96 protein-coding genes and 1 pseudogene are annotated in these 95,106 nt (G+C 43.9%); 45 read left to right on the top strand and 52 right to left on the bottom strand.

Annotated features, from left to right (window positions below):
- Positions 1–419: 419 nt before the first annotated feature.
- The 5 genes from ACYVGO_RS38050 to ACYVGO_RS38030 all read left to right on the top strand — a co-directional run bounded on the left by ACYVGO_RS38050 (position 420) and on the right by ACYVGO_RS38030 (position 3,656).
- Positions 420–1,634, top strand: a complete 1,215-nt coding sequence (locus ACYVGO_RS38050; RefSeq protein WP_460974025.1) for a phage integrase SAM-like domain-containing protein — start codon at positions 420–422, stop codon at positions 1,632–1,634.
- A gap of 130 nt (positions 1,635–1,764) precedes the next feature.
- Positions 1,765–2,034 carry a helix-turn-helix domain-containing protein gene (locus ACYVGO_RS38045; protein WP_460974024.1) on the top strand — a complete coding sequence of 90 codons (270 nt, stop codon included), beginning with the start codon at positions 1,765–1,767 and terminating at the stop codon, positions 2,032–2,034.
- Between the two features lie 2 nt (positions 2,035–2,036).
- The gene (locus tag ACYVGO_RS38040; RefSeq protein ID WP_460974023.1) at positions 2,037–2,279 is read left to right on the top strand and encodes a hypothetical protein; all 243 of its coding nucleotides are present in this window, start codon (positions 2,037–2,039) and stop codon (positions 2,277–2,279) included.
- 206 nt (positions 2,280–2,485) lie between these two features.
- Complete coding sequence (locus ACYVGO_RS38035) at positions 2,486–3,436, top strand: MvdC/MvdD family ATP grasp protein (RefSeq protein WP_460974022.1); 951 nt, start codon at positions 2,486–2,488, stop codon at positions 3,434–3,436.
- Positions 3,437–3,488: 52 nt separating this feature from the next.
- Positions 3,489–3,656, top strand: a complete 168-nt coding sequence (locus ACYVGO_RS38030) for a hypothetical protein (RefSeq protein ID WP_460974020.1) — start codon at positions 3,489–3,491, stop codon at positions 3,654–3,656.
- A gap of 182 nt (positions 3,657–3,838) precedes the next feature.
- Here the strand turns inward: ACYVGO_RS38030 and ACYVGO_RS38025 are convergent, their stop codons facing one another.
- The 3 genes from ACYVGO_RS38025 to ACYVGO_RS38015 form a co-directional block, all read right to left on the bottom strand.
- Positions 3,839–8,155 carry an NACHT domain-containing protein gene (locus ACYVGO_RS38025; protein ID WP_460974019.1) on the bottom strand — a complete coding sequence of 1,439 codons (4,317 nt, stop codon included), beginning with the start codon at positions 8,153–8,155 and terminating at the stop codon, positions 3,839–3,841.
- A 20-nt stretch (positions 8,156–8,175) separates the two neighbouring features.
- Positions 8,176–8,655 carry a hypothetical protein gene (locus ACYVGO_RS38020; RefSeq protein WP_460974018.1) on the bottom strand — a complete coding sequence of 160 codons (480 nt, stop codon included), beginning with the start codon at positions 8,653–8,655 and terminating at the stop codon, positions 8,176–8,178.
- 87 nt (positions 8,656–8,742) lie between these two features.
- Positions 8,743–9,138: a helix-turn-helix domain-containing protein gene (locus ACYVGO_RS38015; RefSeq protein ID WP_460974017.1), complete on the bottom strand. Its 396-nt coding sequence runs from the start codon at positions 9,136–9,138 to the stop codon at positions 8,743–8,745.
- A gap of 138 nt (positions 9,139–9,276) precedes the next feature.
- Here ACYVGO_RS38015 and ACYVGO_RS38010 point away from each other — a divergent pair, with 138 nt between their 5' ends.
- The 3 genes from ACYVGO_RS38010 to ACYVGO_RS38000 all read left to right on the top strand — a co-directional run bounded on the left by ACYVGO_RS38010 (position 9,277) and on the right by ACYVGO_RS38000 (position 11,294).
- Complete coding sequence (locus ACYVGO_RS38010) at positions 9,277–9,456, top strand: hypothetical protein (protein ID WP_460974016.1); 180 nt, start codon at positions 9,277–9,279, stop codon at positions 9,454–9,456.
- A complete protein-coding gene (locus ACYVGO_RS38005; protein ID WP_460974015.1) occupies positions 9,413–10,750 on the top strand; it encodes a radical SAM protein in 1,338 nt (445 codons plus the stop codon). The genes ACYVGO_RS38010 and ACYVGO_RS38005 overlap by 44 nt, the downstream gene beginning before the upstream one ends.
- Positions 10,751–10,835: 85 nt before the next feature.
- The gene (locus ACYVGO_RS38000; protein WP_460974030.1) at positions 10,836–11,294 is read left to right on the top strand and encodes a hypothetical protein; all 459 of its coding nucleotides are present in this window, start codon (positions 10,836–10,838) and stop codon (positions 11,292–11,294) included.
- Positions 11,295–11,316: 22 nt separating this feature from the next.
- Here ACYVGO_RS38000 and ACYVGO_RS37995 read toward each other — a convergent pair whose 3' ends face one another.
- Entirely contained in the window at positions 11,317–12,273 is a 957-nt protein-coding gene (locus ACYVGO_RS37995) for a nucleotidyl transferase AbiEii/AbiGii toxin family protein (protein ID WP_460974014.1), read from the bottom strand.
- Complete coding sequence (locus tag ACYVGO_RS37990; RefSeq protein ID WP_460974013.1) at positions 12,263–12,859, bottom strand: DUF6088 family protein; 597 nt, start codon at positions 12,857–12,859, stop codon at positions 12,263–12,265. The genes ACYVGO_RS37995 and ACYVGO_RS37990 overlap by 11 nt, the downstream gene beginning before the upstream one ends.
- Positions 12,860–13,254: 395 nt before the next feature.
- Between ACYVGO_RS37990 and ACYVGO_RS37985 the strand changes: the two genes are divergently transcribed.
- Positions 13,255–13,725, top strand: coding sequence for a hypothetical protein (locus ACYVGO_RS37985; RefSeq protein WP_460974012.1), 471 nt, complete (start codon positions 13,255–13,257; stop codon positions 13,723–13,725).
- Between the two features lie 396 nt (positions 13,726–14,121).
- Entirely contained in the window at positions 14,122–14,571 is a 450-nt protein-coding gene (locus tag ACYVGO_RS37980; RefSeq protein WP_460974011.1) for a response regulator, read from the top strand.
- Positions 14,572–15,143: 572 nt separating this feature from the next.
- On the opposite strand, the gene ACYVGO_RS37975 is transcribed toward ACYVGO_RS37980, so the two are convergent.
- From ACYVGO_RS37975 to ACYVGO_RS37965, 3 genes are all read right to left on the bottom strand, one after another.
- Positions 15,144–15,653: a hypothetical protein gene (locus ACYVGO_RS37975; RefSeq protein ID WP_460974010.1), complete on the bottom strand. Its 510-nt coding sequence runs from the start codon at positions 15,651–15,653 to the stop codon at positions 15,144–15,146.
- 37 nt (positions 15,654–15,690) lie between these two features.
- A complete protein-coding gene (locus ACYVGO_RS37970) occupies positions 15,691–16,404 on the bottom strand; it encodes a hypothetical protein (protein ID WP_460974009.1) in 714 nt (237 codons plus the stop codon).
- A gap of 135 nt (positions 16,405–16,539) precedes the next feature.
- The gene (locus ACYVGO_RS37965) at positions 16,540–16,728 is read right to left on the bottom strand and encodes a hypothetical protein (RefSeq protein WP_460974008.1); all 189 of its coding nucleotides are present in this window, start codon (positions 16,726–16,728) and stop codon (positions 16,540–16,542) included.
- A gap of 161 nt (positions 16,729–16,889) precedes the next feature.
- On the opposite strand from ACYVGO_RS37965, the gene ACYVGO_RS37960 reads away from it, so the two are divergent.
- Positions 16,890–17,447 (top strand): RNA polymerase sigma factor, encoded by a 558-nt coding sequence (locus ACYVGO_RS37960; protein ID WP_460974007.1) that lies wholly within the window; start codon positions 16,890–16,892, stop codon positions 17,445–17,447.
- Positions 17,448–17,667: 220 nt separating this feature from the next.
- The gene (locus tag ACYVGO_RS37955; protein ID WP_460974006.1) at positions 17,668–17,937 is read left to right on the top strand and encodes a hypothetical protein; all 270 of its coding nucleotides are present in this window, start codon (positions 17,668–17,670) and stop codon (positions 17,935–17,937) included.
- On the opposite strand, the gene ACYVGO_RS37950 is transcribed toward ACYVGO_RS37955, so the two are convergent.
- On the bottom strand, positions 17,938–18,393 hold the full coding sequence (locus ACYVGO_RS37950) for a response regulator (protein WP_460974005.1): 456 nt from the start codon (positions 18,391–18,393) through the stop codon (positions 17,938–17,940).
- Positions 18,394–18,777: 384 nt separating this feature from the next.
- Here ACYVGO_RS37950 and ACYVGO_RS37945 point away from each other — a divergent pair, with 384 nt between their 5' ends.
- Complete coding sequence (locus ACYVGO_RS37945) at positions 18,778–19,101, top strand: hypothetical protein (protein WP_460974004.1); 324 nt, start codon at positions 18,778–18,780, stop codon at positions 19,099–19,101.
- A gap of 97 nt (positions 19,102–19,198) precedes the next feature.
- On the opposite strand, the pseudogene ACYVGO_RS37940 reads toward ACYVGO_RS37945, so the two are convergent.
- The 4 genes and pseudogenes from ACYVGO_RS37940 to ACYVGO_RS37925 all read right to left on the bottom strand — a co-directional run bounded on the left by ACYVGO_RS37940 (position 19,199) and on the right by ACYVGO_RS37925 (position 22,489).
- A pseudogene (locus tag ACYVGO_RS37940) lies at positions 19,199–19,357 on the bottom strand (lmo0937 family membrane protein).
- A gap of 465 nt (positions 19,358–19,822) precedes the next feature.
- Positions 19,823–20,014 (bottom strand): tetratricopeptide repeat protein, encoded by a 192-nt coding sequence (locus tag ACYVGO_RS37935; RefSeq protein WP_460974003.1) that lies wholly within the window; start codon positions 20,012–20,014, stop codon positions 19,823–19,825.
- 231 nt (positions 20,015–20,245) lie between these two features.
- Positions 20,246–20,644 (bottom strand): response regulator, encoded by a 399-nt coding sequence (locus tag ACYVGO_RS37930; protein ID WP_460974002.1) that lies wholly within the window; start codon positions 20,642–20,644, stop codon positions 20,246–20,248.
- Between the two features lie 3 nt (positions 20,645–20,647).
- A complete protein-coding gene (locus tag ACYVGO_RS37925; RefSeq protein ID WP_460974001.1) occupies positions 20,648–22,489 on the bottom strand; it encodes a sensor histidine kinase in 1,842 nt (613 codons plus the stop codon).
- A gap of 713 nt (positions 22,490–23,202) precedes the next feature.
- Between ACYVGO_RS37925 and ACYVGO_RS37920 the strand changes: the two genes are divergently transcribed.
- From ACYVGO_RS37920 to ACYVGO_RS37890, 7 genes are all read left to right on the top strand, one after another.
- Complete coding sequence (locus ACYVGO_RS37920; protein ID WP_460974000.1) at positions 23,203–23,475, top strand: transposase; 273 nt, start codon at positions 23,203–23,205, stop codon at positions 23,473–23,475.
- A 55-nt stretch (positions 23,476–23,530) separates the two neighbouring features.
- A complete protein-coding gene (locus ACYVGO_RS37915; RefSeq protein ID WP_460974029.1) occupies positions 23,531–24,007 on the top strand; it encodes an integrase core domain-containing protein in 477 nt (158 codons plus the stop codon).
- Between the two features lie 1,234 nt (positions 24,008–25,241).
- Positions 25,242–26,549, top strand: coding sequence for a GTPase-associated system all-helical protein GASH (locus ACYVGO_RS37910; protein WP_460973999.1), 1,308 nt, complete (start codon positions 25,242–25,244; stop codon positions 26,547–26,549).
- A gap of 8 nt (positions 26,550–26,557) precedes the next feature.
- Positions 26,558–27,541, top strand: coding sequence for a TRAFAC clade GTPase domain-containing protein (locus ACYVGO_RS37905; protein ID WP_460973998.1), 984 nt, complete (start codon positions 26,558–26,560; stop codon positions 27,539–27,541).
- The gene (locus ACYVGO_RS37900) at positions 27,528–28,355 is read left to right on the top strand and encodes a TRAFAC clade GTPase domain-containing protein (RefSeq protein WP_460973997.1); all 828 of its coding nucleotides are present in this window, start codon (positions 27,528–27,530) and stop codon (positions 28,353–28,355) included. The genes ACYVGO_RS37905 and ACYVGO_RS37900 overlap by 14 nt, the downstream gene beginning before the upstream one ends.
- On the top strand, positions 28,352–30,841 hold the full coding sequence (locus ACYVGO_RS37895; protein ID WP_460973996.1) for a GAP1-N1 domain-containing protein: 2,490 nt from the start codon (positions 28,352–28,354) through the stop codon (positions 30,839–30,841). The genes ACYVGO_RS37900 and ACYVGO_RS37895 overlap by 4 nt, the downstream gene beginning before the upstream one ends.
- Positions 30,838–31,866, top strand: coding sequence for a phosphorylase family protein (locus ACYVGO_RS37890; protein WP_460973995.1), 1,029 nt, complete (start codon positions 30,838–30,840; stop codon positions 31,864–31,866). Before ACYVGO_RS37895 ends, ACYVGO_RS37890 begins: the two co-directional genes overlap by 4 nt.
- A 245-nt stretch (positions 31,867–32,111) precedes the next feature.
- Here ACYVGO_RS37890 and ACYVGO_RS37885 read toward each other — a convergent pair whose 3' ends face one another.
- Positions 32,112–33,743 carry a recombinase family protein gene (locus ACYVGO_RS37885; protein ID WP_460973994.1) on the bottom strand — a complete coding sequence of 544 codons (1,632 nt, stop codon included), beginning with the start codon at positions 33,741–33,743 and terminating at the stop codon, positions 32,112–32,114.
- 9 nt (positions 33,744–33,752) lie between these two features.
- A complete protein-coding gene (locus ACYVGO_RS37880; RefSeq protein ID WP_460973993.1) occupies positions 33,753–33,923 on the bottom strand; it encodes a hypothetical protein in 171 nt (56 codons plus the stop codon).
- 468 nt (positions 33,924–34,391) lie between these two features.
- Between ACYVGO_RS37880 and ACYVGO_RS37875 the strand changes: the two genes are divergently transcribed.
- From ACYVGO_RS37875 to ACYVGO_RS37855, 5 genes are all read left to right on the top strand, one after another.
- Complete coding sequence (locus ACYVGO_RS37875; protein ID WP_460973992.1) at positions 34,392–34,580, top strand: helix-turn-helix transcriptional regulator; 189 nt, start codon at positions 34,392–34,394, stop codon at positions 34,578–34,580.
- A gap of 76 nt (positions 34,581–34,656) precedes the next feature.
- Positions 34,657–35,568, top strand: coding sequence for a toprim domain-containing protein (locus ACYVGO_RS37870; protein ID WP_460973991.1), 912 nt, complete (start codon positions 34,657–34,659; stop codon positions 35,566–35,568).
- A gap of 10 nt (positions 35,569–35,578) precedes the next feature.
- Entirely contained in the window at positions 35,579–36,052 is a 474-nt protein-coding gene (locus tag ACYVGO_RS37865) for a JAB domain-containing protein (protein WP_460973990.1), read from the top strand.
- A gap of 358 nt (positions 36,053–36,410) precedes the next feature.
- Positions 36,411–36,614: a hypothetical protein gene (locus ACYVGO_RS37860; protein ID WP_460973989.1), complete on the top strand. Its 204-nt coding sequence runs from the start codon at positions 36,411–36,413 to the stop codon at positions 36,612–36,614.
- A 274-nt stretch (positions 36,615–36,888) separates the two neighbouring features.
- Positions 36,889–38,412 (top strand): peroxidase family protein, encoded by a 1,524-nt coding sequence (locus tag ACYVGO_RS37855; protein WP_460973988.1) that lies wholly within the window; start codon positions 36,889–36,891, stop codon positions 38,410–38,412.
- Positions 38,413–38,432: 20 nt separating this feature from the next.
- On the opposite strand, the gene ACYVGO_RS37850 is transcribed toward ACYVGO_RS37855, so the two are convergent.
- The 8 genes from ACYVGO_RS37850 to ACYVGO_RS37815 form a co-directional block, all read right to left on the bottom strand.
- Positions 38,433–38,777, bottom strand: a complete 345-nt coding sequence (locus tag ACYVGO_RS37850; RefSeq protein WP_460973987.1) for a hypothetical protein — start codon at positions 38,775–38,777, stop codon at positions 38,433–38,435.
- Positions 38,778–38,805: 28 nt separating this feature from the next.
- Positions 38,806–41,544: a MobF family relaxase gene (mobF, locus tag ACYVGO_RS37845; RefSeq protein ID WP_460973986.1), complete on the bottom strand. Its 2,739-nt coding sequence runs from the start codon at positions 41,542–41,544 to the stop codon at positions 38,806–38,808.
- Positions 41,545–42,194: 650 nt separating this feature from the next.
- Positions 42,195–43,178, bottom strand: coding sequence for a hypothetical protein (locus ACYVGO_RS37840; protein WP_182464085.1), 984 nt, complete (start codon positions 43,176–43,178; stop codon positions 42,195–42,197).
- 30 nt (positions 43,179–43,208) lie between these two features.
- Positions 43,209–43,826 (bottom strand): HD domain-containing protein, encoded by a 618-nt coding sequence (locus tag ACYVGO_RS37835; RefSeq protein ID WP_182464084.1) that lies wholly within the window; start codon positions 43,824–43,826, stop codon positions 43,209–43,211.
- Positions 43,827–44,543 carry a hypothetical protein gene (locus ACYVGO_RS37830; protein WP_460973985.1) on the bottom strand — a complete coding sequence of 239 codons (717 nt, stop codon included), beginning with the start codon at positions 44,541–44,543 and terminating at the stop codon, positions 43,827–43,829.
- Positions 44,544–44,732: 189 nt separating this feature from the next.
- Entirely contained in the window at positions 44,733–46,535 is a 1,803-nt protein-coding gene (locus ACYVGO_RS37825; protein WP_182464082.1) for a type IV secretory system conjugative DNA transfer family protein, read from the bottom strand.
- A gap of 1,217 nt (positions 46,536–47,752) precedes the next feature.
- Positions 47,753–48,232 carry an HIT family protein gene (locus tag ACYVGO_RS37820; protein ID WP_182464081.1) on the bottom strand — a complete coding sequence of 160 codons (480 nt, stop codon included), beginning with the start codon at positions 48,230–48,232 and terminating at the stop codon, positions 47,753–47,755.
- A 24-nt stretch (positions 48,233–48,256) separates the two neighbouring features.
- Positions 48,257–49,237 carry a TIR domain-containing protein gene (locus ACYVGO_RS37815; protein ID WP_460973984.1) on the bottom strand — a complete coding sequence of 327 codons (981 nt, stop codon included), beginning with the start codon at positions 49,235–49,237 and terminating at the stop codon, positions 48,257–48,259.
- Positions 49,238–49,526: 289 nt separating this feature from the next.
- Here ACYVGO_RS37815 and ACYVGO_RS37810 point away from each other — a divergent pair, with 289 nt between their 5' ends.
- Complete coding sequence (locus ACYVGO_RS37810) at positions 49,527–49,895, top strand: plasmid mobilization protein (protein WP_460973983.1); 369 nt, start codon at positions 49,527–49,529, stop codon at positions 49,893–49,895.
- Positions 49,895–51,313 carry a relaxase/mobilization nuclease domain-containing protein gene (locus ACYVGO_RS37805; protein ID WP_460973982.1) on the top strand — a complete coding sequence of 473 codons (1,419 nt, stop codon included), beginning with the start codon at positions 49,895–49,897 and terminating at the stop codon, positions 51,311–51,313. The genes ACYVGO_RS37810 and ACYVGO_RS37805 overlap by 1 nt, the downstream gene beginning before the upstream one ends.
- Positions 51,314–51,620: 307 nt before the next feature.
- Here ACYVGO_RS37805 and ACYVGO_RS37800 read toward each other — a convergent pair whose 3' ends face one another.
- Positions 51,621–52,220, bottom strand: a complete 600-nt coding sequence (locus tag ACYVGO_RS37800) for a hypothetical protein (protein WP_460973981.1) — start codon at positions 52,218–52,220, stop codon at positions 51,621–51,623.
- A gap of 113 nt (positions 52,221–52,333) precedes the next feature.
- On the opposite strand from ACYVGO_RS37800, the gene ACYVGO_RS37795 reads away from it, so the two are divergent.
- The 16 genes from ACYVGO_RS37795 (at position 52,334) to ACYVGO_RS37720 (ending at position 61,748) form a co-directional block, all read left to right on the top strand.
- Positions 52,334–52,642 (top strand): hypothetical protein, encoded by a 309-nt coding sequence (locus ACYVGO_RS37795; RefSeq protein ID WP_460973980.1) that lies wholly within the window; start codon positions 52,334–52,336, stop codon positions 52,640–52,642.
- A gap of 146 nt (positions 52,643–52,788) precedes the next feature.
- A complete protein-coding gene (locus ACYVGO_RS37790; RefSeq protein ID WP_460973979.1) occupies positions 52,789–53,118 on the top strand; it encodes a hypothetical protein in 330 nt (109 codons plus the stop codon).
- Between the two features lie 171 nt (positions 53,119–53,289).
- Positions 53,290–53,418, top strand: a complete 129-nt coding sequence (locus ACYVGO_RS37785; protein WP_460973978.1) for a hypothetical protein — start codon at positions 53,290–53,292, stop codon at positions 53,416–53,418.
- Between the two features lie 13 nt (positions 53,419–53,431).
- The gene (locus tag ACYVGO_RS37780; protein WP_460973977.1) at positions 53,432–54,418 is read left to right on the top strand and encodes a hypothetical protein; all 987 of its coding nucleotides are present in this window, start codon (positions 53,432–53,434) and stop codon (positions 54,416–54,418) included.
- A 31-nt stretch (positions 54,419–54,449) separates the two neighbouring features.
- Positions 54,450–55,157: a hypothetical protein gene (locus ACYVGO_RS37775; protein WP_460973976.1), complete on the top strand. Its 708-nt coding sequence runs from the start codon at positions 54,450–54,452 to the stop codon at positions 55,155–55,157.
- Positions 55,120–55,665: a hypothetical protein gene (locus ACYVGO_RS37770; protein ID WP_460973975.1), complete on the top strand. Its 546-nt coding sequence runs from the start codon at positions 55,120–55,122 to the stop codon at positions 55,663–55,665. Before ACYVGO_RS37775 ends, ACYVGO_RS37770 begins: the two co-directional genes overlap by 38 nt.
- A 36-nt stretch (positions 55,666–55,701) precedes the next feature.
- Complete coding sequence (locus ACYVGO_RS37765; RefSeq protein WP_460973974.1) at positions 55,702–57,087, top strand: DUF4494 family protein; 1,386 nt, start codon at positions 55,702–55,704, stop codon at positions 57,085–57,087.
- Between the two features lie 53 nt (positions 57,088–57,140).
- Positions 57,141–57,725, top strand: a complete 585-nt coding sequence (locus ACYVGO_RS37760; protein ID WP_460973973.1) for a hypothetical protein — start codon at positions 57,141–57,143, stop codon at positions 57,723–57,725.
- Between the two features lie 12 nt (positions 57,726–57,737).
- On the top strand, positions 57,738–58,055 hold the full coding sequence (locus ACYVGO_RS37755) for a hypothetical protein (protein WP_460973972.1): 318 nt from the start codon (positions 57,738–57,740) through the stop codon (positions 58,053–58,055).
- Positions 58,056–58,089: 34 nt separating this feature from the next.
- Entirely contained in the window at positions 58,090–58,779 is a 690-nt protein-coding gene (locus tag ACYVGO_RS37750; RefSeq protein ID WP_460973971.1) for a hypothetical protein, read from the top strand.
- An 86-nt stretch (positions 58,780–58,865) separates the two neighbouring features.
- Complete coding sequence (locus ACYVGO_RS37745; protein ID WP_460973970.1) at positions 58,866–59,693, top strand: DNA adenine methylase; 828 nt, start codon at positions 58,866–58,868, stop codon at positions 59,691–59,693.
- Between the two features lie 2 nt (positions 59,694–59,695).
- Positions 59,696–60,094 (top strand): DUF4326 domain-containing protein, encoded by a 399-nt coding sequence (locus ACYVGO_RS37740; protein ID WP_460973969.1) that lies wholly within the window; start codon positions 59,696–59,698, stop codon positions 60,092–60,094.
- Positions 60,094–60,555: a hypothetical protein gene (locus ACYVGO_RS37735; RefSeq protein ID WP_460973968.1), complete on the top strand. Its 462-nt coding sequence runs from the start codon at positions 60,094–60,096 to the stop codon at positions 60,553–60,555. The genes ACYVGO_RS37740 and ACYVGO_RS37735 overlap by 1 nt, the downstream gene beginning before the upstream one ends.
- A 21-nt stretch (positions 60,556–60,576) precedes the next feature.
- Positions 60,577–60,927 (top strand): hypothetical protein, encoded by a 351-nt coding sequence (locus ACYVGO_RS37730; protein ID WP_460973967.1) that lies wholly within the window; start codon positions 60,577–60,579, stop codon positions 60,925–60,927.
- Between the two features lie 116 nt (positions 60,928–61,043).
- Complete coding sequence (locus tag ACYVGO_RS37725) at positions 61,044–61,451, top strand: hypothetical protein (RefSeq protein WP_460973966.1); 408 nt, start codon at positions 61,044–61,046, stop codon at positions 61,449–61,451.
- A 9-nt stretch (positions 61,452–61,460) separates the two neighbouring features.
- Positions 61,461–61,748: a hypothetical protein gene (locus ACYVGO_RS37720; RefSeq protein WP_460973965.1), complete on the top strand. Its 288-nt coding sequence runs from the start codon at positions 61,461–61,463 to the stop codon at positions 61,746–61,748.
- A 70-nt stretch (positions 61,749–61,818) separates the two neighbouring features.
- On the opposite strand, the gene ACYVGO_RS37715 is transcribed toward ACYVGO_RS37720, so the two are convergent.
- From ACYVGO_RS37715 to ACYVGO_RS37630, 18 genes are all read right to left on the bottom strand, one after another.
- On the bottom strand, positions 61,819–62,454 hold the full coding sequence (locus ACYVGO_RS37715; RefSeq protein ID WP_460973964.1) for a glycoside hydrolase family 19 protein: 636 nt from the start codon (positions 62,452–62,454) through the stop codon (positions 61,819–61,821).
- 54 nt (positions 62,455–62,508) lie between these two features.
- Positions 62,509–62,985: a hypothetical protein gene (locus ACYVGO_RS37710; protein ID WP_460973963.1), complete on the bottom strand. Its 477-nt coding sequence runs from the start codon at positions 62,983–62,985 to the stop codon at positions 62,509–62,511.
- Entirely contained in the window at positions 62,982–63,434 is a 453-nt protein-coding gene (locus ACYVGO_RS37705; protein WP_460973962.1) for a hypothetical protein, read from the bottom strand. Before ACYVGO_RS37705 ends, ACYVGO_RS37710 begins: the two co-directional genes overlap by 4 nt.
- 4 nt (positions 63,435–63,438) lie before the next feature.
- Positions 63,439–63,801 carry a hypothetical protein gene (locus tag ACYVGO_RS37700; RefSeq protein WP_460973961.1) on the bottom strand — a complete coding sequence of 121 codons (363 nt, stop codon included), beginning with the start codon at positions 63,799–63,801 and terminating at the stop codon, positions 63,439–63,441.
- 37 nt (positions 63,802–63,838) lie between these two features.
- Positions 63,839–66,139 carry a hypothetical protein gene (locus ACYVGO_RS37695; RefSeq protein WP_460973960.1) on the bottom strand — a complete coding sequence of 767 codons (2,301 nt, stop codon included), beginning with the start codon at positions 66,137–66,139 and terminating at the stop codon, positions 63,839–63,841.
- Positions 66,140–66,215: 76 nt separating this feature from the next.
- Positions 66,216–66,728 carry a hypothetical protein gene (locus tag ACYVGO_RS37690; protein ID WP_460973959.1) on the bottom strand — a complete coding sequence of 171 codons (513 nt, stop codon included), beginning with the start codon at positions 66,726–66,728 and terminating at the stop codon, positions 66,216–66,218.
- An 88-nt stretch (positions 66,729–66,816) separates the two neighbouring features.
- Positions 66,817–67,971 carry a hypothetical protein gene (locus ACYVGO_RS37685; RefSeq protein ID WP_460973958.1) on the bottom strand — a complete coding sequence of 385 codons (1,155 nt, stop codon included), beginning with the start codon at positions 67,969–67,971 and terminating at the stop codon, positions 66,817–66,819.
- A 65-nt stretch (positions 67,972–68,036) separates the two neighbouring features.
- Positions 68,037–68,834, bottom strand: coding sequence for a hypothetical protein (locus ACYVGO_RS37680; protein WP_460973957.1), 798 nt, complete (start codon positions 68,832–68,834; stop codon positions 68,037–68,039).
- A gap of 98 nt (positions 68,835–68,932) precedes the next feature.
- Positions 68,933–69,268, bottom strand: a complete 336-nt coding sequence (locus tag ACYVGO_RS37675) for a hypothetical protein (protein WP_460973956.1) — start codon at positions 69,266–69,268, stop codon at positions 68,933–68,935.
- Positions 69,268–70,101, bottom strand: a complete 834-nt coding sequence (locus ACYVGO_RS37670; RefSeq protein ID WP_460973955.1) for a hypothetical protein — start codon at positions 70,099–70,101, stop codon at positions 69,268–69,270. The genes ACYVGO_RS37675 and ACYVGO_RS37670 overlap by 1 nt, the downstream gene beginning before the upstream one ends.
- 4 nt (positions 70,102–70,105) lie before the next feature.
- On the bottom strand, positions 70,106–72,109 hold the full coding sequence (locus ACYVGO_RS37665) for a hypothetical protein (protein WP_460973954.1): 2,004 nt from the start codon (positions 72,107–72,109) through the stop codon (positions 70,106–70,108).
- A 54-nt stretch (positions 72,110–72,163) separates the two neighbouring features.
- On the bottom strand, positions 72,164–73,126 hold the full coding sequence (locus ACYVGO_RS37660; protein ID WP_460973953.1) for a hypothetical protein: 963 nt from the start codon (positions 73,124–73,126) through the stop codon (positions 72,164–72,166).
- A gap of 55 nt (positions 73,127–73,181) precedes the next feature.
- Complete coding sequence (locus ACYVGO_RS37655) at positions 73,182–73,430, bottom strand: hypothetical protein (protein WP_460973952.1); 249 nt, start codon at positions 73,428–73,430, stop codon at positions 73,182–73,184.
- Complete coding sequence (locus ACYVGO_RS37650) at positions 73,430–74,371, bottom strand: hypothetical protein (RefSeq protein WP_460973951.1); 942 nt, start codon at positions 74,369–74,371, stop codon at positions 73,430–73,432. The genes ACYVGO_RS37655 and ACYVGO_RS37650 overlap by 1 nt, the downstream gene beginning before the upstream one ends.
- 3 nt (positions 74,372–74,374) lie before the next feature.
- Complete coding sequence (locus tag ACYVGO_RS37645) at positions 74,375–75,646, bottom strand: hypothetical protein (protein WP_460973950.1); 1,272 nt, start codon at positions 75,644–75,646, stop codon at positions 74,375–74,377.
- Between the two features lies 1 nt (position 75,647).
- Positions 75,648–78,014 carry a hypothetical protein gene (locus ACYVGO_RS37640; protein ID WP_460973949.1) on the bottom strand — a complete coding sequence of 789 codons (2,367 nt, stop codon included), beginning with the start codon at positions 78,012–78,014 and terminating at the stop codon, positions 75,648–75,650.
- Positions 78,015–78,027: 13 nt separating this feature from the next.
- Positions 78,028–79,923, bottom strand: coding sequence for a hypothetical protein (locus tag ACYVGO_RS37635; RefSeq protein WP_460973948.1), 1,896 nt, complete (start codon positions 79,921–79,923; stop codon positions 78,028–78,030).
- Positions 79,916–80,173, bottom strand: a complete 258-nt coding sequence (locus ACYVGO_RS37630; protein ID WP_460973947.1) for a hypothetical protein — start codon at positions 80,171–80,173, stop codon at positions 79,916–79,918. Before ACYVGO_RS37630 ends, ACYVGO_RS37635 begins: the two co-directional genes overlap by 8 nt.
- A 317-nt stretch (positions 80,174–80,490) precedes the next feature.
- Here ACYVGO_RS37630 and ACYVGO_RS37625 point away from each other — a divergent pair, with 317 nt between their 5' ends.
- Positions 80,491–80,676, top strand: coding sequence for a hypothetical protein (locus tag ACYVGO_RS37625; protein ID WP_460973946.1), 186 nt, complete (start codon positions 80,491–80,493; stop codon positions 80,674–80,676).
- A 56-nt stretch (positions 80,677–80,732) separates the two neighbouring features.
- Here the strand turns inward: ACYVGO_RS37625 and ACYVGO_RS37620 are convergent, their stop codons facing one another.
- The 7 genes from ACYVGO_RS37620 to ACYVGO_RS37590 form a co-directional block, all read right to left on the bottom strand.
- The gene (locus ACYVGO_RS37620) at positions 80,733–81,716 is read right to left on the bottom strand and encodes an HNH endonuclease (RefSeq protein WP_460973945.1); all 984 of its coding nucleotides are present in this window, start codon (positions 81,714–81,716) and stop codon (positions 80,733–80,735) included.
- Positions 81,717–81,995: 279 nt separating this feature from the next.
- Positions 81,996–82,259, bottom strand: coding sequence for a hypothetical protein (locus ACYVGO_RS37615; protein WP_460973944.1), 264 nt, complete (start codon positions 82,257–82,259; stop codon positions 81,996–81,998).
- Positions 82,260–82,262: 3 nt separating this feature from the next.
- Positions 82,263–83,429, bottom strand: coding sequence for a tyrosine-type recombinase/integrase (locus ACYVGO_RS37610; protein ID WP_460973943.1), 1,167 nt, complete (start codon positions 83,427–83,429; stop codon positions 82,263–82,265).
- Positions 83,430–83,601: 172 nt separating this feature from the next.
- Complete coding sequence (locus ACYVGO_RS37605; protein WP_460973942.1) at positions 83,602–85,059, bottom strand: tyrosine-type recombinase/integrase; 1,458 nt, start codon at positions 85,057–85,059, stop codon at positions 83,602–83,604.
- On the bottom strand, positions 85,052–85,462 hold the full coding sequence (locus ACYVGO_RS37600) for a hypothetical protein (protein ID WP_460973941.1): 411 nt from the start codon (positions 85,460–85,462) through the stop codon (positions 85,052–85,054). The genes ACYVGO_RS37605 and ACYVGO_RS37600 overlap by 8 nt, the downstream gene beginning before the upstream one ends.
- A gap of 195 nt (positions 85,463–85,657) precedes the next feature.
- On the bottom strand, positions 85,658–85,840 hold the full coding sequence (locus tag ACYVGO_RS37595; RefSeq protein WP_460973940.1) for a hypothetical protein: 183 nt from the start codon (positions 85,838–85,840) through the stop codon (positions 85,658–85,660).
- Positions 85,841–85,972: 132 nt separating this feature from the next.
- On the bottom strand, positions 85,973–86,428 hold the full coding sequence (locus ACYVGO_RS37590; protein WP_460973939.1) for a hypothetical protein: 456 nt from the start codon (positions 86,426–86,428) through the stop codon (positions 85,973–85,975).
- Positions 86,429–86,892: 464 nt separating this feature from the next.
- Between ACYVGO_RS37590 and ACYVGO_RS37585 the strand changes: the two genes are divergently transcribed.
- Positions 86,893–87,396 (top strand): DUF6169 family protein, encoded by a 504-nt coding sequence (locus ACYVGO_RS37585; protein ID WP_460973938.1) that lies wholly within the window; start codon positions 86,893–86,895, stop codon positions 87,394–87,396.
- Between the two features lie 48 nt (positions 87,397–87,444).
- Here the strand turns inward: ACYVGO_RS37585 and ACYVGO_RS37580 are convergent, their stop codons facing one another.
- The 3 genes from ACYVGO_RS37580 to ACYVGO_RS37570 all read right to left on the bottom strand — a co-directional run bounded on the left by ACYVGO_RS37580 (position 87,445) and on the right by ACYVGO_RS37570 (position 94,990).
- Positions 87,445–92,316 (bottom strand): tape measure protein, encoded by a 4,872-nt coding sequence (locus ACYVGO_RS37580; RefSeq protein WP_460973937.1) that lies wholly within the window; start codon positions 92,314–92,316, stop codon positions 87,445–87,447.
- A gap of 137 nt (positions 92,317–92,453) precedes the next feature.
- Entirely contained in the window at positions 92,454–93,212 is a 759-nt protein-coding gene (locus tag ACYVGO_RS37575) for a hypothetical protein (RefSeq protein WP_460973936.1), read from the bottom strand.
- Between the two features lie 2 nt (positions 93,213–93,214).
- The gene (locus ACYVGO_RS37570) at positions 93,215–94,990 is read right to left on the bottom strand and encodes an SGNH/GDSL hydrolase family protein (RefSeq protein ID WP_460973935.1); all 1,776 of its coding nucleotides are present in this window, start codon (positions 94,988–94,990) and stop codon (positions 93,215–93,217) included.
- Between the last annotated feature and the right edge of the window lie 116 nt (positions 94,991–95,106).

The raw sequence follows: 95,106 nt of genomic DNA, 5'->3' as shown, positions 1-95,106 counted from the left end.
CAATGGCTGTCAATTCGAAATTTTCTAGAATGAACTCAGGTAATAGAAACTGGATAATGGGTAAGAAGCTTTCCAAAACGACGCGGTTTGATTAAACGCACAAACCTAGATAAATACAATGCCCTCCACAACTTTTGGATTTGATCCTATGTGAGAGCATGTTTGCAAATCTGTTTGCAAATAAAAACAAAAAGGAGCTGCACTGTTGTGCAACTCCTTGATTTACAGGGCTCCCGAAGCTGGGCTCGAACCAGCGACCCTCTGATTAACAGTCAGCAGATTATTGGTTTAATATGGTTTGATATGATTTATAATGAACTGATTATTAGTATTTTAGTAAATATGTAATTTCACAATAAACCGCTTAAATACGGATCCCTTGTGCAAATCTTGTGCAAATTTTTTCGTATCTTTAATTCATGAACACAAACGTCGTGATTTCCTTAGATACACGCCGGGCCAAAAAGGACGGCACTTATCCGGTCATTATGCGGCTGGGCCATAATGCACAAACAACCGCTATCCCCATTGGGATAAGCGTTGCTGTAGCGGATTGGGATGAGAAAAAACGAGCTATTAAAAAAAGCTACAAGGGCGTCAGTTCTGTTACTCGACTGAACAATCAGATTGAGAAGGAGAAGACCGATGCGATGGACATCATTCTCAAGCTCCATGAATTGGGCACCTTGCAAACTCTATCAATCACGTCGTTGAAAGATCGGATCACGCAGAAAGAAGCCAAGGATTCATTTCTGCAATTCGCCAGTCAATGCATGGATGAACTGATTAAAGCGCACCGGGTTGGTACGGCCAGATCGTATAAAGGCTTAATCAGCGTTTTGAAAGAATACCGCAAGGGCAAGGATTTATTGTTCAAGGAGATTACCTATGATTTTCTTGCCAGATTCGAGACCAACCATAAAAGCAAAGGGAATGGCGCCAATGGTCTAGCTGTGTATATGCGGACAATCAGGGCCATTTACAACAAGGCCATTAAGTCTGGGGTAGCAGATAAGGAATTGTATCCGTTCAATGATTATAAGATTAAGACTGCCCCTACTGAAAAACGGGCTTTGGACGCAGAGTTTCTTAAAACGATTATTCAACTGGACATTCCGGCCAACCATCTGTGCTTCAATACCCGGAATTATTTCGTTGCTAGTTACATGATGTACGGAATGAACTTCGCGGATATGGCTTACCTGGAAAAAAGCGCTGTGGAAAACGGGCGTGTACGGTATCGCCGGAGAAAAACGGGAAAGCTGTATGATATTAAGATTACCCCGCAGCTTGAAAGCATACTGGTTCATTACATGCAACAAACTCCAGATTCCAAGTTCGTCTTTCCGATCCTGAAACGGGACTCGCCAACCCTTCGTGAAAAGGACATCCAATGGGCCAGAAAACGGTACAATAAAAAACTGAAGATATTGGCCTCGCTATGTGGAATTGACTCAAATCTGACAAGCTATGTAAGCCGACATTCATTTGCGACCCAGGCAATGCTACACGATATTCCGCTTACTGCTATTAGTACCATGCTTGGCCATTCCAGCGTAAAAACCACCGAAATCTATCTGAAAGGTTTACCGATCAATATTCTTGACAATTACAATGAACGACTTTTGGGGTGAGTTAAGAAAATGAAGTAAGCAGTCAGTTGACTATTAGTCCGTTAAATAAAACAGCCATAAATAAAAGTCAGTATTTAGGTGGTTCGTATAGCTTTTACCGGTAGACTCTCTATTTTGGTCAAAAAGTACAATGGAAGTTATCTGTCTACACGATGAAGCTTTTTACGCCTTGATCGACAAGGTTCTTGAACGGGTTCAGCAACAGCAAGCGGTCAGGGAGGATAAATGGATTTCGGGCAGTGAAGCCATGAAGAAGTTGCGTATCCAGAGCAAAACGACTTTGCAGAAACTTCGTGATGAAGGCAGTATTCGGTTTTCGCAGCCTGAAAGGAAAATCATCTTATACGACAGCGATTCCATCAACGATTATTTATCCCGCCATTCCAAAGAAACCTTTTAGCCATGACAGAAAACGAAGAAGAACCATCCCCTGAGTTCGTAAAAGGTTATAATCATGGCTACCAACTGGCCAAACATGAGCCGGAGCTATTAGATAAAATTGTGAAGTCCCAGAGCGATAATCCTCCCAACGATTACAGCAGGGCTATAGTGCAAGGAAAAACCCAGTATGAGCATGAAAAGCTCGTTGCTGAGATGAAAGCCATTCGTGAACGACAAAAGCAGACGATTAGAAGAAAGCGATAAATCATAAGTTTTTGTAGTAAGTTATGTTACCTCAGCGGTTGGCTCTCGTGTAATTTATCTGCCAACACATTTTCGCCATACACTCAAACTATTTTCTATTCGGTATTCGTCATTGAATGTACGTATAAAGTGTGTAAGAGCAAGTTTACTGGGGAAGCCCAAAAACTAAATCAGCCACCCAAAAGGTGGTGTAACAATAAGTTAGTATGATTTTAATTTTTACCGATAAAGACGATGTACATGCAGACGCGGTTATTGAACATCTCAAGGTGTTTGACGCCGACTTTGTTCGCTTTGATCAAGATGTTGAGAACCTACAGAAAACAATCGTCACCTACAAGTCTGGGGATTGGTCTATAAAGACCGATAAGGAAACCTATCAGCTAAGCCAAATTTCCAAGGTGTGGCTGCGAAAATCCTATGTCAACACTACTCTACAGCAGGATGTTGATAGGTCAAATAATTTTAAGCTGTGGAAGGGAGAGTGGAATAAGACATTGCAAGGTATGTACTCAACCCTGAGTCATCTACCTTGGTTAACCCCGTTTAGGGAGGTGTTCAGAGCGGAAAACAAATATCTGCAAGCCAGTATGGCGGCTGAGTGTGGATTACAAATGCCACCAACCCTTATTTCTAATGATAAGCGAGAGTTAGTTGAGTTTGCATCTATCTATGGGAGGGTAGCCTTTAAACTAATGTACCAAGACGTATACCAAGTATCGGATGGTACATTTCAGGGGCTATATACTAACGTCATTACGACCGATAGTTTAAGTGAATTTGAGGTGATAGGCGAAAACCCAATTGTGTTACAGGAGTATATAGAAAAGCAATACGAGGTACGTTACACGATAGTTGGTGACCAGCACTTTGTAGCAAAAATAGATTCGCAGATGTCGGAAGTTTCGCGCATTGACTGGCGGAGATATGATTTAAAAAGTACACCTTATATCGCTATCGAGCCGCCTGCACATATCAGAAAAGGGGTAAATACATTAATGATAAAACTAGGTCTGAGCTATGGCGCTTTAGATTTTATTGTTAATCCAAATAATGATTGGATTTTTCTGGAAATTAATCCGCTAGGTCAGTATCTTTGGGTAGAAGACTTGACGGGAATGCCCATTTCTAAGGCAATTGCTGAATGGCTCGTTTAAACATCAAATTACTAGCACAATGCACACATTTTCAACTAGATTTCTTGAACCGATGCAATCGGACGTTATCAACCCATCCGACATTTGGAATTGGCAACCCAAAAACCCAAACGTCAAACACATTTACGCGTCAGGTCATAAGACGGCAACGAAGTCGTCCACTTATGCTGCCGAGAGAGATAATGAAAGCGATTTTGACCGCCCTAACGAAGGCGCATAGATCATTTTTGTGGTAACAGGGCCGTATTAGTATCGAACTAATACGGCCTTATTTCTTTTGAATCTAGGTAGAAATGGTCGACTTATGAAGCAATAACCAGTCTGATAACCAACGGTTTATCTTTTTGTGGCGCATCCGTTTTGTTTATAAGTCTTGATTACTTCATATAAACCATCCCGTATTTACTTCTTTTTGGATGCTTTTACGCGATTCATGCGCTTTGTCAGATCAATCCCAATAACGGCAATCTGCTCCACCTTTGGGTATTTGGAAGATAGATTATTCCAGTGCTCCTGAAGAGCAATAATTAGCTCATCAAAAGTTGCATTATGATTACCGTCGGGTAGTTCCCATCTAGTTCTTTTGCCCCGATATACTAATACATATATACCTCGGTTAGATTTGCAGTCCCGCAAATAATCCCTGCATAACTGGTTTTCTAAACGCTCAAAAAAAGCTGAGCTCTTCCAGTTATCAGCTAATTTAAGTTCCAACGGAACGGGAGCATCAAAGAGTGAGCTCACAAAACGGCAGTCTGGCCGTTTGGCATCCGCAAGCTCTTCTTCTTGGGTCAAGAAATATCTGTCTTTCGCTCTATCGTTACACCACTTGGCAATGAACTTTCGAATGCCGGTTTCTTCGTTTTCTTTGGCTAATGTCGAAGAAAAGCTTCCATCATCCTCTTCAAGGTCATGTTTCAAATCCAGTAAACGTTGGACTCCCAAATCGAAGAGCTCACGATGGTTAGTTGGCCTGCTTTCTAACGTTCTGGCATATTCAACAAATCTTTCAACAGTCCAATTGGAATTATCAGCATCAATTTCTGCACGCTCTTTAGCACTTTTTATCATCCAGTTACGATAACTTTCTACTGGATGCATTTTTGATAGCTCAACTATGGCCAGATATGATTCTTTACCCGGTATATTTTTTAATATAGTGAATAGATTGTTACGTGCTTCCTGCGCGTCATCGCGTAATCCTGGTGAATAAACACCCGTATTAGCCCTTTCAATGTCTTCATTAACTCGAATGTATTGATGCATGAGAGTATAAAGCTCTTTGAGATGTTGCGGTGTTTTAATGCTTTCTTTAAGGATCGATTTAGACCGTCTATTTCCCATCAGATTGACAATAGTCATCATTGCCAGATCCTTTGCATCATCTCTATTCTGCACAAAAAGCGTCGCAAGATATGACTTGAATGATTGTATAGCTGGTTCAGGATCTATACCTATCCAAGTAGCATACCAATGAGAAGTATTTGGCCATGGAATAATCGCATTGCATTTCCTTTCCGCAAAAGCAGCAAGATCATTATCCGATACAGTTGAACTTCTTTCAATTATTCCCAACGCTTCACCCAGATCGTTTGCATTGCCAGGTTCTTTTTCTAACGCTTGAAATAGGGCTGGAGCAATTCCATCCCATAACCAATCACATTGATAGCTAACCTTGCTTAGAATATAAAGCCTAGATGTATTTGGGGTTCCAACTTTCAACTCCCATTTGATTTCATGAATTACTAATTGATGGATGATATCAGGGAATTCCTTGTATAATTTAGGGAACCAATCAGGAAAGCTATTTAGCTCTTGGAAGACATATCGACAGGCTGTTTTGGCATCTTCCAGGCTAAGGGCTTGTGGCCAGTTAGGGGTCTCAGTTGATTCTATTTCAAGCCCAGATAATCCAAAAGAAATGGCATCCGGAATTTTATTATCTATTTCTCCACTTTCAGAGAGGAATGTTGGGATGTATGTCCTCCAAAAACCGACTAGACCATCCCGAAAAGCTTCAGCCACCTCCTTCCCATAGTCTTTTATCAAGCTCTGCCAATTCCCAACGGTTAGACTAAAACTTCCCTTTGAACTATGCATACGCTCAAACATGAAGTATTGAGGATTTGAAATACAGCCTTTTTCTAAACCATTAAATCGAAGCTCTTGATAATTTTTGTTAAGCCATTTTACATTATCAACATGTTCTTTTAGCCGCTTTTTCTCCCGCTCTTTATTCTTGCGCTTCCTTTGAGCGTCTTCCTTTTTTAGCCTTTTTAATTCATCGGGATGGATAGGCGGTTGCAAAAATTCGTTAAACCTTGTCTTTAAATTTTCATCATTAGCAACCGCCTTTTCAATACTATTAAACCATTCTTTTAGACAACCATTGTCTTGATAAATTCGGAAAGCTAGAGAAAGGGCAACCAGCCGGTCATCTAAAAGCAGACGACTTGAGATATCTGTAGTAATAGAATCGAAGTCACTTTTCTCAAAGTGCCAGTATGCTCTCCTTCCCCAGACTTCCCAAAAGTTAGTCAAAGGTCTTTCGTGCTTCTTTCTTGTTTCTTCAATTGTCTTCCAGAATAAGGCATGATTTAATTCTTTCCATTGAGCAATTTGTTCCGATATATCAGAATTCAAAGGGAAGTCATCAAAATCACCATATTCTGTAAAGGCTGGTAACTCTATCAATACAAATAAGCTTTCAGGGCTAAATATCGCTGAGTCCTTATTTAGAATTAATGTTTCGATTGCTTTTGCACTTATCGGTAACAGCCACCCGTATTGTTGTGAAATTTCACAATGGTTTGGTTCAATTACTGGCTCAGACCGTAGAAATTTATCAATCCCGATCACCAATTCGGAAGCAGCATCGCAATCTAAACGCTCAATAAAGTTCACGAGCGCATAACCTAACGGATCATGGTCGTATCGCTTTTTAGGTTGAGTATTGTCTAGCCCTTTCAGGATATACCTCACAGATTCGCTACCTGTCTCTAAGGAGTTGATTAACTCAGCGAAAAAACTTCTATCATGCGGCTCTGATTCATGAATAAATACGTCTATTACCGCGTTCAAATCTCTTTGTATACCTATCTCTTTTACAACCTTCAGGGCCGTAATTCTAATATATTTCTCCGTTTGAGGATTTAAAACGAAGTTTTTTGCTATTGGCAAGGCTTGTTTTATACGCCCATGCCAAATCAAATTTAATAAATAATCGGTGGTACTTTTATTGGATTTATATTTCTCGATTAAATCAACAATAATGTCTGCCATATCAGGCAAAGCAAAACGTGCTATTGATGCATAGTTTTCAATAGATCTGTCAGATAAGCCTAGTGAAATTTTGTGACAAACTGAAATAAGGATTTCTCTTCTTATTTCTAGCGGCAGTTTACTCGGATCTCCGCCTTGTAAGATAATTTCAGGCTCAAGCTCATATACCTTGTACATTACTTTAGAATCAAACAAAACGAGCCATGACAAGATTGGTTTAAAAGAGGGCAATACAACCTGTAACCCATATTGGTTACGAAAAAATAAGCTTTCAATTTTCTGTCGTGAACCTTCGTTTTTCAACTCTTCAGAAAACCATTCTGCAGCTAAATATTCTCGCACGGATCTATGATGAAAGCGAACAGAGCCATAAATCGCTTCATCGAATATTGGTAGGTTTAATAATATTTGGCATGCCTTATCGTCCCAACCGATCAAAATGGATTTTATATCTATACCTTTTGAGTTGTTTGTCCCATCTGGAATTCTTATTATTGACTCGTTCATTACGGCGCATGCAGCCGCAAGAAGACGAACACCTTTCTGTGCCTTTTCTAAGGCTAAAGGCATGCTTTCGGCCCTATCTTGGTCTCTTTCTTTTAACCTCCGTGCCACGCTGTGTTGCATTAGCTCGAAACGGGTACCTATTCGATAATTATCATTCCAAAACTCTATTAGCTCTTCTAAATCTTGGGGACGCGTTGTAAATGCCCAGCCGTCCTGGCTCTCGATTTCCTGTAAGAATTTAGAGCTATCTTCAATTCCCTTCGATGATATAAAAGAGATAATTTGTTCCCTAGTTAAATCGGCTAATGAATATATTTTAAATCCCGCCTTCTTATCTGTGGGTGTTATAGGAGCTTCATCTAAATGAAGCTCTTCGGTACTGGTCTTTTCATGCAAAGATGTAATTGGAAATTGCTCATCGCAGAGTTGTAAATCTGTTTTTGGCCTCCAAGCGGTTACACGGGAAGTGATAACGATATGTACTCTTAAAAGGGCGTCAGATATTTGCGAGGCTATTTTCCGAATTGCTTTTTGAAAGTCTCTCGGATCTCGCAATCGTGCTTCATCTACAGAATCTAAAAATAGCCAGCCCTCTTCATTTGAATTCAACCAACTAGTAAATCCTTGGTATGTCCCAATTTCAAATGCGCTTTCTAAACCATCGCATATGTGCTCAAGACGAATGAAAAATGCATTCTTGCCATCTCTTTTAAGAGCTTTTGTGGTATGGCGAATCTCTTGAGTTTTTCCGGCTCCTGCTTCGGCGAGTATGACGACACGATATTCTTTGACTAACTCATCCCAGTTTATAGATCTTCCCATTCGAGAATCAACAGCCTCTTCTAGATCTATATTATCACTTTTAGCAGCATGACCGAAAGGAGCTGATAATTGGTAAAATATGCGATTGAGCTCTATAAATTGTTCCAAGAGTTAATAGCTGTATTAATTTATCGTCTAAAACCACGCCGATGCTGTTGTTGGTACTTTTGCTCGCGTTTTTCACGGGTCTGTTGCGCTAGCCTTTTGACTTCATCTTCATCGACAGGCTGGCCTTTAATAAGCTGAGATCGTTTGACTTCTTGACCTCCGCCCGTGCTTTGTTGATCCTCGGTTTGAGTTGAAGTTTGTTGCTGTCTGTAAGCCTTGATCATGTCAGCCGCCTTATCCTGGCTCTGGGAAATATCAGGTGATGGTTCCGGTGGGGTTGGCTCTCCTAAATATTCACGTTGTTCCTGTGCAAAACGTGTTTGTACATCTTTGACCTTCTTTTCGTGGAGTGTTTTGAGCCGATCTAACTGGCCATCATACTTTGCCTTATCGTAATGATCGTTTTGCAGTTGCCGGATCGTTGCCTGATCCGCATAATACTCCTGATTGAGCCGTTCAAGTTCTTTGTCCTGTTGGGCTAAAAGGTCGCTGTACGACATATATATGCATCTTAAGTGCCTGATTTGCAAATTTATGAATTTGCAAAGAGAACCGGTACATCAAGAATGGTCTTGTGGAAGGCAAGCTCATGATTTTTGTTCATGCGTGTATTTTTCCTTCCAGTAATTAGCCTCCATTTCAGCTTTATTTTTTTCTGCTGTTAGCAAAGCGATAGTCAAGTTGGCCTTTTCTAATTGATGACGGAGTTCCTGCTCTGAATATACAATGTTGCCTGTGCCAACTACATTATTGTTTGTACAGTTACTGAAGATGTTGGCAATCTGTTCTCCGTGGGAAAGCAGGCTGATAAGATCCATTCCTAGTACTTTTGCAATCTGCTCTAAGCGAGAGTGGCTAATATCAGTCTTATTCCGTTCTATGTTGCTATAAGCAATGGATGAGATGCCGATCAGATCAGCCATTGTCTCCTGAGAGTAACCTTTAATTGCACGTAGGCTCCTAATCTTTTCACCAATAGTCATGATAGTGGCCATATTAGATTATTATAAGTACAGCTTTAAATTCTTAAAGCCAAAATTAGCTTACATTTTATCTTATGCTTCTATTATTGCTAAAAAATTAGCCTATTAAAGGCCCGACTAGAATCTAAACTTACTGCCATGACAACGATAGATCAACAAAGCATCTTATTCGATGATGCCTCTGTCATCAAACAGCTATTCGGACAACATGAATTGATTATTCCATCCGCAAATGCCAATTGCGATTGTATCAGCTATTCTTCAACCGCAGACGATGAAGACATTCGTACCGATCAAGTCACCACAACTGCTGCTTAGAGCTATTGACGATCAACATGCCTTTGCCGTCAACTGTGCTTACCCGAATTCGTTACGGATTCTTAGCCGGGCGCAGTCTGACATTCTAGCGGCTGTTGACAATCAAACTTCGATATCAGCCCTAAGCGAGAAATTCGGTATTGCGGCTGATGTGGTTGAGGAGTTTTTAAACCTGCTGGCTCGAACCGAAATCATCCGGTTTGACCAGCTGTTTAGTTCACCGCGAAAGCCGAATAGCCCCAAATCGCTCAATTTTTGGATTCACACCACCAATCGGTGCAATCTGACCTGTAGCTACTGCTATATCTCAACGCTCAACACCACGTCGGGCATGTCGGAGACGACCCGCCAACAGTTATTGAATAAGATGGTGGAGACGGTTCAGAAACGTGGCCTCAAGTCCATCAAACTGCGCTTGGCGGGAGGAGAGCCCCTTAGTCAGTTCAAAGCCTGGAAACCCTTTATTCCACAGGCCAAAAGAACCTTGCAGGACATCGGTTGTCAGTTGGAATGCTCATTTATTACCAACCTGACTATTTTAACCAATGAGATAGTAGCCTTCTCAAAGGAGTACGGTATTAGCTATGGGATTTCGTTGGATGGGTTAGATGTGGATCACGACAGTACCCGCACGTTTAAGTCAGGGGCAGGGAGCTTTGCACTCATTGACCGGAATTTGCGGACTCTGTTAGCGCAGAAAATTCCGGTATCGACCAATACAGTTGTTACGAACAGCAACCTGCTGGGGTTACCACGTCTAACGCGTTATCTTATCGATCTGGATGTTCCATTTCGCTATTCGATTGTGAAAGGTGAAGCTATTGATGCGGAAAAGCTGGACAAATACTTATCGGAATCCTATGGGTTGATGAAAGAGGCCATCGGACATGGCTGGCGATTTTCCCAGCGTCATCAATTCTGTGATCTAAAGCCCAGTGGGTTAGGCTTTCAGACCTGCGCATCGGGTTTTTCGGGTGGGGCGATCTATGTGGATGGCACAGTCAATTATTGCCATGTCCATTTTGGCGATGACACCCAGCTATCATATAATCTCTTCAACACGGATATGGATTTGGTGGATATGATCGAGCAGGGCAGCCATTATGAAGATATGAAGTCTCAAGATTGCCATTCCTGTCGTTACAGGGCAGTTTGCACCAGTGGCTGTCCGGTATATAGGGTGAATGGTAAAGACCCGCAATGCAGCCTCTATCATCGATTTATTCCATTGATCTATGAATTGCAGGCCCGGGAACGATTGAAATTATTGCAAGATTATAGAATAATAGCCTAACTGGAAAGCACCTTTTGGTAAGAAGGTACTTTCTGCATCATAAGCGTTTGCGTCATGGGAGGCCAACTTGGCAGTTTTGATTTCAGTGCTAGCATTGCTAGCCACGTTTTATCAATTATATCTGCAACGTATTCATAATGAAAAGTCCCTTAAGCCGCTGGGACAGATTGTATTGGAAGACCAACGAAAGACACTTGCCGTTCAGTTGCGCAACAACGGATTAGGGCCTTTAATCATCGAAAAGATGAGCTGTAGTAAGAATGGAATGGTCCATGCCGATTTGGAAGAATGCCTTGCTTTTCTGGCACCCAAATCCTATCTGTTTGCCCCAACCAATGACGCGGTTACGCGGGTTGTGCTGCCGAATTCCTCGCTAACGATTTTTGAAACACGCTTTGATGAATATGAAGATGATGCGGCCATTGAACATGCCCGTGAGCAACTGGCACCGATCACCTTAAAAGTGGAGTTCCGTGACATCTATGATAACAAAACGACTCTTGAGCGTGCTTTTCAGTGGTTTTTAAGGTATGCTGATAAATAGCAAAGCTGTAATCAATATAGAATTACAGCTTGTGTAAATGCTCCTGAACTTTGGCCAGAATAGCTAAAAACTCTAGCTGTCCATTATAATAAAGTGATGAGGTGCCTTCATAGCGACTTTTAAATTTTGCTCTCATGGCAGGATCATTCAATAAAAAAGCCTCGTTTTCGGCTATTGGAACAACCAAGTCTACTTTCGGAAATCGGGTTTGTTTGTGTTGTTCGTAGTCGTCAGTGCCAATGAATGCAAGCACTTGTTCATTGTCTAATAATTGAGCAACGTCATAATATTGCCGCATAAAATTAACACGAACTTCTCCACCTTGCTGCTCTTGGCGAAACTTCGTCGCAATGGTTTGCAGTTTTTCGACGAACGTGTAGCCAGGGTGATAACAAAGGATATCGATGGCTCGATTGTCGATGATACTGATTTTGGGATTCGCAATCGCTTTGTCGAATGCCCATGATGAAATCGTTAGAGCTTGATTGGGACGAACGGTGTCAAATCCAGCTTCGAGCAATATCCCCTCTTTAACGCCGTCAATCGTTTCGGTTTGGCTTTGATAATGTAATCGTATACCTCCGCTACGGTAATGTTCTGTGTCATCAAAATTGGTATCTCGTTCGACGGATACAATCCCATCTATTTTTATGGTCGCGGCCAGCCAGTCGTAAAATGCTTTTCGGCCTTCTACAGCCTGTTTTTTGGTGTTCTTCGGGTTTTCATTAACCCCTAGTGCAGCCGGAGCTTTGATATGGATGTCAATATCTTCGGAAAAACGGTCGATGATCTTATAGCCTTTCGACAGGGATGTTCCACCTTTTAACTCGAAGTCGAATGGTTGCTTTTTTAGCCCATACAGCACGTGCATGATCCAATAATCCTTTTCGATCAAACCGGCTTGAATACCCGTTTCCTCTTCAAGGATACGCAGTAAATCTAGAAAATCCCTGCGTTCGTGCAGATAACTAGTGGGCATAGTGGGACTGTTCGCCAGTTTGGATAAAGGGTTCTAATAATTTCTTGGTTTTCACATGGCCATATTCTGAAGCCGCTTGTTTCAGCTTGTGGGTATCCATTGTTAAGGCCTTTGTAAATACGTTTTTTAAAACATGATTTTGATCCTCGGCCAGTGTGTCCAGATTATTGAGCAGGTCCACTAATAAAAATTCTTGGGTGGCCTTTTTTGGGAAATGGGGCTTTTTACGGAACGAAAAGTTTCGATTGCCGAGTTTAAACTCGCCATGACGTTTATGATTGTAGACAATGCGTTTGTTATAAAGCTGCGTGGTTCCAACTCCTAAGCTATTATAACTATTGGGAGAGGTTAATAGGAACCGATCATCGTTTAAAAATCGGCGTATTAGGATTTCTTCGTTTGGCGGTGTTTGTCCAAAGGCAGTTTCTTTCGGCACATAATACATGCCTGTTGCCAGTTTTTGCAGTGTTCCGTCGGCAACAAGCTGATCTAAATGACGATCAATCGACTTTGACCATTTGGCCAAATCAACTCTCCGATAAACCTCCCCCTTTTTGAGGTGGCTTTTAAGCTCGTCTATTTTCATGATGACCTCTTTATGATGTTGTAATTATAGCTCAGTAGAAACGTAAATGCAAGAATATTAATTCACGATTCATGCAAAATTGTATGGCAAATATCTGATTAGTAATGTTTTGTTAAAAAATAGATAAATGATATAAGATATGGCATATAAGCGAGAATAGGGGTGGTTTATATTATGGGATGATTTGAGCGCTCGAATATTGATAGAGCCGCTCAACCGAAATATAATAGCTTGATTTTGCCGCTTGATCATCATGATTAATTGATATAGGGATTGTGTACTTTAAAGACCCATGTAGCTTATTTTTGTTTTCAAGGCAAAATTATCTTGTATCAACTGGTTAGCGGGTCTGTGAAAGATCGGAAAGAAGGGTTGTCTTGGCAATTTTGATTTCAGTGCTAGCGTTGCTTGCCACGTTTTATCAACTGTATCTGCAACGGCTTCATAACGAAAAGTCGCTTAAGCCGTTAGGACAGATTGTGTTGGAGGACCGCCAACAGGTAATAGCAGTTCACCTACGTAATAATGGTCTTGGCCCTTTAATCATTGACAGAATAACCTGTCGCAAAAATGGTGTGGATTATACCAGTATAGAAGCCTGTATCAACCTTGAGCAAAAATCTTATCTGTTTGCCCCAACCAATGACTCGGTCACGCGGATTGTGTTGCCAAATTCGTCTCTAACGATTTTTGAGACACGCTTTGACGATCATGAGGATGAAGCGGCCATTGATCATGCCCGAAAACAACTGACACCAATTAGCTTGAAAGTAGAGTCCCACGATATTTACGATAATAAAACGACCATTGAGCGTGATTTTCAGTGGTTTTCCCGATATATGCTGGAAGAGAATATTGAACGATAAAACAGGCTTTTGCTAGAGTAGACTGTCGAAACAGATCGAACATCGTACAAACTTAAAACACCGAATAGGGTGCCATAGATATGATTTTCCTTCACTGAACTTTTAGGATCACCCTTGCAATTCTAATATGACATATTAGAATTGCAAGGGTGACAACACGTGAAGATTAGCCGATTTCCAATAATTCCATTTTCGTACTATTCTAGGAAATACGAAAATAAAGATACCAGAAACGCCCAAAACGTCAAGTTTCAGGGGCGGGGAGGGGGGTCAAACGGGGGTCAGCTTTCGTACTTTAAGAAGAAAATTACGAAACCGGCTTTATCTTAAAAATATTATATTACATCTAGAAATTCGGCACGAGGAGAGTCGATTGAGGAATAAATCTCTTTAACAATGGTTGACAACATTAATCGTCCCGCCCTTAATCGCCCTTTCCCAATACTAATTGTTGAGGACAACGCCGATTACCAATTTCTTCTTAAGTTTTGCTTGCAAAAAGCTATTCCACAAGCAAAACCTACTTTTTTTTCGACGGCCCCAGAAGCTCTGGCATTTCTAAAGCAAGAAAAGAGTAGTCACATTGAGTTTCCAAAACTGGTTTTTCTAGATATTTATCTGCCATATCCCGAAGCAGGATGGCAATTACTCAAAACAATCCGATTAGACTGGCCTACATTGCCCGTAATTGTGCTAAGTATTTTTCAAGATCCAGATCATGTTAAAACGGCTTACGATCTAGGTGCGCATTCTTTCTTGGGCAAACCTACCAATTTTTTACGCCTGATTAGCGATTTTGAAATGCTGTACAAGTATTGGGGGGAAGTAGTCACCCTCTACCATTGACTAGCCTTAAATCAGGCCCCTAGCACCTATATAAAACCATAAATTTTTAGTTGAAGCGATCCTATGCTATTTCGTACTTTGGGAAGTAAAGTACGAAATAGCATAATGACGGAAAAGCTGATCAAACTAAAATCATTTCCCACTCATGACAAAGCTCTTATTGTGGCTCTGTTAAAGAAACACCATCAAAAGCTTTGATAGGTAGTGCCATCGGTGTTTCCTTGGTAATTAAATCAGCATGGAGTAATTTCCACCCTTCGTTAGTCATCATGGTTAAGGTTTCGAAACAATCCTCAAGTGTTGAACCTCCATAAAGCAAGCTTCGTGTGTCGACCTTGGGATTGACAGCTCAAAAGTGTATCATTTCCATCCGTTTAGCCATTCGTGTAATGACTAAACCAGCCGATACTATATGTGGAACTAGTTTGTTAGCTAAACCTAGGTAACGGGCTCCCTTCTTGCTTTAGGGGAAGAAAAGTATGAAACGATTTAATGGCGGTATGACAACACAACCGAAGGTATTCAATGTGACAAGGTTGATCAAAGTTAGTCGATCCCTCTAGCCAGTTTGTTTAGTGAATTACTTGATCTAAGAACGTGAAGAAGCTGGCTCGTTCAGTAGCTAAGTTTTGCTGGTGGCGCTTTAGGAGGCCTTCGAGCTGATGAAGCATCCGACCTCGGTGGGGTTCACGATGAATGGTTGTAGCAACGCGTTGAAGACGTTGCTCTGCTTGGACAACAGCTTGCTCTAACTGAAAAATGCAAGTTTTATGTCGCTTGATCCGCTTAGAAATCATATTAGGAAGTTTCTGGGCACAAACGGATCGAATGTTAATGGGCTCACTTAAGATGTGTTGCCACTCCCGCTCGAGTGCTTCGATAACTGGCAAGCTGGCTGGCCCATAAAACGATTCAAGTGGAAGATCACTGGATCGGTCGCCGTCTACAACGCTTGCTTTAAGCAGGATATGGCCTTTTTGGGCGACATGATCAAAGAGTTTACAGGCTACTTCTAAGTCACCTATCAGAGAAAATTCGCGAGACACCCCCTGTTGATCAATCGTCGTTAAGAAAAAAACCATAGCTCAATTGAGTAGAATGACCGGCTTTTAAATCGCTTTAGCGTTTTTGTTGATTGGGCAAGGTAACAATGGAAAGCCAGTAGTCGGCCAGTGCGGCCAATTTCGTTTTCCACTCATCTAAGTCTAAGGGCTTGATCAAGAAGGAATTAATGCCAAGATCATAAGCTTGTAAAGCAAAGTCACCTTGTTGGTCTGTACTAATAAGCACAATGGGTAATTGACGATAATTGGCTTTGATTTGTTGTAAAATCGGCCAATCGACCTGGTCGTATGATCCTTCTACATTCAACAAGAGTAGTCGAGGAAACTTATTGGCTTCCAACGATATATTTTGCAAGTGCTGTAATGTCTGATTGGCGGTTGTGATAAAGCCAATATCAATCTGGGGCATACTGGTTTTCAAACTCTGTGCCAGCAAGGCTTGATCGTTGGGGTTACACCCTGCCAGTAAAACATATACAGGTTTTGATGAACGATTGTCATTTTGCATTAGTTCTGCTGGTTGGATAGACGGCAATCCCTCGCTATAAGCTAAGGAGAGTAGCCAAGTAAACGTAGACGCATTGGTTGATGTCTGCTGGCTAAGCTGTGGCCAAGCCTTCTTGAAGGTGTTGCTTAGAATACGTTCGGACTGCAAACTAGGCAGTTTGGCGCGAAGAATAAGGCCCCACACCTTAGGGGCATAGGTATCATAAAAGCGGGTGAAAGCCTGTTGGTTCGAACCAGACAATTCGTTCGCATGCCGTGTCATTTACTATGGTTAGTAATGAAGTATCCCGACCGACAGCTTAGACGACAGGGGGCGGAGAAGGAGCCTCAGTTAGAAGTGCTTACCTAATAGATGACCAATCTACAAAAAAATATCAATAAATGTTGGTTTGTCAATTTAGTTGCTCCATACCAATGAGTTCATCACACGTTTATCGGCTTCCACAACGGTCATGTTCAATACGTGCATTAGCACCTGAATCGTATCATTTTGGCTAAAGCCATGCCGTTTGAGCTCTGCAATCCCCATTTCAATACTATTGGTCTCTAGATACACTTGCTTGAATACAGATTGAGCGTCCTGCATAGCCTAAGATAGTCATCATTCTGGCGAAGAGATTAAGAAGTGATTTTCGTACTTTGGAAAGTAAAGTACGAAACCGAAAACGGTAATTTCACGTATATAATAACATTTTAAATTTAGGTTGGTTTATCTTAAATTCCTAGAGGTCAATTAACGCATTTTGCATGAACGCTGTTTTGCAAGCGGAAATCGAGTTGGTTCAAGCTCTCAAAGCTAAATCACCTACGGCATTTTCTACTTTATATGACGCCTATTCACCCGCCCTTTTAGGGACGCTTTTGCGATTGGTGAAGGATCAGCCACGAGCAGAAGATTTGCTTCAGGATGTATTTATCAAAATCTGGTCAACAATTGATAGTTATGATGCTCAGCAGGGCCGTCTGTTTACCTGGTTGTTAACCATCACTCAGAATATTGCCTTAGATGAGTTGAGAAAGCAAAAGGTGCGCCGGTCAGCCAACGAGTACTTAGCCAGACACAACGATCAATCATGCTATCTTAGCTTTTCGGATGGTCCGCTGTATCAATCCATGCTTATTTATCTAGAGCCAAAATATCGGCACATAGTTGAACTAACGTTTTACGGGGATTACACAAAACAAGAGATAGCTACTCAACTCTGTTTGCCGTTAGGTACGGTCAAAACACGCTATCGGATGGCTTTACAACTTTTAAAACACCAATTCTGCCAAGATATTCGACACTATCATGTTGTTGGTTGAAAACTGCAAGTATATTCCTTTTGATTTAGAAAAGAAAGATAGGAAACAGAGTAATGATATTGAGCCAACACACCTGGCGATTATAAGATAACAAAACAAACAGAATTACCTTATTAGGTATATAATGATTTAACAAGAATACCAATAAGGTAACAACGTAGGCCGTTGAATAGGTTTATCCAACAAAATCATTCCACAATTATCCTAAAGTGGTTAGCCATTGAAACAACGGTTAAACACAATGGCAATGGTGATCTTTCTGGCTATCAGCCCACAAGGTGAATATCGAAGTTTGGCCTACGGAGCTATTGAACTAGAAATGTGTTTGGAAGCCCTGACGATGTTACCCAAGAAGGGCTGGCAACTGATTCACATTGAACTGATTGACAATGGGCAACATATACTATTACCAATCGAAGCCTTTGATGGAAAGCCAATAAAAGAACCGTTAAAGCAACTCCGCCAGGAATGGGAATTGATCCTGGCTTGATCAATTTATATTCGTTTGATCGTCTGGTTTGTGATTCATCTGACGGCTCGGAGTCTTAGCCAATGTAAACCAATACAAGCGAATCTGTTCGGCTAAATCCACTAAAGCCTGATGATTAATCGGTTTGGTTAAAAATGTATTGGCTCCCAATTGATAGGCGCGATTAATATCATCCTCATCATCAGACGTGGTTAAAACAACCACGGGCACATGCCGATAAAGTGGGGAATTCTTCAAATGTTTGAGCACCTCGAAGCCATTGATGACAGGCATGTTTAGATCCAATAAGATCAGATCAGGTAGAAATTGAGGGCCTTCAATATTTTCTAATACGTCGGTTCCATCCGCCGCAAATTGCAGGTTGTAATGGTGTGAGTCCCTCTCAAAAGCGGCTTTTATCAAATATTGGTCGTCTTCGTCATCGTCCACGATCAGCACGTTAAAGGTCGTTTTCATTCTCGTACGGTGGCGTTTTATCAAGTATCTTGTTTTGCTAAAATACGAAAGATTATGTTTTTTCAATTGTTTTAATCATCGTTTAATAGATGTGAATACTTACAGGGAGGTAAGAAAAGACCACTACAAACAGACTGTGGATTAAGCCAATGGATTTAGGATGGTCAAAGCCATATTACAATTTCTACAATATTACCACCGCATAAAATGTGTTAAAATCGGTATGCTGGAACTTAAGAGGAAGGGTTCTAATCAGAATGATACGACAAGCCGCCACTTAATTAATTCTTGTGTCAATTTGACACAATTTGACTAGGGGTATAATTAGATAAACGTATATTACCCCAAGATAGATCATTCGATGCCATTAGAAACAAGATCTTCATGCCTCTGCGGAAGAATATTTACTTACTCAAAGAATACATCAAAACGCTGGTTACCACAGAAGTGGTCTTTCCAGGTGTCGTGCCTCGAAGCTTGGAACATGAATTTAGCCACTTCGAATTGGAAGCCATCTATTTTGGCCTGACCTTTGTCATCAAAAAGGCACCCCCCAACCTAGATGATGAGATGATCGCTGCCTTTGAGCAGATTGACGATCCCCAAATGAATATCCACTGGTTTTTGATCGACTATTGGCAAAAAATTGTGCCCTTGCTAGCCGAATACCCTGACCCAGCAGAGGAGTATCTGTCGGGTGTGAATTAAGCTGAGAAAAAGGCCGCTGGTCAACAAGGTTAGTAATAAGGCGACTAAGGGACACTTTTATAATTTAGGCAAGCCATTTAGAAGGCTCTATGGGCTATCAATCCCGAATCAACCGTAAAATGATCGCGATCACCGCTATTACCAGTAGGATATGAATGAGACCACTGCTGGCAATACCAGTGCCTAAAACGCCCAAGAAGCCAAGTAGCTAGATAATGATTAAGATAACAGCAATGGTAAATAGCAGATTGCCCATGAGTAGGAATGTGTAGAGTGAAGTTGACTTCTTACCTAACTTATAAGTGCTTAGAAATGTTATCCCTATGAATTAATCAAGAGGACTCGAACACCCACAGAATAGGGGTAAAAACAGTATGTTGATCATCGTGTGTTCCTTACGGGATGACCTCTGTTGGTGTGGATAGAACCAAACATGCTGATTTCCCAAAAGCAGGATGCTTTAACATTAAACAGGGTACTAGTCGGTGAAAAATAGTACGACTATTTACACAATAGTCTATTAAGCGGCTTACAAACGCATATTCGTAATAAAATCCTTAGTTCAGTAACAACCAAAGACCGCTAGCTTCTGGTTACGATGGATAGAACCGAGCATTAGAAATTGACGCGAAGTCTAAAGGCGGGGGTAGACAATTAGTAATGACTTTTCCGACTTTGGAGGTAAAGTAGCAATCAACTAAGCCTGGTTTACCAGGTTGAATTAACTGAATTGCAAGGAGCATTGAAAATCTTCCGCGGCGCCAGTTGGATCCTGAAGTTGATATTTGGTAACCCCCCGGACACGATAGGCTTCCGCATTCGTAGCATCTAACTTCAAGGCTTCTTGGCAATGAAGTAGCGCTTTTGGGTAGTCACCCGTTTTAAAGCTTTGCCGGGCTTCTACCAAATGCATATCGACAAGCGGACTCGGAAGTATCTCCGATGATTGGGGTGAGCTAGGCTTTCTTCCACCCCTAAAAATAGTACTGAATAGGTTCATAACAATAGGATTTTAACTGTTACCAATATACACTAAGTATAAATACTTAGTGTAAAAATATATTGAATGGTATATTGGTAGTTCCAAGTTTTAATCAATCCTACTGCTTCTGCCTAGCTGCGCCACGGCCGTTTTACCCAACGATCAAGCATGAACGGCGGTGAGCATCTCTTCCAGGTTTTCTTTCGTAATCGGCTTGATGTAAAAACGGGAAACGTCCTTATAACTCGCCGCTTTGGCATGATCTGCCAAATCAATCGAAGAGCTGACTATATAGATCGTTATTTTCTTGGCGGGATTACTGTCGACAAACGCATCCAGAAATTGCCACCCATCCATGACGGGCATATTCAAATCCAATAGAATCACATCCGGTAAGAGTTCTGGCGAGGCCAGGATGGGTTTGAGGTAATTCCAGGCGTCCAGACCATGATGAAAGACCAGCAAGGTCTCACAAAAATTGGTTATTTTCATCTGTTTGGACAGGATATGGGTGTACAGTTTATCATCATCGACCACGCAGGCAATATCCAGTTTTTTCATTGGTTATGAGTTGATTGTGACAGTAAAGGTGGTGCCGACATTGACCTGGCTTTCAACCGTAATTCGACCATTCATAGCTTCTACCTGATTTTTAGTCAGAAATAAGCCAATGCCACGTGCATCGGTATTGCCATGAAAGGTCTTATACATACCAAACAGCTTATGACCATGCATCTGCAGATCAATACCTAACCCATTATCGGTTATCTTCAGTAGGGTGAAACACATTCCGGTTGAGGCCACGATGGTGATCATGAGTGGCCGATCTGGATGTCGATATTTGATGCAGTTACTGATCAGATTCAATAAAATACTTTCCAGGTAAGCCGGATCATACCGAATGGCTAGCTGCTCACTGACGTCGATATGCACCTGAGCTTGAGTCGCTCGAAGCGACTCGGACAAACTAGTCAGGACGCGTTCTAGTTCATGACGTAGCTTTACCGTTGTTTTATTTTTTGGATCCGTACCCTGTACCTGAACCACCTCATTGAGATGCACCAGTGTTTCCTGTAAATTAGTGGTATTTGAGCGGAGCATGGCGGTATATTCTTGCCGTTCTTCTTCATTCTGTTCATGGATCAGGATATCCACTAGCATTTGAATATTGCCGGCATGGGAACGGAGATTGTGAGAAACAATATGGGCAAAGTTTAACAGACGGCTATTTTGCTCACTCACGATTTCTAACGTTTTACGCTGCTCTTCTTCCAAGCTTTTGCGCTCGTGAATATCCATGTACGTTCCCAGCATAAACAGTGGCTGATCGGCTTCTGACCAGTCAATGACTTTTCCCCGAATTTCCACCCAAATCCAACGGCCATCTTGATGCAACATACGGCATTCGGAGGCATAAAAATCGAGTGTTCGTTGAAAACATTGCTTAAGTAGTCGTGCATTAGCGGGCTGATCATCCGGATGAATCAGGCTATGCCAGGTCGTCATGTCGCTGCTTAATTCATAGGAAGTATAGCCTAAGATAGCCACTGATCGGTCATTGCAAATGACTAGATTACTGGCCAGATCCCATTCCCAGGTCCCAACACCCGTACTGTGGATAATATTATCCAGCCGTAATCGTTCCCGCTGTAAGACATCTATATATTTCTTTCGTTCGGATATATCCTTCACTTGCGAAACAAAATATAAGGGAGTGCCTTGTTGGTCACGTACCAGTGAAACATTCAAAAGTGCCCAGATCGGCTGACCATTTTTATGGATGTATCGTTTTTCGATACTGTATCTATTGATTGCCCCCACCAACAACTGCTTCATTTGTTTTAGATCAGCATCGAGGTCATCTGGGTAGGTGAGATCCTGGAAGGTGACCTGTAGCAGTTCATCTTCCGGGTAGCCTACTAGTTGGCAAAGACTGTTGTTGACTTTAAGCCAATTGCCTTCCGGTGAAACCAGCGCCATACCCATGGGGGCAAAATCAAATGCCTGCTGAAAGCGTTGTTCTTTTTCTAGGTAGGCATTGATCAGGGTGACTTCTTGGGTAATATCTTCCACGGTGCCATATAAAGCGGTACAGGCACCCGCTTCCAGATGGACATTGGCTCTGATGCGTACCCATTTGATCGTACCGCTTGTCGCCCGAAGTTGAAACGTTCCCGTTTTAGGTTGGCGGGATTCCATCACGTCATGGATCAATTGTTGAGCGGCAACCTTATCCAGATAAAACACCAAATTACGTTCCGCCGATGGAACAAACTCGGGCTCTACTTCATAAATAGTCCGTACGACAGTATTCCAGTAGAGTTCTTCCGTTACCAGGTTTCGTTCCCAGATGCCCAGTTGGGCTAGGGAAACTGCCTTACGGTACAGATCAAGTTTAGTCTGCATGGTTGTCACTGGAGTAGGAGTAGCCAGTGCATAAACGGGTTATTAATTTAATCGTGCAAAGGACAAAAGCACACTTTCTGCCAAAATAGGCAAAACTATCCTTATAAGCATCAATTCTAGAGAATGTTTAAAACTATAATTATACGAACATGAGTAAATGACTCTTATTTGTTTGTATTTATTAAGGTATAGATACTTATAGCCTAACCGATCACAAAGAAGATACAGAGGCCGTTCCTTCCAGAAAGGATAGGCGAGGCTTACACACAAATTAGGCTCTCGACACAAATCAAAATTAGGCCATACTTACTAGTTGCTCGGACTCTGATTGCTTAACTAACTGAATCAACTTTTTAAATAATATCTGGCGGAAAAGGGGGCTTTATTGGGTCAATGGCTGGATGAGTTCAGAAGACTTGATCGGCTTCGACAATACGGATTGAATGCTTATTCTGGGGCCTCTTGGCATTTTCAGAATTAGCGCAAAATCTTTTGTCAAGGAGGGACAGATTATCTATATTCCTATTGTAGCTTTTTGTCTGATTAGACCTACTACTCGGATTTTTTATGTTTGCTTCCAGGTTTTAAGCGCTTTGTCTAAATCTCGTTGCATCTGGCTAATCTGATTTTATAGGTTCACCTGTCCTGCCTCCGAACAGCGTAGCCATTGATAAGTAGAAAACATGTATTTTACATCTAATCAATGGTTTATCATGAAAAAGAGCCAATTCAGTGAAGCTAAGATTGTCGAAATCTTGGCCCTGCCCGCTCAAGGGCAATCGATTGACGAAATTTGTCGTCAGCACAATATCTCCCCAGCTACCTTTTACAATTGGCGTAACAAATATGGCGGCATGGACACTGAAGAACTGAAACGAATGAAGGAGTTAGAGGCTGAGAATGCTCGTCTGAAAAAACTATTTGCAGACAAAAGTTTAGACTACGATATTCTTCAGGAAGCCTACAAACTCCTAAAAAAGATGTAGGCCCTACAGCCCGGCAAACTGTTGAGATGGTGCGTAACGTCTCCATGCACGAAAAATTATCAAGCGAGAAAATCCTAATACGTTAGCAGCCAGTCAGGTAAATCAAGGCTGGTCGTTAGACTTTTTCAGCGATGAGGTCATGGTAGAAAAGAAAACACGGATTCTCAATGTCTTGGATGAATATAGCCGAAAGTTCCTGTTGGTAGTGGCTCAAGGCGCATTTAAGGCCAAAAAGTTAGTAGGTTATCTGGAGCAGATGGTGGCCACTCATGGTAAGCCTGAGTACATTCGTTGCGATAATGGGCCTGAAATGATCAGCATTGCCATGACCAAATTTGGCCTTAAACATGGTATTGAAATCCGGTATACTCAGCCAGGCAAGCCTATGCAAAATGGGCTAGTAGAGCGGCTCAATGGCACGATCCGACGCGAATGTTTAAATCTACAGGTCTTTCAAACGATCCATCAGGTTCAAGAAGCGTTGGATGTTTGGTGCAGCGTTATAACTTCGAGAGGCCTCACTCAGCCTTGAAGTATCAAACGCCTGATAGTGTGTATCAATCGGGTGTTCGATTCCAGCATTCAGTGGTTACGCTTTAGGGGAGGAGGACAGAATCTACTCTAGCAAAAGCTGATGTCCTCTTGAAACAAGGGAAATAACGATATTTTAATCCTGCCCGAATTATTCGGGCAGGATTTTTCTTTTTGCATTATTGCTTCTAGAATTGTTAAAGCATTCATTTGAACATCAAGATATGGGTTGGGTTTGTCTGCCAGATCGACACCCGCTTCAGGAACGTGGAGGACCCCAAAATTTAACTCTTGACACAAAAAACTAATTTTAATACGGCACGAAAAACGAATACACATCCGGAATGTAACCCCGGCGTAACCCCACGATATACTTTGCGATTATAGGATTATAAATAAGTAATTGAATTAAATGGTGGGCCCGGCCAGACTTGAACTGGCGACCAGACCGTTATGAGCGAACTGTCAAGGGTTCTCCGGATAGCTAAGTAGTGTATATAATCAGGTAAAAGAGAGAAGAAATAATTTAGTTTTGATACTTTGAGAACTCAAGGTAACCTTGCTTGGGGCCCAGATATTCATCAGCCGATAGGCACCTGATTAGTCAGTCCCACCAAGTGCATGTAGCCGGGGCAGGAAAGTACTCTTCACTGAAAAATTGACCGCTTAGGTCAGTCGGCTCAATCAACGCATATTTAACAATCCGTTGTACGGCCTCTAGAGGGGCGCTTGTGCCTTGATAACCCGTAAATCGCTCTGCGTCCAAGCGATACGTTATGCCGTTTGTCGAGCAGTTGATCAAGCTCTTAAACAAAGATTGTAGTGCGCCAAGCCGGACCTGATTTATGGGTCTGGCTTTTTGATAAGAGAAAGGTGCTGTGTCCGAGAGTTGGTTACTCCACACCGCTATCAACCCCAACGTAAGCAAAAGCCCTGTTGTGTGGTCTGGCTACCTCGGTAAGAAACGAGGAAAACAGGTATATCAGTTGATTAACATAGTTTGCCGTTTCATTGGGTCAATACAGCATTACCGGTTAGATTGACTCAACCGAGTCGCGTATATTTGAGAGTTGTGGCACATTTAAAAGAGGAATGATGAAACAAAAAACAGGTCGGATTTTGGACTGAATTCAATAGCTCTGTCAAATGTGACATAAATAGTTGAATAATATGTCAAAAAGACATAGAACCTATAGTGGTCTATTTATTGAATTACCACAAGAAACCATTTCAAGATGACTGAATCAATACTTCAATCCTACCTTAACGAACAGCACATCAAAACTGATGTTCAAGAGAATATCGAAAACCTGAAAAAGGCCGTAAAGGAAGTCAGTACCCACCTGACGAAAAAGAAGGTTAAGGCCGACATAATACCATTTACACTTGTTGCACTCGACCCACTGGTTAAAGACAACGACCCTGTAGTGCAACTGGTGGAAAATGTGATCATCAGTAAATGGCCTGCTTTTAAGAACAGTGTGACTGCCACTAAGGATAAATCCACTACCTATATTCGAGCCGTGATCCTGGAATCGCTTAGTCAACTGTCTAAAGATGATGTGGCCACGGCAGCACTGGTCTGGCTGACTGCCCGAGATGTGATTGGGCATTATCAACTGGGTTCCGAGGAGAGCGTGATTCGTAATCTTTTACAGGGGTTAGCCAACCAAACTGAGGAAAATGGACAGGCTGCATGGGGAATTAGCCGTAAACTTCAGGCAACTGAATTTAAGAAAACAGACGTATCCATCTCAGGAGTGAATGAGGCTGTAATAGATGAAAAGGTTCTAAAGAAGCACTTACTTGACGCGATGGTTTATCAAGGATGGAGTCAACATGCTGGCGGAGGAAAAAACCCTCATTATCAAGGTAATAATGATTGGAGTTGGCCAAAATATGCGGCTGAACAATCTGCTGCTAGAATTACTGAAGTTGTCAACTCAGCATTATCCCAACAAGCAAAATCCATTTTCTCAAACTCCACCTCCATTCAAAAATATCTTGATGCCTACTTCTCCCAACTTCAACCGTTTTTCGAAGATTTAAATACCTCGTTAGCTAGCAGCATTACCGCTAACAACAAGCGCAGCGAGCTCCTCTGGTGGAAGCAATCGCTGTATTCTCGTTCACTGAATACCAGCTACCGCAGCTTAGACCCATTGAACGCGGCCGTTGCCATGGCGCTCGATCTTGCCCAACAGGTGGAGGCTATCTACCCAGAAAGTGTGGATTACCTGCTTCGGGAAACATTGAAAGACGTGCACAGAGAGCAAGCAGAGAAAGAACGCCTGCTCACCGACTGGTTAAAGGAGAGCAGCAACCTGCACAAGGACATTCAAAAAGCTTTAAATGAATATGCTGCAGGAGGAGACGCACGCAAACCCGTACTTATTGCCTGGGCCAATGTCGTGCAGTCGGGTGAACCCGCACACTTTTTTAAAGAAACGGGTGTCGAAAAAACAGCCAAACTGACATTGTCCGATCTGGCGGTGTGGTTGTTTCATGGGTTGCAAGCACATAAACTGACAACCACTAAATAAGGCAGGACATGGCAAAGCGAAGATGTAGCAAAGAAGGTTGCTATGCCCCTGACGATTTCTGTCTTGAATTAGCTGGGCCACTGCACGAGCAATGTCAGTATTTCGAAAATGCTGGAGCCGCAGAAGCCCCTGCCAAAACTGCTAAAAAGCTGGCAGCGGCTACCTCTATTCCGTGGACGGGAGAATGGTTGCGACCTGAACAGCTCGACCTTCTGACACATCGGGGTACCCCTAAAATTATTGGTTTGGTAGGATCGTCCGGGGCAGGAAAAACCACCTATCTAGCCATGCTGTACTCGTTGTTGTTCAACGGTAAGCGCATCGAAAACTGGGACTTTGCCGGAAGTTATACGCTGAACGGGTGGGAATTGCAGGCCAAAACGTTGCAGGTGCAGGAAGATGGTACGGTTCGAAATCCCGATGCCACGCCTTCTGATAAGGATTTTTATAGTCTGTATCACTTCGCACTACGCCATGATGGTTTTTTACATGACATTTTATTTGCTGACTCATCAGGCGAAGTATTTTCCAAATGGGCGGACAACGTGAACGACCCGGCTGCTGAGAATGCCCGCTGGATCTATGACAACGCCCATGCGTTCCTGTTGTTTATAGATTGCGAGGCTATCATCAACCAACGAGGCAGGGCGGGGCGTGACATAATTCAATTAGCCGAACAGGTGAAAAGCGGACTGCGAGGCAGACCGGTAGTGATCGTCTGGTCAAAAGCCGACCTAGCCAAGCAGATGCGTGAGAATATTCTAGAAACCATCAAACTAAGCCTGTTCGAAGACTTTCCCGGTGCCGTATCACTGGAAATCAGTAATTATTCGAAGTCCGACTCAGATCAACTTTGTCACATCAATAATTTAGGAGTGACCAAAACAGTGCTCGACCAACTGGCTAGCCCGCAGCCCCTGCACATTGCACCCGCAGCCACTCAAACAGATGATTTTTTCTTTTTATACCGAGGTGGCTATGGTAACAAATAACGAGATATTGATAATTGGACCGCCTGGATCGGGGAAGACCACCTTTCTGGCTCAATTATATGGTCGCCTAGTTGGTAAAAAAGGAAAGTTGCAACAGGCTTCTGCACCTGAAAATATTGATGGTATCAAAAGCGCCTACAATCGATTAGCTGACGGGGAAGAAACTGAATCGACTCCTTCTACCGATAATTTAGAGGTCAAAATCCCAGTTATTTACGAAGGGCAGGAATTTGTATTGCATTGCAAAGATTATGGCGGGGAGCAGGTACGCGACCTTGTGGCCCTAATGGAATACGACAAAACGTGGATTGAACGGGCGAAAATGAACGATCGGTGGATTCTCTTTATTCGCCCGTCTGAAATTGAACACCGCTTCGACTTAAGCAAGAAAGGGTATGCTGTAAAAGACCAAAAAGAAACGAAGGCTACAATCTCTGGTACATCCGATCAATCCCAGTTCATTGAGCTATTGCAAGTGTTGCTTCACGCACGCGGGACAGGCATGAAAGACCCCATCGATACCCCCCGGTTGCTCATTGCCTTAACCTGTTGGGATGAACTGAACACCGATTTGAGCCCGGACGAAATCTTTCGGCAGAAAATGCCGCTGTTCGCCAATTTCATCGTAGGCAACTGGTTGCCAGGAGCCTTCAATATAGTTGGAGTATCTGCTCAGGAATTCCCGCTGAAAACGGAGGAGGCCCGCGATAAATACCTGGACGAAATGCCTCAAAAGTTTGGATTTCTAGTGCTGGACGATAATCCTAGGGAAAAAGACCTGACCCGGCTCATCGAGAAAGTTCTGAAACTATGATAGTTATTCACCAGGCTATATACGGAGAAGTTCCAGGGAAAACGTCTGGACACAATCTGCTGGCTGCATCTGATGAAAAAAACGAATTGTTTAGGCGGGTAAGCGGTTACACCGATTTGGCCGACCGGCCAGAGGGAGGGGTTTTGTCTGGCCCGGTGATACGAGGATTCTTTGCCGAAGATCATTTTCTTCTGATTAAAACATTTCCTGACAAAAGTCCAGGGCTTCGTTCCGGGCGAGTGTTTTCGCACGCCCTGTTCATTCCAAAAGCGGATCTGAATCGAGTCCACAATCTCAGTGACTTGTTTCAATATCACCTTCCCAGCATCCAGAAAGAAACAGAAATTCACCTCCAGGAGTACCACTCGCAGGAGACTATGGTGACAAGTGAAGAAGTGGACGGAATGGAAGCCGCTGCTACAAATGCTTTGCTACAAAACCAGTCATTCGTTTGGTTAGGGGAGAAAGGCTACTGGCAATGGATAGCACGGATCTGGCCCCAGTTACCAATAGAGATAAAGCAGACACTGAAAATCGGAGCGGCATTTGGTCCCTCTTATGCCAAAAATGAATACCTCAACCTGCTTTACATTCCCGAAAACTCTAAAACCCTGTGGGAACGGAATTCCTTTCACGTAATCGATTCGGGAGAAACTGCAACCCTGCAATCCGCAGCCGCACACTGGCTAATGGGAAATACCAGTGAAGCCGCACCTTTTCAAGTTTTAATTGACGACTTTGCCCCGAAGATCGAATCTATTGAAAAGCTCAACCAGTTTCAGAATTATGGCAGAACTTACCACCAAATCGACGAGAATCCGGGGCTAAACCACTTGTTGGTATTGGCACATTTTATTTCCCAGACTAGTCCCAATGAAAAGGTTGGAATCAGAGGCAAAAACAGGTTGTTGACTGCCATTCTTCAAGCCATTCCTAAGGCACCGCTAAAGATGTTTACGGCCCTTATATACCAGAACTGGAAAGGATTTCCGGATGCAATACCTTCTGCTTCGAGTGCGGTGAGTATCTGGCTTACCAACCATCTGCTTCAAGGTAGCCAAGCGGAAGAATGCGGTATTGTGCTGGTAAAAGCCCTGGAAGCTGAAACGAAAAACTGGTGGGTTAACATAGTCTTGGACTATGCAAATAACCGGTTGAGAAAACGACAGCCGAGCGATGCCCACATTTTGTGGCAATGGATGAAAAATGAACCTGTGTTGATAGCCCAACACACTAGCTGGCTGCCGGATGATGCTGAAAACGAGCTGACTTTAAAAATCCCAAAGCTAGAAACATCAGTTGCCGAAGCGGTACTGCACATGGCTGAACAAAAGGGTTGGCTTGTGCTACACGCGAAAGTGGCAGCGCAGTATTATTCTGCTGAGAAGGCCATCGAAGCACAGTTACGTGTAGACACAGACGAAGATTATATCGTAGCTCTAGAAGCCTTGTCCGGCAGCATAAGTGGAAGCTCTTTTGTATCTGTTGCAGCCAGTCACACCGATGCTCGCTTGCACCACATCGCGGGAAAATTAATTGTAAAAAACAACAAGTTATTGAACGGCATAGACATAACTAGCGGAGGTTGGCAGCAGTGCTGGAAAGCAGCAATTCAACAAGGTAGTGACGCGTGGTCGGGTATTTCCAACCCACAACACACCCTGTTCAAAATTCTCGATCACCTGCTGGCAGGAAATGCGTTTAATGAAACGTTGCTGAACACTCTAAGCAGTGGAAACTATAACAGCTTGAAAGAGTATCAGCATCGAGCGTCCATCTGGCCTATGCTTCCCGAAAAAGCACGTACCGAGTTTATTAGCGCAACCCTCACTGAGTTAATTGATGATCTCGCTAGCCGTAAATTAAGCTACAATGAACTCGAATCTGAGTTAAAAACGGGCATGCAATCGCCACAAGTGCAACAGCATGTTATTGGCAGCAAAACTATTTCGCTCACCAAGAAACTACGGCTGTTTGGTGTACTGCCCGATTTAGAAGAAGATCACGCAGCGCAGTTGATACAAAACCATCACTTTTTACCATCAGAATCGGAGGAATTTGGTCGGCTTGTCTCTAAAAACAGATGGAATAAAGTTCTTGATCAATTGTATAATAATCGATCTATTAGAAAGGACTTGGTTTCAGCTTTGTTGCAATCCAGCCACTTGCTCGGGTTCTGGCAACGGCTCAAACTTTCTGCCAGCGGATTGAAACGAGATGCTATCAGTTCAGAAGAATGGTGGAATGAGTTTTTGGAAATAGCTTCTAAACTGTTTCCCGGTGGGCCAGAACAAGATGGTCTTTGGGAAAGTGCAGGTGGCGACTTGTCCCAACTTTATAGATCCGGCTCCGGTCGTGAAAAATGGAGCCAGGCTATTCGAATATTGCGTAATAATGGGTCACCTACAGTAAAAAAGCTAGTCAAGAAAATGCGGGAGGCTTATGCCGGCAACGAAATATTAAAGAATTTACAGGACTTTTTATGAAGAAACCAATCCTGATTCTCACAGCGCTAGAAGTAGAGCGACTGGCTATTGAGCATCATTTAAAAAATATTGAGCAATTAGCACATCCTACAACCGGTACCGACTATACTAAAGGCACTTATACCTGCAACAATGAAACTCTTGAAGTGATCGTTGCTCGTACTGATCAAACAAATGTGAATGCCGCGATTGAAACCGAACGCGCCATCGCCCATTTTAATCCAGAATACGTCTTTTTTGCAGGTGTGGCCGGTGGATTGAAGGATGTAAAAGTTGGAGATATTGTTATCGGTCGGGACGTTTATGGCTACGAGCGCGGAAAGGCCGAAGGAAACAATTTCAAACCCCGGCCACAATTTGGTGCTTCCTCTTATGCGTTGGAAAGAGCAGCCGGTAATTATGCAAAAAGCGAAGACTGGAAGCTGACAGCAGAAAAGATACTGAACTCAGAATTTTCTCCCGTCATAAGAACTTACACCGGCACTATTGCTTCTGGTGAAAAGGTAGATGCTTCTATTGATTCAGCCCTTCATCAATTCCTCAAACAAAATGCCAGTCATGCCCTCGCTATCGAAATGGAAGGTCTCGGCTTTTTAGAAGTCTGCCGCATGAGACCGATGGTTAAAACCCTGTTGCTTCGCGGCATTTCCGATCTTGTGAACGATAAAGGACAAATGGACAGTAAAGGCTCCCAACCATACGCATCGACCACTGTTTCCGCCTTCTTATTCGGACTTCTTGAGCAATTGGATTTTTCAGATGCCACTACCGAACATACCCGAGAGCAGAAGCTAGTTGAAATTATGTGTAAGCTTTATCCAGGTGGATTGCGAGATAATCAAATATGGATAGCGGCAGGTGGGAATTTATCTTTAGTTAATCTAGGCCAATCTGGTAAGGGGCAGTGGGTTGAAGCTATTCGAATGTTAAAGCATGGTGGAGGAGGTAATATAACCATAGACGGTTTGATCAAAACTGTTGCCGAAGAATATGGAGATAATAAAGATGTAAAAGAGTTACTGTAGCATAAAGCTGAAAAATGAGTATTTGCAGGAAAACAGTTTTTTGCCTCGGTTAACGTCACACAAAATCCGGATGGATCAAAAGCGAAATCCTTTATTTAAAGGGTAAAATCTTTAGCTTTGTTGCGTATTTAATTGCCTGTAAATTAGGGCATTATTTTCATTTTTCTATTATTTAAACATCATTCAGCAAAACCCTCTTTTTGAGAAACGATACGGTCATCTGTAGGCAAACAAAAAAGGCTAGCTCAAGCTGGAACCAGATCTGTGAGGCAGAATTTAAGCGGATTATCGGCGATTAAGAGTCGTAGGTCTGGATCGGTTCGCAAGCTATCCAGCAAGGACAGCCATTCTTCTTCATTGGTACAATTGATGAACTGATCGAACGGTTTTCTCAAGGAAAAACAAAGAATTCGTCCGTTTAGCGACAGGTTCGCAAATACGAAATTGATCAGCTTACGCTTCTGCTCAACACTCGAAAGGGTGAATAACTCATGAGCTTGTGATGACAAGGATACCAGTGAAATCAACGAATTCTTGAAACTATCGTCGCCCTCACGATTCGCAGCAATATGACTCTCCACATCCATTTGCTGGCTACGCAAACTGGATTTCTTGGTGTCAAAATCGTGCTTATCGATGGTGCCATCTAGCAATAGATCCATCAGGGTATCTAGTCGATTCTGAAGCATGGCATGTTCGCGCTGCAATTCGCCCATCTGGCGACGCAAAAAAGCCCGTTCAGCTTGATCGGTTTCACGGATATAAGCCAGCACTTTGACCAAGGTCTCTGCCGGAATCTGTATCCGTTTTAAGACCTGCTCAACTTGGGCCAGGATTTCTTCTTCACGCACCCACATCATTTTCGTGGGATTAGCAGGATCGTTACAGCGTAGATAGGTCCATTGAGCGGTTTCACCACTAACATAGGTTTTTTTCTTGGTATCGGCGGTAACCATTCGGCCCGTGGTGGCACAGGTTAACAGACCACGAAAAACATATTCTTTGCCCGCCCATTGAAACGGCTTTTTATGCCAGCCTTGCAAAACAGCCTGACATTGATCGAACAAGTTCTTGGAAATCAGGGGAGGGTACCGATGATCATGAAGTTGGCCTTTGACCTTCATGCGGCCATAGTAGAATGGATTGGTAATGAGCTGATGGAGTTGTGATTTTGTGAGATAGCCTTTATTGCCAAACCGGGTTTTGAGGCCCCAACTAATCGTTTGCTGACGAAGCTCCGCTAATGTGCTCGTGCCGGTCGCGTAGGTTTCAAACAACCGGCGCACCAACAACGCGCGATCAGGGTCAACAATCACATCGCCCCGTCGGCGGGCGTCCTTGACGTTCAGATAGCCTAATGGAGCCAGTGATATGCATTCGCCCTGTCTGATTTTATGATCGATTGAGCGTTTGACATTGTCACGCAGACTATCGACATAGGACTGGGCCATGATCACACCCATTGACCACATGAGCCGTTCCTGACTGACCGAATTTTTATGGATAATATAATTTTCTGAATTGAAATGCAGTTCGATACGTCCATCCTGGATCAGCGCATCGAGCATCGGATATTCTTTAAACGAACGTTGTACGCGGTCCACCTTGTCGGCGACAATGGCAATGGGTTCACGATGGCTTTTGACAAATTTGATCATGGCCATGAACTGTTTGCGGTCTCCCTGCGTCGAGGATTCTACCAGCTCAAAGACTTTCAAGACGGTAAGCCCACGCCGTTCACAATAGAGTTGCAGCCGGTGTTTCTGGGCTTCGATGGAATAGCCTTCCTCCTGTTCTTTTGAGGATACCCGCGTCAGAATGACAGCTTTGGTGGCTGTCGTTTGGCGTTGACTGAGATCGACTATCTTCCGGCTCATAGGCTAATCCTATAAGTTTTGGCTTTTGATTTCAAGCAATAATTGACAAAAACCAATCAGATTGCGAGCGGCTTCATGGGCCTCCCGTTGCGAGATGCTCCCTTGATAAAGCTCGCTTATATGATTCACTATACCCTGATAGGCACTGTTTTCAGGGTCGGGCTGAGAAGAGTTAGGCATAGATGAATACCCATACGGCAGTATGATTTATTACCTTAATGTTCCGAAAGCGGAACGTATTTCTGACCAGTGATCAGCTTGGGGCCACAGAGTTATGGTCACAGATGCGAAAACGGCAGCCCGGAAGCTGTTTCGTATTGCGTCTTCAGCAAACTTCACACCTGATTGCATACCACTACGGCTTGAGAATGCGGGCGAAAAAATTAGTTCTTTAAAGTTGGTAATTGATCACTCACCAAAGCCATGCCTGTTAGTCAGTCGTGTCATGATCGCACAAAAAGAATTACAAAAGATAAGTCTTGTAGGTCATGCGAGCATAATTTCCAGAGATGCATGTTGCTCATTCTTTAATGGAACAGCAATTGAATTGACAGACTCCGCCAAAAGTATTTAGGTAATGTCCCGTAAGGGAAATGTCTTTTGATAGATCCGACTTACAGTTTTTGAACTGCAGCCAGGAGCTTAAAAATGCCCCATCAACAAAGCCGTTTGCTAAACCGAAAAGAAGCCGCTGATTACCTCGGCGTTTCAATCGGCACACTGGCCGTCTGGGATTGTACGAAACGTCGTCAACTCAATCCGATCAAAATTGGGAAGCTTGTACATTATCGTTTGTCGGATCTGGATCAGCTTTTGGATCAACGACTGTCGGATTAAAAAGCGGGAAGGGAAAGTTTTAGGCGAACTTTCCCTTCCCTAGTTCCCGATCACATCCGTTTCAATGGTGAGCGCAATGGACAAAGAACCTGCCAATACGATACCTATTTCCGAAATTCTAGGCAAGCTTGATTTTCGCCCCTTGCGGACCTATGGGCATATCGTCCACTACCCGTCCCCGCTGGATCGTAGGCGAAAAGCCATCTTATCCGTCAATACATTAACCAATCGCTGGTCTGATGCCCATCATCAGGACGGAACCGTATTAGATTTTGTCTGCCAATATCTTAAAATTAAACAGGAGGAGTATACCCAAGCCGATGCATTGCGCTGGCTAAAGAATATGACGCTATCAATCCCTGATCAGCTGACGGATCTCATAGATACTGACAGTCTGGGTGATAATCAGTCAGTCTTGGAGCTTCGACACAAAAAGACGATCCAGTATGCAGGGCTTATTCACTATCTGGAAAGGCAGGGTATTTCTCTGACACTTGCCAGGCAATACCTCAAAGAAATCCATGCCCGTAACCGGCAAACCGGTAAGGGCTTTATGGCGCTTGGCTTTCAAAATATAGATGGAGGTTTCTCCTTGAAAACGGCCTATCTGGAAAGGCACATTGGTCCCTTGGCGGTTTCGTTCATCCGGGGTGTTACGCCTAAACCGAATGCCATTCATCTGTTCAAGAATGTGATGGACTATCTGTCTGCCATCAGTCAGTTGAACGGCCATGCGTTCAAAGGTGATACGATTGTTCTGAATTCGCTTTCCTGTTTGAAACAGATCTTTCCCTACATCCAGAATTACGGTTACCGTACTGCCTATAGTTGGATGGACAATGATAAGGTCGGAGAAAATGTCACCGAAGCTTTGTCCACATTTTTTAAAACGCAGGATTATTTAAGCCATCAGCGGATGAATAAACTCTATACTCCACACAGGGATGTGAGTACATGGCACAGGCACCAACTCAATCTGATCGCGTAGGGGAGAGAGCATGACACAACTCAATCTCCAGTCTTTATTCAAGGTCAGTGAAGTTGAAATTATCTACCGCAACAAAATCCCGTATCAGGACAGGATTCAGATAACAAAATCCACGACCGCCTATGAAATCCTCCGGCAATCCTGGGATGAAAACCGGCTGGAACTGGTAGAACAGTTTAAAATCCTGCTGCTTGACCAGAAGAATAACTGTCTGGCGATTTCTGACATTGCATCGGGTGGTATGGTGTCCTGTATTGCTGATCCTAAGCTTATCTTTGCCACGGCTCTAAAGGCGAGGGCAACCGGTATAATATTAGCGCATAACCACCCGTCCGGTAATTTACAGCCCAGTGAGGCCGACAAAATTCTGACGCGCAAGATCAAAGAGGGCGGCAAATTGCTGGACATCGCCATACTCGATCACCTGATTGTAACGCCCCAGAATTATTTCTCATTTGCGGATGAAGGATGCATGCCAAGCTGAATGTCTAGGCAAATTTAAATCCACTTTTATCACCCTATTCTAACCAGAGCTACCAAGATAACACTATCCATGCTGGCTAGGTCGTGTCAAGAGGATGTCAGACGTAAACGAGAGATCGGCTTTGTTGCATTGTCGTGTTGTATTCACGTCAACTCCTTTATTTATCGGTTGATGTGTGATGTCAGCATAATCTCATCGCCCGTGGTGGCGCTTATCCCTCTTTTTTTACGAGGTAAAAACAATCTGCGACTTCGGCCAAAAATAGACATTGCGCATCGATTTTGGGCCTTTGGGGAGCTGCCACTGTCTCAATGAGCTTTGTCTGCTTCCATCATCAACAACAAACAAAGGAGAATTGATGATGACTACACTAGACGAAAAAAATGTAAAGGCCCCAACTCATGGGGTTTACTTTGTCAAAGACCGTAAGGGCAATCCAGACTGGATTAGAGTCGGTTCAGCTTGGGTAAATCGCGACGGCGAAGGTATGAACCTGTCCCTCGATAATTTAGGGCAAAACGTGATCCTCACCGTCCGGCCCAATAAGCATAAGGTTGAATAAATTATGAGCCGAGCGGGTCATAATCCGCTCGGCTTTGCTATTCTTCACAAATAAATTCCTGCACTTGCTATACAGGCTCTAATTTGTTGAGGGCTCTCTATTGAAAAAGAGAAAAAGTATTTTTTCAATATAAAAGGGTGTTTTTCCCGTTGTCGGTTTCTTGTAATAGGGCGAATATTATAGGCGCTTACCTAAAAGGCATGTTTTATCTGTAATGTCATTTGATACTAGCTAGCCAGGTCGTCAAAAGAGCTTATCCTTAACCCCAAAAAACATGGAAAACCAAGAGCAACCCGCTTTGCCAGATGCCAATGTACTCCGGTTAGCGCATGGCTTTAAACGTACCTTTTTCGGCCTTTCGCCAACATTTGTTTCTGCGAGCCAACAGGATCATTACGGTTACTTGTTTAACAATCGAGTTCGTATCCCTTTTTCAGCAAATAACCAGACACTTCTGGAAAAGTTGGGGAAAAATATGTTGGAAGATTCTTCAGTAGCTGAGGTTTCCGATAGTACGATTGATTCAGGCTATACGTATTTCGGACAGTTTGTCGATCATGACATCACACTTGATATTGATTCAAAGTTTGAAGAAGACAGGGATGCGAAAACGTTGGTGAATTATCGTACGCCAAATCTTGAGTTAGACAGTATGTATGGTGACGGGCCTGCCATAGATACTTTCTTATATGATAAAGAAGGGGTTAAACTGCTTCTTGGAAAGAATAGCATTGCAGTCGGGACAATTCCGCAAACTGACCTCGACCTTCAACGAAACGTCAATAATACGGCCATTATTGGTGATCCTCGTAACGATGAAAATCTGTTCGTCGCCCAACTGCATTTGAGTTTTATAAAGTTTCATAATGCTATTGTCGATAAGCTTAGATTAGCTAATCCTGCATTGCACCCCGATGAATTATTCACTAAAGCTCAATTCGAAGTTCGGCGGCATTACCAATGGGTATTGGTACATGATTTCTTAAAAACGATTGCAGGTGCCGACATCGTAGATGATATACTGACAAACGGGCTAAAGTTTTTTCGGGAATCTCGAAAGTTTTTCATGCCGGTTGAGTTTTCGGTAGCATCCTACCGTTTCGGGCATAGCATGATTCGAAATGCTTATCATTTCAATAAATTTTTTCCTAACAATGATTTTAGCTGGGCTTTCATCTTTACAAAAACGCAAGTTCCAGATAACTGGATTGTTAATTGGAAGAGCTTCTTTACCGTTGATGGTGTTCCTGCAATAAATAAAGCACGTAAAATAGATACGCGTGTTGCCTTCTCGATGAGTAGCCTACCCGGCCCAGGTAATCCGCCCCAAGGTTCGCTTTTTGCTACACTTTCTTCCCGAAATTTAGTACGAAGTATGTCTTTAAGAGTGCCAACTGGACAGACCGTGGCCAAACAAATGGGCCTTACATCACTGACCGCGCAGCAACTCCAAAGTAACCCCTTTACAAATCCAACACCCGCTCAGGAACAACTCCACCAGCAGACAATCGCTATCTTAAATGAATCAAACAGCTTACTGCTTAAAAAGACGCCACTATGGTATTATATTTTAAAAGAAGCAGAGTTGTTATCACAAGGCAATCACTTAGGGCCAGTAGGTGGCCGGATCATAGTTGAAGTTTTTGTGCGGTTACTCAAACAAACAAAAGACTCTATACTTTCAGATCCGCTGTGGAGACCTCAATTCGGTTTATTGCCAGGAATAGACCCGCTCAATTATCGCATTGTTGACGTTCTTAGATTTGCAGAAACGCTAAATGTACCTGGAACAGAATAGCACTGATCTAGCTAACGGCTTTACTCGCTTTTGACCAGAATTTCAGTAACTACTGCAACCTGCGTTTCCCCGCAATTGTGATAGCGCGAATTGGTAGCCGTAATTGTTTTTGGCATGTGATTCAGCAACAGATCGAATAGCAGTCCTAATTGATACCCTTTCAACGTGACAATCTGCCCACTAAAATAAAGCAGCATCACATTTACACTATCCATCGGTAGCAGATCGACCGATACCAGATAGGCGTAATTGAAAAACGCCTTGCGCCCGTCCTCCCAGACAAAGCAGATATTGCGGACAAAACTGTCTGTGTCATGGGGGACTACATGAGCCGTCAAACGTTCCGGCTCACTGTCTACATTCATCTCCACAGAGCTAAAATTGGCCTTGAATTTATGGACGGGGAACATGAGAATTGCCTTTCTGTTGAAGGTTCAAATCAACGGCGGACGTTTTTTCCTTTGCTGGGTTGGCAATCGGTTTGTGGGTACGGATGAGGTGTTCGGTTGCCTGTCGGTTTGCCCTGTTGCGCTTCAGCAGTTCAAGAGCGGATAGCCGGTCGCCGACTTCTGACGATTTTGCTAGCAAGCCGTCCGTGTCATCGGTATAGATATGAACACAATCCCGCGCTCGTGACACCGAGACATATAACTGGTTTAGATTTGTCGCTGTAAACGTTGAGGCCATCTGTGCGATAAAGACTTCATCGACCGTTTTTCCTTGTGCCGCATGGGACGTGATGCAATGTGCATAAGCCAGATGCCCAAAATCATTAGGGAGCGTATAGCTCACCTTGCTGATCGTGTTGCGTAACCGGATCGTGCCGTTCGGCTTAACAGCTAAGACCTCTAACAATTGGCCGTTATTCAGTCGCCGTTTCGTGCTGTCGAAGCCATTGCGGGTAATACGGATCGTATCGCCTTTGGATAAGTTAATCTCCTGCGCTTGATACACATCGAACTTGGATTTCATGTCAAGTGGAAGAGCGGTCAGCGTACCGTTGCTATCGACTATGTTCACCTTTTCATGGTCAATCGACACGACTGACCAGCGCGTACCCCGTGCGATGCCTGGCACATTTTGATTAAACTGGATAACCTGTCCATTTTGGTAATTGCGGCTATCGCCTTTTTCCGCAGTCGTCATGTTGCGATTGACTAGTTGCTCGGCTGTAAATTCAGCCTTGCCGAGTTTACCTCCCTCACGCAACTTGTCGCGGATAGCTTGCGTGACGCGTTCACCGTCACGGTGGGTGGGTGAAATCGCCAAAGCCGTTTTGCCACGCTTGAGCGCATTCACGTAGTCGGTTGCCAGCAAGTCAAACGGATTGGCCGCGTCAACCGTCTTGATCGCGCCCATACAGTGCAATGTCTCAAAGGCTTGCTGGACATGGCCGTCTGACAGGGCTTGCACGGCCTGACGATAAGCCAGATAGCGTTGCCGAAATATACGGCTCACTTCAGCCGATTTTATGCCAGCGACGGTGTTCAAAATGCGCAAGGCATCACCCCGTACGACACTGGCATGTTGCCGCGTATCGCCACTTAAAATAAGCCGTGCATTCTGTCTAATGGCGAGTGCCAGCAATTGGGTCATATCATGAGTATTCAACAATCCGGCCTCATCGACCCAGAGAACGCCGTTTTCTAAGGCTGCTTGCAGGGCAGGGGATGCCAGCAATTGGGCCACGGTCTCAGCCTCGGTGAACCCTTCATCCCGTAGAACGCCACGGGCTGCTTGAGCGGTCGGGGCTACAACCGTTACCCGTCGTCCAGTCTCTTCAATCAATCGAACAGCCTCTTGCATCAGAGTGGTTTTGCCGGTTCCAGCTTTCCCTCGAATAATCGACACGCGGTTTGTGGTGGTCAGCACATGCGCTATGGCCTCACGCTGTTCACCGCCCAGACCAATTGCCGGATGATTTGGATAAAGCGGCTGTAATGCGCCTTGCTCTTGTTGGGCCAGTCTAACCATGTATTGTTCTTCGTCCAAAATCTCTTGGGTGGTGCAAAGCGTTTTTGTCCCTTCCTGAATCCTGAGGATGCGTTGATCACTTACGAAGGCGTCGGTGATTTGACCAACCGTGACGGAGACATGGCCAAGGCTATGTCGGTAAGCAACTTCCAGAATACGCCGATCCTGGGCGACAGAGGCCCGTTCAAATCGCAAACTAAGCGCATGATCAACACACTGAGCAGGGGTTAGGGAAGACAGCTCTTTATTCGGGGCATAGCGGATTGGTTGCTCTCCCTCACTAGAGCCAATCATACCCAGCTTTTGAATTTGTGTTCGCCATTCCTGCTTGAGCTGGGTCATGGTCAGACCCTTTTGTTTCTTGGCGCGTGTCCGTGCCCCAAGCTTATCCAGTTCAGCTTGATCGGTAATGCCGAGTTGGTTAGCAATCTGGCCAATCTCATTGGTTCGTTTGGAAAACAGGCCAATGATGCGCTCTGGCACACCCAGGATTTCAAAGGATTTATCGGTACGCCGGATACGATAACCAAGATCGATCAATTTATCGGAGAGAATTTTATGAAACCGGGCCTGATAATAGGGCATGTCGCGTTTAATATCCCGAAACTGCCCGGCCTTGAATTCGCCCTCGACTTGATCCCACGTCGCGTTGAACACAAAACAATGGGCATGCAAATGCGGGTCAGGGACTTGACCATCAACCGGTCGGGCGGTTTGGTGGATAAAGTCGGCCCAGAGCAGTTCACCGGTTGCACGGTCTGCCACATGACCCTGTTTTCTCACCCGCGTTTGGGCGTCCTGCTCAATGTCCTGCATGGTTTGTTGAACACTTTCCTGAAACGCCTTTAGGATATGATCGTCACTAGAGAGCGCATGCAGGATCGAAACGCTTTTAGGACAATGAAAATTTATATCATAACCGACGGTGCGGGTATCCCCCGTGCGGGGTGTAAGGGATTTACCCGTTGTCGGATTGATGTTTTCACACAGGGCGTAAAAGAGGGTAGCCGTAGTCGCTTGACCATCCAGGCCAAGCCTTTCGGCAAGGCGACCATGCAAGCCGCCTTGAAGCTCCTGATCATCCAGGTAATAGTCAGAGCGACGCAAAGAGTCGTTGAAATACTCTTTGGCCTGACGGGCAGAGGTGCTTTGAATCATGCGGATCATGCATGATTTTATACAACAGAACGGCGATGGTCAGACTAAAAGCTGTGTTTTGTTAATGACAAACAGTAAGTGGTAAACTTGTCCGCACAGCCTGTGATCTATTAATGTTAATCCGTCAGACATCTTCCCTATTCAGTGCAATAGTTAATTATAAGAAGAGTTTTTTAATAGTAATCAAAATGGCTCAGGTGCACATTATGTATACAGAATATTCTATTTAGCCTTGATGAATATTAGATCTTTTATATTATATAAAATGTTGACATTTGCGTAACCTCTAAGCAAGATAATTTAAGATTAAGTTCTGGAGATGTCAATGAATGATATATTTAAAAGAAATCAATTTGAGAGAAATTTTTTACTATTAAAGAGTGCATGCTTTATTGCTACTGCTTTTCTATTCAACACAATTTTGAATTTGGAACATAGAGGAATAAACAAGATTGATTTATTGGATGATCATATTGTGAATACAAAGAATTCAAAATACTTAATTAATAAAGACACAATTACAGTTAACAAAAAAACAATAAATAATAGTGCAACTAAAAGTTCAAAAAGCAATAAACTGAGCTTTTAATTTAACGCATAGGAAATTAATATCCTTTCATTGGCGTAATTGACAGCTTCAATCAATGGTTCTATCCAAAATCATCTATTTTCCTTTTTGATTTACCAAAGAAGTTTTGAGACTCGTAAGGATTATAAGTTGAATGTGCTTTCTTAATGACCTTTTTAATGAAATCATCATCACTATCGCAGTTACTTAGAAGATTTATTGAATTTAAATATGTTTTAACATTTTCTACAGTTAATTCGCCCATTGGAACGGGAGGCTCGAATGGTACGCGCTGGCAAAACTTAGCTGTAAAATTGAAGTTTTTCTTTGCATTGTAATAAAATTCAGATACGTCATGTTCTCTATCTTTATTGTAGTACACTACTGCCGAACATTTTGGATCTACTTGAGTTCTAAATACTACACTTTCATTAATATCTTCTCTTACTAAGTTAAACTGAGAATTTAAATAAATTTTTACGACTAGATCATGATCAGTGGCTTGATTATAACGTTGTGCTACTAGTATGGTTGCAAAAAGCTCTGCTTGAACGTCCCTTACATTGTCAATTTCAATATCTATATGGGAGATTTGCTTTCTATACCTCATATATAAAGTACAAACATCGTTATCAGTTGGATTTAAAATAATTAATTTTATCTCTGTAGTAATACCGTTTTCTTTTGATAAAGTTGCTAAATAAGGCATAGCTTCCGTACGAACCCATCGTCCAAAATGTCCATTGTGGAGCCAAAAATGGGTTGTTTTCAGAGTTTGATTATGAAGAGATTTTGTCGCTCGCGAATCAAGGGCTTCTATACTGCCTACATGCCTTTCAATAGGTATTAAATAAATTAATATAGATAGAAGTATCACAGCTGAAATGGTAGCAGCTACCAAATTAATTAGAACTTCCTTTACAATAGAGGAGTACGGCTCTGGTACATTTTTATAATGCTCATGTGTTAGCACTAGTGCAATTATTTCTATGATAAAAATTAATATAGATACAAACAAGAATACCCTTCTTGCCGTTGATGTTTTCAAATTGCCTAAGTCAAACATAAATTATATATTTTATAAAGATTTATTTTTTTATAGAGAAAATACTTCCCCTTCGCTGCCGTAATAATCAAGTATATTCTGCCAAAGTGATAAATTTGCTTGCGCCCAATTAATGTATTTTTTTGCTGAATCACTATAAAAATATATTCCCTTTTCCATTAGTGGAATTTGATATTTAATGATTTTTATTGCAGTATCATGAATAGTTATATCTTGCTCTATACAGTATTGCTTGGCAAATAGAATAGGAGTAATAGGTAGAGATTTAAATAGAGTATCGGCATCGCTAAGCGCTTTTGCATCGCTTGATATATTTTCGTGACGATAGCTTGTATCTGCTTCAAAAATTATTTCCTCTATCCTACTGATGTCAGTAGATTTTATTTTATATTTCTTGAATAACGCTCTTCTCATTTGTTGCCCTTCGCTAGGCTTTGATTTTACGTTAATCAAATAATTCATATCATGCGTTAACGCAGCAATTGAGACGAAAAATAAATCTGCATTTAATTCTATAGCAAAATCTCTCGCTTTGGTGTAAACAAAAATTATGTGCTTCCATCCATGATAAGGGAGGCTTACATCACTTGATTTATATATTTGTTCAACTTCCTCTTTGATGTGAATTATAAGTTCATCTTTTCGCATTTATTCTAATACTTTTAAGTAATTTTTTATAACTTTTTTTAGGCTAGATGAATTAAATCTAACCGACTTCGGTAAGCTTTCCCTTAATTTATTTTGTGAATAAATTAAGGTTTCTCTTTGGCATATTGGACTTTGTAGGCATAAAGTTGATGTGCATATATTTGGTGGCGCTGATACAAAATGTAATGTCTGATGATCGAGTAAATATTGGCTTCCTGAACTTAAATTAACTTGCAATTGCTTCTTTAATGCTCTGGTGCCAATATATTCAAAGATATATTCGTCTTCCTTTAACGGGTTAATATATTTTTCCATTGAAATTCCATTGTCGCTTTCGGAATATATATCAAAATTTAAACATCCTGTAATAATACTTGAGGAAAAATCATACAAGTGATTATGGATTGTAAACTCATTGCCATTCTTTATATCAATGTTGATTTTGGGTAAATTCCATATATGCAGCTTGAGCATATAAGATGATACATCCCATCCAATAATGTTTACTCTTATAAATCCTAAATTATGTATAAAACTACTTTTGGCAACTCGATCTAATTCCTTTTCCTCACACATTATAGATTCTAGTATATTTATCAAAGATGAGGGTTGGCTTATCTCTGGTAAAAGGCAATTACTCAGGCAAGAGAAATCATTTGATGTTTTTTTAGACATTATACTCTTTAATTGTACTATGTTCATTAAGTCGTTTTTCATCCGTTTAGAAGACGCTGTTAAAGCCATTATTATAAGTTGTATTTAATTGAAATAGGAATTGCTATACGTTCTTCATCTTGGCAAATTTAAGATGTATTTTCTTGTAAATTCTTGATATATAGCTCTTTCGGCTATATATCATATATAAATCCTAAAAAGTTCACATTGCTTTTGAAAAATCATTGACTTCTAATAATATGGATTATCATCTGCTCTATTCAGTATTTCAGGTATTTTATAATAAGCCCTTTTGGAGAACGTTGTCGGTGGGTTACCACCCAGAAAAGCAAAAATATTTTCAGCCGAACCACGCCGTACTTCATCCGGTGTTACAAGCGGCCTTTGATTGGCATTAGCATCTTGAACACCAAACCAGTTACGTGTTGTAATCACATGTGAGGTTTGACCAATAGCCGCACTCACATAGTTTGCGGTAAAATTGTCGTTGATGGTAAAGAACTGCCGAATAGCGGTGTTTGCCGTGAATGTTTCCCAATTCTCACCATATAAACCCTGTAGCTGAATGAGTGATTGCAAGATCGGCCAAATAGTGATTTCAAATCCGGCATAGGTGCTTAATGCGGTCTCAATTTCAGGTAAGTAGCCCAAAGCTGCAAATTCATCGAGTAAAAAAGTTACACGCTTATTCGGGTTTCTGACAACGGCCCGTAATGTCGTTGTGGCCATGAGCCGCAGCCACCGTGCATGACTTTGTAATTTGTCGGCGGGGATGATGATATAGAGTGCTGTATCGCCTTCCGATAAGGTGGCTGGATCATAGCCAGAGCGTAATGCCTTTTGCAGTGATGGACTTTTGAGAAAATCTGTTGCCTGTAAGACAGAAGAGAGAATACTACCAAATGTCTCTTCACCAGCTTCCATCAATTTGACGATTTCATTGCCGGCATTGCGGATGATTTCTCCGTTGACTGGATCATTATTGAGCCGCATACGGGCGATCAATTCATCCCAATCATCACCTGCCAATCGTGCCCATCGCCACAGCGTAGTAAGGGTTCGATCATCGCCTTCCTGCGTGGTGGCAATTTGCATGATGAGACCAGTAACGACTGAACGCGCTGTATCGGTGAAGAAGCGGTTCTTATCGTCGCGCTCGACTGGGACGAGCATTTCTGCGATCATGTGCGCATCATCAACTAAGTGAATGCTGCTGGTATCGGCCAGTATGTCTAATGGATTATACGATTCCGCTTCGCCGATATGGTCTTCCAGCAGACCCCACGGATTAAGAATAACAACCTGTCGTCCGCTCTCGCGTTGATACCGCGCTGTGATTGCGGCATTCTCACCTTTTGGGTCAATGACGACCCAGGATCCGGTATAGCCACCAAGACCGAGCAAGTTCGGAATAATTAAATTCGTGCCTTTGCCACCCCGTGTACCGGCAACTGTTAGAATGTGCCCTTTATCTTTGAAGACAAATCCACCTCCGATATAAATGCCTGGGCCTTGCCGGTACGGATTCAGTTCGTCGGGTCTGGCAAACCGCGCCGTACCAAACCGGTTGCCTTCGATCAGCTCGTTGTTAACACCAATCTGCCAGCGCCGGAAAATAAAAAATACGACGAGTGAAAAAAACAGATTGAAGCTCATGAAAACAAGAAACGCATAGCCCTGCATCCCCATCAGTGATGCGACGAACCAGAGAACGAACAAAAGCCCAAACAAGACGAACCAACCCAGTATCGCCCAGACAACCATCGCAAACTTAACGATGGGCCGCAGAGGATAGAGCAGGGGGTATTCCGCCAACGGCTTCATAAAGCGCAGGTAGGCTTGCGTATAGCCGAATAAGGCTCCTGCCAACGTGATAGGGGTTAGGAAGAGACCGACCAGAAACAGAATAATTCTATTCTGTAGCGAAGGGCTTGGGGTGATATTGAAAAGCTGATTGATTTCATCTGAGGTCACACCAAACCCGTTTGTGGCTGGTTTTGGTGCGTCTACCATTTGGGGTTGGGCGGGATTCATCAACGAGGAGGTTAAGGTGGGTGGAAACAACCCACAAAAACGGAAAAAGAAACGCGCTCTACAACGGGATTTTCCCCGTATTTGAAACGGGTTTTTACACGTATTGAAAAAGTATTGCCTCAAAAAAGAAAAGCAGTTTGCCTTGAAACCCAATGGTTTCCGTCAAGTATTGCAAAGACGAGATAGATCATAACGGCCTCTACAGGCCATGAATGGAAGTATAGTCGAAGAATCGTTTGGTTTTCTGGTCCGCCTGGACAATCGCTAGGGAGCTTGTCAATTACAATTGAGCAGTGATTTAAAGTAGGAGAAGTTGTCAGTCAAAGCTGCGCAGACGATCCGGAAGCGAGAGGCTTGGCAGCCCTATGACGATGAGGTCCATCACGTAACGCAGTTAATTGTAACGATTTGAGGGAGAGACTTTGTATCGTCACAATCGGGTATTCGTATGGCGGGGTCAACGATCTCGATGAATACTGGACAGAAAAGTAGGCAGAGCGTGTCATCTAATTGCACGCGGCCATAGCCGCTCTGTGCAACTGATCCACAAAAGCTATAACACCAGTGCCAGTGCAGAAGCACGGCGCACCCATGACGTGCGGCTGAAAAACAATCCGCCTAAATTATTTTAAAGCTATATTTGTCGCCAATCCTTATACAAGGATGACTTCAAGGTTGGCAGTCTATCACTTCTGATCCTGAATGGTGTGGATAGAAACGGAAAGTCGGCTGACTCTGTTGGCCGACTTTTTTCCCTTTCGCAGCGTGTAAAGCAGGTATGACTTTAAACGTACGGGTTCATTAATGCGTTTATAAGCTCAATTGATTTACTCAATGTCAAGACTTTTATGGTTAGGTGTGCAGCGCACAACTAAAAGGTTATGAACGATGGCGGAAACATACAAAACGGAACTGCATTGCGGTTCCGTTTTTTGTACGGGCCTGTTATGGCAGTGGTGCCAGGCTAAAAATATTTCTTATATTGAGGGTTACTGGTTAGGTTAAGCTTCAACAGGCGCAGTTTATGGCTGTGCCGATTGAATGATTTCGCAATGAGCGTAAGAAAATAGGCTGACTTTGTTAGCCTATTTTCTTATCTGGCACAGTCAACAAAAGCGTTGAATGAAAACAGTCTCCTGTTTTTTGCTAAAAACAAGGGGCTGTGACAAGGCTTAGCTATTCCTAAGCACAGCTTAGGGAAAGTGTTTTAATATGGATTAAAGGTTTTGTCCGATCTCACGCAATTTCTTAGCAATTGATTTTAGCTGTTCCCTGTTAAATTTAGGTCTTTCAGAGCTATCAATATGATTTGAATAGAATTTATCTTCAAGCTCTGGGTACCAATCACCTGGAGCAGATAAATCTCCTTCTTTTCTGGGTATAACATGCATGTGTAGATGAGGAACGCTTTGACCAGCAGGAGCACGCTCTTGAATAGACCAATTAAACGATTCTACATTAAATGCTTTTGATAATAGTCGTCCTGCTTTCTGACCTAAAACCATGAAATCCTTTAATTCTTCTTGGTTGAGTTCAAATAAACTCAATGTATGTTTCTTAGGTATCACTAAAGAATGCCCAGGTAAAATAGGTGCTATATTATAAACTACGAGGAAATTTTCGTTTTCAAGAAACGAAATATCTGAGATGTCAAGTCTACAGAAAGGACATATCTCTATTTTTTCTGCGTCAATCATAGTTATTTTCTGTAAGTGTAATGATCAATCTTCGTTGAACGACCAATTATCAGCATTAGACCACAATTTGTCAAATTCATCTTTAAATGCAGAAAACCATATGTCTCCTTCATTTAAACGAAACATCGGTCTATCCCTTGATATTCGGCTATGCAAGAAATAAAATTGAATAACAACAAAAGATTCCCCATTGTTTTTTTTAATATAAATAATACTTAGAGTTGGAGCATGATTAATTGTTTTGACTGTTATTTGTTTCCCAGTTTCTTGCCTAATTCTTTTTAAGTGATATTCCATTTTTTTAGCATTGCTAAAATAAATACTAGAGTCATCCCCATAAATATATTTTACTGCATCCGAAGTTGGGCCAACGAATAATAGCCTAACATCTGTTCCTGATCGAACACTTTGAATTATTTCTCTATCATAGTTTCCGAGTAAATTAACAGCAGTGCGAGCAAGAACATATACTTTTTTAGCATTTTCTATCAAATCAACAAATGTGGAATGGGTTTTATACGCATCATCAAGTGTGTAGAAATAATCATTTATCGTATGATTTATTTCGGATAAACTTTTTTTACTTTTTAAATTTTTTAACCACTGTATAAGTTCAAGATGACCCCGTTGTTTTTTGCCTTCAGAGAAATCAATATAATTTATTCCCCCTAAGTCTGATGCAATTTTTGCGCTTCCTACTTTTAAAATAATAGCATTTTCAGAACCTAGGACCCCTGTAAATATACCATGCTCAAAGATAACATTATCTCTGGGCTGTGTAGTTATATCATAACGATACCATACTTTATCATCTTCAGCAAAAATTATGATGGAAGCATCAACATCATTTGCAATTTCAACAAGTCGATTCAAAATAAAGCTGCCGGGCCTGAATAGACCTGGCTCATCCCATCTAACTGGTATATGTCCATTACTTTCTACAATATTAGCTATCTCGACCAGAGTATTATATTGCTCTTTTGAACTGCCTATAAAAATCTTCATTTTATAAAATTGTGGATTGGGTTTAGAAGCGTTGTAGCATTTGCTAGCAAATTAATCATTTCCTGCATTTTTGCTCGCATCAGCAACGTGTAAATACCGTACCAGCAAAAAAATCAGCTGCGGCCTTGCTTCTTAGCACTCAAATCGCGAACGTTGTAGAACCTGAAATTGATGAGTGTTGCAAGACGTGGTTTGTAGCTACAAAAACTCCGTAATTGTAGCCCTCAAACCGTTCTTGTAAGGGTGGGGATTCTCCCTCCCTTAACCCTCCCTGTAAACGCTCCCGCGTATGGCACGACCCTCAAAGGACGATGCGGACAAACGCGAATTCACCATTCGCGTTCGCGTTACGGCATCTGAGAAACTCCGTATCTGGCAGATGGCAGCCGAGAACGGCTACACGCCCAGCGACTTCATGCGCTTGCGTACAATGGCAGCAACGCAACCGTTGCGGCATAAGCCGACACCCGATCGTGAACTGCTGCTCAATGTCATGGCCGAGCTTGGCAAGATCGGCAGCAACGTCAATCAGATTGCACGTAGCCTCAACAGCCGTGATGAAACGGGGCAGTTGGTTGGTATCAACGCGTATGAGATCAATCAGGCCATGCAGGGTTTGGATAGTCTCACGGCTCAGGTTCTCAAACTCCTCAGCTAGTGGTTATCCGAGGAGCGATACGGGGCAATGGCCAGCAATTAGCGCATTATCTTCTCTCTGGGGAAGCTAATGAACGTGTCCAGATTGTGGACGTTACCGGACGCTCAAATGCCACCGACGCTTATTTGCATCAGACCCTGCAAGGCATGTCGCTGACTAGCGAACTAACGAAGAGCCCCAAAGGACTGTATCACGCTCAAATCAATCCGGCCTATAGCGAAGACCGGAAGATGAGCGAAAAGGACTGGTTGAAAGCGGCTGATATTTTGGGTAACGAGTTAGGGTTGCAGGAGCAACGGCGCGTGATTGTCCTGCACACCAAAAAGGGGCGGACACACGCGCATGTGGTCTGGGAACGCTACGACCATAAAACGGGCAAAGTCATTGCCAACAAGTTTAGTCGCTTAGCTCAAGATCGCGCTCGTAAAGAAATGGAGCGGGTGTTTGAGCAGCAGCCTACGCCCCATCGCAACCAGCATCGGCCTGAACTCAAAGAAGCACTGACCAATCTGTGGAAGGAAACTGAAACCGGAAAAGAGTTTGTCAAAGCCGTTCATGACAATGGGTATCTGTTGGCCGAGGGTGTACCGCGTCATCCGTTCATGGTGGTCGATGAAAATGGGCGGTCGTTTGATTTAGTGAGGCAGCTAAAAGGAGTACGGATCAAAGAGGTTCGTCAGCGTTTGCGCCATGAAAAACTGATCCCTGAAAAAGAGGCCATCGAATTGATGCGGCAAAAGCAGGAGGGCAGCAGTGACGCAAATAAGGCCGATCAACAGCGTGACCAAGACAAAGCGAAACGAACGGCTAGCGACTTCTGGGATAACCAACAGGCAATGACTTTAGAGGACGCAGAGGTTCAGAGCCGCAGGCGAATGAAAGAATTGGCAGATAGTTTTATCCAATCAGGGCAGGAGTTGACGGAAGCCACTGACCAATCTGATAGCTTTGAAAAGAAAAAGAGACGGGTAGGGGAGTATTTTCTAAACGCCGATGAATTGACGGGCAAAGACGAGGAAACGATAGCCGAAGAACCTACAACACAATTAGCGGAAGATTACACAGAGACAAGTGAGGACATTACCACGAAGTCACAGAAATTAGAGAGCCGACAGAGACAACAAAGGATAGCAGAGCAATTTGCGGCTAACGAAGAAGACACAAGTCAACTGAGTGCAAAGCCGAATAGCAAACGACATCAGCAAATTCTAAAAGACTTTATGCGAGCAGAGGATGAGTTGGTTAGCCAAGATGAAGCCGTGCAGCGACAACAAACAACCGCATGGCAGTTTTTTGAAAATGAAGAATTGGTGACAGGCGAAGTTGCTGACAACGAAAACGAGATTCAACGACTGATGCAGGAGCAGAGGGCAATCCGAGAGCGCAATCGGCAGAAGGCAAAAAAGCGGGTTCGCTAAAAATATTGGTGAAAAATTTGGTTACACTGATGTCGATGAATCCCAATAGTGTCTACATCGTGCGCTACGTGTTCTGAACCAATTTGAATTTCTTGTGCAAATCTTGTGCAAATAAAAAAGCACTTACAAGTTTTATCTCGTAAGTGCTTGATTGTCAGGCTCCCGAAGCTGGGGAGTGGAAAATTGCGTTTTCAAGTCCTATACAGTGTTTTTGCTAACTTGTAGCGGAAATCTGTAGCGAAACTAGCGAATTTTCCGGTTTTATTTACCACTGGCAGCAGTGTTGCTACCTACGTTAACAGCCCAACTACACTTCTATCGACTCAGCAATATCAACCTCACTTGAAAGTCCAAATTTCCAGCTACTTGTATTTACTGGCTTTTTCTCACCTCGTAAATTATAGGCAGACTCGAAATCTATGTCTTCAATTCGTGTTGGCGTCAGCTTTGGCAATGGGAATAGTGTGTCGGTGGCTTGACTGTTAACGCTGCTGAAATCCCGTTGCTGCTCATGCATATTCTCCAGCAGCTTCCAGTAGTTGGCTTTATCCGTTGCGGCCTGATCGCGCTGCTGCTTTAGAAATTCATTCTCAATCCGTACCCGTTCCAGTTCCGATTGAAGCTGATTAAAGATAACTGGATCTACCGTTTCCCCAGCAGGTACTACACTTGGCCTGATACCCATAATCATATAGATCAAATCATACTTGCCAGGGTAGGCCTTTGCCATGCATCTATGAACGTCAATAGATACGTCACGCTCCCCCTTAGTAATATAGTAGAGCGTATTTCTAAGGATGCCGGTTTTATCGGCTAGTTCGGTCAGGTCTGGCTTTTCGCCAATAAAGTCCAGGAATCGTTTTCGTTCCTCTTCCTTTTCTGCATTCAATTTGGGGGCTTTTTCCATCGTCAAGCTTAATTTATTTAATATTTATTTAATTTTCTACAACTATTGTTATATTTGTGCTATTGGTGCTGTTAGCACTTGTTGAACAAATATTAAGCAAATATAACAGTAATATGAAAATTCCTACCAAAAAGTACAGCAACGAGAAGTATTTGCTATTAAGCGGCAAAATAAAGGAGTCGAGCTACATTCGTGAAGTTCAGGAAATTCTAGCTAAAAAGGGGATTTTCAAGCGCGACAACTATATAACCGTTGTAATAACACCCAATAAGGGTACTAACATCTTTCGTACTTATAATGAGGACGTATGGGACGCTGTAGAAGAGGTTTTACACAACCGGGAAATAGCACGTAAGGTAAATGATAAGCTTTTAGATAGGCTATTAACCCAAACTGGCAAGGCAGTAGCTGAGTGTACCTAAAAAAATTTAACTTTTGTTTTAACAATAGTTATAGATTTCATTAATATTTATTATGTTTGTGGTGTCACTCAGGCAAAAAAGAAAAATCCCGGCTTGCTACCAACAAGGCCGGGACATAAAGTCACTCATTAATCAGGTACAAAGCTATGACTTTTAACACCACATTACAAGCCGCCTTACTTGCCATTGAAACGCCAGTACTGGACCTAAGCCCTAAGCCGCTGACAGTTTCCCACATTCTGGAAACAAACGAGACTGACGAGTTAGATTATCTTATAGGCCGGGAGGTTTCCGATTGCTGCTTTGAGTTTAATGACATTAACCACAAAGGGGCAACGCTGCAAATCGAATACCGTATTGAAGCTGCCGACAACTACAAAGAGATTGTCAAGGTTGCAACGCATCCAGAAATGACAATGCCCCAACTGGCTGAACTGCTGATCAAGGCAATCAAAAACGTTACAGACATTTCCTAACTCCCAACCAAGCCCGATGCCGCCAGCGTCGGGCTTTAACCTTTACCTATATGAAACGAATTTCCGCTAGTTGGTTAAGTCGCTGTGCTGAGGTTATTGGCCGGTTGGCTCTAATTGCCTTTATCTTTTTCCTGTATTGGGTCGCTTCCGTAATCCTATTCCCTTACTAACATGACTAAGCCTCAGAATGATGAAGTTGGCGTACTGATGACGCTTGCCCTAATGGGTGCATTTGCGCTCTGTATGCTGGTTTATGTGGTCAGCCCCTACTGGCCGGTTATTACAGCCCTTTTTAAGTAAGGTAACGCTATCTATGAAGTACGACATTCACGTAAACCAAAAGTCAATAATAGACTACGGCTATGACATTGACATAGTTGATGGGGCTATAATTGACTTTTGTAGATTCTTTGCCTCTAGTCGTGCCTGTCGATTCTTCGTTGAGGGGGATAAACGCTACTACTGGATTTCACACAAGATCATTTGTGAACAGCTGCCTATACTGAAGCTAAAGCCAGACTCAGCCTATCGTCGGATGAAGGCGCTTTGCGACAAATCATTTATGGAGGCACACCCAGAGAATAGGCGAATGAATGCTAGTTGGTATGCTTTTGGAGTACTTGCCGATAGCCTATTTTCTACCATCGGAGAAAGAACCGTACCTACGGAAAATAATCCGATGGTTCCTTTATCTACCAGCGGAAATAAATCCGAACCATCGGACGAAAATCCGGTAGCCATCGGACGAGAATCCGTAGCACCTACGGACGAAAATCCGATGTATAAAGGAATACCTGATAAAGGTATTAATGATAAAGAAACAAAAAAGGGTGCTGTCGCTTTCGCGCCAGTTTCTGAGGCTATAGCAGCTGTTATTGTAAAGACAGAAAAAAAAGAAAAAGCCCCCAAAGTTGCGCCAAATCCCCCCACAGTTGTAACGATGCTTCGAACCATAGTAGAATCAAAAGTTGATGGTTACTACTGGGATGCAAAAAACGGCGCTGCTGCCAAGTCAATAGCTGACAAACTACGTGCTGCCATCAAGCAAAAGTCTGGTGAGTGTTCAGATGAAGACATAGCTAATGCCTTCACGGTCCTGATTGACGAGAGTAACAAACTAACAACCTTCTACCAGTTTACAGACCTACCAAAACTCAACGGGAATTTTAACGAAATCATTACGCAGATCCGCAATGGGAAATCAGCAAGTAGCCAGAGCAACAGAAACCGGAGTCGCCAGGATCAAACCGACGACAGAGCAGAACTTGATCGTCTCGCTTCAGAAATGTTCCGCTCTTGACATTACTGAAAAGCTGGAAGAGAAACCGTTCATGTTTCTGCTACAGCTGCAACGTTCGCTGACTATCGAGGTTGCTGCTACTTCGCCTACCGTCACTCAGGTTATTGCATATCAGGGCGAAGAGACAACAACGAAGGTCGTAGCAGCTGTACTAAAGCTGTTTAATGATGGGCTTAATACCAGCCTGCAAATGACTCCCAGGCAGTTGTTTGAATATGCAATGATCTGGATTGAATCTTTCCCCAATGAGACCGTAAAAGATTTGATTCTATGCATGAAACGAGTGAAGGCGGGTAGGTACGGGCCAATTTTTAATCGAGTTGATGGTACGGTTGTCAGCGATTTTTTCAGAAAGTACCTGCTGGAAAAGGCTGAATGGGGTGAGGCTGAAAACAAAAAGTATGTCTCTGAGCAGGTTAAAAAGGGCTTGCCGGTTCTGAGTATTCTGGATGACAAACAGAAACGAGCCATTGAAATGCTGACCCTAAAAGGCAAGGCACTAAAAACGCCTGAAATAACCCCCCTTAGCTCAGATAGACATTACTCTGATTATCTGGCTAAGAATGCTGAGGACATAGAATTTGAAATACTTGAGGATGTTGAGAAACGGGCAAAAGCCCAAAACATACCTGAAGTGCTGGAAATAGTAGTAGCCGAAAAGAACCGACGTATACAGAAAGCCAATGAAGAATTTAAAGACTATGAAGAACGATACCAGACCTACCCCAAATTACCGTAAGCATCTGGACCCTTCACAGCTGCCGATTCAGTCACTCAGAATTAACTACGTTGTCGGCATTGATCCTGACATAGATAAATCAGGGCTGGCTGTCTATTCGAGAATCAGTAAAAAGCTAACCTACTGTGATGCCGTACCTTTTTACAAGCTGCTGGAAAACCTTGCGCTGATCAAGCCAGGGGATGCCATTTTTCGAGTTGATGCCGGTTGGTTGAACAAGGGTTTTCACCATCAGAATGCACTGCCTGACGGATTTGAGAAATGGGACGTAGAAAGCAAACTAGCTTACTACTTCAAATTAGGCACTCAGGTAGGCCGGAATTTCGCCGTAGGTCAATTGATCGTCGGTCTGCTGGTGGCTACTCATGGGCAAGATAATGTTAGGGAGGTTCGGCCATTGCCCAGGAATCCAAAATGGTCAGCTGAGGATTTAAAGCGCTACACAGGATGGGATGCCCGGACAAATGGAGACAGCAGGGATGCCGCAAAACTTTGCTATAGATTATAATTCTTCACTTTTCTTCACTTTTAAATCAGTTTCATTATGTGGTTTTTATCAAAGATTAATTACCGTGTTCAGGGTGCTAAGGGCAAATGGAAAGCCATTTCTGAGCAGTTCATTCATGAAGGCGTAACGTATGGCGAAGTAGAAGCCCAATTAGCTACGCTGCTCGAAAAAAGGGTTTCTCAGTATGAGTACGACATTGACAAAATCAAGTTTGGTGCTGTCTATGAACCTCACAACAAAGGCGCTTTTCACAAAGTCACTATTGACGAAGTTAGTGTAAATGATAGTGGGGTAGAAACCAAAACTACGTATACACATTACGTTATTGCTGCCGATGTGCCCGAAGCCTTCGCAAGAGCTACCGATTACATGAAAACGTGGGGTTCTAGTACTACCATTGTAGGTGTAACAGAAAGTAAGGTTTTAGGCGTCTGGCATCCCCATAACCAGCAGTGGAAAGATGACTTTATGTCTCGTATGGCTGATCTGGCTGAGGCTGGACATGAAAAGAAAAAGAAAGATGATAGCCCGACTACCATTTTCAATAAAGACGGTTCAGCTAAGAAAGTAGCGTTTGTAGTTCCTGCCTCTGATGAACCTACTGTCTACCATCGACTCATGTACAATGAGGTTAATGGTATATTCCATTTTGAGGATTCAGAAAACGAATTGGCCGTTGATGCTGACTGGCAAGTACTAGTCGAGTCGACGTACCCTGATTTGGTGGCTGGCTTCCTTGCTGCCAATCCTGAACTGAAAGGCACTTTTGACGAAGTTAAAGCAGTCTATCAGGATTACGTTTCTGTATATCTGACTAAAAAGGCTGAAGATGAAGCCGCTAAATTGGCTGAGGCTAATGAAGTACCAGCTGAGGGACTGGAGCGCTTAGAATACAATGAGGTTGATTGGGTGTTTCATGCTGAAAATGTTGCCGTTTCTCGGGGTGACCGTGAGAATGATGAAAACTGGCAGATTGTCTGTGAATCAGAACCGGCAAGAATCATTCGTGGATTCCTTGCCCAATACCCTGCTTTTGCTGGATCTCTTTTGCAGGCACAAAACAGCTTTGACTGGTACAAAACTCAGGTTTTGCTAGCTGATGCTGAGGCTGAATTGAAAGAAGCAATTGAGCGTCGGCCTGATACGGATACCGCGGACTCTATGCAGGAAATGATTCAAAATTTTGTGGATCGGCATTCTGTAAGAGACGAGGTTGTTACTCGTCCACTGTGGGCTGATGACTCAGTTACCGAATCAAAGCAGCATGCCGATACGGTGTTTACTTCGGTAAAGGAAATGGCAAAGGGTCAAATGCCCGTAGCTAAAAAGGATATCAAGCCAGCTGCTGTAGAAAAGCCTAAATCGAAATCGAAGGCTAGTTCTAAGCCTAGCTTTAAAGACGCAATCGGTAAGGCTGAATAATTAACAGCATGCAGCCCCGGCTATCGTTGGGGCTGCTTCATTCTCTCTCACTCATGCTTTACAAATCAGCTGCTGACATTGCTATTGAAATAGGATATCAGCTAATGCCTCACTGTGAAAAACTGAACATTGCTGGTAGCATTCGACGCAAAAAGCCACAGGTTAAAGACATTGAGCTTGTCTGTATTCCCCGCTGTATTGCCCCTACTGATCTATTTGGCAATGTAATAGGAAAGCCTGAGCCAATACCCGCCTTTGTCGAGCTCGTTAAATCGCTCGGGGTTCCTGTACGGGGTCAGCCAACAGGCAAGTATACCCAAATAACCCTGCATCAGGGCATTGCATTAGATCTATTTATGCCTGACAGCTTCGACTACTACCGTACCTACGCTATACGCACAGGGTCAGCTGACTACTCAGCTAAAGTGATTGCAGGAGGCTGGAAAGCAAAGGGCTGGTGTGGATCGGATAAGGGACTGAGGCTAATTGCTGACTGTCAGAATCGGGCAACAGGGGGTAAGATGGATTGGATTTGCATAAACCCCAATGCTGAGAAGCCGCCCGTATGGGAGAGTGAACAAGAATTTTTTGACTGGCTTGGTGTCCAGTGGATTAAGCCAGAACTAAGAAACCTTTAACCCTAAAGCAGTATGTATGATTACCGTGAAACAGTAGAAGGCAAACGACGCTTTGCCAACCCTGAGATTTACGAGAAAACTCTAAAGTTTCAGCAGGAAATGGCTAAGCATGGTATTGCTTGGCATAATCACTTTGCTAATGAGTGTACAATAGATTTCTGTTGTTGTGAGGGCAATAACTTATCAGATACAAACTACCACACCTTTATTCCATCATTTAGAACAGTTGCTAAGCAGGCATTAGAGGAATTGAAAGGGCAGCTAAGCATCATAGACAATATGCGTGAAATCAAAAGTAAAATAGACAATCTGGTAAAGGACTTTGATTGATAGCAGTTCAACTAACTCTTTAATAGTAATTCTAATGACTAATAAAACACAACTGGCAGTACGAACCCTTGTAGCTGCTTTACTTTCAGATACTGAATTATACTTTGCCTATCAGTCAAATATTGCAATGGCCATATTTGATACCTATAATAAGGAACATGGGGGCTATTTCGATGCAAGGCCAACACAGCCAGAAATGCACAAGATTTGTAATGATGGGGCTAAGCGGTTCCTTGATCTGCTATGCCGAGAAATGCCAGACAATACGGATGACACTACGTTTCTGGAAAAGTTAACTGAGTTGCAAAGTAAAATAGGCTATGTAGCTGGACATATTCACCCTGTAGCCTTTTTAGGGTTGCTCGGTGAAGCAGGTGAAGTAGCTGCCGAAGCAAAGTTTAATACTAGCGAATTGACCCCATTTGACAAGAATGACCAAACGGGCTATCAGGCTAGATTCCTAAACGAGAAACTTGTACAGTATTCCCATTTGGCCGAAAAGGTTGATAGTTTAAAGAAGATTATTCGCAATGAAAAAAATCCCTACCTGTGCATTGTGGTGTCAGATGGAGAATTATTCAACAAGGAGTTAGCTGACCAATTCTATTACCTCAAAGCTGTTGCTGCTAATCAAGGCCTGACAATCGAGGATCTTGCCCGTATCAGTTACGAAAAGGTTGTTGCTCGTCGGGGTGAAGTTAAACAGGGAGACCCCGCCAAATAATGTTTTGGCCTGGGCTGTGGATATCTGACGGCCGTAAAAATAAAACTGCTGCCTAATTCATTTAGGCAGCAATAAACTTCTGAATCATGGTAACAAATCCAGCCCTACGCTACTTTGGCGGTAAATGGAAATTAGCAGATTGGATACTGCCCTTTTTCCCTGCTCATAAAATTTACTATGAGCCTTTTGGTGGTGGAGCTTCAGTGCTATTGCAGAAATACCCCTCAGCAATTGAAATTTACAACGACCTGAATAATGAAGTTGTAGATTTTTTTGAGGTATTACGTTCGCGACCGCAAGAGTTAATAGACATGCTGTTGCTTACACCATATAGCCGTGAGGAATTTGATAGGTGTGGTACTTATTCAGGATCGCGCGTCGAAGATGCCAGACGGTTCTATGTTCGCTCCTGTCAGGGTCGCACGTTTACCGGCACAATTAGCAACAGTAATAGTTGGCGAATACAGGGCCGAATGAATAAAGGTTCTGGTGTACATCGGCTCTGTAAGACTTGGAATGATGCCGACAATTTACGGGCTGTTGCTGATCGACTCAGGCAGATTTATATTGAAAAGCTTGATGCTATTGAATGCATCAACCGCTTTGATGCCATCGACGCACTTGCCTACGTAGACCCTCCCTATCTACATTCTACAAGGTCTGCAACTCGCTATGCTCTTGATTATACCTATCATCAGCATCAGAGTTTGGCCGAATCGCTGAACCAATGTAGATCCATGGTAATACTATCTGGCTACCGATGTGATGAATATGATACATGGTATGCCGATTGGAAACGCGTCGATCGCAAAACCCAAACCGGAGCGGTCAATACGGGCACAGATAGAGCCTCAGCAATAGAATCTATCTGGATTAATCAAGCTGCACAATCTAAACTACTCTCACTATTTTAACCATGGCCACAATAGAAATAGTAAAACCCATCCGAGTGCAGCGAAAACGAACAAAGGGTTTCAAGCTGCCAGCTGGTACGGTGTGCGTTACGCGCCCCGGTAAATGGTCAAACCCGTTTACTGTCGAAGAGGAAACAGTAGCCATAACTCAAAAAGCTAAAGAGGCTGGATTTGTACCAGTAAGGCCAATTGAAAAGCAAGCCAGAAACGAGGTTGTAACTAAGTTTCATGACATGATTGCTGACCCCTATTCTCATCATGTAATGCCCGAGATTCGGGAACGCTTTATCTATATGCGTGAACATCTGGAAGATTTAACAGGCAAGAATTTAGCTTGCTTCTGTAGTCTTGATCAACGATGCCATGCAGACATATTACTTAAACTAGCCAATCCTGAATAATGGCCATACCTACTAATTTCATCGAGCAAAACGATATTCATACGCCTATCGTTGGGGAGCCTTACCCCGTTTGGATTTCAGAAACCAAACTAGGCAAAGAGCCGGTTCATCAGACTATTTCCCTTTGGCAACTATCAGATATGGAAATAGAGACAATCAAAGATACCGGCGTTGTCTTTTTGAAGGTCTATGGGTATCAGCCCCCAATTGAAATTATTGGCGGTGACCCTGTGGAGTTCGAAGGCCAAAACTTTGTTTACAAGCACCCTGACTGTCGAGACCTGCCGGTATATCGAAAATATATAAAACTTGCTGGAGCTAAGACAATAGAAATTACGTCAGCCTGGGCATTGCAGCCGGGAATGCTTCAGCAGATTATAGGTAATAATAAATCGGTTACTCTTCGGGTAATTGGCGCTCAGCCCCAGGTAGAAGTATTTGCTAATTTTTCAATCGATTAATCCCTTTAAATCAGAGTAGTGATGAACACACAAACAGTACAAAAATTTGAGACCTGGGCAATTCTGGAGCTTTTTGGTCATCAGCAAATGGCTGGGCATGTCACAGAGCAAACATTTGGCCCTGCAACTTTCTTTCGTGTTGAAGTGCCACAAACGACAGAAAGCCCATCATTTGATAGGCTGCTGAATCCGTCTGCTATCTACGCGCTAAATCCAGTAACCGAAGAGGTTGCCAAAGCCAGGGCTGAACAGATTAAGTTTAAGCCTATTACTGCCTGGGATATTCGACAGATTCTAAAGCCTGTTGACGAAACGTCACAGCGTCGAATTGAATCAGCAGGACATAATGACGACGACGATTTAGAATATTAAAACAAAACCCCCTTACTGGTACCAGTAAGGGGGCAACTATAGGCCGACTAGCGAGGAGATTTTCAAGATCATTGCGCCGAAGCTGAAGCAAATATAAACTTTTTAATTAAAATCTTATGCCAGCCCCAAGCTTAGATATTACCCACATTAAGACGAGCAAACAGTATGCCGGTGAAGGTCTCCGAAGAAAGATAATCTTACGCTACTGGCTACAATGGTCAAACCGTCGTGACTTGAGCCGTACTGTATTGCGGTTAGAGCTTTATGATGAAGCAGGCAACAAAGCAACTGAGGCTAATTTGCAGCTGCCTAAAGTTAAAGTAACAGGCTATGTGCCAGCCAGCGAAACTAGCCCCGCAATGCCAATCTATGATAGCGCTGTTGTTATCAAGCTTGATGACATGGATAGAGAAAAGCCGCCTGTTTCCTTTCGCTATTGGACAGTAAACGCGTTATTTACAAATTCTGATATTGTCGAGGGGCAAATGTCAGGAGTATTTGACGATCTAACCGTTTTTGAATAAATTATAGCTATGGACTTAATTTCATCTCTGATTGATGTTGCTGCGCAAGAACAAGTGCGTAAAATTGATGATCTGCTATTAGACCGACTTCGCCAGCATATACCGGATATTACAAAGCAGAATATAAGCGAATATGCTCACCGCCTAACCTCTGTCTCGGTTGAGGGGAGCGAATACCCAAAGCGATTATATCTTGATTCGACTATCTTGATTTTTGAGCAACTAGAGCCTGAAATGAATGAATCCTTTGATGAAAAGGGAATTTTTACAGTAACTATGACTCAGCCATTTAGATAGCATTAAATTCTTGCTCAATAAAAAAACCGGCCTCATCTATGAGCCGGTTTTTTTGCATTCTTAACCTAAACTAATCTTCACTGAATAAGGGTGCCAGTGCCTTTTTACACTTGGCTAATAATATCTTTCGCTCTGCCAGTCCATTATAGCCGCCGTTAATTTTTCGGGTAAGAGCATCTGGATTATCAGTATCAGCCAGGGCATTCAACTCGTTATCTTTCCAGAAAACAAACGCTGACATCATACCATCATCAGGCCGTTCCATATACTCAGGGTGCGTTACGTAGTCGATACCCGTTAGCTCAAAGAGCCGTATATACTTATCTTTAAAAGTATTCTGCATTGGCCCTCTGCCTCTGTATTTCCAACCGTCACCCGATTCAGGAGGTCCATTGCCGCCCCGATTGGCATACACATAGTTGGCTATTTTCTCAGGCTGTCTCGCATACAGCTTGGCAAATTCCAATGTAGGAAACCGCTTAGGCCAAGTGTCACACAATGCCTTTGCTGAATAGTTTAGATTTTCAACCGTTGCTGATAGCCCGATGCTTTCATGCAGGATCTGGGAAAGGAAATGTGCCAGCCTGAGAAACGTATTTACTTTATAGGTTTCCAGCCGGCTATTTATGGGCGCTACGTACTTAGAAGCATGAGCAGGAGACGCCCCGCAAGTAACTAAAATAGAGGCTGTTAGCTCATTTTTCATAGTTATAATGTTAAACTATTGTTACAATTCTATTAACAATTGTTAACAGTAGGGCTAAAAAAATACAATAGCCCTAGCTGCCAGAACTACAATTGTAATTGCGCCAGTGCCTGCAAGTACGTTTTTAGCCGTTTGGCCGACATTCCTGATAAATTTACCTGCCTTCGTTTTGGGCTGCTTTCCCTGACAATCGGTTAAATCCTTTTGTAAACTCTCAGCCCTTGCCGACTCCGTATTTCTATCCATCGTCAGCACAGCATTGGCAGTATCCTTTTGGGCTATGACTTTATTCGCTTCTACCAGACTTGCCTGATAGCCAAGAATAGCCGTACGGCCTGATTTTTTTAGCTCCTTAATCTCTGCCTTCAAACTGTCATTTTCCGTATGTTCAGCCTGAGCCCGGTTGTACCAGTAGCCAGGGTCTGGATTGAAAATTACGGGTATGGGCTGAGCCTTGCCCGTAATAGCCAGCAGATACAATGCCGCTACGGTCATCAGGATTAAGAGCGTATGAAACAGGTTCTTTCTCATTTCTCAGACCGCTTTAAAAAGTCCGTTGCTGCCTGGGCTGTCGAATCGCCAATAGTTATAGTTGATGACCCTACCGGCGTTGCTGCATCTTTTAGCTGTAGCTCCTGCCGTTTGGTATCTGAGCAGCTGCCGATTAGCCACAGCATAACAACAACCGCAAATGCACCCCCTGAGACCTTTATAACAACTACATCAATCTGATTGGCTATAACCAAATAAGCAACGATGACCAAAACCATAATTGCGACCACTGAAAAGGCAATAGCAGCGGCATGCTCGTACACAGCTGGATTATTGACACTAGCCCCTGTTACACCAATAAACGAAGCCGCTAACCCTAAGAGCCCATACCTGACAGTGCCAGGGGTTTTATCATCCAGTACGTAGTAAATGGCCAGCGCCCCAATAGCAGCCGCCACACAAATAATCTGAGCAAGTATGATCCACATGAGATTACGGTGTTGTTTTTTTAAATGTTAGAATTGATTTTACCAGTGAAGCAAAAGCACCTAATGCCCCCTCTTCCTCAATTGTCTTACCATTTTTGGTTAGGCCTGCAATCCAGCTGTTACCCAGAAAGCCAAATAGCCCCCCAACAGAAGCTAACGGCAAGGCAGGGATAACCAGCGAAAACCAGCCTAGCACCCATTCGAATATATAGAGGATGCACAGGACAATAAAAAAAGGGGGGAACGCCAGCGCAAACCCATGAAATACCGGTACTTTTTCAGGCTTCCCAGCCCGAATATTGACAGCGATAAATAAGACGAGGATAACAAATGTATCCCTACCTAAAAACTCTATAACTGCATCCATATTTATAATCCTCGTCGGTTGAGTGGGTGTATTGCTATTAATTCTGATTCACTATGCCTGAGTAAGCAGGTATCGGCTTTGGAGCCGCGCCGTAATAGGTTTGGTTTTGATCGTCTGGCGAAACATCAAACTTGAATAGGTGTGCCCCTGGGCCGTACAACTGAATCTGAAAGGTATTACCTCGTAAGCCTCCGCCCGGTAGTTGTACCATATGCGTAGACGATTCAGTATACCCCTGACCCATGCCAGCGATAATATAAACTGTAGTGCTTCCGTCTGGATTGGCCTTATATCGTAACATTGCTGCCAGCTGTGCAGGGTCACGAACGCCATCATGATAGCCGTAGGCCTGGGGTCCGGTTAGCCGTTTCCAGTCACCAGTACTGTTGGTTTTTACGTCTGGATCTTCTACAAGCGTCGACCCTTCGTACCAGTCTTCAAGTGGTTGCATGTCAGCCCTAGCCTGATACATGGCTGTGTAAGGGTGTAGCAGCTGAGCGTACCAGTCATTACCATCAAGCCCCCTAGATGCTCCAGCCGGGAAAACGTGAAAGCCCCAACCATTCTCATTGCCAGCAAAAAAGCGGGTTACCATGTACTGAGCGTAGGAAATATAGGGAGCCTCCCAGACTTTGGGAACGTCACCCGAATTACGTACCGTCTGGCTCAGCTGAACTCGAAAAGGGGTACGGGCAAATGTTGGGTTTTGCTGACCATTGACTACAGCCCCGTAATTCCCTTCATAGGGGGGTTCCCTGAGTCTGAAAATAGGGTGCAGCTTACCATACTTGCGTAGCATGATTTCCCGGTTAGCCTGAATGTAGGCCTTTTCATCGGCTACTATTGGAATCGGTTTAATCGCTTTCCAAAGATCCTGATACGTATACTTGTCAGGATTATTCCAGATTGCATTAGCGTCAGCTTCGGAAATATCATAATGAAATTGATAATAATAGCCCATCATGATATCCTCATTCTGGTACTGACTGCCCGTTAGCTTATAGGTAGCCTTGCCGCCGCCTGGGCGATTTAGTGTAATCGTACCATCAGCTGAGCCGCCAATGTTTGATACATCAGCGAAGGACTCAATAAAGGGCTGTGTCTTCCCTATCTTATCTAGGTCAACCTGCCCTTGCTGCATGGACGAGCCATAGCTAATCATTACCTTCTGATCTTTGGCACGTTCCCGAACAACGGCAAATGCTAAGGCAAGCCTATTGCCCCGACGTACATTCTGCTCAGCTTCCATTAATCCCGAAGCGTCCAACTCTTCGAGTGTTCGCGTTCTGCCGTCGAGCTCACAAACAATACGTTTATTTTTACTTGACTCCCAGCTAGCCCAATGCCCTTTACCTGTATAGCATGACTTATTCCAGAAGTTAGACGTTTCATTGTTGAATACTACCAGCCCTACCCCTTTGTCTGGGCCATCCTGACCCGCTCCAATGATTCGAAAGTAGATGTTGTTGTAATATTCCTGTAACGATGCCTCATAAACCCCGTTGCCTTCTAGGGGTCCATTATAAGCTGACTCCGTGTAATACAGAACAGCGTCACCCCGTTCCAGCTGGCTTTTTTGATCGTCGGTCAGTGAGCTTATCTGTATTAGATTTTCCCCAACGGCTTTACGGTCTGCTACCGATCGATCGGCAACAAAGTCAACCGAATATTTGAACGTATTGCTGTAGGCCTTTTTGCCAAACTGTTCAGGCCGGAATTTGCCAATGGGCTCCAGTGTGTACGTGCTCAGCTGCTGGCTAGCCTGCCGGTTGTTGACACTGCTTGTTTTATTTGAGTTGTCAACAGGGGTAACTAGGGGAGGTGAAGGGTCAGAACTGTAGTAAATGGCGCCATCAGCAAACCTGCGTTGTGAATAGCCAGCAGGAGCCGAAACGCCAGCCGGTTCAGAAAGCCCATCAAAGGACGTAGCACCACCTGACAGCTGATCAATCAGCCCCAGGTAGGTAGTCGTTACATCTTTACGAGATAATAGGTTTGTGCCCCGAAACAGGAAGCCGTTACCTATGTCTTCAGTAAGGTATAGTTTACCCCCAACAGATCGAACAATAAGCAAGTGATTCTCCCTTGTTCCCACTACCTGACTATCGTACAAAATCCCTTCAGGACGAACAGGAGCTACTACAGGAGGAACAACTACAGGGGGAACAACTACAGCAGGGGCCGGTATGGTATACTTAATCGAGTTGGCCGTTGGGTCTCCTGGTAGTTGAATGCTGATACTAATTTTAGTGCCAGCGGGTAAACTGTCCCGAGGAATTGCCAGCGCCTGAACCGCAAAGAGCAGCCAGAAAAAGGATATTTTTTTAAATAGATTCATGTTCGTTAGTATAAAAAAACAGGTTGCCCGACCGAGCCCGACAACCTGTTTTTGTTGAATGTAAATCTGATTTCTACTATGCCTGATACCGAGCCCCTACCGTTACCTGTGTGTTGCTCACATCGACCCGCTGAACATCAATCTGCGAGGCATTGGTAATTCCTTCAAACGTGAAGAACATACCCGTTGGCAAGGCAACTGCCGTTCCAGCTGCTCCCTGACGTACTGAAATAGCCGTACCAGTGCCATTGAAGATTGTTAGCTTACTACAAACTGTTGAGGCAAACGCTGCCCAGTTGGAGCCGGTTGCTGCCGTTGTTACGGCAATGTTGGCAACCTTTGGGTCAAGTAGAGCATCAAAGATTTCCTGTAGTGTATCAATGGCTGTCGTCGTTAGGCCGTTGATGCTGGTAACATTGCTCGTCGTCAGGTAAACTGAGTTGGTGCCCTGCTTAATCTCAACGCCAGCCGCGTTCTGTGGGTAAATGGGGTTTACCCGTTGTGTAATTGTAGGGGCCGTAAATACTATAGTATCTGCCCCTGTTTCGACCACCTTTAAAGATGATCCAATTCTTGTTATAACGTACACGGTAAAATCGGTTTAAGGTGAAAAGTCTTAATTGAAGAATAGACTATAGCGAGTAATGATTATCTAATCAATACTCGCTATTATCCAACTAGAGAATCTTCACCCGGAAGATGCCCGTTACTGTTTCCCAGCCATCGTAGTTTTTTGTAAAACCAGCAGGCTTAGCGAACGTGCCAAAGTGAATACTTGGCGTAATCGTGTATTTTGGGTAGGCTGTATCCTGCTCACGAACACGAATGTCATGATCAAGGGTAAAGGTTGGCGCTGCTGTGTTGGCTACGCTGAGCGAAGCAGTACCATACGTCGTATTGGCTACTTTGGTAGCAGCCAGGACACCCCCGTTTTCAATCAACTCATGTTCCATGATCGTTTCCATGCAGAACGAACCGGCATCCATTACAATCAAATGATCCTGACCGCTCAGCGTGTCAATGGATGGATCATAGTAGAACTCAACGTCTAAAAGCTCAAATAGCTTGGCATAATCGAAACCCAAAGAAGCCGCCGAAGCAATTTTCTTCCGGTTAAAATACCGCTGCCATTTCGCGCCACCCACACAGATAGCCTTGCCTTCAAACTGGTGAATCTGCATCAAATCCGTCAGCCAGTCCCAGACATACGGATTAACCGAGCCATCGGTATTAAAGCCCTGAATCGTGGGTACGCCTGTATTTGCCGAAGGTCCAAGCATCAGATTACCGCCAGCCCCTGCAACGAGTGCTGTAGCAATAACGGTATTGATGTTTTGCAGCACATAATCCGCTTTCTTCATGATGTTGTCACCCATGTCAGATAGCAACTGAAAGCCGGAAATATTCACGCTCAGGTTACCCGCATTCACCTGCTTCAAATAGGCTTCCGTTTCCTTTTCTAGCCGCATTAAATCGGTAGTCAGGTACAAGTAATCCTCTTCACGGTGCAACGTGTAATCAACGTTCAATGCCGTTGCGTCGGTTGGCCGGTCGCCATCAGCTACCGTACGGCTGGTTTTAACCGTTGCCGTTTCCTGTGGCCGGTAGTTCAGTGTAACGCGTGCCTGTGGAGTCGTTTGGCCGGAAATGATTGAAAGGCGATTGCCGTTTTTGGCATTCTTTGGATTCATTTCAGCAATCAGGGCTGCATTCTGTGGAGAGCGCGAAGCCTGCAAAGAGCCATAAGGCGAAAACTTCTTTCGGTTTCCCGAAGTAAGGCTAATCGCTGCCATTGCAATTCGGGCAACGGCCAAATTGGTATTAGATGCCATGTTTCAGTTTTTGTTGTTTACTGTTCATTGTGCCTACTACGCATCAGCATTCGTACTTTCAACCCTTACCCTTTTGCCCGTTCGATATTTCGGCGCTGTGCTTCGCTGATCTGTACCTCTTCACCGGTTGGCCCTTTGGTTTGGATTGGCGCTACTGGGGCAGGATCTGACTTTTTGATATACTCATTATCAGCTAACGTTTTAGCTAAAATCGCATCGGCATCAACCTCCTTGTTATCGATAAAAAGGGGCAGCGTATTATCGTCTTTACGCATTACCTTGTTAGTCTTCAAGTCCAGCACTCCACCAACGGCATTGAGCGTGTCATGAAAATCAGCAATTACCCGTTTTCCTTCTTTTGCTTTCGCAAAGTCAGTAACATCTGTTCGGGCTGTTACCTTCATAGCTAATCGATCAAAGTAGCGCTCACGCTCGTGATTGCTGGTAATCGTAGCTATTTCAGTATCCTTGTCTGTTTTCAGCTTGGCAATTTCATCATTCAGGGTTTTTAGAGCAGCAGCTGTATCGGTCGAACTGCCGCCTGCCAACTTCAATGCCTTTGCCTTTTCAAAAAGTTTGGTAATCTTTTTGGTTGTCATCTTGTCCCCTTTCAGGGCTTCGATTTCAGCAGGCTCAAGGAAATCAGCTAGTGCAGGATCTAATAGCGCGTCGATGCCGTTTAGGGCTTCAGCCGTGAAAACACCTTTAATTTTTGGATTGGCTTTTGCTTCGGCTTCAGTGATAAGATTGGCCGAAAGCGGGTTTGCAATCAGCGTATCATCAGCATCTGCATCAGCAGGAATCAATTCCAACATACTGGTAAACTTTGCATCTGTGATGGTAACACCAGCACGGGTAGCCATTTTTGTAAATAGTGTTCTTAATAACATAGTATTTGCCCGAAGGCCGGTTTACTGTTTGTTTGCCCGAAGGCCAGGAAAAAAAATGAATCAATAATTAATTAATCTACAGGCTCGGACTCCTTTTCAGGTTTAGCCTTAAGGAAAGGCACGACTACTGGAGCCTCGAAGGTGTCACCCGAATCTGTTTTCTCCTGGGTATACTCAGCCGTACCCAAAAGCTTAACATAGCGTCCAAGAGGCTTGCAGAATCCCGTTTTTGCGTTGTACTCGTCTTCGTGCTTGGTGACAGCCAAATAGTAGGAGTAAGGAACGTCGGACCGCTTCTTTTTTTCAATTACAATTAGTTCGCCTGAGTCTTCATCATACGATTGACGAGGGCCGAACTCTACCATTACTTTGTCAGATGGTTTTAGGTCTTTAATTGCTTTTGCCATTAGTTATTGTTAGTTAAAATTGAATACGTTCTTTTTGATACGGGTAGCAGCCGATGCCGACAGTTAAAGCCCCCGCAATACCAATAGATTGTCTGTTTATTGGTACCTGGGATTTTGCCAGCCCATGACTGATCTACCCAACTTTCTACCTCAGCCTGGGTAAAGGTTTTGCCAAATCGCTCAGCGCAAAAACTACGGGTAGTTGTAATCTGGGTACCCATGTAGTAGTAATGCTTTAGGTTTAACCCTTCCGCAATCGTCTGTGAATAGCCCCTTGAAAATTGATACAGGGCGCTGCTGGCAATCGTTGACACTCCCTTTGTTGACAGCCCATTGTCATTTAGCACTGCCGTAAGTGTGTTTCTTAGTTCAGCTGCTGTCGACTTTGTGAGTACAGCTGAGGTTAAAACATCGCCAACAACCCGGCTATACGTTGCTTCCATTGTCGATGTGAGCAGCGTTTTGGTTTGCTCGGTTAGCTGCCTGATTGCCTCAGCATAGGGCTCTGAATCGAAATCAGGAACAGTGCGCGTGAAATAGACATTAATTCGCACTGCACTTTCATTCATACGGGCAATCAGCTGATTGAGCAGCGTACCAAAACCAATGCGAAAAAGCAGGTTAGGCATATCAGCCTGCCAGATGGTTACCGCCCTCATGTTAGCAGCCCATTCCTCTTTTGTCGTTGATCGACCCCGAAGAAACAGCCCATCAATCAAATTGCTTAGTTCAGTCAACAGATTTGCATTTAGGGCTAGCAGCAATAACAACAGTCCAGCATCCCACTGCTGAATGTCGTTATCAAGTTGCTCTATGTCCTCAATTTCATCCATTGCCCTACAATTGGTTATTGTTTTTAATGTCCGCTATTGGCCCTAATACGCCCTCTGTTTGTGTTGGCAATCCCGTTTTTGGATCAATCATTACGGGCTTTGCATCAGCAAGAATTTCCCTCACTCCAGCCAACAACCGTTCGTACTGCTTATCAGGTTTTAAATCCCAAAATCCCTCACCCTTTCTTAGTTGATCGGCTACCAGTCCGTCAAAATTGACCGACAGCCAAACCCGTTCCGCTAGTGCTTTGTACTGAGGGCTCTGTACGTCCATTGTCAAACGAGCAGTCGACAACAGGAATAGCTTAGATTCCATGTTGTAGTTTTTATAAAAATCCATTCGTTCCCGGATTTCATAGCTACGGTAGTAATCTGAGTTTTTGCCCGACTGGTATTCGATTAGCTTTTTTTCAAGCGGTGCCCGTAGGTTAGCGTCAAACTCATTTTTAACAGCTTCAGATAGTTCCGCCCTGGTAATCTCTGAATTCTCAATGCTTAGCCGAACAGGAGACAGCACAGTAGGAATTTCACTTGCCTGATTTCGCTGATAAGCCCCGCATTCGTAGCCAAATTGCAACAGGGAACAAATATGCTTTCCGTGTACAATCAGCGTCTTATACAGTTCTTCACGGTCCAGCGCCTTCGCTATGCCGCTCTGATTGTTAAGCGATTCCATCAGGAACTGCATATTAGTCACCTCGTAAGCCGCTTTTTTCTCCCGGTCGAATTCGCCAATAAATACTTTTATTGGGTCAATATTTCGAGGAATAAAGCCGCCTGGGGGAATTGGCAAATTGCTTGGCCTGCCTTCATCCTGTGGATTGTTGGCAGACGGTGAACTAACGATTATCAAACCGCCAACGCCTGAGCCACTGGTAACGTAGCCGCCTTCACATTTTGGACATTTAGCCTTACCAATCATTTCGTGACTGGCATTCTTTATAGGTATATAGCCATCAACACATTCTCCAGCGCCCCCCACTGCCGAATCAGGGCATTTCTTAGGGGCAAAACGCCATTCCTCACCGCTAACGTGAAAATTACGCTCTACCTGAATGTCACTGCCAACCTCCTGCGTACCTTCAATGTGTGGCAAGGCATCCGCCAGGATTGATTCAAAATATTCCTCCCCGGCATCATTTGAACTGACGAGCGTATACGTTGATTTCTTGGCTGTTTTCTCTTCAGCTTCATCCTCATTGATTTTGCCAATCTTTCTGGCTGGCATCGTTGGGCAATTGTGAGCCGGTGCCTTGAAATAGAAATCAAACTGCTCAGGATTTTCAGCATTGGCCAAATACTGAGCACCTGTAATATCCCATAGCAAACTAGTCTCCTGATTGGCTTCTTTCTTGGCTAACTGACGAGCTACACAATAACTGTCACCATCAACGAAAATCAGAATCTTGCCGGTTTTCTCCGGACCTTTTTCGGTCTGTATCCAGGTACGTTCTGGGGATTCCAAAACAGCAAACTCGCCTTTGCGGAACTGATAAACGCATTCGCATTTAATCAGCACGGGCATAGGCTTCACGCGTTCGGTGTCGCTGTCTGGCTGAGTTAGTGGCAGAACGACGAATACAGCGTTTGGGTCATCGACGTACTTTTTACGAATATTGGCAAAAAACCAGTCAACAAAATTGCCATCCTTCGTATAGGTACTATCAGAAACAAAAGCCTTGAATGAATCAGTAGCCTCTGCCGAAATCTTAGGATAGGTAACGTCAAAATCGTCCGCCTGCTTGATGTAATCAAGTGCCTCAATAACCCGACGACGTAAAGGCCGCATCGGGTTTCGGTAGATTTCTTTCCGGTAAATCTTGTAGGCTTCGCGCTCTTTTGGCCGGTTTATGTCCAGATAATCAGGGTACTGCTTTCTAAAAACAGTACGTAGCCGGTCCCTGTGGTCAATGCTGGCCTGATAGAACGTATGCAGTAGCCGAGCTTTCGGTTTCCCGCTTGCGTCTAGCTCCAGGTAAGGTTCAATATCTCGTTTAAAATCCAGCATAGTTGTAAAGATTCCACCTGAACAGCTGCCTGTCCAGATGGAAGAGATTAGAAATTAGGAAGCGACCACTTTAAACGCCCATTCACCCATAACGCCCGTAACGTTTTCGGCAATAACTTTCAGGCTATACGTACCCGCTGTCAGGGCGCCAATCGTTACAACTCCTGTGCTAGTGTTGATCGATGTTAAGGCAGGAGGGGCTGACCCATCAGCTGAAAAGAGGCTAAACTTAACAACTGAGGTTGCCGTAGTTTGTACCAGCGCTCGGGTAATGGTGCCACCACTGCCAGCGGTCATATTGAACTGAGCGCCTGACAGTACGTTGACAAGTACCGTCGTCGTAATGGTTGGCGAGAACGTGTATTTAAACTGACTGACAGAAAGCAGCTTTTCAAAGCCCGATGACCCGGAAATAAGGTCAGGATCTACCTGCCCATCAGAGCCAAGTGAAATCTGAAAACCACCGACAATTTCTTCCGTGTTGTTACCCGCCGTTTCGTCACCGATGTTGAGGAAAACCGGCTCTGCCAGATCGTAACGATAGGTTTCTACGCTACGGTCCGTAAAGGCGTAAATATCATACTCGCCAAAGTTGTAGCGAAGTTGATTGAAGAACAGCCGGTTTAAATAGAAGTATTTAAACGTAAAGTCGAGGATTTCTTCAACTTCACCCGTTGGCCGTGCCGACCGGCGAGAGCCGAACACAACCTTTTCCATGTCCTCTTTGGGCTTGCCGCGTTTGCCATTGACAACGCCGTTACCAAATGCCCAGCACTGCCCGTTCCAGGCTAAGGCTTGCAGCATAGTGACAATATTGTCTACTGTAACCGCTACTGGTGACCCCGATGGGGGAGGGGTAAACGTGGTTGCTGACCCAATGTCTGGCAAGGTGTTTTTAGGCACGAAAAACAGCCCGATATAGTTGCCTTTGGGTAATTTCTTGCCCGTAGCCGCTATACGCAAAGGAGCCCCGACAGCGTAGGGGTCCGAAACGAAATCTTTTAATGATGCTCCCATTTTTTAAGTTGTTGTTTACTTGTTCACTGTTTACTAGTCACCCGACCGGGTATTTTTACAGAAGCCTGACGATAGGCTCAGCAGAAAGAGAGCGGTTTAGATAAAACCAGATCTGGCCTTTGTCAGCAGTAGCCTCTACCTGCTCCTGATCGATCATTGCGTTAAACTTGGTTCCGTCTGCTGCATTGGTTTCAAAAACAACCCGCCCCCCTTGCTCGTCAATGCTGATACACTTGGTTTCGATTGCGTCTGATTCGCCTGCTTTGCTTTTCTCCTTTTCCTCCATTGTCTTAGATTTAGCCATTATAAAACTGTGATTAGATACGTGTAATAGTTAGCTGAATCCTCTTCCCCAACCACCCGAATATTGCAGGTATAGGTTCCTGCTGGCACTGGACCTGACCAATCAGCCTCCTGAAAATTTGTTTCCCTGGTAATGGCCGGAATCCACGTTGAGGAGTAGCCGACCAGTTGCGCTTCACAGGGCTTTAGACAGTTGATCATTGCCCGTATAAAGCCGTTTCCATAGTTGCGCCAGCAGCTACTTTTAATGTCCCCCGCTGCTGGTGCTGAGGGGTAGGTAGGTTCCGGTAACACAATGACCGACAGCGACCGATTTAGAATTATGCCAGGGTTGTCATCCCGCTCTACAGCTACGGTAATGGTTGCCGATGTAGTCAGTACCAATGCCGCTGGACTTGTTGGACTTGCCCCGTTCCAGCCAACCAGTAACCCTTCATTACCACGAGGAACAACGCGAATGGTGGTAGTGCCTGCCTGCTGGGTCGTTTCTAAGTCGAACCCCAATTCAATTAGCGGCTCTTTGTCATAATCAGCAGGCAGCAGCGTTGCCCCTGCCGTTACCGGATCATAGATTGCGCCAGCAACTTCACCAAACGATTCAGCGTAGGCATCAGCCGGAACATTTAAAACCGTACCATCTTCGAGCGTCGTTTCGAGCATATCAGGCTTTACCCAGCCCGTAGCCGATAGCGGGTTTACGTCGACTCGTACGGGTATGCCTGCCTGATTGCCCCGCTCGGTTACCGATGCCTGAATAATATCGCCAGACGCTAAGGGCGTTACTACAACATTGGCAGTTCCATCGGTTACCAGCCCCGAACCAACAACAAATTCACCCCGACAGACGACAATCGTAGTGCCGTTGTCAACGTCAGCCGCTACGTTAACCAGCACTGAACTGGCATATGCCCCACCCGTAATGTCTGCGGTTACTATGCTCATAGGTTAGGCGATAACGACGTATTGAAAATCAAATGAATAGGGTTGTGAAGGCGAGACCGAGGCGCCGGAAACAACAAAGCCCGATGCCGTAATAGACGAGACATAAAACCGAGTTCGTTCATCAGCGGCTTTCGCATTAGCCGGACTCAGGATTATTGCCCTGGGGGCTGACCCATAGGCAACGTTAAAGGTGACTGTAGCCATGACTGCCGAAACACCAACACCCGCCGTTGTTGTCAGTGTCATCTTGCCTGCCATATCATTGCTACCGGCTACAATTGCTGCTGTCGTGCCCGTTGTGCCAAGCCCAGCACCTACCGCAATTGTTGGAGCACTACCGTTCGTTACAATACCTCTTGTTTTGATTCGACCGGCTATATCTAGTTTTTCGCTTGGGCTGGTTACGCCAATACCTAACCGTCCATCTGGGGTAATTCTGGCAGATTCGGCATATGTTCCGGCAAATGTTGTCCAGAAAGCCAAGCCTACAGAATCAGAAAAGGCACTTACAAATCCTCTAACTGAAGCACATTTCTGTAGTCCCACAGAGGCAATAAATTGAAGTTCGCCAAAGATCGTATTAACAACTGTATTATCTGCCTGATCTAGTAAAACCCTTAAAGCAGGGTTTGAGGCATGCTTTGCAGTTAGGTTGCCAACAAACTGACCACTGCCAACAACATCTAATTTTTCCGATGGGGCAGTTGTACCAAGTCCGAGCTTTCCTGTACTATCGATTCGAAGAAATTCTGGAAATGTCGCCCCAGCAAAGCCCTGAATAATAAAGGCATCAGCCGTGCCCCCCGCTAATCCTATTCGCCATTCATTATAGCCAGCTTTTGTAAAGTCAAGCATTGATCCCGTATTGCTACCGTCAATGGTTGCCGAGTTAATAAGTTGTGCTAGTACGCCGACGCCCGGATTAAAATTAGTGACCTGAAGCAGTGAACTTGCCGATGCCGTGCCCGATGCCCCTGTAGCACCTGCTGCCCCCCGAATATCAACCGCCAGTGCTGCCGTAGCGACGTAGCCAGTAGCCCCAACATAAGCAGGAACAACAGGTTTTGTACCTACTCCGTTAATCCAGTCAATAACCTGTAAAACCCTGCGCTGAGAATCACTGACAACCCCAAAAATTGGCGTCCAGGTTGTTGCAGCTTCCAGCTGGTTAGCACATTCAAGCAAAGCCTGCTGTAGCTCAACCCCGGAAATGTTGCCGGTGCTATTGGAAAAAAACGTGGATACTATCCAGGTACGAAAGGCTGCTAGTGTCATTTTAGTTGAAATCTGGATCGTAGAAATCAGGACCGAAATCGCCAGAACGCTGCACTGTTTCAGGATGCTGCGTTAGTACATCGGCATCCTGCGGGTCATACAAATCAGGCAGCAGGCTCGTTGCCTTAATCGTTACTGGTATTGCGTTAAGTCGAATACACCCCGGTTCAAGTCGAATGTTTCGCAAATGATTTAGCCTGTTAGGTGTAAGGAAAAGCGTTGTTACCAGTCTGTTTTCATGACTAATTGTTAGTCTCAGCGGGTCTGCCCCGGTTCGTATCAATAAATCATACTCAGCTGCTGGTATTGTTACCCCTTCCGATATTGTGCTTACAAAATTCAATCTCTTTACGGCCAACCACAACCCCCCCAGTCCGGCAACCTCATTTATTGAGCAGTAAGTGATTGACAGTGAATCACTTATTGGGTCGAAAGTTGGTCTATAATCAAGCCCTGTTTTAGCTGTTAATGTAGCCTGTCCCTGCCTGATTCGACCCTTGCCCTGATTCTCGGTTTCGGAGTACGGACCTTCACAGAAGTAAGGTTTTGAATCAATGTACAAAGCAGGGTGCTTGAGTGCCATTCGCATATTCCAGTGAAATGCTGCCCCCTGCATGGTGGTTGTTAGCGCCCGTTTTGGTTTCACGGTCATACGCCCCCGAACGTCAGTAAAATCAAGATCTGAGTATATATTCTCCGTTTCCTCACCTCTTGGGCTGTCCAGATAAATTGGCAATCGTATTTGCTGCATGAGACCATCTTCGGCATAGGTCAGGCCAAAAACCGATTCGGGCTTTAGGGTGCCGAATCGTACGAGGGCTGTTTCTCTTTTGTCCGAGCGAAGTTTTATATAATTACTTCGCCCGATTTCGACTAAGCCCCGTTGCAGTACCAGCTGATAGGTTCCCGGCGCTTTATCAAAAGGAATTGCTACCTCAGCCACATAGGGTAAATTTCGATAGGTACGCGACGAAATCAGGGTAACATTAGCCAGATTGTTTTCCTCATTATACAGCGGTCCTTTTCTGGCTAATGCCTTCGCTATTACCCCAGGCTCAACGTCGACAATAAACGGGTTAGAGTCATAGCCCAATGCAGCCGCAATACTCAGCGGTGTGTCATCAGCCCCCGCGCTAACCACCTGGGTAGTTTCCCCAATCGTTAAACTAAACTCATTGCCCTGAACAACGGAACTACCCACAAATACAGTGTAGCGGTCGACCGTTCGAAGTGGCAGGCTCAGCGTATTTTTTAGGCTAACACTTGGGTTGTTGGCATTGGCAACCCGCTGAGTTCCGGTTAGGACCGTAATGACTGGCACTGATCCAGCAGGCAATACAAAATAGCCGCCTGTCGTATTGAACAGGCTTTCAATGGTTGCCTTTGTGTCTGAACTCGTCGCGGTAACCGTTCGCGTAGTTGATCCTGCTGCTGCAACCTGATAAACATTGCCCGTTAGTACGTCAGCCGAAACAACCGCTGTATATTGATCATTGCCGCCCGATGTAGCCACGTACAGCAGTTGTAAGGTTGGATGGTTTGTATTTGAAAGCACCTGGGAGCCTGTTTGGGCATAGGCTACAACGGTAGAGCCGCCAGCCCTTGAGAAAGAGCCTGACGATACTCCGAGCGCCCGTAAAATGTCGCTTGGTTTCTCGGTGCCGATAGCGGTATAGGTTAGTGTTTCAAGTCCAAAAACATTACCCTTCTGGATATCAGCACTAACGCTGAGTGTGTACCTATCCTCAGCCGCTAGGCTTAGGCCTGCTACTTTCTGAGCCAGCAAAGCAGGGGTATTAAGATTACGCTCTTTCACCGTACCAATGCCTATTCGCATTGGTTCAGAGTTTAGTTTAAATCGATCATTAGGATGTACCCGTATGCGTATTTCCTGATCAATCCTATCCGCTTCTACCAGCGCAAACCCAAAGTCAGTGTAGAATTTTTTTATGGCGTTACAATACTCATCGATCGATTCAAGCTGAGCCCGAAAGGTACCCATTACATTTTTATTGCCGACCATGATAGCAAACTGCGTGTAATTGTCAGCCGTTGGCGCCGCATTAACCCGCAAACGTATTTCTGTATACGTAGCGCCTGCCTGATGCCTGATGTAGCCACAGATGCCGATTGGTATTGAGTCATCTGGTGCCGGTTCTGAGGTATCCCCTTTTAGCCGAAGGCAGATAACCAGCTGCTCAGGCTTTATGCCGCCACAGTCAGAAGGTGGAACCAAAAACCTGAACTTATCCCCAGGCACAGCGGGTAAATTTGGGTATAGGGTGTCAGGCAAGGCTGTGTTTTTCGGCCAAACCATACCACTATCAGCCAGTGTAAAAAAGCGATAAAAAGCGTCAAATGCGTTCATTAAATAGAATCGTTTATCGTTCGAGTAGTAATAAGGTGCCGGTTTCAGCCTCTTTTGTCAGCTGCCATGTTGCATCGAGTAAATCCCCCTCATGCAGATTGCCCCTGTAGACATATTCTATCGTATCCCCCAGATTAGCGTACTCAATCATGCTGAGCGGAACAGTAAGGCTTATCAGCCTGGGAACCCGAGCCGGTTGGCCCAGCGTTGGCGTTGCTTCATTAATCGTTACTCCTGCTGATGTGGTTATAAGCGTAGCAGATCCCTGCACAGATTGCATAGCAAGAGGTAAGGAAGCACTAAGCCAGTTTTCCCACCTGTACAGGCTTCGGCCTGGGCTCATTCGGGCATTGTAGAGCGTATTGACATCATAGTTACCCGTAGCGAAGCTGATCTTTTCGTAGGTCTCCGCTTTCCAGCCCGTTGCCCCAGGCACGGCATTGATTAGAAACAGCTTATCATCTAGGCTGTCAGCCGTATTGCTGCTGGCTGTTTTAGGGTCAAACTGTTTGCGCCGTTGCACTTCAATAATGCCAGATGCCGTAATGAATTCCGATACTAGGTTTAGTTCATTGATAACTGTACTAATGCCCGTTGAATACGTACGTAAGCCATTTGGCTCATCAGCTGACAGACTGGAACCGTCAGCCTGCCACGTTGAAAAACCAGCCTTTACCGAGTTATAGACAAACTCAGTAGCCATCTTTTCCCGACGATTTAAAATTGTATCAATGTGGGTTTTACTGGCTGGCTTTTTATCCTTTGGCTCAACCCTGATCGTCTGCCCATCAACCCATAATGCTAGATTCCAGATAGCTGTAAGCCCCTGAAATAAGGAGTTTAGCGATACGGATAGGTTTTTATTGATATTCCGGATACCCGCCCCATTTGCAACCATTAGCCCATAGCCCTCACCTTTGCTGAGCCAATCTGAACGAAAGCTTAGTTTACCATCGGTCAACTTGCTCACAAGTTGCTTAAAGGCATCAAGTGCCAGCATACTATAGGCACTTGATGCTGCATAACTCTTTTCGTCACTCAGGGCAATGGTTGTCAGTGAATCATAGGTGAATGTCCACTTTGTAGCCGTACTGCTGCCAATCCATTCCAGTTTTAGGCTTGCGCCAGCTGCTACGTAAACCGAAACATCAACCGCTACCTGAAACAGGGTAGGAGTTGAGGTAATAGGACGCTGAGCAATTACAGATACATTCGCTAGGTTATCTGAGGGGACAGCCCGTAAGGTTATTGCCTGATTGGTAGATGCTGATGCTGTTACCGATATCAGCCCCTTAAGTTTCACAAGCTGAGTAAGTGCCGATGTGTTACGATAGCAGGGGTCTGATGCCAGTGGAGTAACAACAGGGGCTAAGGTGCCTGATATGGTGTCATCCGTATCAGCCCGACGCGTAAAGGGTACTGAGTGGCTAAGAACTACGGCTGAGGTTTCCGAGCGCTGTACAGTTAGGTTATTGGGGTCAGTAATGAGCCCCGGCAAACTGCCTAGCCTACGCTCATGCAGGCTAATAAGTTGATTGGGTGCCAGGGCATAGGTAGTTGATGCATTGGTGGAAAAATCATAAACTGCCTGATCATCCCGAAGGCCTATTTCAATTCCGTCACCGTCATTGTCATACGTAGCATAATCAACAAACCCATCATACAGGATTTGTCCCACCTGCTCAATACGAAAGGCCGTTTGTGCCTTTAAGCCCGAGCGCAATAAGGCTGCATCCATTGTTGCCATTGCGTCAGGATCTTCAAAGCGTAAGTTGCTTGGCCCTTTCAGGTAGCCTAGCTTTCGATAGACAAAACCCCAATAGGTTCTATTCAGCGATTTGTTCAGCGTAAGCCCATCAACTTTCAATGGACCTGAAACCGGCTGATTATCTAGGAAATAACTAAGCATCGGTATCGGGTTTGGTTGCCTTGATTTTGTAGTAGCTTTTAGCCGCTTTTATTTCAGCCCTTGCCTCTTTAAGAATTAAGGAATGACGAGACTTTACGGCTAGTTGCTGATTCATTGTTTTTTGATCCAGCATAGCGATATCTGTCATGTGGTTAGCCAGCCGTTCAAACTGAGCAAGCGGAATGACAACTACAGGTTCATCGACGTAATAGCGCTGTCTGGCTTTGGGCAACTGTTTCTGTACTTTCATCCTTTTTGCTGTTGTAGGTAAATGCCTAGTCGATTGGCCATTTTATGCCGCTAGTTGGTGGAAAATAAAGAGGAGGTAACCGAAGAGGAGGGAGGCAAACCAATTGACTACAGTATTGGTATAGTCGTATAACAAATATTAATACAATTATAACAAAAGTTATTATTACCTCAAGCTCATGCCGCCTACTGAGGTATTTGAGTCAGTTTACGGCACACTTATTTCTGAATGGTAGAGCGTTTTGGCTTCTAGGGTGAAAAAGTATAAGTGTACTTTGATAGGTTACTGACTGGCACATTAGTTGTCCCTTTCTAATTATGAATAAGGGGCAAAAACGCACTTGGTTTGATCCAAAAAAGAAGCTGCCAAATCTTGATTGTGCCGTTGAAATTAAAGGCGAAAATGAGGTAATTATAGCATGCTGGTATGATTCAGAAGAGGAGGTATTTATTACCGATGAAGATAGGCTAATTGAAGATGTGATTTTTTGGCGATTCCGCTAGCAAAAAACAAAATGCCTCAACTGAGAAAGTTGAGGCATTTTGTTGGTGGCAGAAAACTAGGCACTTTTGCGCCCATAATTGTCGGTTTTCTTATGGCATGATTTACACAGAGTTCGACCATTTTCTATGTCCCACAACCTGCTACACACTAAAGCATCTTCGAGCGAATTTATATTGAACTCCTTAATGATTTTAGCAAACCCATAAATGTGATCTGCTTCAATTGTTGCCCTTGATTGCTTTGTCTTTGAATGGCAGTGTTGACAAATAAAGTTGTCTCTTATAAACACGGATTGCCTCCAAATTCTATACTGAGGTAAGGCGCGAATCAGGTTGTTTAGCTTTGAAATACCCCCCTTCCATAGGTGGCAGTCTTGCCCACTCCTAGCACTGTCCTTTAGTGTTCTAGTCTTGCCAACACTCCGAACGATAACCCTTACCTGTTGGGTTGTAATGTTGAGCCTCTTGGCAACTACTGCTGTCTGCAATCCGCTAACGTAAAGGGAAACTACCTCATCTCGCTCTTTTTGTGAAAATACCCTACCCTTTCTAATTTCTACGCCCTCCTCTTTGAGAATTTGGGCAATATGAGTGGCACTAAGGTTAAAGTTTCGGCCTATTTCAGTAGTAGGCAATCCGCTAACGTAATTATCAACAATCACTTTTCGCTGAGATTCATTAATCTTACGTCGACTAACCGAAATGCCAATTTTCCTTAATTGTGAAGAAATAAACCTCTGACTACGCATTCTCTCTTTGGCAATGGTAAGACAAGTTTTTCCGGCCAAATATTCATTTGCAATTTCCCGCTTCACATCCTCGGTTATTGATAATTGGGTTGATTTATTTATAGCCTTAATGCTATTATAAATCGCTGATCGAGAGTAATTAAATTGCTTGGCAAGTTCGGGACATGACTGCCTATTCTTTAGATAGGCTTCAATAATTTGCCCCCGCTGCTCTTTGTTTAGGTGTTTTCCGGTTGGCATTTTGCTTTCCCTTTTTAATAAACTGCTTTGGGTAACTATCGGTCTTTTCATGGCAGGAGTGACAAAGCGTACGTCCGTTATCTATACTCCACAATGACACACATACCTTTGCATCCTCTATAGTTTTAATGCCGCTTTCTCGAACTAGCAAGGATAGGGCTTTTATGTGATCTGCCTCTATTACTATCTTTCGGCCATTCCTTGTTCCGCAATGCTGGCACTGAAATCTATCCCGAATAAATACAGCCCGTTTCCACTCTTCGTATTGCGGCAGCTTACGAATGAGATTAATAAGGCTGGTCATGCTGATACCAGCCTTATTAACTTTTGCTACCACTCCCATTGTAGATAGGTCGTTTCGGCACAGACTATAGAATATAACTCATTCAAAAGCCCGTTTTGCTCAGCCACATCAACCATACATTGACTCCCATTTTGGGGTAATTGACAGATGTTTACGCCAAAAACCTCACACAGTCGATTGGATAGAAAGCTGTAAACTTCCCTCTGTTCTGATTGCCTTAACTCGCAGAGAGTAGCAACGGACTGGATAGCCAATTGCCGCAAGCTAGTGGTGATATTTTGAGTTTTCATGATTTAGGCCACGCGCCGAAATGGTTGATAAGCAGTTGGAGAAACGAAACGCTTTTGCATTACCTTATCTACAGTATGTCCGGTTGTTTTCACGTAATACCGTTCCGTAATCGTCACCGACGAATGGCCTAACATTCGACTAACAGCCCCTACATTCTCGTATTCGATCATGAAGATATTTCCGGCTGTTTTTCGGCCTATCTTACAAGTTAGTCGATGCTGAAACCCTATTAGGGCCTGCACTACTTTCATAGCCTCGTTTATCTTGTCACTTGAAGGGGCTTTACCCTCTGGCATTCTCTGCAACAATGCTACCAATTCCGGTAACATTGGTATGTGGCACTCAGCGAGGGACTTTGCGCGACGAATAACTATTTTAGGCCCAAACGGTGTTTCTCGTTCATACTTCTCTCTATTTTGTACGTATTGTACTACGTCGGGATAATCCAGCCCTGTTAAAAATATAACCCCCATCCACCAACACGCTACACCCAAATCACCACCTAAATCGAGTTGCCAAAATCGCGCTAAGTGCTCGGGCTCTAAGAAATAAACGTCCTTCGTTTTTCCCCTTGATAGCTTTAGGTTAGCCAGTGGATTTTGCTTAATATCCCCCGATTCTGCAACATAATTAATAGACTCAATTAGTCGGTTTACGTAGCGCGTTGCCGAATCTGCCGACATTGGCCCCTCTTTCATTAACCAACGATGATAAGACTTACCCCAAAACAAGGTTAATTCGTCTGCAGAGCCAATGCTAAGCGGGTTGGCCTCTTGCGTTTGTGCCACATAGGTTTTTAGATAGGTTAGCCCATATCTCCACTTGCCTAGGGTTGTCTTTTCTAATTTCTTTTCCGAAAGTTGACCCGACTCAAGCTCTATCAGGTATCGCTGGTAGCAATTGATAGGTGACCACTTTTCTGATTTAACAAGTACCTCTAAATCGACATTATAGAGCACCCCGGTTTGGTATTCAGTCTTGACGCTCGTAGCTGTAGGGGTAAGTCCGGCAGCTATTTGGCGATCATAAACGGCATTAAGCTGGGTACGTATCGCATCAATGGATACATTAAATTGTCGAACCTCACTGCTACGTCCAGTAGATTGCTGTAGGGCCTGATTCCAATTGCCTTCAAGCTGAATTGGTGAACTAGCCGCTAGCCACTTCATGACAGCTTTCCCGTTTTGTATTGCGGCTCGAAATTCAGACTTCACAGGAGAAAATAACCCGCTTTCGTCCCCATCGACACTTATCCTGCACAATAGGGTATTGTATTTTGGGCGAACCGTAAAGCGAACACTAATAGGTATTCTCTTTTTGGTAAGTAATTTTGGACATTGCTTATTCATTGTCTTGCCCCTCCGTAGCTGCTTTCCCCTTTGCGATTTGCGCTATATTAACTTTTACCCGACTCATAGCCCTGTCTATTGAGTCGGACTTCACTTTTACATAGTATCGTTCTGTAGTGCTTATTCGACTGTGCCCCAGCATTAAGCTTACATCTGCAATCCGATGTCCAGCGGCTAGCATAAGACACCCGAAGGTTTTACGTGCTGTCTTATTCGTTATGCGCCAATCAATACCTAACTCCTCCTCAATGAACTTAGTGTACCGATTGATGCAGGTATTCGTAACGATTATTGGCCCGTTGGGGATCATTTTAAACAACGTATCAACTTCATCCAAAAGTGGCAAATGGTACTCACTATGTGGGGGCTTGTTACGCTTGCCTACAATCTTATACCCAGACCTACCCTTAACCTCAAACGACTTACGATTTTTGGCGTATGCAACTGCATCAGGGTAGTCTAATCCAGTGCAGCACATCAGGAGAAACCACCACAAAGCAACCCCTTGCGTTCCCTCCCATTCGAGATTTAAAAGCTGAAACACATGCTCAGGATCAAGAAACTGAACTAATTTATCTGGACATTTCGGCCAAGTGCCCCGGCTGATCGGATTACCGGAAATTATATCATCGTCAATCATCCAATCTAACACATTGGATATTTTAAGCACAAACCGGCTAGCCTGTCCAACACTAACGGGCTTTGGGTTTCGAGAGCCGCCCATTTTGGTCTGCAACCAAGTGTGATATCGCCTTGCCCAGTTGGTTGTAATTTTGTCTACCGTTGGCAAGGGTGTACCTGTCTTCTTTGCGTAAGTCAACAGGAGGTTTAGGCTGTAATTCCATCGAACCAAGCTAGTCCGAGACAATCCCTTGTGAGTGCCTTTCTCGGCATGCAACTGAGCAATATAGGCTTGGTAGGCATCCACTAACGGACTTTTAGCGGTTAACTTTTCCCTAAGCCTAGTTGCAGATGCTAAATCATGCTCAGGTAGTTTTTGCCCTGATTTTCCGTCAAAAGGCTTTGGCCTCTTGCCTGTATTAAGCTCAGTAACAACTGTTTTAGATGTAGGTACTAGTCCCTCACCTTTTTGGAGTAGATAGATAGAATCTAGCTTGCTTTTAATTTTCTCAAGCTTCTGATTTACTGGGTCTGCCGCCAACTTACTAGCCTGTGCATCTTGACACCAATTTGCCGGATTTACCAATAATTTTTTATCTAGCGTACTGGTGGTTATCCCTGTCCTAATTCCATCCGACACACGAACAACAGCAAATAGCGGATGAGGATTACTGAACTCTTGCCCCGGCTTAACTGGTATCAAACCAAAGCGTACACTTAACGGTATCTCTCTTTTGGTTAGGGACTTTCTACTATACTTTTGTGGTCGGCCTGAAAGATCGGCTTTGCGCCGTTGGCTCTTTTGCAGAAGTCTGGGTGCGTTACTCATTGTGCATAGCCCCCCCCTCAGCCTCAGCCCTTTCAATGGCCCTTTCTAAGATTCCCAATATTTCAGCCAAAGCGTTAACCTTTACCAAAAAGGTACTCAGTGCTAGAACTGTGCGAACATTTAGCTGCTCCTCCTGCAATGGAATACTGTTAGCGCCAGATACATACGCGCTCATCATTTCATTGATAGCAGGAATAGCATTTGTTGTTCTGCTGTATTCGCAAACTAATAGAGATAGTTCACCCTGAATTTTGGCCTGTTCCGCCAGCAAATCAGAAATCTTTTTAGAAGAGTCAACTTGCCGACGATTGGCAATTTTGGTGCTTTTGGCCCTGTTTTTGGCCGCTTGTGGAGAGGTACTTGCAGAATTCCCCCTACCCACGTAGTTTTGCTCCGTGTTCATTTTTACTTAGACGTTAAAGTGTGACACATCGCCCCTTTGCTAGTTCCGCCAAGAATTTTAGCATTGGGGTTTTCTTTTTGTTGTCAACTCGGTTATTTACTTTGCTAGGCAACCCGCTTAGGGTACTGTGTAGCTTTTCTGTTCCTGATTGGCATTACAAATATAGGCATAAGTTGCATACATGCAACATTAAATTCACTTTTTATTTTTCCCTATATTTTCAGGAGGAAACTTCTCTGTATCTATATAGTCCTTTAGTGCCCCTGTCGGGTCTGGAATTTGCACCTTTTCAAGTGTGCCAGCGGCAATTCTTTTATAGATTGCCTGAGTGGAGACATTGCAAAGCTTTGCGTACTGGTAGGGAGTTGCGTATTTCATAATTAGTATGATTATGCCCAAACATACACAAATGGTTGCACACATACAACATGGATCTATTTAATGGTATCTCAAATTACATGTAGCTACATGTTTTTTCTACGTTGCTGTAACGGCGAATATCTTTCTTTTTTAAAAGTCTTTTGTATTTTCTGATGCTGGCTTAGGGGTTAACCTAGATGCATAAGCCAGTCCATGAATATCACTTTGCATAAGGTGAACTATTGATGTTCGCTCAGTTATCCATGTTGTTGTTAAAGATAGGTCACCTTTAACAACTGCATCGGAATAGCCAATGGGCTTCTTATAGTCACTCTCGTTGCCATACCACTTTTCTTTAGCCTGAATTGGCTCCCCATATCTTTCTGTTACCTTTCGATCAATGGCCGAAAAGCTTATGTAAGGCATGTATAGAATGCCACCTAGTTTAGTGTAGCTATAGGTTAGGCTTACCAATTTATTGCTATTAAATTCATATTTCAATGTAGCATAATCGTCACCAACCTTAATGTTTTTATAAATAAGAGCCTCTTTACTTTGCTCTGTTGGTTTTCTTTTTTCAGATGCCATTACCTGTTGCTTGCTCATCCACCACCTGACAGACCTAACGTCAAATGTCTGAGAAAAACACAATGTCGATGAGGCTAAAGCCCACAAAAACACTAGATAGCGGCTATAAATAATCCTATTCATGTAATTGATAGTTAATTGGTGGCTGTTGTCACAAAGCGACGATTGGCCAATTCCCTACCCATTTGTCCGCTTTTCCTTTAATCCTAACCTGTTCCTGTGATTTTCCAGAAAATTCATAACCTTATGAATTTCGCAACTTTTGTGTTTCTTTGTTGTGTTATAGGTGTGTAATAGATGTGTTGTTATTGTGTTAAAGATGTGCTATTGACTGCAATCGGGCAGTTTAAGTTGTAAATAGATGTAGGGTCATTATATATAGGTGGTTATATTTATGGAAACTATAGTTAAAAACCAAAAGAGTGTCGCAAAGCAGATGCTTGAGGAAAAAGAGCAGATTCAAGAATATCTGAAAACTAACGATGAGTCCCAGAAGCCAAAAGGAGTCAAATTTGTTGGACTTATCCCCCTATCCGCTTGTAAGGGTTGAGCAGGGAGATGATATTGTGTACATATTTTACACAAACCAGGACGTTCAATACAAAATAGTATTTAAGCCCGACAATACATATTTACAAAACGACAATCCTGTGTCGTTTTTAACTTTCTCCTTTATTTTAACAAGGCTAGACGAAAAAGTAGCTGTTGTTGATCCCAGAATCAAAGCTACTGTTGTTTATGCAATACGTGCTGCACTTGAGGCTAACCCTCATCTCGTAATTACCTACCAATGTAGTTCAGTGGATAAAAAGCAACGGGCAAGAAATAAAATGTTCGGTAGCTGGTTTGCTGAGAATGGTAGCGGGTATTGTCATCTTGATTACTCAAATGAAGCAGATGCATATGTGACCGCTATTTTCAGGGAAGAACATCCAATGAAAGAGCTAATAGGAGAGACCTTTGGTGAGGTTTTTTATCAAAAATAACCCCAAAGCCCCGACACTCATACTATAGAGGCCGAGGCTTTTAGGCTGTTACCCCCTCTGCTGCTGCAAGTTAGCATAGTAGTTGACTTTTGAACCTGCTGACTCAATAGAGGAATAGAAACCAGCATTGTCTATATTGACAGCCAGTAGCTTTTTATTCATAATAGCAGACTCTACCCTTTTTAATCCATCCTGAATGCCAGATATATCAATACTAGTCCCCTTAGACATGAGACTATCTGGTAATCTTAGTTGCGAATACCCGCCCTCTGGCATTATCATAGACATTGCCCTGTATTTTGGAAAGTCGGACATAAATCTATCATAAGCCTTTACCTTTTCTATTAACTGCTTATTGCTTAGTCCGCGCCCCCCGATTTCCAGATTATCAGCAGTCGGAATAATACGCTCACCCTCATTGAGTCGAATTCGTTGCCCCCCTAAATGTGCCGGTATGGTATCCCTACCTGCTGGATTTTTACCTAAATCAAGGTAAGGTGTGCCAAGAAAAAAGGGAATACCTTGCTTTGTCATCTCTTTTTCTAAATCGGAAATTTCCTGTTGAATACGAGCGATTTCACCGGCCAAATTTGGATGGTCATTATTAATTTTGTCAATCTTTGACTTTGTTTCATTGTAATAATCTGATCCAACAGCAGCAGCCGAATTCTCTCTAATCAGAATAGTCAGCTGATCGAGCAGTGTCTGATCGTCAGATAACTGCGTTTTCTTATATTTCCACTGCTTTTTAATTTGGGGTTCATTATCAACTGTCACCAACTCGCCTTTTTCATTTTTGTACTGCGGATTTCCGTTAGCGTCAAAGCCGTAAATGGGCTTACCTGTTGAGTCAAATGCTATTGCACCATCACCATTTACGCCCCCCAAATTGCCCCCTGATGAGGTTGAGCCATCATAGGGGTTTGGGATTTCGTTTAGCTTGCTAAACAAGTAAGCGCCAGCCCCAACAGCGGCAAAAGCGCCGATAATGCCAAGTATTGGATTTATGGCAAACAATTGAGCCGCCCCCTGAATCAATGATACAGCAATACTTGCCTTTGCCATGTCGCGCTGTGCATTAAATTGATCCCGCTGCAATTCGCGTACCTTATTATTATAATCGTCATCAGCACTCTTTTTAGCTGCATTAAGCGTTTGCTGTAACGTTACCTGTGCATCTTTACCCTTTTCGGCAATTGTTTTTTGTTGCGCTGTATAGTTATCTAAAAGTGCGGTTTGTGCTTTCCCGGCATCATCTTTGGCCGTAGTTATTGCATCATCGTACTTTTTATTGATACTCTGTAGCTTTTGCCCTTTTTCATCTTCGAGCCGCTGAATCTCAGCACTATTGCCAGCCGCTAACCTTTCCTTTTCGGCATACTCAGCATTAACATCCGCTATCTCCTGATTTCTGGCACTCGTTAGCTTTGTTAGTCTATCCGTTAACTCTTCGTCAAGTATCCTTTTTGAATTATTGAACTGAGTTGTAGATGCATCTAAATTGTCCTGCGTGGTTTTATCTAATACGGCTTTTTCCTTTGCGTATTTATCTTCAAGCAGTGCTATTGTGGCATCGTGAACTTTCGTAGCAGACTCAATTTCAGCTTGATCTGCCTGTATTCTCATTTGCAAGCCCTGCTGAACAATACCTCCTACAAAACCGGCTACTGCCGAAACCTGTGCAGCTATTTTTTGCTGAGTCTTTTCGTTACTAGCCGCCTTTTGGTCATCAGCTGCAATTGCATTGGCAATCGACTCTGTTTGCCCGTTGGCAATGCTGAGGTTTTTAATAGTTTCAATTTCTTGAACCTTTAAACTATAATTTTGATCAATCTGAGTTTTTGCCGCCGTGTAGCCTTGAAAAGCCGTTAACGCTGAGGATAGAAAGTTGGTTACTTTTGCAAGTGCGTTGGCTGAGTAAAGTGCTTCCTGAACATGAGCGTCATACTGATCAATAATTTGTTTACGCTTTTCAAAGTTGTCTCCTGCCGCTGCCAACTCAGCCGTTAATTCTGTTTTTAGTCCATTCAGGCTATTGTCCCGTATTTGCTGGGTCGACTGCTCGAAGGTTTGCAAAGCCTGAACCATGCCTTGAATTGCTTCATTGAGTAGCTGCTTTTTGCGCTGCTCCTGCTGCTGCCAGATCTGTACAAGTTTATCAGAAAGCTGAGTTTGTAAGGCAGTAGCAGCTACCGAGTAATCTTTGTCCGCTACTAGTTTCAGATCAACAGCTTTGCGATAGTTTTCGGAATCAAGCCCGTAGGTAAACTGAGCCCGTTCTACAGCTAAGCCAGCCTCGTACGCTCTGTCTTTTAATCTGGCTACTTCCATAACAGCCAGATCGTCACCCGTTTTTTTGCCTAGTTCGACAATGATATCATGCTTTTTCTGCTCGGTATCAGCGGTTAGAATATAGGAGGCTATTGCACTGGCATTTTGCTGTTTAGCCTCAACCTCAACTAAGTCAGCCTTTAGCTTGGTTGTATGCTCATACGCCTTTTCTAAATCCTCCTGATTTTTCTTGATTTTCTTGGCACTCTCGGTATTGAAATTAGCTACAGCACTAGCAGCCTCTTTCTCTAAATCCGTTTCGGCAACAGTAGCTTTCATGACTGTATCTACTGCCGCTTGCCGTAAGGCATCCTGTTTGGCCTGATACTTTTCATGGATAGCCAGGATATCAGCCTTAGCTTTTTCCTCTAATGAGGCTAATTGCTCAGCACTGGCTTTTCGACTAACAACAACTTTGTTCACGTTGTCAATCTCTACTTTCTCCTGAGCCTGTAGCGATTTGATTTTAGCCGCCAGCGTATCAGCATCAGCCCCCTTGACAATCTCAGCTATTTCATTGGCCGAAACCAGCGTTACCTGCTTGGTTTTCTCGCTATGGTCAATGGTATCTTTTAGGGCTGCTGCCTGATAGGTGCCATTGATCTTAGCCAGTGCTGTCGTATGGGCTGTCTCAGCCTCCTGATAGGCTTTTGAGCCAACCTTCAGCGCTGCCTGCTGGTTTTTCCAGCGTATATTTTCAGTTTCAACAGCAGCAGCAACCCGCTCTTTGTCGCTTTGCTGCATGTTGCTGTTTAAATCAGCGTAGCTTTTCTTAGTAGCGTCAAATTTCTCAGCTGCATTTTTGGCTACACCGCCGAAGAAATCAGCACCGCCAGGGGCAAAGTCATCTAACTGTTTTCTCAGCGTTGCGGCTGCTGTGCCGCCTTCTTTCAGCGTATCGACAAACTTTTGAATATTGCCGCCAAACTGTACGCCTATTTCTTTAGGCAGGCTATCAAAGAAGTTTTTCTCAAATTCAAGTAACTGCTTTTCCTTTTCTGAAATGGTTTCCAACTGGTAGGCCTGACGAGCAAGGGTTATCCGTTTCTCATAGCTATCATTAACCTTGTCGAGAATTTCTTTCAACTGGTTATTGGTAATTTTTTCGGAGTTGATACCGGCGAAGTATTCCGGATACTTTTTTATCAGACCATCGATAGCGTCTTTACGCTCTTTGGTACCCATTGCTGCATTCATAGCAGCATCAGCCATGCCGTTTAGCTCAGCCTTTTCAGACTTCAGCTTAATTTCCTGCTCACCAAGCGCCGTAGTGACTTCATCGGTTATTGCTTTGTAGGCATAGAAAGCAGTAACTAAAACACCGACAGCAGCCGCTACTGCTCCAATAGGATTAGCCGCCAGCACAGCCCCGAAGGATTGAGCCGCTACAATACTTTCTGTCTGAGCAGCTGTATAGACAATCTGTTGGGCCGTGACAGCCCGAAGGGTCAGTAAATAAGCACCATACAGAACGTTTTTAGCGGCTTCATAACCTGCCAGCAGGGACGAGGCAACTGCTGATGCATTGGTAGCAACCTGATACGTAATAAAGGCTGAGGCTACTGATTTGATAATGTCCAGGCTCCTGCTAATTGCTGAATTGCTGCCAGCAACAGCGGTTATCAGGTCATTAAGCCTACTGGTACCGCCCCGTATGGTAGTCTCGAAGAAATCCCCGATTCTACCTTTTGCAATGAAAAACGTATCGGCAAGGTTCGACACCTGACCGCCTACGGTTTTACTTATTTGCTCCATCAGTCCGGCATACTTGCCCCCCTCAGCCGAAGCATCAGCAATTGCCTTTTTGACCATTGCAAAGCTGATTTCGTGGTCAGCTGCCATCTTAACAACGGCATCTTTGGTTTTTCCGTAGCTAATAGCAATCAAATCAAGCAGGGGAACGCCTGCCTCAGTGAACTGCTTTAGTTCAGTACCCATCAAGCGCCCTGCATTAGCTACCTGACCGTAGGCTAATGTCAACTGTGGCAGTTTCTCCGAGCCAACAGCAGCCGCAATGTTACCAAGCGCCGTAATGGTTGGTATAAGATCCTGAGTTGAGATATTGTAGGCCTTTAGCTTGGCTACCTGCTCAGAAACCTGTTCCAGCGTGAAGGGGGTTTCTTTGGCCAGCTTGACAATTTCTACGTAGAGTTCAGCCGATTCTTTCTTGCTACCAATCATGGTATCAAGGGCAATCTTTACCGAATCAATCTTTGTTTTGGCGTCTATAATATCCAGACCAAAGGTTTTGATTTCGTTAAAGGTGAATGCAGCCGCTACCAGCGTAGCGAAGTTTCTAACCTGCTTGCCTAGTGCATCTAATTCGGTATTGGCCTTTTGTCGTGAGTTGCTGGCTTCGTCATCACTGGCTTTTTGTGCCTTTTGCTGATCCTTTAACGCCTGGATAATGCCTTCAATGGCCGTTACCTGCTGGATAGATCCCGTACGGGCTGACAGTGCGGCCTGTTGGGTAATCTCAGCCTGTTGCTTGGTAAGTTGTATGAGCTCTTGTAGCGCGGTTTTGATATCATCCGACTCAATTACCTGCTGTAGCCTGACCCTGATATTTTCCTCCCTAAAACCTGACATTTTCAGTATGTCTAAACAGTGGTATTTGCCGATGTTGGCCTGTTTGCTGCCTGTGCAGCCGGTATTCTAAGAGGAGGCACTTAAAGAGGAGGGGTAATGCGTTTACTCTGTTTCTTCGTCTTTCTTTTTAGGTGGATCTACCGGTTTTCGCTGTTCGGCTCTGACCCAGGCAGCGCGATAGTCGAAGTAGGGCTCAATACACTGCTCAGTAAGCCATCTAATCCGAATAGGGTCTCCCTCCGAGATTCGATAGTGGTGGTCAGTACGCTGCTTGTCCCATTCATTCTCAACTGTAATAATATCCTCGTCCAGTCCAATATTTCGTTTATGTTGAGTTCCTTCAAAAAGCTCAGCATACTTTTGTCGGACAGCGAGGCTAACGGAATGTAGTTGCCGATTGGCGAACCTAAAAAAAAAGCGTAGAACTCACCTGCTCTGTCATCTTTCAGCCAACTATCCTGATTCTTTCGGCTTTGTGCCCAATCGACGGCGCCCGGATCTTCAAGCTCGGTAAAATGAAAGATGCTGGCAATTTCATAGACCTGTTCGACCGATAAGCCCAGGCTCTGACGCTGCCGCAAGCGGTCAACCATGAGCAGCCCCTCACTGGCAGCATCCAGCACCTGCTCAGAATCGGTAGTAGCCTGAGCCCGACAGCGTTTAAGCATGGTTTCGATAGTAGCTAGGCCTGTAGCGAACTGATCCCCGGTTAGCTTTAGCTCATCATGCTTTCTAAGCGTATCCCCGAAGGCGTGAAACCGGCCAATGAGCATATTAAACCCATCTTCAGTAGCCTGATAGCATTGCAGGCCGTTAGCCAGTAATGGGCTACCATCGGGCAGCATCGACGCAACGATTAGCCCGTTTTCGAGGGCGTCTTTAAAGCTTTTTTTCATATTTATAATGTATTACAATCGAAAATGGGGCCAATCTCTTTAGCGACTACCAATGAGCCTGTATCATTCCAGTGTGTACCGTCACTAAGTAATGTTATGCCATTGTTGCCACTGGCAACGGTTGCGTTGTAGTAATTACCAGCAAAGTTTCTGTCTGCATACCGCTTGAATACTGGGTACAAATCCACGAATGGCAAATCCCCTTTTTCCAGAAATAGAGATTTTACGGCGGTATAGTAATCGGCAACTGTGTAGCCTACACCATTCACAATCAAACTACCATCCGAATTATAAGCCGCATTGGGTACGTGTGGCAAGACTATAAGTACCTCGAACGTAGTCCAGTTGCTAGAGAGGTTTTTCAGGCTATTACTATTCAAGGCTCCCGAACGATCCCCCCAAATAGTATCTTGAACCGAATTGACAATTGCAGACATTGAATTCGTCGCATTAGTCATGTTGATAAGTGGAATCTCAACGATTACTAAATCAGGTTTACGGTCAATCACATCATCTAAGAGGTAATCAACTAAGTTTGTCCCGGCTGTCTGATTGAAGGTATGAGCTCCACGCCCCAGGTTTAATAGCTGTAAATACGGCTTTACACCTACTATTTTCTCAATACCCCAGTACAAAAAGAAATCTGTTGTTGCATCCTTTGTAAGCGTAACGGTAGTACTTGCACCAACTGCCGCCCCTATCTTCTTAAAATTAGTATGACGTTGGTATATTGTATTACCCCGCAAAGCTCCTTCGTCTACTTCGCGCTGACTAAACGTTGCGCCGTTGGCCTCGACCCATGTAGTAGTTCCCGGAAACTGCACTTGTAGTAATCCATTGCCCCCCGTTACTCCTATGGTAATAACCTGGGCTGCATTAGTCGCCGTTCGGTCAATAAAGTTGAATCGCCCATATGCTGCCTCTACTGCAAATGAAACTACTGCTGAAGCAGTAGGCGAAGAACGGGTTTCAGTCGGCCTGTCGGTTGAGTCGTCCCAGGTTGCATTAGTCGTAACCGTGCTCCATGTGCCCGTTTCTGTAAATACTCCTGCCACATCATAGCGTGCAAAATCGGGCCTTTCCAGTGTGGTTAAATTACGCCACAAGTAAGCCGAAAAGTTGTTGCTGGTTATGCCTGGGGGATATAGAGACGGATTAACCGGCCCTAATGTAGTATACCCTTCACGCACGAACAGCGAATCACTCCACAGCAGGATTCGCCGGGAATCGTCTGCTGTTTTTCCATTCAGCGCGGTAAAATTCTTTCTGAAATTGGGCAGCTTAGAAAGTATATTCGGGTAGTTATTCCGCCATACTCCATCAGGAATCAGGCTGTTTTTTACCTTCTTGGGTACAAGTACCCCGGTCTGAATCACCAGGTCAGCGGCCGCTGCGTTGGCTTTTGGAAAGTAGAAGCCAATAAAGGCTACCGTTGTCGCACTGTAAGGTACCGTCACCAGCCAGCCCCCCGTCGTAACCGATACACTACTGGCGGGAATCTGATTAATATACGTACCCACTGAGGTGTAGTAGGATGCGACGTTACCGCTGCCGGGAACGCTCACCAGCCCCTGAATATAGAATACCTGCCCCGGCGTAGCGGCAATCAGGTTGGTCGCAAACGAACCTGCCGTGGGCGTTACACCCAGCCCCATCTTTCCCGATGACCCCGGCCATGCAGCTTCATCAATCGTCTGACTAACCAGATTTGTGCCAACAAACGTATCACTCACCTTCGCTACATCGGCGGGCAGGTGCTTGGCCTTCACCTGCATCACATCACCAGTGGCGATAATAAAACCCGAACGGCGCTTAACGGCTAGCTTGGCTTAATTTGGTGATTAGCTTTTTCATAAACCGATTCCGATAGAATCGGTTGGCGGGTCGATCGAGC

It is taken from the genome of Spirosoma migulaei (assembly GCF_054776855.1).
Note: the sequence above shows the minus strand (reverse complement) of the source record. Positions and strands in the feature narration are given on the sequence as shown.

Coding starts and splice junctions, on each gene's coding strand:
- ACYVGO_RS38050 (WP_460974025.1), top strand. CDS start 420: ATGAACACAAACGTCGTGATTTCCTTAGATACACGCCGGGCCAAAAAG.
- ACYVGO_RS38045 (WP_460974024.1), top strand. CDS start 1,765: ATGGAAGTTATCTGTCTACACGATGAAGCTTTTTACGCCTTGATCGAC.
- ACYVGO_RS38040 (WP_460974023.1), top strand. CDS start 2,037: ATGACAGAAAACGAAGAAGAACCATCCCCTGAGTTCGTAAAAGGTTAT.
- ACYVGO_RS38035 (WP_460974022.1), top strand. CDS start 2,486: ATGATTTTAATTTTTACCGATAAAGACGATGTACATGCAGACGCGGTT.
- ACYVGO_RS38030 (WP_460974020.1), top strand. CDS start 3,489: ATGCAATCGGACGTTATCAACCCATCCGACATTTGGAATTGGCAACCC.
- ACYVGO_RS38020 (WP_460974018.1), bottom strand. CDS start 8,655: ATGTCGTACAGCGACCTTTTAGCCCAACAGGACAAAGAACTTGAACGG.
- ACYVGO_RS38015 (WP_460974017.1), bottom strand. CDS start 9,138: ATGACTATTGGTGAAAAGATTAGGAGCCTACGTGCAATTAAAGGTTAC.
- ACYVGO_RS38010 (WP_460974016.1), top strand. CDS start 9,277: ATGACAACGATAGATCAACAAAGCATCTTATTCGATGATGCCTCTGTC.
- ACYVGO_RS38005 (WP_460974015.1), top strand. CDS start 9,413: ATGAAGACATTCGTACCGATCAAGTCACCACAACTGCTGCTTAGAGCT.
- ACYVGO_RS37995 (WP_460974014.1), bottom strand. CDS start 12,273: ATGCCCACTAGTTATCTGCACGAACGCAGGGATTTTCTAGATTTACTG.
- ACYVGO_RS37990 (WP_460974013.1), bottom strand. CDS start 12,859: ATGAAAATAGACGAGCTTAAAAGCCACCTCAAAAAGGGGGAGGTTTAT.
- ACYVGO_RS37980 (WP_460974011.1), top strand. CDS start 14,122: ATGGTTGACAACATTAATCGTCCCGCCCTTAATCGCCCTTTCCCAATA.
- ACYVGO_RS37975 (WP_460974010.1), bottom strand. CDS start 15,653: ATGGTTTTTTTCTTAACGACGATTGATCAACAGGGGGTGTCTCGCGAA.
- ACYVGO_RS37970 (WP_460974009.1), bottom strand. CDS start 16,404: ATGACACGGCATGCGAACGAATTGTCTGGTTCGAACCAACAGGCTTTC.
- ACYVGO_RS37965 (WP_460974008.1), bottom strand. CDS start 16,728: ATGCAGGACGCTCAATCTGTATTCAAGCAAGTGTATCTAGAGACCAAT.
- ACYVGO_RS37960 (WP_460974007.1), top strand. CDS start 16,890: ATGAACGCTGTTTTGCAAGCGGAAATCGAGTTGGTTCAAGCTCTCAAA.
- ACYVGO_RS37950 (WP_460974005.1), bottom strand. CDS start 18,393: ATGAAAACGACCTTTAACGTGCTGATCGTGGACGATGACGAAGACGAC.
- ACYVGO_RS37945 (WP_460974004.1), top strand. CDS start 18,778: ATGCCTCTGCGGAAGAATATTTACTTACTCAAAGAATACATCAAAACG.
- ACYVGO_RS37935 (WP_460974003.1), bottom strand. CDS start 20,014: ATGCATTTGGTAGAAGCCCGGCAAAGCTTTAAAACGGGTGACTACCCA.
- ACYVGO_RS37930 (WP_460974002.1), bottom strand. CDS start 20,644: ATGAAAAAACTGGATATTGCCTGCGTGGTCGATGATGATAAACTGTAC.
- ACYVGO_RS37925 (WP_460974001.1), bottom strand. CDS start 22,489: ATGCAGACTAAACTTGATCTGTACCGTAAGGCAGTTTCCCTAGCCCAA.
- ACYVGO_RS37920 (WP_460974000.1), top strand. CDS start 23,203: ATGAAAAAGAGCCAATTCAGTGAAGCTAAGATTGTCGAAATCTTGGCC.
- ACYVGO_RS37910 (WP_460973999.1), top strand. CDS start 25,242: ATGACTGAATCAATACTTCAATCCTACCTTAACGAACAGCACATCAAA.
- ACYVGO_RS37905 (WP_460973998.1), top strand. CDS start 26,558: ATGGCAAAGCGAAGATGTAGCAAAGAAGGTTGCTATGCCCCTGACGAT.
- ACYVGO_RS37900 (WP_460973997.1), top strand. CDS start 27,528: ATGGTAACAAATAACGAGATATTGATAATTGGACCGCCTGGATCGGGG.
- ACYVGO_RS37895 (WP_460973996.1), top strand. CDS start 28,352: ATGATAGTTATTCACCAGGCTATATACGGAGAAGTTCCAGGGAAAACG.
- ACYVGO_RS37890 (WP_460973995.1), top strand. CDS start 30,838: ATGAAGAAACCAATCCTGATTCTCACAGCGCTAGAAGTAGAGCGACTG.
- ACYVGO_RS37885 (WP_460973994.1), bottom strand. CDS start 33,743: ATGAGCCGGAAGATAGTCGATCTCAGTCAACGCCAAACGACAGCCACC.
- ACYVGO_RS37880 (WP_460973993.1), bottom strand. CDS start 33,923: ATGCCTAACTCTTCTCAGCCCGACCCTGAAAACAGTGCCTATCAGGGT.
- ACYVGO_RS37875 (WP_460973992.1), top strand. CDS start 34,392: ATGCCCCATCAACAAAGCCGTTTGCTAAACCGAAAAGAAGCCGCTGAT.
- ACYVGO_RS37870 (WP_460973991.1), top strand. CDS start 34,657: ATGGACAAAGAACCTGCCAATACGATACCTATTTCCGAAATTCTAGGC.
- ACYVGO_RS37865 (WP_460973990.1), top strand. CDS start 35,579: ATGACACAACTCAATCTCCAGTCTTTATTCAAGGTCAGTGAAGTTGAA.
- ACYVGO_RS37860 (WP_460973989.1), top strand. CDS start 36,411: ATGATGACTACACTAGACGAAAAAAATGTAAAGGCCCCAACTCATGGG.
- ACYVGO_RS37855 (WP_460973988.1), top strand. CDS start 36,889: ATGGAAAACCAAGAGCAACCCGCTTTGCCAGATGCCAATGTACTCCGG.
- ACYVGO_RS37850 (WP_460973987.1), bottom strand. CDS start 38,777: ATGAATGTAGACAGTGAGCCGGAACGTTTGACGGCTCATGTAGTCCCC.
- mobF (WP_460973986.1), bottom strand. CDS start 41,544: ATGATTCAAAGCACCTCTGCCCGTCAGGCCAAAGAGTATTTCAACGAC.
- ACYVGO_RS37840 (WP_182464085.1), bottom strand. CDS start 43,178: ATGTTTGACTTAGGCAATTTGAAAACATCAACGGCAAGAAGGGTATTC.
- ACYVGO_RS37835 (WP_182464084.1), bottom strand. CDS start 43,826: ATGCGAAAAGATGAACTTATAATTCACATCAAAGAGGAAGTTGAACAA.
- ACYVGO_RS37830 (WP_460973985.1), bottom strand. CDS start 44,543: ATGAAAAACGACTTAATGAACATAGTACAATTAAAGAGTATAATGTCT.
- ACYVGO_RS37825 (WP_182464082.1), bottom strand. CDS start 46,535: ATGAATCCCGCCCAACCCCAAATGGTAGACGCACCAAAACCAGCCACA.
- ACYVGO_RS37820 (WP_182464081.1), bottom strand. CDS start 48,232: ATGATTGACGCAGAAAAAATAGAGATATGTCCTTTCTGTAGACTTGAC.
- ACYVGO_RS37815 (WP_460973984.1), bottom strand. CDS start 49,237: ATGAAGATTTTTATAGGCAGTTCAAAAGAGCAATATAATACTCTGGTC.
- ACYVGO_RS37810 (WP_460973983.1), top strand. CDS start 49,527: ATGGCACGACCCTCAAAGGACGATGCGGACAAACGCGAATTCACCATT.
- ACYVGO_RS37800 (WP_460973981.1), bottom strand. CDS start 52,220: ATGGAAAAAGCCCCCAAATTGAATGCAGAAAAGGAAGAGGAACGAAAA.
- ACYVGO_RS37795 (WP_460973980.1), top strand. CDS start 52,334: ATGAAAATTCCTACCAAAAAGTACAGCAACGAGAAGTATTTGCTATTA.
- ACYVGO_RS37790 (WP_460973979.1), top strand. CDS start 52,789: ATGACTTTTAACACCACATTACAAGCCGCCTTACTTGCCATTGAAACG.
- ACYVGO_RS37785 (WP_460973978.1), top strand. CDS start 53,290: ATGACTAAGCCTCAGAATGATGAAGTTGGCGTACTGATGACGCTTGCC.
- ACYVGO_RS37780 (WP_460973977.1), top strand. CDS start 53,432: ATGAAGTACGACATTCACGTAAACCAAAAGTCAATAATAGACTACGGC.
- ACYVGO_RS37775 (WP_460973976.1), top strand. CDS start 54,450: ATGTTTCTGCTACAGCTGCAACGTTCGCTGACTATCGAGGTTGCTGCT.
- ACYVGO_RS37770 (WP_460973975.1), top strand. CDS start 55,120: ATGAAGAACGATACCAGACCTACCCCAAATTACCGTAAGCATCTGGAC.
- ACYVGO_RS37765 (WP_460973974.1), top strand. CDS start 55,702: ATGTGGTTTTTATCAAAGATTAATTACCGTGTTCAGGGTGCTAAGGGC.
- ACYVGO_RS37760 (WP_460973973.1), top strand. CDS start 57,141: ATGCTTTACAAATCAGCTGCTGACATTGCTATTGAAATAGGATATCAG.
- ACYVGO_RS37755 (WP_460973972.1), top strand. CDS start 57,738: ATGTATGATTACCGTGAAACAGTAGAAGGCAAACGACGCTTTGCCAAC.
- ACYVGO_RS37750 (WP_460973971.1), top strand. CDS start 58,090: ATGACTAATAAAACACAACTGGCAGTACGAACCCTTGTAGCTGCTTTA.
- ACYVGO_RS37745 (WP_460973970.1), top strand. CDS start 58,866: ATGGTAACAAATCCAGCCCTACGCTACTTTGGCGGTAAATGGAAATTA.
- ACYVGO_RS37740 (WP_460973969.1), top strand. CDS start 59,696: ATGGCCACAATAGAAATAGTAAAACCCATCCGAGTGCAGCGAAAACGA.
- ACYVGO_RS37735 (WP_460973968.1), top strand. CDS start 60,094: ATGGCCATACCTACTAATTTCATCGAGCAAAACGATATTCATACGCCT.
- ACYVGO_RS37730 (WP_460973967.1), top strand. CDS start 60,577: ATGAACACACAAACAGTACAAAAATTTGAGACCTGGGCAATTCTGGAG.
- ACYVGO_RS37725 (WP_460973966.1), top strand. CDS start 61,044: ATGCCAGCCCCAAGCTTAGATATTACCCACATTAAGACGAGCAAACAG.
- ACYVGO_RS37720 (WP_460973965.1), top strand. CDS start 61,461: ATGGACTTAATTTCATCTCTGATTGATGTTGCTGCGCAAGAACAAGTG.
- ACYVGO_RS37715 (WP_460973964.1), bottom strand. CDS start 62,454: ATGAAAAATGAGCTAACAGCCTCTATTTTAGTTACTTGCGGGGCGTCT.
- ACYVGO_RS37710 (WP_460973963.1), bottom strand. CDS start 62,985: ATGAGAAAGAACCTGTTTCATACGCTCTTAATCCTGATGACCGTAGCG.
- ACYVGO_RS37705 (WP_460973962.1), bottom strand. CDS start 63,434: ATGTGGATCATACTTGCTCAGATTATTTGTGTGGCGGCTGCTATTGGG.
- ACYVGO_RS37700 (WP_460973961.1), bottom strand. CDS start 63,801: ATGGATGCAGTTATAGAGTTTTTAGGTAGGGATACATTTGTTATCCTC.
- ACYVGO_RS37695 (WP_460973960.1), bottom strand. CDS start 66,139: ATGAATCTATTTAAAAAAATATCCTTTTTCTGGCTGCTCTTTGCGGTT.
- ACYVGO_RS37685 (WP_460973958.1), bottom strand. CDS start 67,971: ATGGCATCTAATACCAATTTGGCCGTTGCCCGAATTGCAATGGCAGCG.
- ACYVGO_RS37680 (WP_460973957.1), bottom strand. CDS start 68,834: ATGGCTACCCGTGCTGGTGTTACCATCACAGATGCAAAGTTTACCAGT.
- ACYVGO_RS37675 (WP_460973956.1), bottom strand. CDS start 69,268: ATGGCAAAAGCAATTAAAGACCTAAAACCATCTGACAAAGTAATGGTA.
- ACYVGO_RS37670 (WP_460973955.1), bottom strand. CDS start 70,101: ATGGATGAAATTGAGGACATAGAGCAACTTGATAACGACATTCAGCAG.
- ACYVGO_RS37665 (WP_460973954.1), bottom strand. CDS start 72,109: ATGCTGGATTTTAAACGAGATATTGAACCTTACCTGGAGCTAGACGCA.
- ACYVGO_RS37660 (WP_460973953.1), bottom strand. CDS start 73,126: ATGGGAGCATCATTAAAAGATTTCGTTTCGGACCCCTACGCTGTCGGG.
- ACYVGO_RS37655 (WP_460973952.1), bottom strand. CDS start 73,430: ATGGCTAAATCTAAGACAATGGAGGAAAAGGAGAAAAGCAAAGCAGGC.
- ACYVGO_RS37650 (WP_460973951.1), bottom strand. CDS start 74,371: ATGAGCATAGTAACCGCAGACATTACGGGTGGGGCATATGCCAGTTCA.
- ACYVGO_RS37645 (WP_460973950.1), bottom strand. CDS start 75,646: ATGACACTAGCAGCCTTTCGTACCTGGATAGTATCCACGTTTTTTTCC.
- ACYVGO_RS37640 (WP_460973949.1), bottom strand. CDS start 78,014: ATGAACGCATTTGACGCTTTTTATCGCTTTTTTACACTGGCTGATAGT.
- ACYVGO_RS37635 (WP_460973948.1), bottom strand. CDS start 79,923: ATGCTTAGTTATTTCCTAGATAATCAGCCGGTTTCAGGTCCATTGAAA.
- ACYVGO_RS37630 (WP_460973947.1), bottom strand. CDS start 80,173: ATGAAAGTACAGAAACAGTTGCCCAAAGCCAGACAGCGCTATTACGTC.
- ACYVGO_RS37625 (WP_460973946.1), top strand. CDS start 80,491: ATGAATAAGGGGCAAAAACGCACTTGGTTTGATCCAAAAAAGAAGCTG.
- ACYVGO_RS37620 (WP_460973945.1), bottom strand. CDS start 81,716: ATGAAAAGACCGATAGTTACCCAAAGCAGTTTATTAAAAAGGGAAAGC.
- ACYVGO_RS37615 (WP_460973944.1), bottom strand. CDS start 82,259: ATGAAAACTCAAAATATCACCACTAGCTTGCGGCAATTGGCTATCCAG.
- ACYVGO_RS37610 (WP_460973943.1), bottom strand. CDS start 83,429: ATGAAGTGGCTAGCGGCTAGTTCACCAATTCAGCTTGAAGGCAATTGG.
- ACYVGO_RS37605 (WP_460973942.1), bottom strand. CDS start 85,059: ATGAGTAACGCACCCAGACTTCTGCAAAAGAGCCAACGGCGCAAAGCC.
- ACYVGO_RS37600 (WP_460973941.1), bottom strand. CDS start 85,462: ATGAACACGGAGCAAAACTACGTGGGTAGGGGGAATTCTGCAAGTACC.
- ACYVGO_RS37595 (WP_460973940.1), bottom strand. CDS start 85,840: ATGAAATACGCAACTCCCTACCAGTACGCAAAGCTTTGCAATGTCTCC.
- ACYVGO_RS37590 (WP_460973939.1), bottom strand. CDS start 86,428: ATGAGCAAGCAACAGGTAATGGCATCTGAAAAAAGAAAACCAACAGAG.
- ACYVGO_RS37585 (WP_460973938.1), top strand. CDS start 86,893: ATGAGTCCCAGAAGCCAAAAGGAGTCAAATTTGTTGGACTTATCCCCC.
- ACYVGO_RS37580 (WP_460973937.1), bottom strand. CDS start 92,316: ATGTCAGGTTTTAGGGAGGAAAATATCAGGGTCAGGCTACAGCAGGTA.
- ACYVGO_RS37575 (WP_460973936.1), bottom strand. CDS start 93,212: ATGAAAAAAAGCTTTAAAGACGCCCTCGAAAACGGGCTAATCGTTGCG.